The 115,343-nt window shown below is 43.1% G+C and carries 98 protein-coding genes and 1 riboswitch (2 of these 99 running past the window's edge); of the genes, 62 read left to right on the top strand and 36 right to left on the bottom strand.

Going from position 1 to position 115,343, the window contains the following annotated elements; genetic code table 11:
- Window positions 1-1,713, bottom strand: partial view of a BCCT family transporter gene (locus tag BUA59_RS04430; RefSeq protein WP_072838522.1) — the 5' portion only. 276 nt of this gene lie to the left of the window's left edge; the window shows 1,713 of its 1,989 coding nt (coding positions 1-1,713); the start codon lies at window positions 1,711-1,713; the stop codon falls past the left edge of the window.
- Between the two features lie 278 nt (window positions 1,714-1,991).
- Window positions 1,992-2,444, bottom strand: coding sequence for a PA2169 family four-helix-bundle protein (locus tag BUA59_RS04435; RefSeq protein ID WP_072838523.1), 453 nt, complete (start codon window positions 2,442-2,444; stop codon window positions 1,992-1,994).
- Between the two features lie 278 nt (window positions 2,445-2,722).
- Between BUA59_RS04435 and BUA59_RS04440 the strand changes: the two genes are divergently transcribed.
- Together BUA59_RS04440 and adhP are read left to right on the top strand one after the other, a co-directional pair.
- Window positions 2,723-4,726, top strand: a complete 2,004-nt coding sequence (locus BUA59_RS04440; protein ID WP_072838524.1) for an oleate hydratase — start codon at window positions 2,723-2,725, stop codon at window positions 4,724-4,726.
- A 195-nt stretch (window positions 4,727-4,921) separates the two neighbouring features.
- On the top strand, window positions 4,922-5,932 hold the full coding sequence (gene adhP / locus BUA59_RS04445; RefSeq protein WP_072838525.1) for an alcohol dehydrogenase AdhP: 1,011 nt from the start codon (window positions 4,922-4,924) through the stop codon (window positions 5,930-5,932).
- A gap of 63 nt (window positions 5,933-5,995) precedes the next feature.
- On the opposite strand, the gene BUA59_RS04450 is transcribed toward adhP, so the two are convergent.
- On the bottom strand, window positions 5,996-7,285 hold the full coding sequence (locus BUA59_RS04450; RefSeq protein ID WP_072838526.1) for a GGDEF domain-containing protein: 1,290 nt from the start codon (window positions 7,283-7,285) through the stop codon (window positions 5,996-5,998).
- Window positions 7,286-7,426: 141 nt separating this feature from the next.
- Complete coding sequence (locus BUA59_RS04455) at window positions 7,427-7,888, bottom strand: Lrp/AsnC family transcriptional regulator (protein ID WP_072838527.1); 462 nt, start codon at window positions 7,886-7,888, stop codon at window positions 7,427-7,429.
- A 140-nt stretch (window positions 7,889-8,028) separates the two neighbouring features.
- Here BUA59_RS04455 and BUA59_RS04460 point away from each other — a divergent pair, with 140 nt between their 5' ends.
- The 7 genes from BUA59_RS04460 (at window position 8,029) to BUA59_RS04490 (ending at window position 15,848) form a co-directional block, all read left to right on the top strand.
- Window positions 8,029-9,069, top strand: a complete 1,041-nt coding sequence (locus BUA59_RS04460; RefSeq protein WP_072838528.1) for a zinc-dependent alcohol dehydrogenase family protein — start codon at window positions 8,029-8,031, stop codon at window positions 9,067-9,069.
- Window positions 9,070-9,284: 215 nt separating this feature from the next.
- Window positions 9,285-10,334: a LacI family DNA-binding transcriptional regulator gene (locus tag BUA59_RS04465; protein WP_072838529.1), complete on the top strand. Its 1,050-nt coding sequence runs from the start codon at window positions 9,285-9,287 to the stop codon at window positions 10,332-10,334.
- 107 nt (window positions 10,335-10,441) lie between these two features.
- Complete coding sequence (locus BUA59_RS04470) at window positions 10,442-11,719, top strand: ABC transporter substrate-binding protein (RefSeq protein WP_084122153.1); 1,278 nt, start codon at window positions 10,442-10,444, stop codon at window positions 11,717-11,719.
- A 91-nt stretch (window positions 11,720-11,810) separates the two neighbouring features.
- A complete protein-coding gene (locus BUA59_RS04475) occupies window positions 11,811-12,890 on the top strand; it encodes a carbohydrate ABC transporter permease (protein WP_011978068.1) in 1,080 nt (359 codons plus the stop codon).
- On the top strand, window positions 12,890-13,768 hold the full coding sequence (locus BUA59_RS04480) for a carbohydrate ABC transporter permease (RefSeq protein ID WP_072838530.1): 879 nt from the start codon (window positions 12,890-12,892) through the stop codon (window positions 13,766-13,768). Before BUA59_RS04475 ends, BUA59_RS04480 begins: the two co-directional genes overlap by 1 nt.
- 23 nt (window positions 13,769-13,791) lie before the next feature.
- Window positions 13,792-14,784 carry a glycoside hydrolase family protein gene (locus BUA59_RS04485; protein ID WP_072838531.1) on the top strand — a complete coding sequence of 331 codons (993 nt, stop codon included), beginning with the start codon at window positions 13,792-13,794 and terminating at the stop codon, window positions 14,782-14,784.
- 2 nt (window positions 14,785-14,786) lie between these two features.
- Window positions 14,787-15,848: an ABC transporter ATP-binding protein gene (locus tag BUA59_RS04490; RefSeq protein ID WP_072838532.1), complete on the top strand. Its 1,062-nt coding sequence runs from the start codon at window positions 14,787-14,789 to the stop codon at window positions 15,846-15,848.
- 69 nt (window positions 15,849-15,917) lie between these two features.
- Here the strand turns inward: BUA59_RS04490 and BUA59_RS04495 are convergent, their stop codons facing one another.
- From BUA59_RS04495 to BUA59_RS04505, 3 genes are all read right to left on the bottom strand, one after another.
- On the bottom strand, window positions 15,918-17,189 hold the full coding sequence (locus tag BUA59_RS04495) for a sensor domain-containing phosphodiesterase (protein ID WP_217653723.1): 1,272 nt from the start codon (window positions 17,187-17,189) through the stop codon (window positions 15,918-15,920).
- Between the two features lie 200 nt (window positions 17,190-17,389).
- Window positions 17,390-19,612: a PepSY domain-containing protein gene (locus BUA59_RS04500; protein WP_072838533.1), complete on the bottom strand. Its 2,223-nt coding sequence runs from the start codon at window positions 19,610-19,612 to the stop codon at window positions 17,390-17,392.
- Between the two features lie 18 nt (window positions 19,613-19,630).
- Window positions 19,631-20,104, bottom strand: a complete 474-nt coding sequence (locus tag BUA59_RS04505) for a DUF2271 domain-containing protein (RefSeq protein WP_072838534.1) — start codon at window positions 20,102-20,104, stop codon at window positions 19,631-19,633.
- Between the two features lie 196 nt (window positions 20,105-20,300).
- On the opposite strand from BUA59_RS04505, the gene BUA59_RS04510 reads away from it, so the two are divergent.
- Both BUA59_RS04510 and BUA59_RS04515 read left to right on the top strand, forming a co-directional pair.
- Entirely contained in the window at window positions 20,301-20,966 is a 666-nt protein-coding gene (locus BUA59_RS04510) for a response regulator transcription factor (protein ID WP_072838535.1), read from the top strand.
- On the top strand, window positions 20,956-22,293 hold the full coding sequence (locus BUA59_RS04515; protein ID WP_072838536.1) for a sensor histidine kinase: 1,338 nt from the start codon (window positions 20,956-20,958) through the stop codon (window positions 22,291-22,293). Before BUA59_RS04510 ends, BUA59_RS04515 begins: the two co-directional genes overlap by 11 nt.
- 13 nt (window positions 22,294-22,306) lie before the next feature.
- On the opposite strand, the gene BUA59_RS04520 is transcribed toward BUA59_RS04515, so the two are convergent.
- On the bottom strand, window positions 22,307-22,687 hold the full coding sequence (locus BUA59_RS04520) for a winged helix-turn-helix transcriptional regulator (RefSeq protein WP_072838537.1): 381 nt from the start codon (window positions 22,685-22,687) through the stop codon (window positions 22,307-22,309).
- A 137-nt stretch (window positions 22,688-22,824) separates the two neighbouring features.
- Between BUA59_RS04520 and BUA59_RS04525 the strand changes: the two genes are divergently transcribed.
- From BUA59_RS04525 to BUA59_RS04535, 3 genes are all read left to right on the top strand, one after another.
- Complete coding sequence (locus tag BUA59_RS04525) at window positions 22,825-23,376, top strand: flavodoxin family protein (protein ID WP_072838538.1); 552 nt, start codon at window positions 22,825-22,827, stop codon at window positions 23,374-23,376.
- A 220-nt stretch (window positions 23,377-23,596) separates the two neighbouring features.
- On the top strand, window positions 23,597-23,872 hold the full coding sequence (locus tag BUA59_RS04530; protein WP_072838539.1) for an Lrp/AsnC family transcriptional regulator: 276 nt from the start codon (window positions 23,597-23,599) through the stop codon (window positions 23,870-23,872).
- 30 nt (window positions 23,873-23,902) lie between these two features.
- Complete coding sequence (locus BUA59_RS04535) at window positions 23,903-24,310, top strand: GFA family protein (protein ID WP_072838540.1); 408 nt, start codon at window positions 23,903-23,905, stop codon at window positions 24,308-24,310.
- 122 nt (window positions 24,311-24,432) lie between these two features.
- Here BUA59_RS04535 and BUA59_RS04540 read toward each other — a convergent pair whose 3' ends face one another.
- Window positions 24,433-25,590, bottom strand: coding sequence for a methionine aminotransferase (locus BUA59_RS04540; protein WP_072838541.1), 1,158 nt, complete (start codon window positions 25,588-25,590; stop codon window positions 24,433-24,435).
- 270 nt (window positions 25,591-25,860) lie between these two features.
- On the opposite strand from BUA59_RS04540, the gene BUA59_RS04545 reads away from it, so the two are divergent.
- A complete protein-coding gene (locus tag BUA59_RS04545) occupies window positions 25,861-28,188 on the top strand; it encodes a methyl-accepting chemotaxis protein (protein ID WP_072838542.1) in 2,328 nt (775 codons plus the stop codon).
- A gap of 37 nt (window positions 28,189-28,225) precedes the next feature.
- Here the strand turns inward: BUA59_RS04545 and BUA59_RS04550 are convergent, their stop codons facing one another.
- On the bottom strand, window positions 28,226-29,146 hold the full coding sequence (locus BUA59_RS04550; RefSeq protein WP_084122157.1) for a LysR family transcriptional regulator: 921 nt from the start codon (window positions 29,144-29,146) through the stop codon (window positions 28,226-28,228).
- Window positions 29,147-29,292: 146 nt separating this feature from the next.
- Between BUA59_RS04550 and mdcA the strand changes: the two genes are divergently transcribed.
- The 9 genes from mdcA to madM all read left to right on the top strand — a co-directional run bounded on the left by mdcA (window position 29,293) and on the right by madM (window position 36,660).
- On the top strand, window positions 29,293-30,954 hold the full coding sequence (gene mdcA, locus BUA59_RS04555) for a malonate decarboxylase subunit alpha (RefSeq protein ID WP_072838544.1): 1,662 nt from the start codon (window positions 29,293-29,295) through the stop codon (window positions 30,952-30,954).
- A complete protein-coding gene (locus BUA59_RS04560) occupies window positions 30,954-31,829 on the top strand; it encodes a triphosphoribosyl-dephospho-CoA synthase (protein ID WP_072838545.1) in 876 nt (291 codons plus the stop codon). Before mdcA ends, BUA59_RS04560 begins: the two co-directional genes overlap by 1 nt.
- A gap of 13 nt (window positions 31,830-31,842) precedes the next feature.
- Window positions 31,843-32,157, top strand: coding sequence for a hypothetical protein (locus tag BUA59_RS04565; RefSeq protein WP_072838546.1), 315 nt, complete (start codon window positions 31,843-31,845; stop codon window positions 32,155-32,157).
- On the top strand, window positions 32,150-33,004 hold the full coding sequence (locus tag BUA59_RS04570) for a biotin-independent malonate decarboxylase subunit beta (protein WP_072838547.1): 855 nt from the start codon (window positions 32,150-32,152) through the stop codon (window positions 33,002-33,004). The genes BUA59_RS04565 and BUA59_RS04570 overlap by 8 nt, the downstream gene beginning before the upstream one ends.
- Window positions 33,001-33,846 carry a biotin-independent malonate decarboxylase subunit gamma gene (mdcE, locus tag BUA59_RS04575; RefSeq protein WP_072838548.1) on the top strand — a complete coding sequence of 282 codons (846 nt, stop codon included), beginning with the start codon at window positions 33,001-33,003 and terminating at the stop codon, window positions 33,844-33,846. The genes BUA59_RS04570 and mdcE overlap by 4 nt, the downstream gene beginning before the upstream one ends.
- Window positions 33,843-34,478 (top strand): malonate decarboxylase holo-ACP synthase, encoded by a 636-nt coding sequence (locus BUA59_RS04580; RefSeq protein ID WP_084122159.1) that lies wholly within the window; start codon window positions 33,843-33,845, stop codon window positions 34,476-34,478. Before mdcE ends, BUA59_RS04580 begins: the two co-directional genes overlap by 4 nt.
- Complete coding sequence (locus tag BUA59_RS04585) at window positions 34,475-35,377, top strand: ACP S-malonyltransferase (protein WP_072838549.1); 903 nt, start codon at window positions 34,475-34,477, stop codon at window positions 35,375-35,377. The genes BUA59_RS04580 and BUA59_RS04585 overlap by 4 nt, the downstream gene beginning before the upstream one ends.
- Before the next feature lie 104 nt (window positions 35,378-35,481).
- Window positions 35,482-35,883 carry a malonate transporter subunit MadL gene (gene madL / locus BUA59_RS04590; RefSeq protein ID WP_072838550.1) on the top strand — a complete coding sequence of 134 codons (402 nt, stop codon included), beginning with the start codon at window positions 35,482-35,484 and terminating at the stop codon, window positions 35,881-35,883.
- Window positions 35,884-35,892: 9 nt separating this feature from the next.
- The gene (gene madM, locus BUA59_RS04595) at window positions 35,893-36,660 is read left to right on the top strand and encodes a malonate transporter subunit MadM (protein ID WP_072838551.1); all 768 of its coding nucleotides are present in this window, start codon (window positions 35,893-35,895) and stop codon (window positions 36,658-36,660) included.
- A gap of 71 nt (window positions 36,661-36,731) precedes the next feature.
- Here madM and BUA59_RS04600 read toward each other — a convergent pair whose 3' ends face one another.
- Complete coding sequence (locus BUA59_RS04600) at window positions 36,732-37,808, bottom strand: alkene reductase (protein WP_072838552.1); 1,077 nt, start codon at window positions 37,806-37,808, stop codon at window positions 36,732-36,734.
- A 231-nt stretch (window positions 37,809-38,039) separates the two neighbouring features.
- Between BUA59_RS04600 and gss the strand changes: the two genes are divergently transcribed.
- From gss to BUA59_RS04625, 5 genes are all read left to right on the top strand, one after another.
- Complete coding sequence (gss, locus tag BUA59_RS04605; RefSeq protein ID WP_072838553.1) at window positions 38,040-39,941, top strand: bifunctional glutathionylspermidine amidase/synthase; 1,902 nt, start codon at window positions 38,040-38,042, stop codon at window positions 39,939-39,941.
- Between the two features lie 64 nt (window positions 39,942-40,005).
- Window positions 40,006-40,680: an aspartate/glutamate racemase family protein gene (locus tag BUA59_RS04610; RefSeq protein WP_072838554.1), complete on the top strand. Its 675-nt coding sequence runs from the start codon at window positions 40,006-40,008 to the stop codon at window positions 40,678-40,680.
- A gap of 183 nt (window positions 40,681-40,863) precedes the next feature.
- Window positions 40,864-41,517: a TetR/AcrR family transcriptional regulator gene (locus BUA59_RS04615; protein WP_072838555.1), complete on the top strand. Its 654-nt coding sequence runs from the start codon at window positions 40,864-40,866 to the stop codon at window positions 41,515-41,517.
- Window positions 41,518-41,530: 13 nt separating this feature from the next.
- Entirely contained in the window at window positions 41,531-43,936 is a 2,406-nt protein-coding gene (locus BUA59_RS04620; RefSeq protein WP_072838556.1) for a glycoside hydrolase family 3 C-terminal domain-containing protein, read from the top strand.
- Window positions 43,937-44,037: 101 nt separating this feature from the next.
- Window positions 44,038-45,438, top strand: coding sequence for an MFS transporter (locus BUA59_RS04625; RefSeq protein ID WP_072838557.1), 1,401 nt, complete (start codon window positions 44,038-44,040; stop codon window positions 45,436-45,438).
- A 406-nt stretch (window positions 45,439-45,844) separates the two neighbouring features.
- On the opposite strand, the gene BUA59_RS04630 is transcribed toward BUA59_RS04625, so the two are convergent.
- The 3 genes from BUA59_RS04630 to BUA59_RS04640 form a co-directional block, all read right to left on the bottom strand.
- On the bottom strand, window positions 45,845-46,825 hold the full coding sequence (locus BUA59_RS04630) for a carbohydrate porin (protein ID WP_072838558.1): 981 nt from the start codon (window positions 46,823-46,825) through the stop codon (window positions 45,845-45,847).
- Between the two features lie 405 nt (window positions 46,826-47,230).
- Window positions 47,231-48,901, bottom strand: coding sequence for a GGDEF domain-containing protein (locus tag BUA59_RS04635; protein ID WP_072838559.1), 1,671 nt, complete (start codon window positions 48,899-48,901; stop codon window positions 47,231-47,233).
- A 175-nt stretch (window positions 48,902-49,076) separates the two neighbouring features.
- The gene (locus tag BUA59_RS04640) at window positions 49,077-49,865 is read right to left on the bottom strand and encodes an AraC family transcriptional regulator (RefSeq protein WP_072838560.1); all 789 of its coding nucleotides are present in this window, start codon (window positions 49,863-49,865) and stop codon (window positions 49,077-49,079) included.
- Between the two features lie 156 nt (window positions 49,866-50,021).
- Between BUA59_RS04640 and lhpI the strand changes: the two genes are divergently transcribed.
- Together lhpI and BUA59_RS04650 are read left to right on the top strand one after the other, a co-directional pair.
- Entirely contained in the window at window positions 50,022-50,972 is a 951-nt protein-coding gene (lhpI, locus tag BUA59_RS04645) for a bifunctional Delta(1)-pyrroline-2-carboxylate/Delta(1)-piperideine-2-carboxylate reductase (RefSeq protein WP_072838561.1), read from the top strand.
- A gap of 64 nt (window positions 50,973-51,036) precedes the next feature.
- The gene (locus tag BUA59_RS04650) at window positions 51,037-52,329 is read left to right on the top strand and encodes an NAD(P)/FAD-dependent oxidoreductase (RefSeq protein ID WP_072838562.1); all 1,293 of its coding nucleotides are present in this window, start codon (window positions 51,037-51,039) and stop codon (window positions 52,327-52,329) included.
- Here BUA59_RS04650 and BUA59_RS04655 read toward each other — a convergent pair.
- The 3 genes from BUA59_RS04655 to BUA59_RS04665 all read right to left on the bottom strand — a co-directional run bounded on the left by BUA59_RS04655 (window position 52,326) and on the right by BUA59_RS04665 (window position 56,325).
- Window positions 52,326-54,671, bottom strand: coding sequence for an ATP-binding protein (locus tag BUA59_RS04655; RefSeq protein ID WP_072838563.1), 2,346 nt, complete (start codon window positions 54,669-54,671; stop codon window positions 52,326-52,328). The two genes, BUA59_RS04650 and BUA59_RS04655, sit on opposite strands and share 4 nt — an antisense overlap.
- 2 nt (window positions 54,672-54,673) lie before the next feature.
- On the bottom strand, window positions 54,674-55,474 hold the full coding sequence (locus tag BUA59_RS04660; RefSeq protein ID WP_072838564.1) for a substrate-binding periplasmic protein: 801 nt from the start codon (window positions 55,472-55,474) through the stop codon (window positions 54,674-54,676).
- A 125-nt stretch (window positions 55,475-55,599) separates the two neighbouring features.
- Window positions 55,600-56,325, bottom strand: coding sequence for a response regulator (locus tag BUA59_RS04665; protein WP_281251010.1), 726 nt, complete (start codon window positions 56,323-56,325; stop codon window positions 55,600-55,602).
- Between the two features lie 743 nt (window positions 56,326-57,068).
- Here BUA59_RS04665 and nhaC point away from each other — a divergent pair.
- The 6 genes from nhaC (at window position 57,069) to BUA59_RS04695 (ending at window position 65,201) form a co-directional block, all read left to right on the top strand.
- Window positions 57,069-58,553 carry a Na+/H+ antiporter NhaC gene (nhaC, locus tag BUA59_RS04670; protein ID WP_072838566.1) on the top strand — a complete coding sequence of 495 codons (1,485 nt, stop codon included), beginning with the start codon at window positions 57,069-57,071 and terminating at the stop codon, window positions 58,551-58,553.
- Window positions 58,554-58,721: 168 nt separating this feature from the next.
- The gene (locus tag BUA59_RS04675) at window positions 58,722-59,978 is read left to right on the top strand and encodes a DEAD/DEAH box helicase (protein ID WP_072838567.1); all 1,257 of its coding nucleotides are present in this window, start codon (window positions 58,722-58,724) and stop codon (window positions 59,976-59,978) included.
- A 76-nt stretch (window positions 59,979-60,054) separates the two neighbouring features.
- Window positions 60,055-61,683, top strand: coding sequence for a methyl-accepting chemotaxis protein (locus tag BUA59_RS04680; RefSeq protein ID WP_072838568.1), 1,629 nt, complete (start codon window positions 60,055-60,057; stop codon window positions 61,681-61,683).
- A 99-nt stretch (window positions 61,684-61,782) separates the two neighbouring features.
- Window positions 61,783-62,853 carry a GGDEF domain-containing protein gene (locus BUA59_RS04685; RefSeq protein WP_072838569.1) on the top strand — a complete coding sequence of 357 codons (1,071 nt, stop codon included), beginning with the start codon at window positions 61,783-61,785 and terminating at the stop codon, window positions 62,851-62,853.
- A 476-nt stretch (window positions 62,854-63,329) separates the two neighbouring features.
- A complete protein-coding gene (locus tag BUA59_RS04690) occupies window positions 63,330-64,238 on the top strand; it encodes a hypothetical protein (protein ID WP_072838570.1) in 909 nt (302 codons plus the stop codon).
- Between the two features lie 105 nt (window positions 64,239-64,343).
- Entirely contained in the window at window positions 64,344-65,201 is an 858-nt protein-coding gene (locus BUA59_RS04695) for a PA4780 family RIO1-like protein kinase (protein ID WP_072838571.1), read from the top strand.
- Between the two features lie 28 nt (window positions 65,202-65,229).
- Here the strand turns inward: BUA59_RS04695 and BUA59_RS04700 are convergent, their stop codons facing one another.
- Window positions 65,230-65,784 (bottom strand): TetR/AcrR family transcriptional regulator, encoded by a 555-nt coding sequence (locus BUA59_RS04700; RefSeq protein ID WP_084122167.1) that lies wholly within the window; start codon window positions 65,782-65,784, stop codon window positions 65,230-65,232.
- 122 nt (window positions 65,785-65,906) lie between these two features.
- Here BUA59_RS04700 and BUA59_RS04705 point away from each other — a divergent pair, with 122 nt between their 5' ends.
- The 3 genes from BUA59_RS04705 to BUA59_RS04715 all read left to right on the top strand — a co-directional run bounded on the left by BUA59_RS04705 (window position 65,907) and on the right by BUA59_RS04715 (window position 68,498).
- The gene (locus BUA59_RS04705) at window positions 65,907-66,404 is read left to right on the top strand and encodes an HPP family protein (protein ID WP_072838573.1); all 498 of its coding nucleotides are present in this window, start codon (window positions 65,907-65,909) and stop codon (window positions 66,402-66,404) included.
- A 221-nt stretch (window positions 66,405-66,625) separates the two neighbouring features.
- The gene (locus BUA59_RS04710) at window positions 66,626-67,309 is read left to right on the top strand and encodes a 7-cyano-7-deazaguanine/7-aminomethyl-7-deazaguanine transporter (RefSeq protein ID WP_072838574.1); all 684 of its coding nucleotides are present in this window, start codon (window positions 66,626-66,628) and stop codon (window positions 67,307-67,309) included.
- 265 nt (window positions 67,310-67,574) lie between these two features.
- Window positions 67,575-68,498: a SphA family protein gene (locus tag BUA59_RS04715; protein WP_072838575.1), complete on the top strand. Its 924-nt coding sequence runs from the start codon at window positions 67,575-67,577 to the stop codon at window positions 68,496-68,498.
- 159 nt (window positions 68,499-68,657) lie between these two features.
- On the opposite strand, the gene BUA59_RS04720 is transcribed toward BUA59_RS04715, so the two are convergent.
- The 6 genes from BUA59_RS04720 to BUA59_RS04745 form a co-directional block, all read right to left on the bottom strand.
- Complete coding sequence (locus BUA59_RS04720; RefSeq protein ID WP_072838576.1) at window positions 68,658-69,401, bottom strand: oligogalacturonate-specific porin KdgM family protein; 744 nt, start codon at window positions 69,399-69,401, stop codon at window positions 68,658-68,660.
- A gap of 272 nt (window positions 69,402-69,673) precedes the next feature.
- Entirely contained in the window at window positions 69,674-70,174 is a 501-nt protein-coding gene (locus tag BUA59_RS04725; RefSeq protein ID WP_011978025.1) for a YgjP-like metallopeptidase domain-containing protein, read from the bottom strand.
- Window positions 70,175-70,308: 134 nt separating this feature from the next.
- Window positions 70,309-71,718 carry a bifunctional diguanylate cyclase/phosphodiesterase gene (locus BUA59_RS04730; RefSeq protein WP_072838577.1) on the bottom strand — a complete coding sequence of 470 codons (1,410 nt, stop codon included), beginning with the start codon at window positions 71,716-71,718 and terminating at the stop codon, window positions 70,309-70,311.
- 148 nt (window positions 71,719-71,866) lie between these two features.
- Window positions 71,867-72,640, bottom strand: coding sequence for an inositol monophosphatase family protein (locus BUA59_RS04735; RefSeq protein ID WP_072838578.1), 774 nt, complete (start codon window positions 72,638-72,640; stop codon window positions 71,867-71,869).
- Between the two features lies 1 nt (window position 72,641).
- Window positions 72,642-73,691, bottom strand: a complete 1,050-nt coding sequence (locus BUA59_RS04740) for a LacI family DNA-binding transcriptional regulator (RefSeq protein ID WP_072838579.1) — start codon at window positions 73,689-73,691, stop codon at window positions 72,642-72,644.
- Complete coding sequence (locus BUA59_RS04745) at window positions 73,688-74,485, bottom strand: MBL fold metallo-hydrolase (RefSeq protein ID WP_072838580.1); 798 nt, start codon at window positions 74,483-74,485, stop codon at window positions 73,688-73,690. The genes BUA59_RS04740 and BUA59_RS04745 overlap by 4 nt, the downstream gene beginning before the upstream one ends.
- A gap of 197 nt (window positions 74,486-74,682) precedes the next feature.
- Here BUA59_RS04745 and BUA59_RS04750 point away from each other — a divergent pair, with 197 nt between their 5' ends.
- The 4 genes from BUA59_RS04750 (at window position 74,683) to BUA59_RS04765 (ending at window position 78,720) form a co-directional block, all read left to right on the top strand.
- On the top strand, window positions 74,683-75,780 hold the full coding sequence (locus tag BUA59_RS04750) for an ABC transporter ATP-binding protein (RefSeq protein ID WP_072838581.1): 1,098 nt from the start codon (window positions 74,683-74,685) through the stop codon (window positions 75,778-75,780).
- Window positions 75,770-76,918 (top strand): ABC transporter substrate-binding protein, encoded by a 1,149-nt coding sequence (locus BUA59_RS04755; RefSeq protein WP_072838582.1) that lies wholly within the window; start codon window positions 75,770-75,772, stop codon window positions 76,916-76,918. Before BUA59_RS04750 ends, BUA59_RS04755 begins: the two co-directional genes overlap by 11 nt.
- Before the next feature lie 102 nt (window positions 76,919-77,020).
- Window positions 77,021-77,869, top strand: coding sequence for an ABC transporter permease (locus tag BUA59_RS04760; RefSeq protein ID WP_072838583.1), 849 nt, complete (start codon window positions 77,021-77,023; stop codon window positions 77,867-77,869).
- Complete coding sequence (locus BUA59_RS04765) at window positions 77,869-78,720, top strand: ABC transporter permease (RefSeq protein ID WP_072838584.1); 852 nt, start codon at window positions 77,869-77,871, stop codon at window positions 78,718-78,720. The genes BUA59_RS04760 and BUA59_RS04765 overlap by 1 nt, the downstream gene beginning before the upstream one ends.
- A 4-nt stretch (window positions 78,721-78,724) precedes the next feature.
- On the opposite strand, the gene BUA59_RS04770 is transcribed toward BUA59_RS04765, so the two are convergent.
- Window positions 78,725-79,447 (bottom strand): sulfite exporter TauE/SafE family protein, encoded by a 723-nt coding sequence (locus tag BUA59_RS04770; RefSeq protein ID WP_072838585.1) that lies wholly within the window; start codon window positions 79,445-79,447, stop codon window positions 78,725-78,727.
- A gap of 131 nt (window positions 79,448-79,578) precedes the next feature.
- Here BUA59_RS04770 and BUA59_RS04775 point away from each other — a divergent pair, with 131 nt between their 5' ends.
- On the top strand, window positions 79,579-80,487 hold the full coding sequence (locus BUA59_RS04775; protein ID WP_072838586.1) for a LysR family transcriptional regulator: 909 nt from the start codon (window positions 79,579-79,581) through the stop codon (window positions 80,485-80,487).
- Here BUA59_RS04775 and BUA59_RS04780 read toward each other — a convergent pair.
- The 3 genes from BUA59_RS04780 to BUA59_RS04790 form a co-directional block, all read right to left on the bottom strand.
- A complete protein-coding gene (locus BUA59_RS04780) occupies window positions 80,482-81,300 on the bottom strand; it encodes a DUF547 domain-containing protein (RefSeq protein ID WP_084122169.1) in 819 nt (272 codons plus the stop codon). The two genes, BUA59_RS04775 and BUA59_RS04780, sit on opposite strands and share 6 nt — an antisense overlap.
- A gap of 4 nt (window positions 81,301-81,304) precedes the next feature.
- On the bottom strand, window positions 81,305-83,455 hold the full coding sequence (locus BUA59_RS04785; RefSeq protein ID WP_072838587.1) for an FAD-dependent oxidoreductase: 2,151 nt from the start codon (window positions 83,453-83,455) through the stop codon (window positions 81,305-81,307).
- A gap of 236 nt (window positions 83,456-83,691) precedes the next feature.
- On the bottom strand, window positions 83,692-84,900 hold the full coding sequence (locus BUA59_RS04790; RefSeq protein ID WP_072838588.1) for an MFS transporter: 1,209 nt from the start codon (window positions 84,898-84,900) through the stop codon (window positions 83,692-83,694).
- 213 nt (window positions 84,901-85,113) lie between these two features.
- Here BUA59_RS04790 and BUA59_RS04795 point away from each other — a divergent pair, with 213 nt between their 5' ends.
- From BUA59_RS04795 to hsdR, 4 genes are read left to right on the top strand one after another with little or no spacing between them, the layout of a single operon-like run.
- Complete coding sequence (locus tag BUA59_RS04795; RefSeq protein WP_072838589.1) at window positions 85,114-86,580, top strand: class I SAM-dependent DNA methyltransferase; 1,467 nt, start codon at window positions 85,114-85,116, stop codon at window positions 86,578-86,580.
- Entirely contained in the window at window positions 86,581-87,780 is a 1,200-nt protein-coding gene (locus tag BUA59_RS23800) for a restriction endonuclease subunit S (RefSeq protein ID WP_072838590.1), read from the top strand.
- Between the two features lie 18 nt (window positions 87,781-87,798).
- Window positions 87,799-89,181 (top strand): RNA-binding domain-containing protein, encoded by a 1,383-nt coding sequence (locus tag BUA59_RS04805; protein ID WP_072838591.1) that lies wholly within the window; start codon window positions 87,799-87,801, stop codon window positions 89,179-89,181.
- Entirely contained in the window at window positions 89,174-91,819 is a 2,646-nt protein-coding gene (gene hsdR, locus BUA59_RS04810) for an EcoAI/FtnUII family type I restriction enzme subunit R (RefSeq protein WP_072838592.1), read from the top strand. Before BUA59_RS04805 ends, hsdR begins: the two co-directional genes overlap by 8 nt.
- A 40-nt stretch (window positions 91,820-91,859) precedes the next feature.
- Here hsdR and BUA59_RS04815 read toward each other — a convergent pair whose 3' ends face one another.
- Window positions 91,860-92,789, bottom strand: coding sequence for a DMT family transporter (locus BUA59_RS04815; RefSeq protein WP_072838593.1), 930 nt, complete (start codon window positions 92,787-92,789; stop codon window positions 91,860-91,862).
- A 120-nt stretch (window positions 92,790-92,909) separates the two neighbouring features.
- Window positions 92,910-93,091: riboswitch (FMN riboswitch) on the bottom strand.
- A gap of 172 nt (window positions 93,092-93,263) precedes the next feature.
- Between BUA59_RS04815 and rarD the strand changes: the two genes are divergently transcribed.
- From rarD to BUA59_RS04835, 4 genes are all read left to right on the top strand, one after another.
- A complete protein-coding gene (gene rarD / locus BUA59_RS04820) occupies window positions 93,264-94,178 on the top strand; it encodes an EamA family transporter RarD (protein WP_072838594.1) in 915 nt (304 codons plus the stop codon).
- Window positions 94,179-94,361: 183 nt separating this feature from the next.
- Window positions 94,362-94,799, top strand: a complete 438-nt coding sequence (locus tag BUA59_RS04825) for a hypothetical protein (RefSeq protein ID WP_084122171.1) — start codon at window positions 94,362-94,364, stop codon at window positions 94,797-94,799.
- Window positions 94,800-94,933: 134 nt separating this feature from the next.
- Window positions 94,934-95,740, top strand: a complete 807-nt coding sequence (locus tag BUA59_RS04830; RefSeq protein ID WP_072838596.1) for an ATP-grasp domain-containing protein — start codon at window positions 94,934-94,936, stop codon at window positions 95,738-95,740.
- Window positions 95,741-95,930: 190 nt separating this feature from the next.
- Window positions 95,931-97,310: a histidine-type phosphatase gene (locus BUA59_RS04835; RefSeq protein ID WP_245813092.1), complete on the top strand. Its 1,380-nt coding sequence runs from the start codon at window positions 95,931-95,933 to the stop codon at window positions 97,308-97,310.
- A 108-nt stretch (window positions 97,311-97,418) separates the two neighbouring features.
- Here BUA59_RS04835 and BUA59_RS04840 read toward each other — a convergent pair whose 3' ends face one another.
- Window positions 97,419-97,889, bottom strand: coding sequence for a hypothetical protein (locus BUA59_RS04840; protein ID WP_072838598.1), 471 nt, complete (start codon window positions 97,887-97,889; stop codon window positions 97,419-97,421).
- Window positions 97,890-98,057: 168 nt separating this feature from the next.
- Here BUA59_RS04840 and BUA59_RS24335 point away from each other — a divergent pair, with 168 nt between their 5' ends.
- Window positions 98,058-98,351 (top strand): hypothetical protein, encoded by a 294-nt coding sequence (locus tag BUA59_RS24335; protein ID WP_425435099.1) that lies wholly within the window; start codon window positions 98,058-98,060, stop codon window positions 98,349-98,351.
- Between the two features lie 91 nt (window positions 98,352-98,442).
- Here BUA59_RS24335 and BUA59_RS04850 read toward each other — a convergent pair whose 3' ends face one another.
- Window positions 98,443-100,428 carry a methyl-accepting chemotaxis protein gene (locus BUA59_RS04850; RefSeq protein WP_072838599.1) on the bottom strand — a complete coding sequence of 662 codons (1,986 nt, stop codon included), beginning with the start codon at window positions 100,426-100,428 and terminating at the stop codon, window positions 98,443-98,445.
- A gap of 304 nt (window positions 100,429-100,732) precedes the next feature.
- Here BUA59_RS04850 and BUA59_RS04855 point away from each other — a divergent pair, with 304 nt between their 5' ends.
- The 5 genes from BUA59_RS04855 to BUA59_RS04875 all read left to right on the top strand — a co-directional run bounded on the left by BUA59_RS04855 (window position 100,733) and on the right by BUA59_RS04875 (window position 107,191).
- Window positions 100,733-101,758: a LacI family DNA-binding transcriptional regulator gene (locus tag BUA59_RS04855; RefSeq protein ID WP_072838600.1), complete on the top strand. Its 1,026-nt coding sequence runs from the start codon at window positions 100,733-100,735 to the stop codon at window positions 101,756-101,758.
- 185 nt (window positions 101,759-101,943) lie between these two features.
- Window positions 101,944-102,975 (top strand): ABC transporter substrate-binding protein, encoded by a 1,032-nt coding sequence (locus BUA59_RS04860; protein WP_072838601.1) that lies wholly within the window; start codon window positions 101,944-101,946, stop codon window positions 102,973-102,975.
- An 84-nt stretch (window positions 102,976-103,059) separates the two neighbouring features.
- Window positions 103,060-105,294 carry an ABC transporter permease gene (locus BUA59_RS04865; RefSeq protein WP_245813093.1) on the top strand — a complete coding sequence of 745 codons (2,235 nt, stop codon included), beginning with the start codon at window positions 103,060-103,062 and terminating at the stop codon, window positions 105,292-105,294.
- Window positions 105,291-106,364 carry an ABC transporter ATP-binding protein gene (locus tag BUA59_RS04870; protein WP_072838603.1) on the top strand — a complete coding sequence of 358 codons (1,074 nt, stop codon included), beginning with the start codon at window positions 105,291-105,293 and terminating at the stop codon, window positions 106,362-106,364. Before BUA59_RS04865 ends, BUA59_RS04870 begins: the two co-directional genes overlap by 4 nt.
- A gap of 17 nt (window positions 106,365-106,381) precedes the next feature.
- Window positions 106,382-107,191, top strand: a complete 810-nt coding sequence (locus BUA59_RS04875; RefSeq protein WP_072838604.1) for an inositol monophosphatase family protein — start codon at window positions 106,382-106,384, stop codon at window positions 107,189-107,191.
- Between the two features lie 88 nt (window positions 107,192-107,279).
- Here the strand turns inward: BUA59_RS04875 and BUA59_RS04880 are convergent, their stop codons facing one another.
- From BUA59_RS04880 to BUA59_RS04900, 5 genes are all read right to left on the bottom strand, one after another.
- Window positions 107,280-107,549 carry an amphi-Trp domain-containing protein gene (locus BUA59_RS04880; protein ID WP_011977997.1) on the bottom strand — a complete coding sequence of 90 codons (270 nt, stop codon included), beginning with the start codon at window positions 107,547-107,549 and terminating at the stop codon, window positions 107,280-107,282.
- 5 nt (window positions 107,550-107,554) lie between these two features.
- The gene (locus BUA59_RS04885) at window positions 107,555-108,892 is read right to left on the bottom strand and encodes a metallophosphoesterase (protein ID WP_072838605.1); all 1,338 of its coding nucleotides are present in this window, start codon (window positions 108,890-108,892) and stop codon (window positions 107,555-107,557) included.
- Between the two features lie 140 nt (window positions 108,893-109,032).
- Window positions 109,033-110,148 carry an HprK-related kinase B gene (locus tag BUA59_RS04890; protein ID WP_072838606.1) on the bottom strand — a complete coding sequence of 372 codons (1,116 nt, stop codon included), beginning with the start codon at window positions 110,146-110,148 and terminating at the stop codon, window positions 109,033-109,035.
- Window positions 110,145-111,080: a GAK system ATP-grasp enzyme gene (locus BUA59_RS04895; protein ID WP_072838607.1), complete on the bottom strand. Its 936-nt coding sequence runs from the start codon at window positions 111,078-111,080 to the stop codon at window positions 110,145-110,147. The genes BUA59_RS04890 and BUA59_RS04895 overlap by 4 nt, the downstream gene beginning before the upstream one ends.
- On the bottom strand, window positions 111,073-112,743 hold the full coding sequence (locus tag BUA59_RS04900; protein ID WP_072838608.1) for a phosphotransferase: 1,671 nt from the start codon (window positions 112,741-112,743) through the stop codon (window positions 111,073-111,075). Before BUA59_RS04900 ends, BUA59_RS04895 begins: the two co-directional genes overlap by 8 nt.
- Window positions 112,744-112,849: 106 nt before the next feature.
- On the opposite strand from BUA59_RS04900, the gene BUA59_RS04905 reads away from it, so the two are divergent.
- The 3 genes from BUA59_RS04905 to BUA59_RS04915 form a co-directional block, all read left to right on the top strand.
- Complete coding sequence (locus BUA59_RS04905; protein ID WP_072838609.1) at window positions 112,850-113,488, top strand: Vat family streptogramin A O-acetyltransferase; 639 nt, start codon at window positions 112,850-112,852, stop codon at window positions 113,486-113,488.
- Window positions 113,489-113,517: 29 nt separating this feature from the next.
- On the top strand, window positions 113,518-113,970 hold the full coding sequence (locus BUA59_RS04910; RefSeq protein ID WP_072838610.1) for a GNAT family N-acetyltransferase: 453 nt from the start codon (window positions 113,518-113,520) through the stop codon (window positions 113,968-113,970).
- A gap of 92 nt (window positions 113,971-114,062) precedes the next feature.
- A protein-coding gene (locus tag BUA59_RS04915) for an FAD synthase family protein (protein WP_072838611.1) crosses the window boundary here: on the top strand, window positions 114,063-115,343 show its 5' portion. It continues 228 nt past the right edge of the window; only the first 1,281 of its 1,509 coding nucleotides appear in the window; the start codon lies at window positions 114,063-114,065; its stop codon lies off the right edge, out of view.

The raw sequence follows: 115,343 nt of genomic DNA on the forward strand, positions 1-115,343 counted from the left end.
TTCTTCTCTGGTGATATTGGCTTTCCACCCATGAATCGCCAGCTCTTTTTGAACTTCTTCCATCGCCGGTTCAACTACGTCTTTAATAAAGTGCGTCACCTTGGCTTCGCCAGGAAACTTAAACAAGGTGCTTAAACGTTTGCGCCAGCTGCCTTCATTACTGAAAGCTCGACCTGGAGTTGCTGCTGCCTCCACGGCTGCCCCACGATGACCCTCGATTACCAAGGCTCGCCATAAACCAAGTGCTGCAATCAACATGATGATGGCAAAAGGCAAAGCAGCCAGAATACTCATGGTTTGCAGTGCGCCTAAGCCACCAGCCAACAATAAGGTTGCGGCAATGATACCTTCAAGAGACGCCCAAAAGACACGCTGCCAAACTGGCGTTTCTAGTGCGCCACCAGAAGCTAATGAATCGACCACTAATGAACCCGAGTCCGAAGAGGTAACAAAGAAGGTAATTATCAAAAATACCGTGATCACAGATAAAAAAGTAGACCAAGGTAACAAGTCATAGAACTGAAATAATGCAACTGAGTGATCCGCTTGAACTTCGCCGATCAATACATCCTTGCCCTGTTCCATAATCAAATACAGAGCGGTATCACCAAAGATAGCAAACCATAGGAAGGTAAATAATGTCGGAACTGCAAGCACGCCAAAAATAAACTGACGGATAGTACGACCACGGCTGATCTTGGCAATAAACAAACCGACGAACGGCGCCCAAGCGATAGTCCACGCGAAGATGAACAGCGTCCAGTTACCAATCCAATCACTTTGCGTATAAGCCTGTAGATTGAAGGTACGCTCAACAATGTTACTCAGATACGAGCCGGTGTTTTGTACGAAGGCATCAAGAATGTGAATACTTGGGCCAACGAAAAACACAATCACCATAATGAATACAGCCAGTCCCATATTCAAAATCGAAAGGTTTTTCACCCCTTTATCCATACCCGCAACCACAGAACCAATCGCGGCTAACGTGATTAAGCCAATGGCGGTGATTTGCACCGTGGTATTAATCGGAATGTCTTCCCAAAGATAATGCAAACCCGCATTAATTTGTGTAACCGATAACCCAAGTGTGGTCGCCAAACCAAATAAGGTACCGAGAATGGCAAACACATCGACAATATGACCAATAGGACCATAAATACGATCACCAATCAGAGGGTAAAGCGCCGAACGTACCGCTAGCGGCAAACCATGACGAAAAGCAAAATAGGCGAGCACAAGCCCCATCAGGCCGTAAATACCCCAAATATGTAAACCCCAATGGAAGTAGGCAATTTGCATGGCTTCGCGAGCAGCACCGATTGTCTCGGCGGTTGCATTAGGTGGTTGGGAAAAGTGCAAGACAGGTTCAGCAACGCCAAAGAACAATAAAGCAATACCGTAACCCGCGGAAAATAGCATCGCAAACCAAGCCGGAAAACTGTATTCCGGGTCTCCGTGGTCTGGGCCTAAACGAATATTGCCCCAACGACTGAATCCGATACAAACAAGAAATACGAGAAAAATCGCGGTAGCCAGCATATAGAACCAGCCGAAGGTCTTAGTCACCCAAGCCAATGCGCTTTGAAATACTTCCCCTGCAAGCTCTGGATTACTTAGAGTTCCAACGATAAGAAATAGGGTAACGATAACGGTTGGAATAAATACCGGTAGCAAAATTGCACCCGTTGCCGTCTTTTGTGAATTGGTCATAAAGGCTCCTCCTCTATGTATACTTTGACAAAAGCCGACAATAATTGCAATAAATGATTAGATGTCTAAACATTAATCACCATAAGTGAACCCGTTAAATAGACACAAAAAAGCCAGCATTGACCCCTAATCTGTCAATGCTGGCTTTTAAATTAAAGCAGTATTCAGCGACTATTTTGCTTAATTTTCACCTTGGTCTCGTTTTAAAAAACGGATACTAATCGGCGAAATAAGACGCTGCTATTTTGGAAAATACAGTTTGTTTCAAGTACAAACTGTTAATGCTGAGCTGCTACTTGCAGAGCTTTCATTTCGTCATGGCACTCTTTCATTCTGACTTTAACGCGGCGTAGAGTAACTTCACAGTCTTGCGTTTGGTTTCGTTCTAACGCGAGGTCGAGCTCTTCAAGTACCTTATCTTCCACTTCTTCTAGCTGGTCAACATAAGTAAAAGCAGTGGATTCACTGGAGATTTTAGATATTAATTTAGTATAAGCCTGACGCGCTTTTACTAAATTATTAGTATCAGTTTCTACTTCACCTTGCTGATCGATAGCGAATGGTTGTAGCTCTGTAACAGCCTCCGTTTTAGCACCAATCATGCGATCAAAAAAAGCGTTGTAAGTACTGTCATCTAGTTTGGTTTTCGCTTCTTGGTAGAATTCAATACCGCCGTTCATTACTTTAATAATGTCTGTAATGTGGTGGGCATGTGCAGTTTGATTTTGCATATTTTCCTCCTAAGCTAAATTGTTCTAGTTAACGTTTCTTTTATTTCGTGTTCCTACATACATAGTTGGCGATGACACGACTAAAAACAACCGTATTTCAGGAGATGCACTTAGACTGCATATTTACTGCAATAAGTAGAGACTCTTTTACAACACCTCTTTTTCTTATAGAAAATTAAGACGCAATCCTTGATCTAACGCAGTTTCCACCGTCTTCTTCTGTGCCACTATGACCTCATAGCATTTCGTCTAATGCGTCTAAAGAAGGGAAAAATGTGATGAGTCATAAAGACATTTCGACGTTTACTATTTCTACCACTGCCCCAGAAGGATTCGAACATGAACCTGATAGCACCCGCGATTATTGGCATCACCAAGCGTTAAACACCTTACCGCCTTGCGATTTTATTGCGCCTTATGCTCGCCACACAACTTTGCCAACTCCAGGTATTCAAAATCGTAAAGCGTGGATTGTTGGCAGTGGCATCGGCGGCCTTGCGGCGGCTTTTTATCTGCTTCGTGACGCTCATATGCCGGCTGAAAACATCACCATTTTAGAAGAAATGACTGTGGAAGGCGGCTCTATGGATGGTGCGGGTAATCCTGAAGAAGGTTATATCATCCGTGGCGGTCGTGAGATGAATTGGAACTACGACACTCTGTGGGATTTGTTTCAAGATGTACCTGCAGTCGAGTTGCCAGAAAGCTATTCCATTCTGGATGAATACCGTCTTATTAATGACAACGATCCCAACTATTCCGCAGCGCGTTTAATGCACAAATGTGGCGAATTGTTGGACGCGAAGGACTTTGGTCTGAGTAAATCCCAGCAATGGGAACTGATTCGTTTGATGCTAAAACGTAAGGAAGAATTAGACGACATCAGTATCGAAGATTATTTCAGTGAAGGTTTCTTAAAAACAAACTTTTGGTTCCTTTTCCGCTCCATGTTTGCCTTCAAAAATTGCCACAGCCTATTAGAAACCAAACTGTATTTGCATCGTTTCCTAGACTCTATCGATGGTTTTGCTGATATGTCGGCATTGGTTTTTCCTAAGTATAATCAATACGATACCTTTATTAAACCGCTGGCAGATATGCTGCGCGAGAAAGGTGTGACCTTTCAGTTTGGCACTCGGGTGGAAGACCTTGATATCAACTTCTCTGGCGATAAAAAAACCGTCACCGGTATTCGAGCGGTTGTCATCAAAGAAGGCAAAGAAGAAGCCAAACATATTAATGTCGGGCTTGGCGATTTGGTCTTTACGCTAACGGGATCAATGACGGAACACACGGCTTATGGCGATATGGAAAACGTGCCAGAGCTCACTTGCGACAAGCATGATCCGGGTGAAAACAGCGGCTGGACCTTATGGAAAAATTTGGCAAAAAAATCGCCAGTATTCGGCAAGCCAGAAAAATTCTACGGTGATGTGGATAAATCCATCTGGGAATCGGCCACACTCACTTGTAAACCTTCTCCTCTTATCGACAAGCTGAAAACTTTGTCCGTAAATGATCCGTATTCTGGTCGCTCTGTCACTGGCGGCATCATCACGATTACCGATTCAAACTGGCTAATGAGCGTTACCTGTAACCGTCAGCCACATTTCCCAGACCAACCAGACGATACATTGGTTCTTTGGGTATATGGCTTATTGATGGATAAACCAGGTAATCGTATCCACAAAACCATGGCGCAATGCACTGGCAAAGAAATCCTCACCGAGCTTTGTTATCACCTAAATATTGAAGACCAGCTTGATGTGATTGTTGCCAATACCAAAATTCGCCTCGCACTCATGCCTTATATTACGGCTCAATTTATGACCCGAGCGGCTGGCGATCGCCCTCATGCTGTGCCAGAAGGTTGCACTAATTTAGGTTTAATTGGACAGTTTGTAGAAACACGCAACGACATTATTTTCACCATGGAAGCGTCCATTCGTACGGCTCGTATTGGGGTTTATAAACTACTGAACATTCCTAAACAAGTGCCTGATATTAGCCCGACTCAGTACGATATTCGTAACTTGATTAAAGGCGCCAGAGCACTCAATAGTGGCAAGCCATTTATGGGTGAACGCCTGCTGCATCGCTTGCTCGACAAAACCTATTTCGCACACATTTTACCACCACTACCGGAACCTGAGGAAAGCAAGCAATCTCGATTTGAAGAAGAGATGCATGAGCTACTCGGTAAAGGCAGCACAGTGATGCATAAGTTCGGCGGTTGGATTAGCTCGCTTAGAGAAAGTCTATCCAACAAAAATAAAAGCTGATTAAAAACAAAAAGTTATCAGATTAAAAAAGCAAAAAAACCTAGTTTAAAATGTAAATTATACTGTAATGCAAACATATTGGACTGATGGATAAGTTTTTTATTTGGTTACTTTTAAAGTAAAGAAGCAAACGAAAGTGTTCTTAAATATAACGCTGTCCTAAACAGCACAAAAAAATAAAAGATGGAGTTTGTTATGAAAGCAGCTGTAGCCAGTAAGTTTGGTGCCATTCTAAAAATTGAGGATGTTGTTAAACCCAAGATTGAACCACATCAAGTTCTCGTCAAAATTCATGCTTGCGGTGTGTGCCATACGGATTTACATGCTTGTCATGGAGATTGGCCTGTTAAACCGACACTGCCCTTTATTCCGGGTCACGAAGGTGTTGGTGAGATAGTCGAAGTCGGCAGTGCAGTAAAGCATTTAGCCTTGGGGGATCGAGTCGGTATTCCTTGGTTGTACAGTGCCTGCGGACATTGTGAATATTGTTTAACAGGTAACGAAAACTTGTGTCTTTCACAACAAAATGCAGGTTACTCTGTTGATGGCAGCTACGCTGAATTTTGTGCGGCTCATGCAGAATATGTCGTTAAAGTTCCAGAAGGTTTAGGTTATGTTGAAGCGGCACCTTTATTCTGTGCTGGTGTAACTACTTACAAAGCGCTCAAAGTGTCCGGTGCGAAGCCAGGCGATTGGGTGGCTCTGTTTGGTATTGGCGGTCTAGGCCATTTAGCGGTGCAATACGCCGTTGCTATGGGATTTCGAGTAGTCGCTGTCGATACGGGCACTGCGAAACGCGAGCTGTCCATGTCACTCGGTGCAGAATATTTCTTTGATTTCAAAACTGACGATGTTGTTAAAGAGATTTTAGAAACAACCTCAGGTGTTCATGCCACCGTTTGTACAGCCGTTAGTAAAGCGGGCTTCAGACAAAGTTATGACGTGGTTCGACGTGGCGGTAAATGTGTCTTGGTTGGTTTGCCACCAGAAGACATGCCATTGCCTATTTTCAACACCGTCCTCAATGGCGTCAGTGTCGTTGGCTCCATCGTCGGTACTCGTAAAGATCTGGAAGAATGCTTGGAATTTGCCGCACGCGGCAAGGTAAAAGCGATTATCGCAGAAAAATCCTTAGACGATATTAATGAAATCTTCGCCGATATGGAAAAAGGCGAAATTACAGGCCGTATCGTAATGACCTTGTAATTTCTTGTCTTTTAACCACCCCTAAAAGCAATGAAGCCAACCATCAAGGGTTGGCTTCATTATTTAAATTGCCACTTGTACATCACATTTACCCTGTTTTTTAACACGGTACATGGTGCTATCGGCAGTTTGTATAAGCGACTTCATGTCTTCACCATGTTCAGGGTAATGAGCAATACCTAGACTAGTACTAACTTGTACCGTTTTATTCGTATCACTGATCATGACAGGCTCTAATACGACATTTAGAATGATATTGGCCAATTTAAGCACTTCATCACGATCATCAAGACGATCAAGCCAAATAACAAATTCATCACCACCGACTCTGACGATTTGCCCAACATCTTTAGTTTGGGAATGTAACCGCTCAGCAAAGCTAGTAAGAACTTGATTGCCCGCTTCGTGACCGTGATTATCGTTCACTTGTTTAAAGCCATCTAGATCCAAATATAAAATGGATAATAAATGGTTGTCTTGTTTGGCTTTCGCGATCAGTTCCCCTTCTTTTTCCAACAAATAATGCAATGAAGGAATCCCAGTCACGGCATCATAATGTGCTAGCCGTCGCAGTTTATCTTGCGCCACTTTCTCAGCTTCTAGAGCCGTGTGTAGTGCAGAAACATCATACTCAGACATCAGCAGCAAAAATTCTCCCGTTAAAGGGTGACGTGTCATGCGTACATCTAAGCTGTGCTTACGAGGACCCCCGGCGGTTTTAACATCACAAGTCCATTGTCCGCCTTTTTCTTCTATTGCCTGTGCTAGTATTTTTTGACCTTCTGCTAAACTGGCAAAGCGCGAGGTAAAGAAAGATTGCCCCTCTGAGGTGTTTTGTCTTGATAGGTGTTTGTAAGCTTCTGTAGAGGCTGGATTCTCTACAATTGGATCACCAGCAAAACTGAAGCTAGTCACCACTACACTTGTGTAGCGCATGGCTTCAACCAGTAATAGATTTTCTGGAATATCCCCAATATTCACTTCTTCATTGATAAACGCAATGATGGCTCTATGTTTATCCGGCCCGACCAAAACCGCACGATGACGCATATACAGAGTTTTTGGTTTTCCATTTGGATAGGTTGTCCAAGGGTCGATCGTTAAGCCTGACTTCGCTGCCAGCTCAAACGTTTGTGCAGTGCGGTCCTTTGCGCCTTGGGTATCACCAGACAAGTCTTTATTCATCAAGTCTTCAAGTGTGTTTAATCCCCAAAACTTAAGAGAGGCGGAGTTGCCCCACCACCAGCCGTGTTTATCAAGGTCAAAAATCCACACAACATCAGGGATAAGTTCATATAAGGCAACTTCGGAATGATCTCTAATATGGATCAAATGATCGTAATTGTTTGTCAATGTTACTCTCCTTTCTGAAGCTTACTTATTTATTCACCCTTGTTATCAAACCCGACCTCCATGTAGATGTAAATTTTATTTTGTAACTGCATGACTCGTCATTCTTACATAGCAAACTAACCTCTTTCTGTTACACCAAATTTATATTGGCAACCGCGTTGATGCTTTTAATTCTCGCAAAGAAATATTCGAAGCAATCGCAGACACACCGGGCAACTTTCTAAGCACTTGGTCTACAAAACGGCTGTAATCATCTAAGTCTTTGGCGACCACTTGCAACAAAAAATCCGCCGCTCCTGTGGTGTTATGGCAGGATAAAACATTGTCGCAACGTTGGATCATTTCTTCGAAAGTTTGCGTTGTTTCTGCATCGTGTTGATTACAAGTCAGTTGCACAAACGCCATCACCCCAAAGCCTAATTTACGACGATCAAGATTTGCTTGATAGTCGGTTATAATGCCCTCTTCCTCCAGCCGCTTTAATCTTCGCCAACAGGGCGTTTCACTCAATGATAGTTCATTGGCTAATTTCGCGTTGGTCAATTTACCATCTTGCTGCATACGCCGAACAATATCAGTGTCTACCTTATCCAAAGCCGCCATTGAAAGACTCCCCTCTAATTAACCTTATATCTGAAATAATATTTCTTAAGTTCTCTAATATACAAGGAAAAGAGCAAGGTAATTTCTAGTGTATTAAGTAGTCTATTAGTCTGACGTATAGATCACCAAAGGAGCAAACCATGAAAGCAGTTGTCTACGAAAGCTTTTCGGCCACACCAAAAATTATGAATGTAGAAGATCCAACGCCAGAAAAACATGGTGTGGTGATCAAGGTCGAAGCGACAGGTGTATGCCGCAGCGATTGGCATGGCTGGATGGGACACGATCCAGATATTGTGCTGCCACACGTTCCGGGCCATGAGTTTGCCGGTATTATTGAAGCCGTTGGCAAAGATGTTCAGCGCTTTAAAGTCGGCGACCGAGTGACCGTACCTTTTGTTAGCGGATGCGGTTCTTGTCCAGAATGCCACGGAGGGAATCATCAAGTCTGCGGCAATCAAACTCAGCCAGGCTTTACCCATTGGGGATCTTTCGCAGAATACGTTTCAATCCATCATGCGGATGTGAATCTAGTTACCTTGCCTGAAACCATAGACTTCACCACAGCAGCGAGCCTTGGCTGTCGCTTTGTTACCTCGTTTAGAGCGGTTGTCGATCAAGGTAAAGTCAGCGCAGGTCAGTGGGTCGCTGTTCATGGCTGCGGTGGCGTTGGACTGTCTGCCATCATGATTGCTAACAGTATTGGTGCCAATGTTATCGCAGTAGACGTGACAGACGATAAACTTGAGCTCGCAAAAGCCCTAGGCGCCTACGCAACAATTAACGCCACCAGCGTGGCAGATGTGGCTGAAGCGATTAAAGAAATCACCCGCGGCGGTGCCCATGTATCGATCGATGCTTTAGGTCACCCAACGACTTGCATCAACTCTATTAAAAGTTTGAAAAAACTAGGCAAGCACGTTCAGGTCGGCTTGTTATTAGCCGATCAAGCCACACCGCCGATTCCGATGAATCTGGTTATCGCTCATGAGCTAGAAATCATCGGCAGCCATGGTATGCAGGCATTTCGTTACGACGCCATGCTGGCAATGATTAAGTCTGGCAAACTCAGCCCAGAGAAACTGCTTGGTCGAACCATCAGTTTGGAAGAATCTATTGTCGCGCTAACCAATATGGATAAGATCAACCCACCGGGCGTCACTGTCGTCACAAGCTTTTAACCTTTTTTTATCTATAAAAAAGAGTGCTTAACTCAAAAAGTAAGCGCTCTTTTTATTGAATAAAACCAATCAGATATCTCTTTTTAAAAGAGTCTTAAATAACCATCATCGTTCTAATATAACAATAAAATTGATCTTTTTATGTTCGATGAGGTTGACAGAGATTTATTTTTAAATAAAAATGACACCGATGTCATAACAAGAAAAGAATAAAAATGACGACCATTTACGATGTTGCAGAAGCCGCTGGAGTCTCTCCAAAAACAGTTTCTCGCGTATTAAATAATGATGTTCCTGTCGGAGAAAAGACCCGTAAGAAGGTAGAAGCTGCCATTGCTGCTCTTGGCTATGTTCCAAGTACTGCGGCGAGATCTATGCGATCAAATAAATCGGGGCTTATCGGCTTGGTCACAGGTGCTATTTCTCATTTTTCTGACACATCTAATGCACCCACTGGTTTGCCTGATTTATTTATTGTTCAGGGTATTCAAAAGGTAATGCAAGCCTCTGGTAAAACGTTATTAATCGCTGATACAGGAGATTCTGCTGCATCGGTGTCTCATTTAATTCGGACATTTCAAGAACATCGTGTTGAAGGGCTTATTTATGTGGCGAATTATCATAAACAAATAGATTTACCTATCGCCAGTAAAAGCATCTACACTGTACTAGCAAACTGCTTTGATACAAACCACACAACATCCGTGGTTCCAAATGACCAAATGGGTCAAAAATCTTTAGTAGATAAAATCATAAAAGAAGGTCACGCCAGAATTGCATACTTGACCTTAGACCCATCCATGGTCGCAACGCATCAACGACTTGAAGGATACCAACAGGCCTTACATGAAAACGACATTGCGTACGATCCTGAGTTAGTTTTATGTGCAGACACACTAGATCTACTAGACAACGAAAGATTGATCATCGACGCGATTGATCACTTGCTTTCATTGGCCTGTCCGCCTACTGCTATTTGTTGTGGTAACGACAAAATGGCACTCAAGCTTTATGGCATTTTAAGAGTCAAAGGTATCCGTATACCCGAGCAAATATCCATTGCAGGTTATGATAACTATCTTGCGATTACTGAAGGTTTGTACCCAGCATTAACCACGGTACATTTGCCTTACCAAGAAATTGGGCAAGAAGCGGCACGACAACTTTTAAAGTTGATTGATGGTAAAGACCAAAAAGCACCAAACTCAGCAATAACCATCGTTGATAGTCCTGTTATTTGGCGACAATCAATACTTAAGATTTAATCACCAATAAATTTATCGAGTAACGCATCAGAGCTACGATGTGTTTCTTTTAATTAAAATGACATCGGTGTCATTTTAAAAATAGCTCATATAAATGGGAGAAAAACATGAAAATAACAAAAAAATTGGCATTAACCATGTTGTCTGCAAGTGTTTTAGGGAGCGCTTTTGTCTCGACTTCCGCCTTTGCAAAAACAGATCTTTCGCTTTGGTATCACGGCGCAGGTAATAAAGTTGAAGCGAAAGTTATTAATCAAATTGTTAATGACTTTAATAACAGTCAAGACGATTGGAATGTGGTTTTAGAGTCATTTCCCCAAGGTTCATACAACGACTCTGTTGTTGCTGCCGCATTAGCTAACAACTTACCAGATATTTTGGATGTAGATGGTCCAGTGATGCCTAATTGGGCATGGGCAGGATATTTACGACCTTTATTAATCGACGAAGCAAAAATTGCTGATTTTTTACCAGGAGTTAAAGGCTATTGGGACGGGAAGCTGTATTCAATCGGTTTATGGGACTCTGCCGTCGCTATGATGACACGCCGCTCAACCTTAAATGAAGTCGGAGCTCGTATACCAACAATTGACTCACCATGGACTGAAGAAGAATTCAACGACGTTCTTAAAAAGCTGAAAGCGACAGGAAAATATGATTATCCGCTTGATTTAGGTATGGCTGAAAGTGGCGAATGGTTTCCTTATGCTTTTAGCCCATTTTTACAAAGTTTCGGTGGTGACCTGATTGATCGTTCCACCTATAAAACAGCTGAAGGTACATTAAATGGCCCCGAAGCCATAGCCTTTGGTGAGTGGTGGCAAAGCTTATTCGTCAATGGCTATGCGCCAGGCAACTCTCAAGACCCAGCAGACCATGAAACAGGATTATTAGAGGGAAAATATGCGATGCAATGGTACGGAAACTGGGCGGCTTTAAAAAACTTAAATAAGTTTGGTGATGATGCGCTGTTTTTGCCTGCACCTGATTTTGGACATGGGCCTAAAATAGGTGCTGCAAGTTGGCAATTCGGAGTCTCTTCGGCTTCTAAACACCCACAAGGCGCATCGGACTTTATTGAATTTGCTCTTCAAGATAAATACTTAGCTGCATTTTCAGACAGCATTGGCGTAATACCACCAACACAATCCGCGGCAGCATTAACAAAAAATTATCGACAAGGCGGAGCTTTGGCCGTTTTTTATGCCCTATCCAAAGCACAGGCCTTAGTTCGTCCCGTCACTCCTGGTTATATTGTTGAAGCAAAAGTCTTTGAAAAAGCCTTAGCAGATATCGCTGATGGTGCAGATGTTGCGGACACGTTAGATAGCGCAGCTGATGAAATTAATGCCGATATTGAGAAAAACCGCGGCTACAGCCGTTAATACGTTTTGATAGGTCCTTGGCAGGTATAGGACTTCTCTACCTGCCTACTTTTAGCAAAATATTTTAGAGCTAGCGATACTGGTATTTTTTATGAAAAAAAACTCGATATTAACGCGGCATAACACCACAGGATGGCTGTTTGCGTCTCCCGGTTTCGGCTTGATGCTTCTATTTATTGTCATTCCATTTATTTTAGCTATTGCATTCTCTTTAACGAATCAGCGCTTGATGTCCCCTAACGCAGCAGAGTTCGTGGGGTTAGAAAACTACACCAATATGCTAGATGTAGGCATTTTGGTAGTTGATCCTGAAATCGATGCTAGTGGCAACATTTTAGTGGATAAGAACGGGGACAATAAATACCCAAGACTCAGAAAATTCACCCGAAATAACCCTGATTATCCCAATGTACAAGGGATGAAAGAGTGGTTCTCATTCTCTTGGGGAGAGCAAAAAGTCGCAATTATGGCCAGTGATCTTGTGTTTATGAAAGCTCTGGTTAATACCCTTACCTTCGTGGCGTTTGTTGCCCCTATTCAAGGTGCTTTGGCACTCATATTGGCATTACTAATTAACCAACCATTACGCGGCATACAGATTTTCAGGTCGATATATTTTATGCCTGTCGTTGTATCGATCGTGGTCGTCTCTTTGTTATGGCGTTTTATCTATGACGGCCAAAACGGACTATTAAATAGTGTGCTGAATACTCTCACATTTGGTCATTTCAAAGCAGTGGACTGGCTGGGTAATCAAGATACGGCGCTCGGTTCAATCATGGCTATGTCTATTTGGCAGGCGGTAGGTTTTCACATGATTATCTGGCTATCAGGCTTACAAACTATCTCTCCAACACTCTATGAAGCAGCGAAAATTGAGGGTGCAAGTCCTTGGCAGACATTCCGCTACGTCACATGGCCAGGCTTACGTAATACGGCCGTATTAGTCGTAATCGTCATTACCATGCAAGCCTTCTCGCTATTTGCGCAGATCGATGTGATGACAAGTGGCGGTCCTCTGGATAGCACTCAGACTATTGTTTATCAGGCAGTAGAACGCGGTTACGGAAAGCAGGATATTTCTGGAGGCTCAGCGATGTCTGTCGTGTTATTCCTACTCGTTTTGAGTATTTCCCTACTGCAGCGCTACTTAACACGGGAGAAAAACTGATGTTTCAACTAGATACGGACAACCCAACATTGCGCTTAATCGTGCGTTATATGGTATTGACTCTCATCGCTCTCATTTTTGTCACGCCGATTCTTTTTATGATGATGTCGTCACTAAAACCTGATCAACAGTTGTTAGCAGATACATCCTCTATTAAAGCGTTTCTACCCATTGGGGACATTAGTTTTGACAACTATAAGGCAGCCTTTGAACGCGCTCCCATTGGCATGTTTATGCTGAACTCACTCCTTGTAACAGGCGTGACGGTTGTACTTGGTCTGCTAGTTTGTTCGATGGCAGGTTTTTCGTTTGTATTCCTCAACTGGCGAGGAAAAAGCATCGCTTTTTCCATTATTTTAGCCACTCTAATTGTGCCTTTTGAAACCATAGCGATTCCAATGTTGTTGATGGTTTCAAAATTGCCTTGGCTTGGATTAGATGGCTTTAGCTGGGGCTGGTTAAACAGTTATCGAGTGCAAATTATCCCCTTTATCGCCGACGGTCTAACCATTTTCTTGTTCGCTCAATACTTTAAAGATTTGCCTAAGGAGCTTATTGAAGCGTCCCGAATAGAAGGCTGCAGTTGGTGGCAGGTTTACTGGAGAGTGGTTATGCCTTTGTCTGGTCCGATCATTGCCACAGCTGCAATTTTGAAGTTCCTAGCCATGTATAACCAATATTTATGGCCAATCATGGTGACGCAGCAAGAGCAATATCGCCCGGTATTAGTTGGCTTACAGTACTTTTTTCAATTGAACACGGCATGGGGAGAAGTTATGGCATATCTCACCATAATCACTGTGCCTGTCTTAGCTTTTTATCTCGCTTTACAACGCGCATTTATCGCCTCTATCGCATCGACAGGTGTCAAAGGATAGGCTTTTTTTTTGGAGTAATAAAAATGACAATAGCATTAGAAAAAAAATGGATATGGGACAGCTGGTATCACAAAGAAGGTGATGTTTGGCATGGCTATTTCCTGCAAGCAGATAAGTCACTTATCGATCCTGAGTTGCGCCATTTAAATGTCACTCAGGCTCATGCAATATCAAAAGATTTGATCGATTGGGAACATTTAGGCACCTGTTTTGAGCCTTCAACATCAACAGCCTGGGACGACTCCACAACTTGGACCGGCAGCGTGGTAAAAGACGATGATGGCTTATATCACCTCTTTTATACTGGCACCTGTTTAGCCGAGAAAAGTTTATATCAACGTGTCGGTCACGCAATAAGCGATGATCTGCATAATTGGAAACGTGTGGGAGACGGCTTGTGCTTAGACATAATCGGCGAAAATGCCCAATACTATGAAGACCAGCATCAAGTAGGTCATTGGCATGATCGAGCGATGCGAGACCCATGGGTGATGAAAAACCCAAATGGCAAAGGCTGGTTAATGTATTTTACCGCTCGTGCACCAGGCATTGAAGAACCCAATGCTGGCGGCGCAATTGGCTTTGCTACCTCTGACGACTTATATCACTGGGAGCTACAAAAACCTGTTTTTGTTGGCGGCTTTGGCCAATTAGAAGTACCACAAGTGTTTGAACTTAAAGGTCGTTGGTACTGCTTATTCTGCACATCGTCTTCTCATTGGGCCGATGCTTTTATAAAAGCTCGTGCTGGTAAACCAGTCACTGGTAATCACTATTTGGTTGCGGACAACCCTGAAGGGCCATGGAGCCTCCCAGAAAGTGAATTCCTAGACGGCGATGATCCATGCTACCGATATGCTGCACGCATCCTACAAACCGATACTGGCCCCGTTATCATAGGTTTTCATGATCAAGGCCCAAATGGCTTTGTTGGTGAAATTTTAGATCCTGTCGCAGTACATGTGAATGATGAAGGATTGTTAAGTACAGACGATAACAATAAAAAAGGACAGTAGTCATGGCGGATTTACAGCTAAAATCCATTGAAAAAAACTACGGCTCTACTCGTATTATTAAGGGCGTCGATATCGATATCAAAGACGGCGAGTTCGTTGTTTTTGTTGGCCCTTCTGGTTGTGGTAAATCCACTCTTTTACGCATGATAGCAGGGCTTGAAGATATTTCTGGTGGAGAGTTAACCATAGATGGAAAAGTCGTCAATGACTTACAACCAAAGGACCGAGGGATCGCCATGGTTTTCCAATCTTATGCCATTTTTCCTCACATGACGGTACGAGAGAACGTTGGCTTTGGATTAACCGTATCTGGCGTTCCCAAAGATGAAAAAGTGCAGCGGGTAAACGAAGCTGCACAGATTCTGCAAATGGAACATTTGCTGGATCGTCGCCCTAGCCAGCTGTCTGGTGGTCAAAGACAACGTGTTGCGATAGGTCGCGCCATTGTTCGTAATCCTAAAGTGTTTTTATTTGATGAACCGCTCTCGAATTTAGACGCCGCCTTGCGGATGGATATGAGAATGGAGATTTCAAAGCTGCATAAAAAACTCGATGCCACCATGATTTATGTGACTCACGATCAGGTTGAAGCGATGACATTAGCAGACAAAATCGTCGTACTCAAAGATGGAGAAGTTCAACAAATTGGATCACCAATGGAGCTTTTCCATAAGCCTGCAAATCGCTTTGTCGCGGGGTTCCTTGGCTCTCCATCAATGAACTTTGTGAAAGTAAAAGTGGTGGCTCATGATAACGACAGCATCACCGTCAGTTCAGACGTTATAGATGAGGTGGTCTTACCTAGACACGATCGTGATGTTGCCGTTGGTGACACTATTGAGCTAGGGATTCGTCCTCAGTATTTAGAGCCTCATCACGGTGAACTCAAAGGTTCAATGCATGGCCGTGTGTCATTATCAGAACGTCTTGGTACCGAAACCGTGCTAGACATTACATTAGCAGATGGCAATAAGGTAATTGCGTCTATTAGTGAAGATAAAGTCTTTGAGGTCGACGAAGAAATAAGCCTGTGTTTTGATATCGAAAAGGTTCATATCTTCTAAAAAAGACGAGCAAATTTTATTGTAAAAATCATGAAAAGAGCCTCATTAAAGAGGCTCTTTTCATACAAACTAAGCTCGACTAGAGCAAAAAGTTAACACGTCATCAATTGGCAGCGGATGGCAAAAAAAGTATCCTTGAATTGTTTGAGCGCCTAACTCTTGTAGCACTTCCAGCTCTGCCAAGGTCTCTACACCTTCACCGAGAACGTTGCTTTTGGTTTCTTTTGCAAAGCCGATTAAAGCGGCAACCAAGGCTCTTTTTCTATGATCTGAATTGATATTAGAAATTAAACTTCTATCTAATTTAATGATATCTGCTTGCAGCTCCAGTATATGCTGAAAACTTGCAAAACCCGCTCCAGCGTCATCAACGGCAAGTCGCATGCCTCGTTCCCGAAAAGGCTGAATAGCATCGCGAAATGCCTTGTAGTTTGGAATACATTCTCGCTCAGTCACCTCCAAAACAATTCTATTCAAAGGTGCTTTATCTAACATGGCTTGCAGATAAGGCGAGGTAAGATGCTTAGGAGAGATATTGAGGGTTATGTAATACTGCTCTGGAATATCAGGCAACAAATTAAGCGCCTCCTCAATGGCAAATAACTCAAGTGCTTCACCAATACCAGACACATTAGCTTTATTAAACCAATAATCAGGAGAATGATATGGTTCGGTTTGAAAGCGCGATAAACACTCAAAGCCTTGAACGTTCTTACTTTTCAAATCATAAATGGGTTGGAGGACAACATTCAGCCGTTTTTTATGGATGATATCGAAAATATCTTCACGGGCTACTTGCTGTATTTTTGAAACAATAAGTTCTTTTTCTATGTTACGCGCTGCAAATTTTGCGAATAGGGTTAGAAGCGATAGGTCTTTATTCGATAATGATTGATCCGCACGCTCACTGAAACAGCATAAAGTGCCGTAAATGGAGTCGTCTGATAGATAGATTGGTACGCCAATGTAACTACCAATATTCAACACTTTGGTGACTGCTAAGTCTTTTGTTAGTTTGTTTTTTGAGGTATCTGGAATGATATTTGGTAGTTTTTTATCCGCGATCAGCCGGCAATAGGTTTCTTCATTTTTATCTTTATGACCTTGATGAAGAACAGTGGTACAACCAACACTATTATCGACATGTAGCATTTCGCGATAACCATGATGAAAACGAGATAAAAAAGCCGTGTCCATTCCCAAGTGCTGACGGATGGTTTGAATCAAATGATCTAAGTCCTGATGCAGCGATGCTGTCAGAAGATCTTCTTCAATTTCCTCTTCGCTCTGCATATTTAAAATAGCAGACAATAAGTCAACATCATCGTTTATTTTCAGCATCATTATCTCGTACACTCTCTACCTCTGAGAATTTATCTATATGCATTGGATATGATGAAAGTCATCCCAAAAACTAAGCAAAGGATAACAAAGACACTGACGTTCTTACTGTGTTGTTTAGACGTTATTAGGTAACCAATTGAGTCTATCGTTGTTTCTTAATGTCATTATGTAAATAAATGAATCATTAGGTAAATAGGCTAATACACATCCTCTAAATAACGCCCTTGCGCTTTTAATGAATCAACATTGATCTGCAAGGGTTTAAGAATGTCATTAATTGCTTGAGCAACGCCAGCAGCCATGTCTCGGCCACCACAAACAAGAATTTGCGCGCCTTGCTCTAACATTTGTCGAACGGCGGTTTGATCTTGTAACAACTTATCTTGCACATAAGTTTTTTCAGTAATTTGATCAGTGGCTTGGCTCTTTACCTGAGAGAAAGCCGTTTGTAGTCCAGTTAAACGATGATCCTCAAGGTAGCGACCTAGGTCTGGCTGATAAAGAAAATCAGCCTCTTCATTGCGTCCGCCCCAGTAAAGGAACATAGGATTGCGCTGGGTATTTTTGCGAATAAAACCCGCCAACGGTCCAATACCCGCACCCGCACCAATTAGAATCACTGGATTGCTGCCAAGTGCAGGACGAAACTCAGGGTTTTGACGGATAAAGCCTTCAATACCGCCGCCGATTATTAAACCGTGCAAATACCCAGAACAAACACCATGAGGCTGTTTACGTACACAGATTTCCAACACGCCATCGCTTGTTGATGACGCCAAGGAGTAGAAACGCGCCACGTCGTCTCCCGGCGGCACAATACCCAGTAAATCACCGGCTTCAAAAAAAGGTAATGAATCCTTACCAGTAGCGCTAAAACGAAAAATGCTCGTGGCAGCCAAGCCTTCTAGACCATAGTCTTCACGATCTATCAGTGTCAGTTTTGCGGTCGGAGTCGGCAGAGGGTTATGAGTTAAAGCAAGCGGAATACCGGTCACATCAGCAATATCATTACCCCATTCCCGAAATTGTGCAGAAGAACCTCGATTGATCAAACCTACCGAATGAAGACGAGCTATGCCTTTGTTTTGCAGAGCTGCATCCACATCTAGCGCATACTGACAGAATTGCGAAAACTGCTGATCACCGAAGCCCAATACGGCAAATTGCAGGGTCTGATCCGGCCGAAAGCTCCCTAATTTTGTTAAAAAATTATGGGCAGAAGACGGTGCATCGCCATTGCCGTAGGTCGAAGTTAAAATAAACAATCGCTTAGCTTGTGGATAATAATCCTCCAATTGGTTCATCTCAGCGCAATACACCCTACAACCCGCTTTACAGAGGTTTGCTTGCAGATCTCGAGCAAATCCCCAAGTTATATTGCCCTCTGATCCGACTAAAATAATGGTATCCGCTTGCTCAAAACTCACCTTGTTAGTCTGGCTATTGGTTTGGGTAATGGCCGAACGGCGACGAATCCACCAAGACCGAGCACCAGTATAAGACAACACCGGAACAGTCAGTGCTGAGGCACCAAGGATCAGCCCTAACCACCACAGACCTTCACCTGTGTGTAGTTTCGTCACCCACTGTTGCAGCGCGCCGCTTTCAGGCAAAGGCTCAAAAGAAAGCCATTGGCCTGTTGATTGATCGACAAAGCCAGCACCATGGCGAGCTGTTACTGAGTAAACATCTTGTGCGTCATCCGGCACAGAGAAGATGAGTTCTCGCAGCTCGCTTAAATCCATTGTTTTTAATGCCGCTAAAGAACCGACAGAAGTGGGCTGACCACCCGATACAGCATTAGGGAACTCGGCTTCTACATAAGTATGATCGGTAAAAACACCAAAACGCAGTGCGGACATATAGGCACCTGTCAATGAGGAGAGAAGTAAGCCAAGTACCGCGAAACGCGCCAATTCTGAATGAATACGCTTACCACCTTTGCCTTTAAAAGGTTTGACTAAGGCTTTCCAACCACCAATACGACGCACCAATAAAAAGGTTCCAGAAAGACAAATCAGCACCATAAAGCCAGCAGTCACACCTGCCATCATTCGGCCGGTGTCACCCAATAAAAACGAGCGATGCAGATCCTTTACCCAAACCATAACAGCGGAAGGCTGATACGGTGCGATGCTCTCACCTGTTAACGGATTAACCAAATCTGCATGAGACTTTTCATCTAGTTGATAATGCACAATGACTTCGCCAGAAAGATCTCGTTCTATACGTTCGGCTTGTGGAAAATGCGTCACTACATGTTGCGCCAGCGTTGCAACGCTTACCTCACCTACTGCTGGAATCATAGCGGCGGCTCGATGAAATGTCGGCATCAAAGACAGCACCGCACCAGTACAGGCCAGCGTTATAATAAACAACATCACCGCCAAACTTGGTAAACCATGCAATTTGCGCAACATAACCTTTACTCCACCCGCTTATTTAAGATCGTAGGTAAATGACATCACGTATCCAGATCCGATTACTGCTTTGCCGGATCCTGCTGTTGTCAAAGGCGTCGACACATCCGCTTGGTTGCTGTTTGCGTCTTCGACAGCGCTATCAATCACTATTTTATAGCCAGAGTCGATCAAGCTATCGTCTATGTTCTGGGTAATGGTTAACGATCTACCACTGGTAATGCTCGCTCCAGTTTTGCCATCGTATTCAGCACTTTTTTTACCGCTTGCACGAGACCAGCCACGTAAGTGCGAATAATACTTACGTTCTTTTCCTGCAACCCAAATCGTCTGCTGGTACTTGTCATTGGCGTCCAGAAGATAAATCGCAAAATACGCGCCGCTGCCATTGTAGCGAGCCAGTTGGGTAGTAAAGGTTACTTCCCAAGCCTGTGCTGACATGGACAATGCCAAGCCTGAAAAAATGCTTAACGCCAATAGAATGTGTTTCATCGTGGTTTCCTTTTATGTCTGTTAAGCACACTCTATAACCCTTACCTGACTCTGAGCTGAACGCGAATGTTTTTCTGAAAAAGACACAAGTTCTTAAGAAGGCACAAAAAGCTAACAAGACAAAAATCCGCGTCATTCAGGTTAATGTCAGGTCGATGAGCTATGATGAGCAAAACAATAGAATCAGAGATATGGCATGCGAGTATTGTTAATAGAAGATACAACTGGGTTAGGAGAAGCCGTTCGGGATCAAATTCGTGACGACGGCCACGCTGTAGATTGGGTGCAAAGCCTGAGTTTTGCCGAAGCCAGCGTGAAAGCCACCAGCTATAATTTGATTCTACTCGATCTCATGTTACCGGATGGTAATGGCTTTGATTTTTTAAAAAGCCTTAGAAAATCAGGAAACTCAACCCCCGTAATCATTCTTACAGCTCGTGATCAGGTGTCTGACCGAATTGAAGGACTAAACGCCGGAGCCGACGATTATTTAATCAAGCCTTTCGACCTTTCTGAATTATCCGCTCGTGTCGGAGCCGTTGCTCGGCGTTATCGTGGCGACCCAAATCCACTCGTCAAAATCGGTCATTTAGAAATAGATCTGAGTGAACATCGCATTAGGGCGAATGGACAAGCAGTGGAGTTGACTGCGCGCGAATGGGCGCTATTCGAAGGCTTTGTACAACGCCCAGGGACGCTTCTATCTCGCTCGCAGCTTGAAGACCGCTTGTACCAATTCGGTGCCGAGATCGAGAGCAACACCATTGAAGTTTACATCAGTCGGTTACGCAAGAAACTAGGCCGAGATGTCATTATTACCGTCAGAAACATGGGTTATCGTTTGGAGACTTATGAGCACTAATACCAGCTTAAAGAAAAGCCTGAGCATCGGCCTGACTTTGGGAGTCTCATTACTTTGGCTATTCGACGCCATAACTTCGGGTTTGGTGGTGCAAAAGGAGATGAACGAATCTTTCGACAAAGCGCTCAAAAAATCGGCCCAACATATTCTGCCCTTGGTGATTACCGATTCCTTCAAACAACAAAATAACGATAAATTAGGTATCCCTACTTTAGAAAACGATGATGAATACCTGACCTATGTAGTCAAAGACCAGCAAGGCAATGTTCTATTGCGCTCTAAAGATGCCAATCCGCAGATATTTGGCGAAGACCTAAAAATAGGCTTCTCTAATACCTCGACCCATCGGATTTACACCACATCCGCATTAGAGCACCATGTTTATATTGCAGTGGCTGAACCGCTAGAGCACAGGGAAGAAGATCTCATGGAGGCAGCGATTGCACTACTGCTTCCCTTACTGTTTTTAGCACCAATTAGTTTGTTAGGTATCTGGTGGATTATTCGATTGTCTCTTCGTAAAGTCGTTATCTTTCAACATGCTATTGAAGAACGTGGCGCAGGGAACTTATCGCCAGTGGAAATGGAAAAACTACCCAAAGAATTCAAACCTATCGCTGTGGCCGTCAATCGCTTGCTCGAACGACTACGCCGCACACTAGAAGCAGAACGCAGTTTTACCGCCAACAGTGCCCATGAATTACGTACGCCTCTGGCGACAGCGTTGGCCAAGGTACAACGAATCAAATCGATCACACAAGACGAGCAATTAAAACGGCAAATTGCGGATGTTGAAAGCTCGCTAAAAAGTCTATCAAAGCAGTCAGAGAAATTACTCGAATTAGCCAAAGCAGAAGGTGGTGGTGCCATTTCACAACAACCACATAACCTTGTACCTATATTGAAGATGATAGTGGGCGACTTTAGTCGTCAAACCCCAGAACGTATTAAATTAACCTTGCCGACAGGTGATATTAACTCTTTGTTAGACCCAGATGCCTTTGCCATTCTAGCGCGTAATCTGATTGAAAATGCGCTCAAACATGGTCGAGCTAATCGTCCAGTGGAAGTGAGTTTGCTGGAAGATGGAACGCTGCGAGTGGTGAATGAGTGCGATCTTGTTGCACCGCAAGATCTCGCCTTGTTGCGCAATCGGTTTGTGCGAGCAAATACGACCGCTTCCGGCTCAGGTCTAGGGCTAGCGATTGTCGATGCCATTACCTCAGGAGCGGGAATTGCCTTGCAGCTCAAATCCCCAGCGGCGGGTAAGCAAGACGGCTTTGAAGTGGAATTAAATGTTAACCCTAGAACCGGAAGTAGCGACTAAGTATAGCCAGCTTCTATGCATTAACATCGTCGTAGTTTTTTTGCGCCTGTTTTACCTGCTCTATATTTTGCTCTGCCCAATCAGCAAACAGCTCAATCGTTTGGGCAAAATCATGCCCTAAGTCCGTTAATTCATACTCTACTGTCACTGGCACGGTGGCAAAAGCAGTACGAGTTATCAGGCCATCTCGTTCTAGTTGCTTGAGCTTTTGAGACAAGACTTTTTGCGAGATACCTTCTATTTCACGTTTAATTTGATTAAACCGAAATGAGTCTTTTCTTAGTAACCTAATAATTAATAGTGTCCAGTGATCAGCCAGACGATCGAAAAAGGCTCTTGCTGGGCAGCCTTTGGCATAAATACTATAGGATAAAGGCGCGTTATCTTGGTTCAAGGTAGTTTCCCTCAGGTAACCTAGTCACTAAAAGGTTACTTCTTGTATAGTTAGTTTCTAAAACATACTATCAATTTTGTTGAAACAAGACGAGGCCTTACCTCGTATTCATATAATCAAAAGCATTGGAGTGAGTAATGAAAAAGACAGTAGTGGTTTTCTTCTCAGGATATGGACATACCAAACACGTTGCCGAGTACGTTGCAAAGGGTGCTAACGCAGAAAGTATTCAAATCGATGAAAATGGCGATATTACAGACGCGGATTGGGATACATTAAACGCGGCTGATGCCATTATTTTTGGTGCCCCAACTTACATGGGTGGTGCACCTTGGCAATTTAAGAAATTTGCTGATGCAACATCTAAAGCCTGGTTTACTCTAGCTTGGAAGAACAAAGTATTCGGTGGTTTTACCAACAGTGCAAGTTTAAATGGTGACAAACAAGTCACTCTTATTTACCTACAAACGCTTGCATCTCAGCATGGTGGCATTTGGGTAAGTTTAGGACTTCCACCATCTAATACGCTTGCTGCTACACGCAAAGATGTCAATAATCTAGGTGGTTCTGTTGGCGTTTTAGTTCAGTCTCCATCTGACGCTGGTAACGACGCTATTCCTGAAGGCGACCTAGAAACAGCTCGTCTTTACGGTGAACGCGTTGCGCACATTGCAAGCCGCTTCAATTAATTAAGCATTATTTTGGTGTTTCAAACGGCATGGCTTTCCATGCCGTTTTTCGTCCATCCTAAGCAATGCTCTAACCTCTACATATTTTCCAATTCGTCCACATAAGTTGTCTCTTTGTTCCTTTGTAAATCGCCGCTTAAGGTGCTTTAATTCCCAACTATTCGCTGGTATTAATTGTTAAAATTACAGCGGTCACTCACAGTCCGAAGAGGAAACACCCATGGTTACTGCTATCATCATGCTTTCTGTTGAGAAAAAACACATCAACCAAGTCGCTGAAAAATTAGCTTCCATCAAAGGCTTGTCTGAAGTTTATTCAGTTAGTGGTCCATACGATATCGCCGCTATCGCTCGTGTTCAGAACAATGACGAAATATCTGAGTTGGTGACACAACACCTTGCACAGATTGATTACATTTTGAAAACAGAAACCATGTTGGCATTTAAGGCTTATTCAAAAGATGATTTAGAAGGCATGTTTTCCGTTGGCGCTTAACCTTTAATATCTTTTTTGGAGCATTCGATTATGAGTCATCTTCACACTGGATCTTGCTTGTGCGGTACGGTTAAATTTGAATTGGAAGGCGAGTTTAAGAAGTTCTTCCTTTGCCATTGCAGTCGCTGCAGAAAAACCTCTGGCACAGCACACTGCGCCAATTTATTTGCGCCGGGTGCTACGCTTACTTGGTTGAGTGGCGAAGATAAACTCAGTTTTTATCGATTAGAAGACACAAACTTTGCTCGTACTTTTTGCTCTGTGTGCAGCTCAAATTTGCCGACCGATGCGAAAGCTCGCAGCTTAGTTGTCGTTCCTGCTGGCTGCTTAGACACTGACGTCGATATAGCACCACAAGCGCATATTTTTATGGACAGCAAAGGCAACTGGGATGAGCATTTAGGCGATATTCCAGCGTTTGAGGCGCTACCAAACTAAATAGCCAAACCAAACAATGAATTAAGCAGTCATTAAAAAGCCAACGAGATGTCCGAACATCGACGTTGGCTTTTTTGTGACTTTTTTCTAATGACTTTTCTTTGCGCTACTCACTCTATTGATTAAAGCTCACTTAAACGACGAGCGGCTTCAAGCAAGGTGCTTTCTTCTTTGGCAAAACACAGGCGGATAATGCGTTGATCTTTTGGCGGTTGCTGATAAAACACGCTGACTGGAATCGCGGCTACACCGACTTGGTCAATTAGCCACTCACAAAATGCCACATCGTCCAGATCACTAATCTGGCTGTAATCCAGCAGTTGAAAATACGTGCCTTCGCATGGCAGTAACGTAAAGCGACTACCTACTAATGCGTTTCTCAGTACGTCGCGTTTTTGCTGATAGAACGCCGCCAAGCCAGTGCTAGCTTCAGGCAATGCAATAAGATGCTCCGCCAAGGCTTGCTGCAAAGGAGTGGCGGTGCAGAAAGAAACAAACTGATGCACTTTGCGCAGTTCCACGGTTAATTCCGCTGGCGCCACAATGTAGCCAACTTTCCAGCCAGTTAAGTGAAAGCTTTTGCCAAAAGAAGAAACCACTAAGCTTCGTTTTGAAAGCTCTGTGTGTTTGTGAACACTTACTGCGGATTCACTAAAGTGGATAAATTCATACACTTCATCAGACAGTACATAAATGTCACGACTCGCAATCACTTGCCATAAGGATTCTAAATCCTCTGCCAACCAACAGCTTCCCGTTGGGTTGTGTGGCGTATTGATTAAGACCAAACGCGTTTTATCACTAAGTAATTCAGAAAACGCCTGCCAATCAGGGCGAAACTCAGGCGCACTCAAAGTAACTCGACGACAAACACCACCCGCTAAGGTCACTGCTGGCTCATATAAATCGTAAGCGGGATCGAACAAAATAACTTCATCGCCATCATGCACTAACGCAGCAATCGCATCAAAAATGGCTTCCGACGCACCGCTAGTCACCGTAATCTCACTAAACGCGTTAACTTTTCGGTCGTAATGACGTTCGATCAAGCCGGCAATCGCTTCTCTTAAAATCGGCAAGCCAGTCATAGGCGAGTATTGATTATTACCAGTTAAAATCGCCTGTGACGCGCGTTCTAATAATCGAGCATCCGGTGGAAAATCTGGAAATCCTTGCGACAGGTTAATCGCGCCTTTCTCGACGGCTAACGCCGACATTTTTGTAAAAATAGTAGTGCCGACTAACGGCAACTTGGAAATAAGAGCTGAAGCGATGGTCACGGTGTTTTACCTTGTTAAAAGTGAGGCACGTACATTGGTAGATTGAAGCTCATTTTCCATGAAAAAAGAACATTGAGTCAAAGCCTATCGTCGCTATTTTCATAGTTATGTTTCATGCTCAAAATTCGGTTTTGCTTAACACCAAAAGCCCATTGTATTACTCAAAAAAATCTAACATTACAAAAAGGGTACGTTTTTACGACACTATTAACTTGAGATAAAACGCTAAGAAATTAGAATATCTCAGATATCGTACTTTAGGATTAAAATATGTCTATTAAGGCAAAAACCACTTTCATTCTTTTACTATCTACTCTCTTATCGCTCTCCTTATTAACGAGCGTTATTTATTTCCAAACCAAGGAAAAATCAAGTGAGGCACTAGAACAATCTTCAACCGATAAATTAATTGCGGTCCGCGAAGCTCGTAAAAAAGGCATTGAACGTTATCTAAACTCTACTGTTAATCAAATAACAGCACAATCTAACAATCCAACCATTAAAAAAGCGATGGCTGATTTCAGTTCTGCTTTTGAAAACGAGAACACTAATTCGAGTATAACGACAGAAGAAAATACTAACCTAGTATCCTATTATGAAACTATATTTTCAAAAGAATATGAAAGACTAAACCATAAACCTATAGATATTAATAAGCTAATTGATTCTTTAAGTGCCAAAGAAAAATCTTTACAGTATCGTTACATATCGAATAACAAACAGCCTCTCGGTGCTAAACATAAACTGAATTCTGCAAACTCTGCAGCAGACTACGATAAGGTACATGCTCAATATCACCCTTATATCCGTAGTTACTTAGAAACATTCGGACTTTATGATATTTTCTTAATCTCACCTTCTGGCGAGGTGGTATATAGTGTCTATAAAGAAATAGATTTCGCAACTTCACTGATGAATGAAGCCAATATAGATAGCGGCCTAGCAAATGTCTTCCGTCAAGCAAATGAACTCAGCAACAACGAAAAATACGCTATTGTAGACTTTTCACCTTATACAGCTTCTTATGGAGCTGCAGCTTCATTTATAGCAAAACCGCTATTCGTAGACGGAAAAAAAGCAGGCGTATTAGCTTTTCAAATTCCCATAGATCAAATTAATAACATAATGACTGGCGATAATGATTGGTCAAACTCTGGTCTAGGTTTATCTGGAGAAAGTTACCTTGTAAACGATAATCTAAAAGCAGCAAGTATTAATCGTTTTTTAGCTGAAAACCCTGATAGCTATATAGCTAGTCTTAAAAACACTCAAATATCTAAAAAAGAAATAGAAGAAATATCACTTCGAAAAAATAATGTCGGAATTCAAACAATAGATACTCCGTCTGTCAGAGCGGCATTATCTGGAGAGTCTGGAAACAAGACAATCTTAGACTATCGTAACATTACTGTTTTATCCTCTTATACTCCAGTTAAAATCCCTGGTCTTAATTGGGTTTTGGTCAGCGAAATTGATACTAAAGAAGCGTTTCAAGCAGCAACAGATCTTGCTCATTCAACTCTAAATACAGCACTCTTTTCCTTGCTTGGAGCCAGTATTTTAGCTGTCATTATTGGATTGTTCTTTGCCAAAAAACTTACTATGCCAATACTAAAACTCAATCAATTTATTAATGATGTAACTTTTAATAAAGATCTATCTCAGAGAGTAAAAATAGAAGGTAAAGATGAAATATCAGAAATCAGTAGTAATATTAACAATTTATTAGAAACTTTTGAAAATATTGTTAAGCAAATAACAGGGACAACTAATCAACTTGCTACGTCCTCTGAGCATTTAGCTGATGTCAGCCACCAGACACAAAAAAATATGTTACAGCAGCAAAGCGAGAGCGAGCAGCTAGCTACAGCAATGCATGAAATGGTTGCTACAGTAAATGAAATAGCCAATAACGCATCAATGGCAGCCACCTCAGCCAGAGACGCGGATCAGGCTACAAAGATAGGTTTGCAGACTATTGAGGGTACTGAGGCTCATTTACAGAAATTAAATATTGAACTAAAGAATTCTTCTAATGTTGTTCATCGGCTCAGCGAAGACAGCCAGCAAATATCTCAAATACTTGATGTCATTAACGGTATTGCAGAACAGACTAACTTGCTGGCATTAAATGCCGCAATTGAAGCGGCACGAGCAGGAGAGCAAGGACGAGGGTTTGCTGTCGTTGCAGATGAAGTTCGAACGCTAGCAGCACGAACCCAAGAATCCACACTAAAAATCAATGATATTATTAACATGCTTCAGAACCGTAGCAAAGAAGCAGTAAGCGCAATGGCTGTGAACGAAGAACATGCTAATAAAACGATAGAGCAGGCGTACAAAGCTAAAGATGCACTAGGCGAGATATCTAAAGGTGTAACAGAAATAACCGATATGAACATCCAAATAGCAAGTGCCGCCGAAGAACAAAGCCTAGTCGCGGAAGAAATAAATAAAAACGTTACACAAATTGTAATGCTAGGCAATTCTTCCTCTGAAGGGGCAAATGAAGTATCAGATGCTAGCGAAAATCTATCCAAAATCAGCAGCGAGCTTTTATCTTTAAGTGCTCAATTTAAAGTAAACAAATTATCTTAATTAAGGGATGCGGCAAATAATTCTCTTATTTCCCGCATCACATTCTTGCTTTGTATTCTCGTGCGTAATTACGACATTCGGCGATGCAGTTTAAGATTCTAGGATCTCTTTCACGACTCGATAGACACACCATGACCACTTGCTGTTTCATATCGGCCATATTTTCCATCGATAATAATTTTATTTTGGTATCAAAGACATGCTCTACACGACGTGGCAATATGGCGTAACCAACACCGCCACTCACCATGCTCATTAACGAGAATATGTCCCCCAATTCCATCGCAATATTGGGTTGTATCCCTGCTTTCTGAAAGACTTTTTGGGTATCTGCTGAGGTAGCAAACCCATCTGATAGTGTGACAAAGTTTTCGTGCTGAAAATCCTCGAGCCTAATTTGGCTATTATTAGCAAGAGGTGAATCACAGCTCACGGCCAACATCAGCTCATCTTCAAAAAGAGGCAGGTGGGTATACTCTACATCATCAATGGTTTTTTCCGCTGAGATAAGAATCACATCGAGTTCAAAGGATCTTAGCTTGCCTAATAAAGAAGCATTTGAACCTAATGATAGCTCGATATTTAAGTCACTTTTGCGGCGTTTAAGACCTGCAATTAGCTGCGGTAATGTGCTGATAGTGAGCGAATATAACGCTCCTAATTTGAATTGATTGGAATAAATACCGGCGACTTCTCGAGTGCTGGTGATCCCGTCTTGGAGGTCATTTAATACTTGTGTGACCCTTTCTTCCAACACTCTAGCGCTGGGTAAAGGCGTCAGTAATCGCCCTTCTTGTCGAAACAAAGGACACTTCAATCCTTCTTCAAGAGAGTGTATCGCCCGATGAACACTTACTGAACTGAGCTGTAGCTTCTCGGCCGCCTCAGACAAAGTACCCACTTTCATAAAGGTCAGAAACACTTCCAATTTTTTAAGTGTGATCATTTCATCAAACATAATTTTTCCCAGCTTTTTATTAGAGCGTCACTGCTCTCTATTATTTTTCAAAGATTATTAGCATGAGAGTAATGATTCCACAAGCACCTTGATTGATAGAGAATGCCTTCCTTCATACTGTGAAAGAAAAAACAGGATGAAGTGCGATGCAAACGAATACTGATTCTGGACATAATTGGTTCAGCCGACGTCAAAATAAAGAACGCCGTATGTCAGATCTTAGTCATCTAGTTGACGGGTCTATCATTCCAACAGAAAACATCGTTGCTGCCATGGAGCAGTTAATAAAGCCTGGTGATAAAGTCGTACTAGAAGGCAATAACCAGAAGCAAGCCGATTTCCTTTCTCGTTCATTAGCAAAAGTCTCCCCTGATAAAATCAACAACCTCCATATGATTATGCCTAGCATCAGTCGATCCGAACATTTGGATCTATTTGAGATGGGTATTGCTCGTAAACTTGATTTCTCTTTTTCTGGCCCACAAAGCTTACGCATTGGCCAACTAATGGAAGATGGCCTTTTAGAAGTTGGCGCTATACACACCTATATCGAGTTGTATGCTCGACTTTACGTAGATCTTAATCCAAATATTGCACTACTAGCGGGTTTTAAAGCAGACAGATTAGGCAATATTTATACAGGACCAAGTACCGAAGACACGCCCGCACTAGTTGAAGCGGCAGCATTTCGTGATGGTATTGTTATTTTTCAAGTTAATGAAATTGTCGACGATGTGTCGGACTTGCCGCGGGTCGATATTCCGGCGTCTTGGGTCGATTACATTGTCTTAGCGGATCAACCTTTCTTCATCGAACCTTTGTTTACTCGTGATCCTCGCCTTATTACACCACTGCAAGTTTTGATGGGCATGATGGCGATCAAAGGCATCTACGCGAAACACCAAGTACAGTCTCTAAATCATGGTATCGGCTTTAATACCGCAGCGATTGAGTTGCTCTTGCCAACCTATGGCGAGTCGTTAGGGCTAAAAGGCAAAATTTGCCGCCATTGGACATTAAACCCTCATCCAACCTTGATCCCAGCGATTGAAACTGGCTGGGTTGAGAGCGTGCATTGTTTCGGCACCGAACTCGGTATGGAAGATTATATTGCCAATCGTCCGGATGTTTTCTTTACCGGTAAAGACGGCTCAATGCGTTCTAACCGTGCCTTTTGTCAGCTAGCAGGACAATACGCGGTTGATATGTTTATTGGCTCGACGTTACAAGTTGATGGCGATGGCAATTCTTCAACCGTCACTCGAGGCCGTCTAGCCGGCTTTGGCGGCGCGCCAAATATGGGTCATGACCCAGGCGGACGAAGACATTCATCGCCCGCTTGGCTGGATATGAAGCCCGATGACTCTTTGTTAAGCAAAGGCCGCAAGCTTGTCGTCCAAATGGTAGAAACCTATCAAGACAGTAATAAATCGACCTTTGTAGAAGAGCTCGATGCTCTGGCCATGGCGCGTGATTACAAAATGCCATTGGCTCCGGTGATGATTTATGCCAGCGATGTAACTCATGTTCTGACCGAGGAAGGCATCGCTTATGTGTATAAAGCCGAATCACTAGAACAACGCCGAGCAATGATCGCTGCAGTGGCTGGCGTTACGCCACTGGGACTCAGCCAAAACCCTGAAGTTACAGCTCAATTACGACGCGATGGTTTGGTTGCTTACCCAGAAGACTTAGGCATACGAAGAAGCGATGCTAGCCGGGATTTGTTGGCGGCTTCAAGTATTTCAGACCTTGAAACATGGTCAAATGGTCTCTATAAGCCACCAGCAAAATTCAGGAGTTGGTAATGACTATTTTATTACGAAATTCAACAGCTCCAGATGTAAGCAAACTGTTGCGCCTTGATCCAGAGAACCTAGCTCATCTTGCTTCTCAGGCACTGAAGGAAGAAGCGTCCTTGAGTCCAAAGCCAGCCCTCGTAGATTCACGAGGTTCTGGTGCCCACACTGATATGGATGTGGATTTGTTAATGAGATCTGCTCATTGCCTTGAACCTTACTTTTGCAAGATGGCTGAAAATGCAATCGTGCGCCCAATAGGTTCTGAGCTGCGTCGGAATATTGGTGCCATTGGTCGTGATGCAGAACAAGCGATGCGCCAAGAGACAAACGGCGTTAATACTCATAAAGGTGCAATCTGGGCATTAGGGTTATTAGTCGCCGCGGCGACTAAAGCTAACACGCTTGATGAGTTATTTAATGACGCTGCGCGTTTAGCAAACTTACCTGACGAAGGACTTAAAGCCGTGTACCTAAGTAACGGCTTACAAGTTCGCCACCAATATGGCTTATCAGGTGCGAAGGAAGAGGCGCAACAAGGCTTTCCTCATATCCAAGAACTCGGACTTCCCATGTTGTTCATCAGCAGAGCTCGAGGCGACTCAGAGTCTGATGCTCAACTTAACGCATTATTAGCCATTATGACGCGACTTTCAGACACCTGTGTTGCGTCACGAGCAGGACTTGAAGGGATAAACACCATGCAGCAAGGCGCTAATGCCGTGCTTGATGCGGGTGGTACAGGCACATTATTAGGTCGTCAGTTGCTTAACAAATTAGAGCAAGACTTATTGCGATTAAATGCCTCTCCTGGTGGCGCTGCCGATTTATTGGCTGCGACCCTGTTTATAGACAGCCTGACTCACCAGACTACTAGCCACTAATTTAGGAGTTTTTATGGATACTTTTCATATTGTTCGCCCTGCTCGTAAAGCCCCCATTAATCAAACCTTAGTGGGCTATGTTGGGTCAGGTGATTTAGAAGTCATGATTGATAACAGCGATAGTCCTCAAGCTGACATCTATATCCACTCTTCTAGCTCGGCTGGAGAACAACGTTGGCTCGCTCTTATCGAACGTATTGAAGCCAATCAACCTTTACCTATGATGCGCATGGACATTCATGATTTTTCTGCGACACCGGGCGTGATTCGTTTACGTTTAGAACAAGCATTAGAGCAAGCCTTAACCAAGGAGGCGTCTTATGAGTAACGCTCAAGACTCAAGATTAAACACTAACTTTGTTGAACAAGGCGCAAGAAAACGAATTGAATACGTATTGGATTCGGGATCGATGCGTGAACTGGTTACACCATTCGACCGAGTTATTTCGCCTTGGTTAGAAGTACAAGGCATTGTGCCTCAGTTTGATGATGGCGTAGTGGTTGCTCGTGGCGCAATTGATGGCAAGTCTGTGATTGCCATCGCGATTGATGGCAGCTTTCAGGGGGGCAGTTTGGGTGAAGTAGCTGGGGCAAAAATAGCGGGCGCTCTTGAATTAGCCGTTGAAGCGAACCAAGCAGGAGAATCAATTGCCGCTGTATTAATGTTCGAAACCGGTGGTGTTCGTCTACAAGAAGCAAATTTAGGTTTGGCCGCGATTGCCGAGATTCAATCAGCCATTGTGGCGTTACGAAAACTGCAGCCTGTTGTGGCTTTAATTACCGGTCCGGTTGGTTGTTTTGGTGGCATGTCTATTACCGCAGGTCTGTGCAGCTATTTATTAATGACTCGTGAAGGTCGCCTTGGATTAAACGGCCCACAAGTTATTGAGCAAGAAGCTGGCGTTGGTGAATATGACTCTCGTGATCGCCCTTTTATCTGGGGTTTAACCGGAGGCGAGCAACGTTATACGACAGGTTTGGTTGACGATTTTTTTGGCTCAGATGTCATAGAAGTTCGTAACAAAGTACAAGAATATTTACGCAAAGGCGTACCAGATACCTTCCGCAGCGAAGCAATTCAGTCCTCTTTAGACAGACTAAAAAATGTAGATACGCAGCATCAAATTACCTCTGAAGCAGCACGTGAGATTTTCGCTAAGGGAGCATCATTATGAACACTGCAGCAATCAAGACAGATACCGTAAAAACGCACCGTGGTCGTGTTTGGTTTGATCTATTAGCAGACAATATGATGGTGCATGAAGGTGCCGTTCCCTCGGTGATGATTGCCAATGGCAACTTAGCTGAACTTCCATGCTCACTGATATTGGTTCAACCCGATAAAAATAACCTCTACCCAAGAGCCATTAATGGCGAGGTAGGGCTTTTGGAAGGTTGGGCACTGGCGGATGCTATCCATAATATTGTTTCTAAAGACGCTGAAAGCGAACAAAAATCAGCCATTATCGCCATTGTCGATGTACCTAGTCAGGCTTATGGACGAAGAGAAGAAGCGCTTGGTATTCACCAAGCCTTAGCGGCTGCCGTTTCTGCTTATGCTCAAGCCAGACAAGCAGGCCATCCCGTTATTTCGCTACTCGTCGGAAAAGCCATGTCAGGAGCATTTTTAGCTCACGGCTATCAAGCCAATACGATTCTTGCCCTAAATGACGATGGCGTCATGGTGCATGCGATGGGCAAAGCCGCGGCGGCTCGAATTACCATGCGCTCTGAAGAGGAATTAGATCAACTAGCCAAAACCATACCGCCAATGGCTTACGACCTTAAAAGCTTCGCAACGCTTGGGCTGATTGAAAAGTTTATCGATGTAAGCAGTGCTGATGCACCTTCTTCTAAAGATATTGAGCTAGTGCAAATCCTATTAGCCGATGCCTTAGAAAGCCTGAAGGGCGACACGCAAATAACAAAGCGTTTACAAGGTGAAAATAGAGGTGCATCACGTCGAGTTCGTGAACTGCTTCGCGCTCAATGGAAAAAGGCTGAGCCAAACTTATGATGTGGATGGCGCACGATTTACTCTGGCTTGACCGTTCTCTGCTTGTTGCTGGTGCTGAAAAGCCAGACCTACCTGATTGGGTAACAAGTGGAAATGGCCCAGTTGTCGTGCGCCGAGAACTGGTTTCGATAGCAGAGCTTGTCGCAGTAGGTGTTCGTGGTGCTAACAAAAGTGAACGTTGTGCCGCTTATGCTCCTCTATCTGCGGTGCAGTCGAGCTTAACGCCTTATGAAATAACAAGGGCACAAGCTTGGTTAGATCATCAAGATCGCTTTAAAGCCCCCGTTTTACAGGCTCTGGAAATAGTCGCCCAAATGCTCAACGGTCATAATTTAGAGTGGGGGATTACCGGAAGCCTTGGTTACGAGCTTGCAACTGGAGATAAGCAAATCCATGCGAAAAGTGATCTGGACTTAGTCATCAAGGCACCAAAGCCATTAAGTAAATCCTTTGCACGGGAGCTATTGAAAGAGCTAGGCGAATTACCATGCCGCCTAGATATTCAAATCGAAACAATGACCGGAGCAATGGCATTATTAGAGTGGGCTGGTGAAAGTTCGACAGTGCTTATTAAAACGGAAAAAGGCCCATTTTTGGTCGCTAATCCTTGGGAAGGAGGTAGGCAATTATGACTCAAGTATTTACCTTTCCGGGGCAAGGGTCGCAGCGTGCTCACATGTTACAAAACTTACCAGATCATCCTAATGTGACCCTTATAAAACAACAGGCTGAGGATATCTTAGGCGTAAAACTAAACGCACTAGATTCCCAAGAAGCGCTCACTGATACGGTGAATGTGCAGCTTGCACTATTAATTTGTGGAGTGGCTTGGGGACAATATTTACAAAACGTAGGAATAAAACCTGACTACGTTTTAGGTCTTTCTATCGGGGCTTACCCTGCAGCAGTGGTAGCAGGAAGTCTAGATTTTGGCGATGCATTACGATTAGTAAAAGCTCGCGCCGATTCCATGAAGTCAGCTTACCCTAGTGGATATGGCATGCTTGCAATCACCGGAGCAGAATTTAAACATGTGCAAGCCGCCGTAAATTTACTTCAAGAAAAGGGCGAAAAAGTTTATCTTGCTAATCTTAATGGAGAATATCAGTTCGTCCTTGCTGGAGAAAAGCGAGTTTTAAAAAACGCAGCTGAACAAGTTAGAAGCCAAGGGATTGGTGCAAGCGTCTTTTTAGATGTAACCGTACCCTCGCACTGCCCTCTACTCAAAGAGCAGTCGGAAAAACTTCTTGCCATGTTTCAAGCCATCACGTTGAAGACATCTAACAGTCTATATGTCAGTGCCGCCAAAGCTCGAGTCTTACGCAAGCCTGATGATATAAAAGAAGATTTAGCACTAAACATGGCACACCAATTACATTGGTATGACAGCTGTCAGATGCTTGCTGAGCGAGGTGTAAACAAAGCTCTAGAAATGCCTCCTGGCAGTACTCTGACAGGGCTATTTCGGAAGGTTTTAAACGGTGGTGAATGCTACAGTATCGAAAACATAAATCTTAAGACTATTTTATGAACACACCTAAGAACATGAGGCTGAAGCCGGGAGGTAAACACAACTTTATAGACCAGTGCAGTACTTTCATCCAAAAACAAAAATGATAAGAGTGGGAGAAAAAAATGATTATTTACGGCGTCGCGTTATTATCAATATGTACGTTAGCAGGGATTAGTATAGGGCAGATTTTAGGCAACTTAATGGGTCTTCCTGCGAATGTTGGCGGTGTTGGTATTGCCATGATCTTACTAATTGTTGCAGGCAGCTATTTAAATAAAAAAGGCTATATCGATGCAAAAACAGAACAAGGTGTTGAGTTCTGGAGCGCCATATACATACCTGTTGTTGTCGCTATGGCTGCAACACAAAACGTTCATGGTGCATTAAGCGGCGGCCCAATGGCAATCCTTGCCGGCGTCATGGCGGTTGTTGTCGCATTTGCTTTAGTGCCTGTTATTGATCGTATGGGAAACAGCGACAATACAGAATCTGCTAATTCCACTAAATCAACTAATAACCTATAAGGTGACTGTATGTTCGAATCTTTACTTTTAGTTAGCACGAAATACAGCTTAATCACTGGATTTGCCGTTATAGGTTTTACTATGTGGGTCTCGTATTGGCTTTCAGCTAAATTGACTCAAGGTCGTATCCATGGCTCGGCTATTGCGATTTTATTGGGCTTAACTATGGCCTATTTCGGCGGCCTTTGCACTGGTGGCAGTAAAGGCGTTGTAAACGTTCCTTTATTATCTGGTATCGGCTTACTAGGCGGCTCAATGTTGCGAGATTTCGCCATTGTCGCTACAGGCTTTGGTGTCAAAATAGATGAATTAAAACGTGCAGGAATGGCTGGCGTTACCGCCCTTATCTTCGGTATTTTTTCTTCTTTTATCGTTGGTGCTGTCGTAGCCGTAATGTTTGGCTATACCGACGCCGTTAGCATAACCACCATTGGTGCTGGAGCGATCACTTATATTGTTGGACCTGTAACGGGTGCTGCAATAGGCGCAAGTTCAGAAGTTATGGCATTGTCCATTGCAGCTGGTTTGGTGAAATCAATCCTTGTTATGGTGGCAACACCATTTGTCGCGCCACTTATTCGTCTTAATAACCCAAGAACGGCCATTATATTTGGTGGTCTGATGGGAACATCGAGCGGTGTTGCTGCAGGACTTGCAGCGACTGACGCTAAGCTTGTTCCTTATGGCTGTATTACTGCAGCCTTCTACACGGCACTTGGTTGTCTTTTAGGGCCTTCTATTCTATTTATCGCCGTAAGAGCAATCCTTCCTGGCTAATTGAGCCATCAGAAACAAAAACGCCAAGGCAAATGCCTTGGCGTTTTTGTTGGCTACATCAAGTTGACATATTACGCCGTCATAAACGGATAATCGGTATAACCTTCTTTACCAGACGTATAGAAAGTGTCTGGGTTAGGTTCGTTTAATTCCGCTCCAGCTTGAACACGTTCAACAAAGTCTGGGTTAGCAAGAATGCCTTTGCCAAACGCCACACTGTCTGCTTGATTACTCTCAATAACCTGATTGGCTTCTTCAGGGGAATAGCCCATATTGACCATTAAATGGCCTTTATAAGATTCACGCGCCGCGCTTACAACGTCAGCTTGTTGCAAACCAAAGAAATCCGCACGCATCAAATGTAAGTACGCCAAGTTAAATCGGTTTAGGTGTTCACTCAAAAAGCGCGTCCAAGCCACAGGGTCACTCTCTTTCATGCTCTGGAAGCTGTTAAGCGGCGATAAACGCAAGCCCACGCGCTCACTGCCCAATACTCCCGTTACCGCATCAAGTACTTCCATCAAAAAGCGCGAACGGTTCTCCAAAGAACCACCGTATTCATCAGTACGTTGATTTGAACTTTCACGCAAAAATTGATCGATCAAATAACCATTCGCACCATGAATTTCTACGCCATCAAAGCCGGCTTCTTTCGCGTTGATCGCGGCTTGGCGGAAGTCATTAACAATGCTTTTTATCTCATCAACCGTTAATGCACGAGGCACTGCGTATGGTTTTTTACCTTCTGGTGTATGGGTTTCACCATCGATAGCAATGGCGCTGGCAGAAACCGACTCTTTACCACCATTCAACAAAGGATGGGCTGCACGCCCGCCATGCCAAATTTGCATAAAGATACGACCGCCTTTTTCATGTACAGCGTTTGTCGTTAGTTTCCAGCCTTCGATTTGCTCTTGGGAGTAAATACCTGGGTCGTCACCAAACGTGGACGTACCTTCCGTTACCATGGTGCATTCCGTAATCAACAATCCGGTACTTGCTCGTTGAGCATAGTACTCGGCCATCAAAGCATTTGGTTGATGTCCAGGCGCTCGAGTACGTGTCAAAGGCGCCATGATAAAACGATTTGGCAATTCTATGCTTCCCAATTTTACCGGGCTGAACAGGTTTGTTTCTGTGCTTGTCATTATGAACTCCAGAATAAATTTCAATCTTGATATCAAGGATAAACACTACATATGGCAGTTATTTTAAAAAACAATCATATGCACTTTCTTTACTGAATATAGTTCAAAAAATAAGCGTTATCAGTGCTTGCAGCTGAACTTTTCAAGGTCTATATTGCGAGCACCAGACGATAGTTATGTCGCCTTTCTTTTACCCTTTAAAACACTTTCTGTGTGAGGTAAATCAACCTAATGACATCCGATTCCAATAGGCCAATGGCTCCTTTTGGCACCTTGTTAGGCATAGCGCCAGGCAATGTCCCTGTTTACTCTTCCGATTACGATTCCGCCGATGATAATGAATTACCTAACCGCCATGCTTATCGTAGCTATGTGGATGGTATTTTCATGGGTTACAAGTGGCAGTGCGTTGAGTTTGCCCGCCGCTGGCTGTATCTCAACAAAGGTTACATCTTTGATGACGTCGCTATGGCCTATGATATTTTTCGCCTCACCTCAGTACGCCTAATCGCCGACGAAAGCCGCTTGCCATTGAAATCGTTTCGTAATGGTTCGTTGCGTCATCCAGAAGTGGGCGCACTGCTAATTTGGAACGAAGGCGGTGAGTTTGAAGTCACCGGCCATGTGGCGATTGTCACCAAAGTGTTGCCAGATCGCTTGTACTTGGTCGAGCAAAACGTCGGTCATCAGGTATGGAAAGAAGGTCAAGACTATTCCCGCGTGTTAGACGCTAGAATCAGTGAAGATGGCGGCTATTGGCTACGTTGCTCCTATGGTGATGCTTCGGTTATGGGCTGGGTAATACAAACTGACGATGATTTACATGCTGAAAATATTGAACCTGAAAATCCAGCATTGTTTGATTTACAGATACGCCACGTGCCCAACAAAGGCCAAGCTTCTCGCGCTTGGTTAAATGTAGCAAATCCAGCAGAAGAAGCTTTTGTTGACATGATGGGTGGACACAAGCTCGCCAGCCGACAGGAAGACGACTACAAATACATGGTAATGACGGAAACCGCCGAACGTGAGCTAAAACGCGCAACCAATGAATTACACGCCTTATTTATGCACGCCACAGATTACGTGTTGCAAAACGATGATTTGCTCTCCAGTTTTAATATTCCACCTGCCTTGTGGCCTAAGATCCATCAATCTTGGGACAATCGCCGTAATCAGATGATCACTGGACGTTTTGATTTCAGTCTTTCCGCTCAAGGCATCAAGGTCTACGAATACAACTGCGATTCGGCGTCTTGCTACATGGAAGCGGGTATTATTCAAGAGAAATGGGCCAAGCATTATGGCGCGACAGAAGGTGAAGGTTCAGCGACAGAGTTAGTCGATGAATTGATCGAAGCATGGAAAAACAGTGATGTAAAAGGCGTGATTCACATCATGCAAGACACGGATCTAGAAGAGAATTATCACGCGCTTTTCATGAAACGTACTATGGAAAAAGCCGGACTGAATTGCAAAGTTATTAAAGGTGTTAGCAGCCTGTGTTGGGACAAAGACGGTGATGTAGTCGATGAAGATGGCGTAAAAATTCGTTGGGTATGGAAAACCTGGGCATGGGAAACCGCGCTTGATCAAATTCGTGCTGAATGTGACGACGACGAGCAACGCCTACGCGACTATCAAACCGATGTACTTCGCAGTGAAGCACCACGTTTAGTCGATGTTTTATTACGTAAAGACGTGATGGTCTATGAACCTCTTTGGACGCTTATTCCTAGTAATAAGGCGATCTTGCCCGTTTTATGGATGCTGTTCCCCGATCATCCGTATTTATTGGAATCGTCATTTGAGTTAAGTGATGAGCTAAAAACCAACGGTTACGTGAGCAAACCGATTGCTGGTCGCTGTGGTTTTAACATCAGCATGTACGATGGCGAAGATGCCTTAATGGAAGAAACTGCTGGTCGTTTTTCTCATCAAGATCAAATCTTCCAAGCTCTGTGGAAACTACCTGACATTGAAGGCTATCGTTCACAAGTCTGTACTTTTTCTGTAGCAGGACATTACGCAGGCAGTTGTTTGCGAGTGGATCCAACCTTGGTCATTACCAAAGACAGTGATTTAATGACCTTGCGCGTTATCGAAAACGACGATCTCATCGATAACAAATAATCCTAAACACACCAATACCTGTACCCCGTATTGGTGTGTCATGATCAACATTAAGAGACAATTTATGACGACTCAACCTCGTATTGCCTTGATTCATGCTTTAGAAGAATCCGTCATTCCAGCCCGTGAGACCTTCATTAAAGAATGGCCTGAAGCGTTTTGTTTTGACTTGTTGGATACCTCCCTGGCCATCGATTTAGCGAATGCCGGTAAACTCGATGACACTATGATGGAGCGCTTTAGCGAGTTGGCGGACTACGCGGCACGTACTACTGGTAAAGCAAATAAAACCGACGCTATTCTATTTACTTGCTCTGCCTTTGGCCCTGCCATTGATGCGGTTAAAAGTCAGCTAACAATACCGGTCTTGCGGCCAAATGAATCGGCTTTTGAAGAAGCTATTAAAATGGGTAATCGTATCGGTTTGATGGTTACGTTTGGCCCTTCTTTACCAGCGCTCAAAGCTGAATTAGAAACTATGGCTGAGTCACTGGGTAAAACCATTAATGTACTTCCTGTTTTGGTTGAAGGTGCTTTAACTGCATTAAAAAGTGGTGATGTGGATACTCACAATAGGCTTGCTGCCGAGGCCTGTTCCCAACTAAACGATATCGACGTGCTGGTGTTGGGACAGTTTTCTCTTGCTAAAGCTGCTCCTTTAATTCGAGAAAGACTTACTATTCCTGTACTAACCACACCAGAAAGCGCCGTGAAGGCCTTGCGAACATTGCTTGTCTAGTACCTTAAAAGCCAACTATTCCCCTATCTGTTACACACTAAAGTGATGTTCTTCAACGTCACTTTTTTGTTTTGATTTCATCCACTCCATTTTATTCAGTCCTTTTCCGCTATTAAAACCTTGACTCCATACTGCACGCCTTTTAGATTAGACAGCAACAAATATAACACGTGTAACATTTTTATGACTTCTAGAATGATCCATCAAACCGAAGCCACTCGGGACAAAATCATCAACATTGCCGAAGCACTTTTTATCGAAAACGGCTTTGCTGATACCCAAATGAAAGACATTGCGACGGCCACTGGCATGAGCCGTAATACCCTGTATCGCTACTATCAAGACAAGTACGATTTAGGTTTTGCCATTCTTGTGGTGGTTCTCACACGCAAGATCGGCGTTTATGAAGGCATCATAGGAAACATCAAAGCACGTCACTATTCCAGCATTCACGAAGGCCTTGGCGTATTAATGAATGCCTATTCAGACCTTCAATATGCTGACGACGACCGCTTCATTGCCGAATTTGATGGCTACTATGCTGGATCGCGCATACCAACCGAATTTCGTGACAAGTTGACTCAATTATTGCCCGACACAGTAAGCCAATCTCTTACTGACATTGTCGCATTAGGGCAAACCGAAGGCAGCATTCGAAACGATATTCCAGCCGCCTACTTAGCGGTAACACTATTCAATGCGGTCCCGACCTTTTTCCGCCGCATGCTTCTGCGCCGAGATGCCTTAATGGAAATCGAACAAGATGCCATTCCACAACTCACACCAGTGCTAATTCAATTACTACTCGATGGTATGAAACCGTCACCACAACTCTAGAAAGGATGAAACGATGAGTGATACAAAAATAAAACAACTCTTAGCCGAACTAACCCTAGAAGAAAAAGCCATGCTCTGTACAGGCAAGGATTTTTGGAACCTACATGGGATTGAACGTTTAAATTTACCATCCATCATGGTAACTGATGGCCCTCATGGCTTGCGAAAACAAGCAGGCGAAGGCGATCATGTCGGCCTAAACGCAGCGGTAAAAGCCACCTGCTTCCCAACCGCTTCTGGTCTTGCCGCATCTTGGAATACCAAACTTATTGAAGAAATGGGCGTAGCGCTTGGCAAAGAATGTCGCGCCGAAGATGTGTCTGTCTTACTTGGCCCAGGCACCAATATTAAGCGCAATCCACTAGGTGGTCGTAACTTCGAATACTTCTCTGAAGATCCATTACTTGCTGGCGATATGTCAGCGGCTTGGATCAAAGGTGTACAAAGCCAAGGTGTCGGCACTAGCTTAAAACACTACGCAGTGAATAATCACGAACATTGCCGTATGACTGTCGATGCTATCGTCGATCAAAGAACTCTACGCGAAATTTATCTACCGGCTTTTGAAAAAGCGGTTAAACAAACACAACCTTGGACTGTGATGTGTTCTTATAACAAGGTTAATGGCACATACGCGGCAGAGCACAAACAATTGCTCGACGATATTCTTGTTAAAGAATGGGGCTTTGAAGGCATTATCGTTACCGATTGGGGTGCAAATAACGACCGCGTTGAAGGCGTTAAAAACGGCCAGCATCTTGAGATGCCAAGCTCTGGTGACATGAACACCAAGAAGATCATTGCTGCAGTCGAGAACGGCCAGCTAACGATAGAAGCTTTAGACAAATCCGTCGCTCGCGTATTGGAACTGATTCTGAATTCACAAGCTTCCCTAGAAGCCAATACAGTTCAAGTAGACTTACAAGCTCACCATGAACTCGCAGCAAGAATCGCAGAAGAAACCTGCGTACTGTTGAAAAATGATGGTTTATTGCCCGTTTCCGCCGGCAAGAAAATCGCCGTCATTGGTGCTTTAGCCAACAGCACTCGTTACCAAGGCGCGGGCAGCTCTAAGATTAATCCATTCAAATTGGAACAGCCTCTCGACGAAATCAAAAAACAATTTGGTGCCGATAACGTTACTTACACTGCGGGTTATCACCTAAATGATACTGAAGATAGTGCCGAAATCGCCAAGGCGGTTGAACTCGCAAAACAAGCCGATGTGGTCTTTTTGTTTGCAGGCCTGACGCCAAAATATGAATCAGAAGGCTTTGATCGCCAGCACCTAAACCTGCCACAAGTTCAACTTGATCTTATTAATGCACTTGGCGAACAGCTCAGTAAAACCGTGGTTGTTTTACAAAATGGTGCACCCGTACTATTACCTTTCGTAGATAAAACTGCCGCCATACTGGAAGCCTATTTAGGCGGCCAAGCAGGCGCATCTGCTGTTGCTAAAGTACTTTCTGGTGAGGTAAACCCAAGCGGGAAATTAGCAGAAACCTTCCCTGCGAGTTTAGACGATGTGCCAAGCCAACCGTATTTCCCAGGTACCACTAAGCAAGTTCAATACCGTGAGGCTATTTGGGTAGGCTATCGCTATTTCGATACCACCAACACTGAGACACTCTTCCCATTCGGCCATGGTTTGTCTTACACAAACTTCACTTATTATCATTTGAAATTGCTAAGCGGTGATAAAACGCAATTTAATGAAAGCGATTCCATCAAGCTGAAAATTACCATTACTAATACTGGCGATAGAGCCGGAGCAGAAGTTGTACAGTGCTATGTGGGACAAAAATCTCCGTCACAACCTCGTCCAGCAAAAGAGCTTAAAGCCTTTGAGAAAATCTTTTTAGAGCCAGGTGAGAGCAAAGAGGTTATGTTCAAACTGGATTATCGAGCCTTCGCTTATTGGCATAAAGAAAAAGCGGCTTGGATTGCCGAAAGGGGTGACTATCAAATTCATATTGGCTCTTCTGTTAATGACATTCGAGATACCGCGACAATCGCCTTAGAGACAGGCATCGTGGCCGAGCAACCAAATTTCGCTTTGGCTACGTATTTTGATCCCGCTAAACGCGACTTCAACGACGCAGCTTTTAGTGCTTTATTGGGTTACGACATTCCAACACCAACACCAATTACTCCTTACACGGTGAATTCGACCTTGGGCGACATTACCAACGAGCCACTAGGAAAACCTCTTTTCGATGACATGCTATCTGTGTTTACACAAATGATGGGTGGAGATCAAAACGACTCAGCAGCAGAAGCAGATCGTCTGATGGCGGAATCTATGGTGGCCGATATGCCATTACGTAATTTACCTGTATTCAACAGCCAGCAATATTCTGAAGGTCAGATTTTGCAACTTATTGCCTCGCTAAATAACAAGGAAACAGCAAACTAAAAGACAGCTTTTAGGCACTGTTATAAATACCGTCATTACGTTCTTCATCGATGTGTAATGACGGTCTTAAGTTGATAAACAATAAAAATAACGAGGCAATCATGTCCAACACAAACTATGAAACTAGTCGTCATGAACGATTAAGCTATTACACGTTTTTCACCGGTCAAAACATTATTTTTATGTTTGTAACTATCTTCATTAGTATTTACTACACCTCTGTACTCGGCTTATCAGCTGGCACAGTGGGTGTAATCTTTCTTTTGGCCAGAGTATGGGATGCAGTGAATGATCCAATACTTTCAATTATGGTAGAACGAAGCCGCTTCAAAGGCGGTAAATTCAAGCCTTGGGTGAACGCCATCGCTTGGGGCGTTCCTATTGCTACTGTCTTGATATTTGCCTTTGGCGATTACCTTTCCGAGCAAACAATGTGGCTTCGCGTCACTTACGCCTTCATAACTTATGTTGGCTGGGGGATGTTATATACCGTATCTGATGCGCCAGCTTACGCCATAGGTTCAGTGATGACACAAAATAAAGATGAGCGGAATGTCATCTATTCTTTTGTGCGTTTCGGTGGTTTTGTAGGCATGGTAATCGCTATGGTTAGTGCTCCTTGGCTGGTCGAAAAACTAGGTGGAAAATGGACGTTAGCGGCAGTCATTATGTGCATCACTGCTATGATTTTGATGTTAACCATACGTACAGTAAAAGAACGCCATGTAGTAGAACAAGAAGTCCCCACCCTTAAACAAATATTGGGCACAGTCACCGGCAACAAGTACTTATTAATGTTTATCCTCGCCTTTGTCTTTATTGGTGGATCAAACGTTGCTTTCACCTTAATGCCTTACATAGCGCGCGATGTCTTTAATGACTCTTCTCTTTCCAGCTTATTCCTGTTCGCTATGATTGGCCCAGCCATGCTGGCCTCACCGTTAGTACCGATTGGCATTCGTAAGGTTGGTAAAATCGCCACTTTTGCCTGGGTTTCTGCCGCCTTGGCTATCTTGTCAGTGATTACATGGATACTTGGCTACGAACATATCGAGCTATTTATTGCCTTAACCATGATTAAAGCCATTGCCCTTGGCGTCACGCTGATTATGCCAAGCATTTTCATTGCCGATTGTATTGAGTATGGCTATATACTCTCAGGCAAGCGCTTAGAAGCAGTCACCTTTGCTACCCAAACTTTCGCCAATAAAGCCACCACTGCGTTGGGTGGTGCCATTGCTATGGGATATCTCGCTATGGTGGGATTTGTTCAATCAACTGGTGGAGCTGTCGTTCAGCAACCACCACAGGTCATTCAAGGAATGTGGGACGCTCTCAACTTAGGTAACGCTATTGGGGCAACGACAGGCCTAGCCATCTTTTTATACAGCTATAAGCTAACAGATCAAGTTCTGGCAAACCTTAAACCAGATAACTTATCCGTAGCTGGTCTCTCTGCTAATAAAACGAGCCAAAACGAATCCATCATTATCGCTAAATAACAGCAACCTCTCAAAAGGCACCATGAGTTTGTTTATTTGAGCCGTGGTGTCATTCATTATATTAAAGAAAATTAAATTCCAGACAGCTGATTATATAGCCCGCGTTCAGCAAAAAAGCTCTCTAAATGTCAATCCTCAACAGAGCATGCCTAATAGAATAATGAGGTCATTTTCTTGTACATCTTCAGAAAAATAGATTTGGCTAAAGTGAGTTATACTTCTATACGGGGAAAAGATAAGGAAATAAAAAAGGAAGTAACACAAGTTAAGAACAATACCGCCAGAAAAGGGAGTAACCAACGATATCGCTCTTGTTTTCAACTATGTCTTATCTGTCAACAGTTTAAAGATCAATATCACCAGAAAAGGGAATAACTAGCGATATTGCTCTTTTTATAACTATTTATTAGAAACCATAGTTAAAGCGAACTCGTGCCGCGGTTGTTTTATCATTTGCGCCTGCTGCTACGTCATCAGCAGTCGAATATGAACCAGCAAATGTCACCGTTGCATTTTCAATATCTAATAACGGAACAGTATAGGCAATATAGGTTGTTAACATAGATGGATCATTACCCGTCTTATTATCAACATTTGATCCAATTACGCCCAAACCAAAGTTTCCATAAACCATGTTTGCGACGAATGAGGATATCTTTTTGTCTGTAACGTCATCTTTACTGAAAGCAGCAGAAACGTTTACGTTTGCAGCAGCAACATCAAAATTTGCAGTAACGGCATAACCAGTAAGGTCAACATTAGTGCCACCTACTTCATCATACTTAACACTCTCAAAACCGGCTGTAATTGTCGCTGCACTCGTAACAAAAGTTACTGAAGGGCGAACACCTGATATAGCTTTGGTCTTATCTCCATCACCAGTGCTAGTGCCATCACCATCGCCATCACTGTACAAAGTATCAACTTCAAATTTTAGTGCATCATTAGCGTTATAATGGAAGGCTATTTGACCGCCGCCATCGCCAATACGACCACGTACTTTATTGGCCTGATAAACATAATCATCGCTAACATGAACAATCAAAGTATCTTTCGCCAATGGAAATAAGTTGATTGCTTCAAAACGGCCAAGCTGGAAGTCCCATGTGCTATTACCTAGTTGGATAAAAGCATCATCAACTGTTGCCTCTCCATCAGTATTCAATAGCACAGTACCTTTACCAGCAAAGAAGTTATCACCCGCAGTATGCTTACTATATGCATTCAATTCAACACGACCATTCTGGTCATAAGTTGTATCGCCAGTCTCTTTATCAACAGCGTCTGTGTTTAACTCGAAATTGGCGTCAAATATAGGAGCGGCATGAGCGGCGCTAACAGATAGGATGCTGCTAACAATAGCAGTAGCTAGGATAGTTTTTTTCATGATTTTCAGACCTAATTTTATGTTGTTTTTATAATAAATAGAGCATTAACAAAAAACGTGTGTTTTCGTAATCAATAATACATTTCGGTAACTTTATTACAACAAAACAACATCAAGAATTATTCTTATTTTTTACTTAATTTTTTAAGATTGAAAAATCATAATTTAAACGATTGATTTATAATGATTTATATAGTCAAGTAAGATATGCAAAATTATTAAAATTAGCCATATTAAGTAAAAAATACTGAAAAAAATGGCATTATGTTTTTTAATTACATGATTATGAAATATAAAAAAACACGCCGTAGCTACCAAGCCGATCTGACACCTAACGTAAATCGTCCACCAAAAACATTGCTAACACATCATTTCTCGCGCAAAAAAAATCATTGAGTAACGCCATTAGCGATTATTAAACTTAACCGCATACATTGCGTTATCCGCTCTGTGTAATAGGCTTTCTAATGTGTCATTGTCTTCTACCAATGCATTACCCACACTAAATTGAATCGTAATATTTTGCTCCTTAATCTTGATAACAAGTGATTCACGGTCGCCCTGTAGTTGCTCAGATATAGTTACTAGGTCTTGATCACTATTTTGCTTTACGAGTATCAAGAACTCATCACCACCCCAGCGAGCCACTTCACCCTTATCTCCTACAACATTGGTTAAGTAGGTAGCAATTTCCTGTAATACTAGATCCCCTGCAGCGTGCCCATATAAATCATTAACTAACTTAAAACGATTCACATCTACATTAATTAGACCGAACGAATGGTGACTTTTCTGCCAACGCTGCATATATTCGGTCATATGCACTTCAAAGCCTCTGCGATTATATAGCTCAGTCAAAGGATCAAGCTTAGCAAGGCGACTCAATGCCTCTGTTCGCTCAGCAACTTTATTCTCAAGCTCAAGCTGATACTCCAAGAGAGATGTCGACATCTTCTGATAATGGGAAACCAGTTTTTTTATTTCTAGGCCAGCAAAATGGCCTAATTTTGGCGCTCGATATTGTTTTTTATCCAATGACCCAATAGAAAGGTCCAACTCAGACAATGGCCTTGTCACAATCAATGTGAGCAATAGATAGAACACGATTAAAGCGCATACAAGGCTAATGAAAAACACGACAAGCAACCCTGAAAACTCTGTCAGAGGAAGGAAACCATTGATATCAATAAAATTCACCTGAAACCAATCGATTTCAGGAATGTAAACAACACTCGCGAGTTGGCGAACACCATCTTTATACACAGGAGAGGTTTTGACATGATTAGGCGCTTCTTTTGCCATTTCCAAGGTTTGCTTTAACTGCATGCGAGATTGCTCATCATCCAGCAGCTGAAAAACTAAACTCTTATCTTCGGATTGTTTCGTTAAAGAAGAATAATCAATTAATTCTTCTCTCTGATAAAGTTGAATAGAGCCTTCATTATTAGTAAAAACAATGGCTGAATAAATATCTTGTTTTTCAACCATTTGGCGTAAGAATCCTGAAAGATCTAAGCCTGTCCCCACCACTCCCAAAACGTCATCACCATCACGAATTAAGACATCACTCCAAAGCTTAATAACCCCTAATTCTACATCTGGATTTACATTCAAATGTAGATTGAGCTTTTTCGCCATGATTTGGTAAAACCATGAATCATCAGGATTAGATTCGTGAAGTGTATACCGATAAGGATCAAGATTAGATGCTTCCTTACCATCACTATAATAATAGTGCTCATTCCCTTTTAAGGCGATGAAGTAAGATTTATCCGAAAAGCGATGTCGAAATGCTTCTGTGTCATAAAGTGCGTGCTGTTTTAAAGCGTCATTAAATGGATGTTTAGCCCACTCTTTTAACGATTCAAGCTCAGCAAACTCTTTAGATAATTTCACTTCTTGAATCAGTGGTAATAAAGTTCGTACTTTATCATATTGAACCTGTTTCTCGGCATAACGCTCAACCCAGCTAACAATAATATCTTCGGCCAAAACTCGCATTGAAAGCCAAGAAAAAAAACCTGTGAGCAACAAAATTAGAGTAGTCGATATTAAAAAGCGCGACTTAATAGCCATGTCAACAAGATTCCATATAATTAAAACAAAAACTGACAAGAACACTTACTACACTAGCAAGAAATGCGCCTATGAATTATAGCTGGCACATAAGACACTATTATCCATCAAAAAATAAGAGCACTTTTGTAACAAAAAAATATAAGCTGACCTATTTTATAAAGTGAAACAATAACTATTTACTACGCTTGTGTGTTGGCGAAAAACCTATAATTTTGCGATAAGCTCGCGAGAACGAAGAAGCATTAGAAAACCCATATTTTTCCGCAAGCATGGCAATGGGAATCGACGATGTCATAATTAGTTGATGTGCTTGTTGCAGTTTACGCGTCAAAATATATTTTTGTGGGCTCATACCAAACTGCTTTTGACACACTACATAAAAATGGCTTTCACTCATATTGAAATAATGCGCAAGCCATTCATTACTAAAAGTCTGATCAGGCTTACTATCAATCAAACCGTTGAGAATCACTAAGTCTAATCGTTGATGGGCAACACTTCTCCATGCGCTGTCTTGCTCACTGACGATATCGGTCACTTGCAGCAGCACCATAGGCAACATCTGCGTGCTAACTCGACGCCTTACTTGTTCAGATGCATGCTGTAATTGCTTAGCGGTAAATTCAAGACAGCCAATCAATTCAACAGGTAACTGGGAAAAGAATGACGCTGAAGATAATAAAATATCCAGAGAAGAACCTGAACTTTCTGCAATGTAAGTCATTAAAGGATCTTGGCAATGCATATCTACTACCAGCAGCTCGCAATCCTTAGTCTGCCCCGAAAATAAGTGCGGAATGTTATTCGGTGCTAACGCAAAATGCCCACGCCCCAACGCTCCCGAAGATTGAGGCAATTCACATGTCATTTTTCCTTTCCATCCGATCAGGATTTGAGAAAAATCATGCAGATGCTCACCTTGCTGTGTCGAGATCAAATTGTGACGAATTTCACTGTTCATAGCACTACAGCTTACCTTAAATATCATAACGACTATATTTATAGCAGCTCCCTATGGCACTGCATAGCTTTGGTATTAATCGTCATAGTTTTGGACAACTAAAGGAATAACCAACTTGCTAGGATGATACTTCACTCAATAGATAGGAGTCGTAACATGCAAATTTCAGCCGAAACCTTACGCGAACGCTTAACATGGCCAAAAATGATCAACGCTCTGCGCGCTATTTTTGTTGATGACGTTCAGTCTCCTGTTCGTCACCACCATTTTATAGACGTACCAGGCGAAGCCCAAGCCACCCTGCTACTGATGCCCGCATGGATTGAAGGTAAATATTTAGGCGTAAAACAAGTCAGCGTGTTTCCGAGTAATAACGCAAAAGGCCTACCAGGATTAACCAGTCTTTACACTTTAAGTTGCGGCAACACAGGACAAACCTTGGCACAAATGGATGGCAATGTGATAACAGCCATACGTACTGCAGCGGCATCAGCCTTGGCTTCTAGCTTTCTATCTCGTCCAAATTCTAGTTCTATGTTGATGGTTGGCGCAGGGAGAATGGGCCATCATCTTGTTCCTGCACACTGTAGTGTTCGTCCTATTGAGACAGTCTGGGTTTGGGACCGAACTATATCGACAGCGGTAGAGTTTGTCGCCGAACTACAAAACCAAGGCATTGATGCTCGCGTTTGTAACACAGAGCAACTTCCAGAAATCGCAGGTACCGTAGATATCATCAGCTGTGCCACACTTGCTAACGAGCCAATCATTCTAGGCGAATGGCTCAAGCCAGGCGTGCATGTAGACTTAGTCGGTAGCTTCACTCCAACCATGCGCGAAGTAGATAACCTAGCTATGCAAAAAGCAGAAATATTTGTCGATACTCGAGCTGGCGCCCTATCCGAAACAGGTGATTTGATCATACCAATTAGAGAAGGTGCTATCTCAGCTGACGACATTCACGCGGAGTTAACTGAGCTTTGTGGCAACACTCATCAAGGCAGATCATCTCTTCGCCAACCAGATCAAGCCATCACTTTATTCAAATCTGTAGGTGATTCCCGTGAAGATTTAGCCGCGGCAATTCTGGCGTATCAGAACTCATAACATTTTTTAGTCAAAAATCAATCGACTTAACAACATCAAATACGCACTTTTTTGGAGAAAATCAATGGAAAACAACACCCAATCACCTACGCTGGACAATAAAAAACCAGAGACCACAAGCAGCTTTGCTGTCGTAGGTGCGGGTGTCGTCGGTTTATGTGTGGCACTAGAAGCTCAAAGACGAGGCCACAAAGTCACATTGATTGACGATAAGGCTCCGGGTAAATCTACGTCCTCAGGCAATGCTGGGTATTTAGCCACAGAGATCATCGACCCACTGGGAACCCCAGAGGTACTTAGATCTGCTCCCAAGCTTTGGTTAAATCCAAAAGGACCAATCTGTACACCAATACGCTATATAACAAAAGCTGCGCCTTGGTATTGGCGCTTCATTAAAGCTGCTCAACCAGATCAGGCGCAACGCGGAACAGAGATGATACACCAGCTAAATAAAGAATCTGTTGGCGCTTGGAAACGCACCTTAACCGACATCGGCGCGGAAGCTCTTCTCATCAAAGGTGGGCATTTGGTTGTTTGGGAAAATCCCGATAAACGTGATGAAGCCTCAAAATTGATTGAAAAAATGCACAGCTACGACATTTCCTGCGAATTAGTCGATGGGAACAACTTAGCCTTATTAGAGCCTGAACTATCCCAAACACTCAGTCATGCGGTTTTCTTCCCAGAAATTCATCGGTTGTCGGACCCTTATGATGTTTGCAAAGCATTATTCGATGCATTTATAAAACGTGGAGGAAGCTTTATCAGCGCCAGAGTGAACGCCATTCAACCTTATGAAGACAGCATTAGGTTAGTCACGACACAACAAACAGAAACGTTTGATCGCGTTTCCATTTGCGCTGGTGCTTGGAGTAAAACGTTGCTAGAACAGGTCGGAATTCATGTGCCATTGGAAGCTGAACGTGGTTATCACGTAACTTTCCCCAACGATAAAACACGCATACATCACACTATTTTATCGGCAGACCGAAAGTTAGTTTTGTCGCCACTAGACGCAGGACTGCGTGCGGTAGGAATGAGTGAGATAGGGGGATTAGATTTACCACCAATCAAAAAGCGTTATCAGGTTTTACGCGAACACACCAAAGGCTTGCTACCTAAGCTATTCGATAACCCTAACCTTCAGTCGAGCGAATGGATGGGGCATCGGCCTTCTTTGCCAGACTCCTTACCGGTAATTGACCAGCACCCTCTTTATTCTCGTTTATCTTTTGCTTTTGGTCATCAGCATTTGGGGATTACACAGGCAGCGATAAGTGCAGAGCTCTTACTGGAAAAAATAGAAATGCGTCCAACGCGAATCCCAATGGAGGCATTGCGAGTCGACCGATTTTAATGGTCATGAACGGCATTTAACAATAAATCTAACGTCTCTTCATAAAGCGGTCTCAATGCGTTTATTTCAACACTAAAATCCATCTTGGTGCTGTCATTACAGTGGTTTTCTAATTCGCGGAAAGCCGCTGCTAAGGTTTGTGCACCGACAGCATCAGAATCACCTGCTAAACGGTGAGTAATGTCTGCCAACTCGTACAAATCTTTTTGTGCATTCATTTCAGTCAACTCATCCAAACCTCGCTCTATCGCCGACGAAAACAGCGACACCAATTTTTGTAAACGCTGCTTACCCAACGCCGTTAGATGAGAGTAAATAAGGCTGATGTTTAACAAGCCACTACTCGCTTGCTGATCTAGTGCTATCTGGCTATTGAGGTTTAGCTGCTCTCCCATTACCTGATAGAGCAATTCACGCTTAAAGGGCTTAGGAATAACGGCTCGAATACCAATGTCATGACATTGTTTCACATTACTTGGCAGAACATTGGCGGTGAGCGCTACGATAGGCGTTTGAGCATTTATCTGGCCACCATTGCGTATTTGATCTGCAACATCTAAGCCGCTTAACGAGGGTAAATGAATATCCATCAGAATCAAATCGAAGTGGCTGTTGTTCGCTTTATAAAGCGCTTCCTGACCATCCACAGCGAGTGTCACTTGATGGCCATCCTGCTCCAATAGTTCCGTAGTAACGGCTTGATTAATTGGCGTATCTTCAACCAGTAAAATCGACATAGGCGCTAATTTCCGAGGCGGTTCAATAGTCTCGACCGATGCGATATCGGCTTTATCTATAGCAATTAATGGCACATAGAACCAAAAAACACTGCCGCGACCTTCTTCACTTTCTACACCCATTTCACCTTCGAGTAATCTCACCAATTGGGCCGTAATGGCCAACCCCAACCCTGTACCGCCAAATTGTCGTGTGACACTTTCATCAGCTTGGCTAAAACGCTCAAATATATGCGAAAGATAACGATCAGGAATACCCATTCCCGTATCTTCTACTTCAATAAGTATGCCACTAGATTGCTCAGGATTCTCCTCTGCAGGCATCACAGAAATGGTTACAGAGCCATCACGAGTAAACTTAATGGCATTGGACACAAGGTTCGATAAGATTTGCCGTAGCGCACCAACGGCTCCCTGGTAGCGATCCTGTAATTGATCGCTAATTTGTACATTCAGCTGCGTATTCTGTTGCTGGGCTTGAGCCAAAAACAGCAAGCTCGTGGAATTTACTAGCTCGCTAATTGAAAACGGCAGAATCTCCGGACTATACATACCTTCTTCTAGACGAGCGTAGTCCAATAGACCGTTGAGAATTTCTAATAGAGCTTCACCAGACTGGTAAATCGCGGAAAGCTTCTCGTGGCTCTGAGAGGATTGAGGCTGGCTCTGCAGTAGCTCCACCATACCCAAAATACCATTCAACGGCGTTTTGATTTCGTGACTCATGGTGGCCAAAAACTGACTCTTGGCTAAGTTCGCTTTTTCAGCCGTTTCTTTAGCGTCTTGTAATCGTCGAGTCCGGCGGCTCACTTGTTCTTGCAGCTGATCTCGGTGATAACGCAATTCAGCTTCGATCACATCTTTTTGTTTGATATCCGCTAAAATTGCTTCTCGCATGTCATTCATCGCATTTACTACAGAATCGATTTCATCACTTTCTGAGCGCGGTGTTTTATGCGGCAATATTAGCTTTTTTTTGAGATTTCCAGCACCGATAGAACGGGTGTAACTAGCCATGTATTCCAGATGACGCGTTACCATAAAATGCACAATAAGCAGTAACAAAACCCCATTAATTAACACCAGAAGACTTTGAAAAAGCGCAATTTCGATAGCAGATCGCAGCAATTTTGACTGAATAGCCGCCATATCATGATATACCGTTAACTCGCCAAGCATGCGCTGCGTCTGCTTGCCATCTCGGTCAATGTAGTAAATAGGCAAAGTGGTGCCATTATTATTGTTCACAATCGAGTCTTTATCTCCGACTATGATGTCATCTTGCCAATCCGCAGAGTGCAAGGTAACCGCATTCACATTGGAGAAGTTCATAATGCCTTTTAGCTGCAATTCTAATTGCTCGCTATCAAGATCCCACAAACCTTTACGCACACCTTCAATATGCGATGAAGTAATATAATCAGTTTGCTGCTGCATCGAAGCACGCTCGCGTCGATATTCGTTGAATACTTGAACGCTCGTCGAGATAAGTGCCAGCAACAAACTTAATGACAAAAGTTTGATAAAAATACGGTATGCCAGCGGGTGCATTTTCTTATAGCGTAATAGATTAGGGATTAATGCAAACTTTATTAATTGGCGCATAACTAGTAGTCAAACTCCCCACTTAAACCAAGATCAGTATTGTAAATTCGGCGATAACGTTCCACCAATTCAGACACTGTATCCGGCTCTTTTAGTAACTTATCTAAGCGCTGATTTAAAAACGGTAGCCAGTTTACTAAAGGAGACTTTTTGGAAATGGCGAGGTACCAAAAATCGCTAACATCCGTTTTTGTATGACCTATTTTTCCTTCTAGACCGAGTCGATGAACATCCAATTGACCTGACAATTTTCCCATTGGCACAACGTCTAAGCGATTATCAGCCAGCTTTAATAGATTTTGATCCTGAGTGGAGACAAGCTCTAAGTTCGGATATTCATGTAGAGCAGCATCCACTTCATTACCAAAACTGTCGCCCATTAACAATCCAACGCGCAAGCCAGACAAGGCTTTCCAATCTTTAAATACCAGTGGATGCTCAATAGGATAATAAAGGTAAATCGACTCTCGAATGACTGGAGCGTCTAGGTAGGTAAGAAACCGTTGGCGTTTTGTGGTTTTGAACCCAGACAGCATATCAACGTTGCCTAACTCGACTTCTTTGAGGCAACGCCGCCAATTGCTATTTTGACGTGCATCAACCGTCACACCAAGTGGCTCTAATAACATTCTAATAACAGCAACGTTAACGCCATCAATTTTTTCATCAGCATTCAGCCATGAAACCGGTGGATAAGCACTGTTCCCACACACTTTTATTGTTAATCCAGATAAGCCATTCTGCGGTGGATGAGAGACTGACAACGCGTCGTTTTCAGCTAAAGCACTCCAAGAAAACAACATACTCAACCAGATAAAGCATAACCAAAGAGCTCTGCTGTACGTTTCAAACCTATAATAGAGTGTTGCGCGGTGAACGTTTTTTTTCCTAACATTCACCACAAATAATCGCCTTATCACCGCTCGCATTACAAATCGTCTTGAGGGTTATTACTAAGGAGGTAGCCAACACCATGAACGGTAATAATCATTTGTGGGCAATGCGGGTCTTCGCTTAACTTACGGCGAATTCGGCCTATTAAAACATCAATAGTGCGATCCGTAGCGTTCCATGTGCGATTTTTGATTCGGTCCATAAGTTGATCACGCGTTAAGGCAACCCCCTCATTTGCCTTAAGCGCTAACAAAAGCTGAAATTCACCTTCGGTTAATTGGCTCACACTGCGGTCAGACTTAAGCAATACACGGCGTGATGTATCTAATTGCCATGTCCCAATCGAACGAAAAACGGGTTCTTCTATTGGTTTTTTAGCAAGTTCTCTCTGATTCCTAACGCGGCGAATGAGGTTTTTACCACGAGCCAAGACTTCTCGAGCATTAAAAGGTTTGCAAACGTACTCATCGGCTCCACACTCTAGCCCTATGATGCGGTCGATATCGTCCTGTTTACCTGTTACTAAAATAATTCCGACTTCTGAACGGCTCCGTAATTCGCGGGTCAGAGTCAATCCATCTTTACCAGGTAAACGAATGTCTAGAAGAATAAGGTCGAATTCTTGCTCACCCAATAACTGTTCAGCGGCTTCAGCAGTATCAGCCCCTGAGACTGTATAGCCTTCTTCTGCAAAGTAGCTTTCGAGTGTTTCTCTGATTACGCTAGAATCGTCAACCACGAGAATTTTAATGTCTGACATTAACATAGCTAAGTACTACAAAAGGTAAAAGTTAAATCAAGTGTTTCATGATCATTTTATTATCGTTATTTTTAATGTTAAACAAGCCATCTCATGACCTGTTCAATGAACTATAACAATTAAGCCAAGAAAAGATAAGAGCATAATATTTCTAAAAAATATCAACGAAATGTAAATAGATCCGCACTATGTAAACAGCTGTTAATATTAATTTCAATCCTATCATTAAATAAAACCATTTCGTAACGAAAGCTATCACAGAGCAAATATATGCTGATATTCGCTTTTTCTAAGAAGTGATAACAAAGCCACAAAACACAGCATTTTTTGTGCTCAGCTCAGTCTTGGTGCAGTTTCGTTTATCCCTTGATCAATACGTCATCATTGATGATTCTTTCTACCTTATTTAGGATTAACTGACCGATTTATCATGCACAGTAATAGAGCAATAGATATGAGTATCTCATTCGATATGGTTTTTAAATAAGGTTTCTCGCCATATTTTTTGTCATCAAGTCATTAAAAAAATACTCGTGATATTTAATGCTCCCTAATCAAATACGGATTTAACAAGGCATTTTTCGCTATTTCTATTTCACATTGTTCATACAAAGTATTACGACTTGTTTGTGAATTAATTATCCCTTCCTGCTACAACATTAATTAAGAAAAATGGAATATGACATTTCACCATGTCAATTTCCTTTATCCGAACTCAATAAAAAAGAAAAAAGGAACAACATATGGCTGTCAGCACACAACAATCAGAGACACAGAAGCCAAGCCTTGCGCTTGCTCTTGTCCCTGTAATACTCACTCTTGCTTTACTCGGCGTGCAAATCTTCTATTTTGGTGATTTCACACCGCATATACCTCTTGCTATTGGCTTAGCCATTACAGCGTTAGTTGGTATTAAACAGGGCTTAAAGTGGAAGCAAATTGAAGAAGGAATTTTTCATGTAATCCACGTATCTATGCCTTCTGTATCCGTATTGATTTTAGTCGGCATGTTGGTCGGGGTTTGGATTGCCAGCGGTACCGTCCCTACTTTGATTTATTACGGACTAACATTACTATCACCACAAATATTCTTAGCCGCGGCAATGATTCTTTGTTCCGTTGTATCTCTATCTTTGGGTACATCTTGGGGAACAGTCGGCACAGTCGGCCTAGCCCTAATGGGGATTGGTGCAGGTTTTGAAATTCCAATGTACTGGACTGCCGGCGCAGTTGTATCTGGTGCCTTCTTCGGTGATAAGGTTTCACCTCTTTCCGATACCACTAACTTAGCACCAGCGGTGACAGGCACTGATGTGTTTTCCCACATCAAAAACATGATGCCAACCACTATCCCAGCGATGTTAATTGCTTTGGTTATCTATTTAATCGCAGGCTTTACTTTAATCGACAACGACAATGGTTCTTTTGAACGCATCACTGCGATCACATCGTCCCTACAAAGAAACTTCGAAATCTCTGCTTGGTTACTGGCTCCGGCTTTAGTCGTTATTGTACTTGCTGTTAGACGCATGCCGCCGATTCCATCTTTATTCGCGGGTGTTATTGCAGGTGCAATTGTTGCAGTGTTTACACAAGGCGCAGGCATCCATGACATTTTAACTTATGCGAACAGCGGTTACTCCATCACCACAAGCTCTGATGCGATTAACAGCCTCCTAAATCGCGGCGGCATCCAATCTATGATGTGGACTATATCCTTGATTTTGATCGCACTCGGTTTTGGTGGCGCACTTGAAAGAACAGGCTGTCTAGAAGCCATTATCAGCGCCATCATGACTAAAGTAACAACATTCAAAGGTGTTCAGACGTCAGCCACACTAACATCGGTTGCAACCAACCTTGTCGCAGGCGACCCTTACCTATCCATCGCTCTACCTGGTCGTATGTATGCACCAGTATATCGCGGAATGAAGTATTCAACGCTTAACCTTTCTCGCGCAATCGAAGAAGGCGGCACCTTAGTTTCTCCTCTTGTGCCTTGGAATGCTGGCGGTGCTTTCGTTATCGGTGCATTGGGTTTGAGTATTGGCGATGGCAATTTCGAGAATCTACTTTATATCCCTCTAGCCTTCGCATGTTGGATTTCTCCCGTTCTAGGCCTCATCTATGCTCAGCTAGGTTTTTTCTCTCCAAAAGCAACGGAAGAAGAACAAGCAAGATGGAAGAAAAACAACGAGCTGGTTATGGATTACGGTACCGCTAAGTAATCGCCAGATATTCAAATCAACAAAAAAGCAGAGCACTCATGAGGTTCTGCTTTTTTGTCTTCTAAAAACAATAACCTTCTAAAATCAAATCAAAAAACAACTCTGAAATGTCAGCAAAGTGCTACACTAGCGCCCTCAATTTGCACCTTAAAAATAAGCGAGACATCCATGAGCTTTGCGTCTTTAGGACTTCATCAAGACATTATTCAGCAAGTAACAGAGCTGGGATATACAACACCAACGCCCATTCAACTTGCCGCCATTCCAGCCGTCTTGGCGAAAAAAGATCTTATGGCCGGAGCGCAAACTGGTACAGGGAAAACGGCCGCTTTTGCTTTACCGCTGTTACACCAAATTCTACGAGCTAAAGACTCAAATAATGCTGAAGGCATTCAAGTGCTAGTACTCACGCCTACTCGCGAATTGGCGCAACAAGTTCATGCTAGCTTCATTAAATACAGCGCAAAACTACCGATCCAGTCGGTTGTCGCTTATGGTGGCGCAAGTATAAATGTGCAACTCGATGCATTGAGACAAGGCTGTGATGTGTTGGTTGCAACCCCAGGCCGCTTACTTGAACTCATCATGAAAAACCTGATTGATTTAAGTAAGTTACAAGCCCTAGTATTAGATGAAGCAGACCGCATGTTAGACATGGGGTTTATCATTGATATTCAAAGAATATTGAAAAAACTGCCTGAATCTCGACAAACTTTATTTTTCTCCGCCACCTTCAATGACGAAATTTTCGCCCTAAGCAAAACCCTATTAAAAGACCCACAATTAATCGAAGTGAACAGCCGAAATACCACGGCGACTCAGGTCGAGCAAACGATTTACGCGGTAGATCAAGATCGAAAAAGTGCCCTACTGTCGTTCCTCATAGGATCTAAAAACTGGCAACAAGTACTTATTTTCACTCGCACCAAACAAGGCGCTGACGAGCTAGCCAAAGAAATGGAAAAAGATGGTATTGCCACTCAATCCATCCATGGTGACAAATCCCAAGGCGCACGTGATCGCGTATTGGCAGATTTTAAAGCAGGCAAAGTACGTGCTCTCGTAGCAACTGATGTTGCAGCAAGAGGTATAGACATAGAGCAATTACAATATGTCGTAAATCACGAATTACCTTACAACGCAGAAGACTATATTCACCGCATCGGCCGAACTGGTCGTGCTGGTTCAACAGGCCTTGCCATCTCCTTAGTTTCCGAAAAAGAGCGCTATCTACTAACAGACATTGAAAAACTAGTTGGTGAGCAATTTGTTCCTCAGTGGCTACCAGGTTTTGAACCAGACCTAAACAAAGTAAACAACGCCCAGAAAAAGCGCGAGCCATCTAAAAAAGAATTAAGAGCAAAAGCGCTAGGCATACACCCTTCAAAAGACAAAAAACCAAATAAAAAACGTCGTTCAAAATAAAGTAATTCGTTGTTATTATTCTAATAATTATTAGGTAAAAATCAGCTGTCAGCTTCGTATTCGATAGGGAAATCACATGTTTACAACAATTAAGTCTCGCCTGTTAATAACAGTTCTTCTACTCAATGCTTTAGCCAGTATCTGTTATACAGCTTATCTTTACGATGTTCGCAAAACAGACTTATATGATCAGGTCGATCGTAATCTCATGTTTGCCGCAAATACCGCGGCAGAACTAGCGGATGCAGATATTTACGACCAAATTTCTCATGGTAGTTTCACTGTAGCTCAATCAGACCTTCTGCAACTAAAAGCCTACAATGTTCTAAAATTCTCAGATGTAGAATATATCTACACCATGGTTAAAACGTCTGACGATATTGTATTTGTATTAGACACACCCGATCCAGAAGAAGTCGAAAGCAATAAACTACCCGCACCTTTGCCATCCTATGAAGATCCAAGTGACAAGCTACTAAAGGCATTCTCTCAAAATGGAACACAGCCAATATTCGACGAATATACAGATGAGTGGGGAACATTCAGATCTATATTTATTCCTTATACAACAAAGAACGGTCAAAAATTTGTTGCTGGCGCAGATATACTGCTATCTAGGATACAAGCGGAATTACAAAAAACCTTAATAATATCTAGCATAATCGGCTTTATAATATTCATTATCTCCTCGACCATTATTTATTGGCTTGTTTCTCATATATTGAAGCCTCTCGCCGAAGCTCAAGTACTAATGCGCACTATTGCGACAACACGTAATCTTACCTTACGCTCCAAAACCAATTCAGATGAAATTGGTCTATTACTAGAAGACTTCAATCATTTAATTTCAGAGCTTCAATCAACGCTATCAGCATCAACTAATTCGGCTATTGAAAACTCCACAGTATCTTCCCAACTTCAAGGTAGCAGTAAAGAAATCCGTTTAGCAGCACAAAAAATTGCATCAGCGGTCGATGAAGCCCGCCAGCATGCGGTATCGACTAGTCAGTTATTAGAAGTATCAGACTCTGATTTAACCACGGCGGTAAAAGACACTCAGAGTGCAACTACTTCCTTAGAAAGAGGGCAGCATGCTTTCGGTAAAGTAACCAAAATCATCAATGAAACAGCATTGTCTCAATCACAACTTTCTGACGAATTAAACTTACTTTCGCATAAAGCAGAAGAAGTTAATAAAATCCTCTCCTCTATCAGTGGTATAGCAGACCAAACCAACCTATTAGCGCTAAATGCCGCAATTGAAGCGGCACGTGCAGGAGAGGAAGGACGAGGGTTTGCGGTTGTTGCTGACGAAGTTCGCCAACTTGCTATCCGCACTCAAAGCAGTTTGAATGATACTGGTATCGCCATTGGCAGTATCATCTCAGCGATAAGCAAGGTTGCTGACAAAATGAAAAACAGCGAAAGCCAGTTTAATCAGCTACTAGAGGAATCTTCTCAGGCGCTAAACAGCATTACAGAGAGTTCGACAACTATGTCTGACACCCGTAAGAAGATGCAATTCACTTCTGGGAATGTAACTAATGTCTTAAGAGATATTCACCAGGTGCTATCACTAATGTCTAACGTGGAAAGCCAAGCTATCTTTAACAGGAACAGCACAGAGGAAATTGCCGAAGCTGCAGATCGTCTTCAAAATTCAAGCTTGTCGTTAAAAAATGAATTAAATAGGTTTGTCGTTTAGTATAGGCGGCGTTAACAAGAAAAGAGCTATCACCTACTTGTTAGCGCGTCGGTTTTAATATGAAATATAAGGCCTATATATGCAGAGTTTACTTGTGCAATGAAACTCCAAAGCACGTCAAATAGGCAACTTAACACTTCATCAATGTCTCCAACATTGTTTCGAAGAATGCTTGTTGTCGCTATTTTAGGCTTTAGTGCAATATGGACAATTGATGCTTCAAGCGGAATTATTGTGTCCTTTGACGCCGCAGCTTACCCTATTTGCATAGGTGCTTTTAGCCTTGTTTTTATCCTTAGTGTCGCCACTAAAATCAATCATCAAAGCCTACATTTTTTTGTCTACTTTATCGTTGCCGGTTATCTAATTAGCTCAAGTATTTGGCATCACATGGCTGCTAATGGCTTGTTTTCAAACGCTGCGCAGTGGTTGGGGCTAAATTATGTCATTGCTTATCTATTTCTCGAAGTCAAAAAAGCCGCCCCCACAACCATCATCGTCTTTGTTGTAACCATCATTGGCCATTACATAGCGATCATCCAATACCACACAATGGCAGACACAATGGGGGTGGTCTTAAATATTGCTATTGCACACCTTATTTACATATTCTTGCTATGGACAGTGATTAAACTCAGAGTCAAAACCGACCAAGTCATAGAACGAGCAGACACACTCGAAAACTATGCTTATGTCGATCTACTCACTCGAGTACTAAATCGACGAGGAATTGAAAAAGTTTTTAACGAGCTTAATCTAGATTCAACAGAGCAAAAGAAGAATTACGCAATTCTAATAATCGACATTGATCATTTTAAACAGGTCAATGATATAAATGGTCACTTGGCGGGAGATAAAGTACTTAGCAGCATAGCAGGTAAACTCAGCCGAACAGTTCATCCTAACGATGTTCTGGGTCGCTGGGGGGGCGAAGAATTTATTGTCCTTACTTTGAATAGAACGCCAAAGCAAGTAATGACCCTAGCTGAAAACTTAAGAACAGCAGTCAGTAACCTCGTCATCGACAACATATCCAACATTACGGTAAGCATTGGCATTGGATACTCATATGAAGCTTCTTCAAAAGAGGCTGTATTCAAAATCGCTGATAGCCACCTTTATATAGCTAAACAATCTGGGCGCAATACCATTCGCACGAGTAACACTTAGCTCCTATTTTTCTCACTAAATATCTTCCACCTACCCACCTCCATCCAGTAAAAAAACATTATCTTTCTAGCAAACATAAGAATCGCTCTACGCACAAAAACATCTTGATATATAAAGCTATTATTCCATTACTATTTCCAATTCAGCCCATTTTTAGCTCCGTCCTCCTTTTCTAATAACTCCATCCAACTCAGCTAAAAGAGATCCACTCAACATTAGTTATCGAAAAACACAGTTAAAACCTCAAGCCCTCTATCCATTTCCTTAAACATACTTCCTATAGAGAACAGCTCTCGTTTTTGGAAAAAACCATTGAATTTTAATATCAAAAAAGACCAAGAGATCATTATAATATCAATAAATACACTGTAAAATTATTGTAAGGTTACACGAATACACGTAAGATTTACGAAACATACTACACAGTAATAGATAGCATTTTAGAATAAGAAAAAATCAAAAAGGAATAAAAAGCTATGATTAGAGATAATATTGATTTTCTTGATGCTTCGTCTGAAAGAGAGTGCACTTTTTATAATGACTATTTACTCAAAAATATTCGAAGCGCATCTTTGAAAAATTTACGCGGTAATTCGCAAGCTGAGCGTATAAAAAAGCTGAATGAAGAATTAGAAAATCTAATCAACAAAAAAAGAGCGCCGCAGAACTTTGCAACTCAAATGCGTACTGCGTTTAAAGCAAGCCAACTCCCTTCCAATTATTTCCGCTGGATAGATAAAAAAGACGAAAGATTATGCAATTGGGCATGGTGTTACTTAAAAAGCACTACTAAAAAGTCAGAAACCGAATCAGAACAAGATCCAACGAAAGAAAACCCATTCTTATTGCTTTCAGGAAAAGCGTTCAATACCGAAAGAAGCAATGCTGCTGATAGACACATGGATATCTTGGATGCTTTTTATCATGGCGAAGCAGATACACAACAACAGCAAGACCTACTCGAAGAACTGAAAGCGAAATGGCAGGAAATTCGTTTTAATGAAACGATCGTCAATTGGCTTGAAGGAAATAATCCATCACAATGGGTCTGGGCTTGGTCTTATCTGCAAAATATTACTCAAAGACCTCTAAAACAGGCTTGGATACCGACCACAGAAGCAGAAAAAAAAGCTGCGGTTATTGCTACTATCGATTTATCTGATAACGTAGACCGTAAAGCATTAATCATTGATAAAATGAAAAAAGCTTGGAGTCAGAAAAAATTTCGTGAAAAATCGAGTGGTAGAAAACCTTACAGCATCAGCATGACGCTCAACACCAAGCAAAAGCTAAATGCGCTGGCTGAAGAAAAAAACATGAAAATCAACGAGATGGTTGAGTATTTAGTAAGGAATGAATATAAAAAGCGAGATTCCAACGAATAGCCTTGTTAATTGCAAGGTAGAAATGATTCCGCTATACCGGCGATAAAGTCTATTTTCTATTTCTGGTAGTTTCATTTGTCATCTAATCACTGTATAACGAGCCGCATGAAAATCCCTAAAAGAATACAACCACTCATCGAAGATGGCTTAGTAGACGAAGTACTTCGACAATTAATGAGCGGAAAAGAAGCGACTGTCTACGTAGTACGCTGTGGATCAGAGATCCGTTGCGCAAAAGTATATAAAGAAGCCGGTAAACGCAGCTTTAAACAGGCTGTGCAATATCGCGAAGGCAGAAAAGTCCGCAATAGCCGTCGTTCTAGAGCTATGGAAAAGGGCTCTAAATTTGGCCGAGATGAGCAAGAGAACCTTTGGCAAAACGCTGAAGTCGATGCCTTGTATCGATTAGCGGCTGCTGGTGTTCGCGCTCCAACTCCTTATGGATGCTTTGATGGCGTTTTATTGATGGAGCTCGTTACCGATGATAGCGGTGAAGTAGCACCACGCCTCAATGATGTAGTACTGACGGAAGAGCAAGCTAAACGAGATCACGATACTATCATCAAAGATATTGTCCGCATGTTGTGTGCTGGTTTGATCCACGGTGATTTATCTGAATTTAACGTATTGGTTGATTCTCAAGGCCCTGTGATTATAGATCTTCCTCAGGCCGTTGATGCAGCAGCAAATAATAATGCCGAATGGATGCTAGAACGTGACGTAAATAATATGCGCAATTATTACGGCATGTTCGCGCCAGAACTTCTTGAGACCAAATACGCCAAAGAAATATGGGCGCTATTTGAAGCAGGTAAATTAACGCCGCACACCGAACTGACAGGTCTATTCGAAGAGCCAACAGAAGAAGCCGATGTCGATTCCGTACTACAAGAAATCAAAGAAGCCTTCGAAGAAGAACAAGACCGTTTAGCTCGTATTAACAGTTCAGACGACGAAGATTAATTAGCAATTTAGGTACAGTTTTTTCAGATTAGCCTAAGAGAGCAACAGCCATTGCTTTTGCTCTCTTAGCAGCATCTAGGTCACCCGCTACATACGCCTGCGCAATCGCTCCTTCCTTAAGCACACTTATGCTCTGTGCCAAATCAGCTGAAGCCAATTTAGCTGAACAGCTTACAAGATTCGCTTGAATAAAAGACGTAATATTTTGCTTATGGCGCTGACATATTTCATTAACCACATGATCAGAAAACTCCCCATTGGCTTTTACGAAAAAGCAGCCTTTAAATGGCGATAACACCTCAATTTTGTCATGAAACCAATCATCAAGCGCATCAAACAAGGCTAAAACAGCGGTTTTTCCTTCCCCAGCCGCCATCATTCTTGATGTTAGCCAATCCATAAAGATCTGATCTCGGTAAATCAGCACAGCTTCAACCAAAGCATCTTTACTACTAAAGTGATGATAGAGCGTTTTTTTTGCCACACCGGTTTCCGACAAAATCAGATTTATTCCCACAGCATGAATGCCATGTTGATAAAAAAGCTTAAACGCGGCGTGTATTAATAAGTCAGGCTTAGTCACTTCACTTCTCCCTAATCGAAAAAGAATATTGACACGAGTGAACAGACTTGTCTACCATTGCAAAGACAAATCGGTCTACCTGTATTTACCGACGATAAGCAACGTTCAAGAGGAATCCATTCATGCTATCCAACTTTTTCACTTCATTTTATCAATCGAGATTCTTTACTATTTGCCTGGCGGGGATTGGAGCAACACTGTGTATCTTTATGATTGCCCAAGGCGCTCAGCTTGCACCAGAGTATCTTGGTATGATGGCGCCTTTTGGCGCAACTATGGTTATCCTGTTCGCCCTACCTAAAAGCCCTTTAGCTCAACCCAAAAATATTCTGGGCGGTTATTTATTAACAACCACAATAGGATTAATCGCATTACAATTCTGGGATGTAACCCCATTAACCATGGCAATAAGTGTTGGAGTCGGCGTTTCCTTGATGATGTTAACCAATACACTACATCCTCCGGCAGGCGCGAACCCTCTTTTAGTACTATCACTGAAAGTGTCATGGGGGTTTTTACTATCGCCAGTTCTATCTGGATGCTTGCTTATTATTCTGTTCGGCTGGTGTTACCACAACTGGATCTCACGTATTGGCTATCCACTAAACTCAAAGAATTGAAACCATACAAAGTGTTAATACACTAAAAGGCTCGCTGGTTGTGTTTTTATACAAACTTTCAGCTGATCAAATGCGATTTATTACATTTGGTGCTTTTTTAACCAAATGAATCATGTATAATTCTGCTCCGCATTTGACCTTACGGTCAGATGTCAAAATAAAGCGTCATTAAATTTTAAACTTGGGTTCCCTCACCCCAATCAAACGAAAAAGGTCACAATATGAGTACTTTTACATCTGTGCAAAAAGGCAAGGCACTGTGCTACCTTGCGATGTTCCACCTACTAATCATTGCTTCTAGCAATTATCTAGTTCAGATTCCCTTCACGGTATCAGGGTTCCACACCACTTGGGGTGCGTTCACTTTCCCTTTTATCTTTTTAGCAACAGACCTCACAGTAAGAATCTTCGGCGCGGCATTAGCTCGAAAAATCATCTTCTTAGTCATGATTCCATCGCTAATCGTTTCTTATGTATTGTCAGTTGTGTTTGCTCAAGGCGAGTTTCAAGGCTTCGGGGCTTTGTCATCACTAAATACATTTGTCGGACGAATTGCTATTGCTAGCTTGATGGCTTATCTACTTGGTCAAGTACTTGATATTCAAGTATTTAATCGCTTACGCCAACTTAAGCAGTGGTGGATTGCACCTGCGGCATCGACTTTATTTGGTAATGGTTTGGACACATTGGCGTTCTTCGGTATCGCTTTTTACCAAAGTCCAGATCCATTTATGGCACAACATTGGCAAGAAATAGCACTGGCGGATTTTGGCTTTAAACTCATCATCAGCCTTGGTTTGTTTATTCCCCTATATGGCGTGTTACTAAACTATCTAACCAAGAAAATAACAGAGGTAAAACCCGACTTCAGAATGCCAAACGCGCAAGGAAATGGTGCCCAATAAAACCCCAATATTTTTATGATAAACGATGGAGCCTCTGATCTAATCGGAAGCCCCATCGTTTTGCATGTATCAAGATTTTCCTTACTCTCCCTAGTTTTCATCGCTCCTTATAAGACAGAAATAAACATTTCATATAAACAAACCATTCTAATTAGTTACAAAGATAAACAATTAAAACCACCAACTATCCTATATGGGATATGAATTAATACTCAACTCTAGGCATGCTTCTCCACTACAACTAATAAAAATAAAAGAGGAATGTATGAATAGATTTAAATTAAACTCAATCGTCGGTATCAGTGCAGGCCTTGTCATATCAGGTTCAGTACTCGCCACTGAAAATGGTGCACCAAGTACAGCTCCAGGCATTTATGGTTTTAGCGCTGGCTATATGCCTCCAGTAACAGATATCGGTGCTTTCTCTATAAGAGGATCGATTTATAAAGCAAATAAAAATTTAAATGGTAAGGGCGACGAAAATCTAAGTGACTTTTCACAAACAGTGAAGGCACTCTCTCTCACTTACATAAAGATGACAGATACCCAGTTTCAAGGTGCCAACTATGGATACGGAATCGTTATCCCATTTTTGGATTTAGATATTGACGGCAAGGTGCCTAATTCAAATATTTCGGTAGTCGGGTCAGATTCTAGTATCGCTGATATTCAAATTGTGCCTTACATTTTGCAGTGGCATCCATCAGAAAATCTAGCAACCAATACACAATTGCAAATACAAATTCCAACGGGTCATTACAGCAAAGACGATACCATCACAACAGGCCTAAATCACTGGACCTTTTCTCCTGCATTTAACTTCACTTACATGACAGACAGTGAAATTGAAATTTCCTCTAGCTTCCAGTTAGACATCAATACTGAAAACAAAGACACCAACTACACAAGCGGGATTGAATACCGGCATGAGTTTGCTATTGGTCAGCATTTAACTGATTGGACAGTTGGGCTAGGTGGTTTTTACTACAAACAACTAACCGATGACAAAGCACCAGCAAGCAGCAATATTGTGAATGGCAACAAAGGAGAAGTGGTAGCAATCGGACCAGAGCTTAGTTTCTTCCGGCCAGACCTGCCTTTTGTCTCGTTCCATGCTTACAAAGAGTTCAAAGCAAAAAACCGTACACAAGGCTATACAGCAGCATTATTAGTTTCCCAAAGCTTTTAATACTCTCGCTAAATATTGAGTCATAACACGGTGGCAGTTATACCCTTTCTGTTTCCGTCGTTATGCATTTAATAAAAACAATGATATTAGCAAATAAAGGCCTATCTAAAAGGGAGTAAAAATAGGCCTTTACAGTGCATGAATTAAAGACTAACAGGATTAGTAGCTGTATTTAGCGCCAATTTTATACACAGGGCGCCAGCTATCATTAGATTTAACCTGCGCGCCTTTATAACTGTAGGTATCGCCAGATTTATAGGGTTTCATACCAACTTCTGCAAATGGGCTCCAACCACTTTTAAAGCCTTTGTATTCGCCGGTGAAATTAACTTCAGAAAAGCCTGACTTGTCACCTTTCCATCTTGGGCCTGAGCTTTCTTGGTTGAAAGTGTAATCAACTGATGCTCCAAAACCCCAATCTTCAATACCTTTGTACCCAGTAGAGAAAGTCCAACGGTTGTAATGAGAGTTTTGTTTCGTCTTATCAGCTAACTTATCGTAATGATAGCGATGACGGAAACCAACAGACCAATCATCATTTACTTTATAACCAAGACTTAAATTAAACTGATGACCTACTTTGTCAGAGCCTGATTCCCACTTGTACTGCGGAGTTAAAGTAAGCGTGTCAGAGATTTTATAGCGATAGCTGATATTCGTTTGCTGACCATTGCCGCTTAGTTCATCAAAAGGACCTGCACCTTTAGCGCTGCCCCATTTTGCTTCTACGCCAAAACCGATGCCATTGGCAAATCGATGACTGACTTCAATACGATCTTTATTTTCTTGATCCTGTCCATCGTATTCAGGAACGTACTCATGACGAATATTAATCGTTGTTGCATGAGCTGCAACGCTGGTTAGCCCAATCAGGACTGCTGCAGATACAATTTTAATCTTCATATCAAAACACCGTTTTATTTTTATAGGGTTGAAGTTTTAATTTAAACCCTTATTTAAATTTTTGAAAGTATTTTTGCTATGGAAATTTTAAAATAATAAAACATCGTTTTAAAAAAAATGTGGTTTTCGATCTAGAAGCTAGATATGTAGAGGTTTACAAAGAAAGTGCAAGAAATAAGAAATTTAAACAATCGAGAACTATTCTCTCTTATGAGAACGCTTCTTCAGGGAGGGATCTATTCGAAGTTGAAGATATAGTTACAGCAAGGCCATCAAGACCAAAGATCACCGAAGCGGTCTCGATGACTGAGATATAGACGTAAATCAAACTCTAATTGGTGATAATCTGGCTCCATATAACAACAAAGCTTATAAAAGGCTTTGTTGTGATCCTTTTCTTTGAGATGTGCGAGTTCATGCACCAAAATCATCTTTAATAAAGGTTCAGGAATACGTCGAAATAAAGACGATATACGAATTTCATTTTTCGCCTTTAACTTGTTGCCCTGCATTCTAGACACAAAAGTATGCAACCCAAGGGCATTATTGATGATGTGTATCTTATCGTCATAAATGACTTTACTGATTGGTGGGGAGCTGCGCATAAACTCATTCTTGAGATCCATTGCGTATTCATACAGAGCACGAGTTCCGTTAAGTCCATGAACGTCAGGGTATTTTTTTAGCAACCATTCACCTGATTTTTCCGCCTCCAACAAACTTTGCGCCTGCTGTTGAACTTGAGGGCTATAGGCTCCAAGGTAGTTTTTCATATCATTAACCTGACTATTTTGACTCATATATTCTGTCGCTAAACGGTTCAAAAGGGCGGAGATTTTGGCAGAGTTAGAGCTAAAAAACCATTAATGAAGAGCATCGATAGTGCTATAGAAAAGAGAAAAACCAGTTAAAACAAAGTATTGCTTTGAGGCATCGCCAAGAACACACAATTTCTTCCAGCCGCTTTGGCTTGATACAAGGCCTTATCCGCTTTATTCAATATATCATCTACCGTACAGTCGCCATCCTGTCGACAAGCCACACCTAATGATACCGTAAAAAATACTTCCTGATGATCAAGGCTCAATACCATACTTGATTCTATTGACTCCCTTAACTGCTCAGCAATTCGTAAAGCCTCGTCCTTTTCAGTGAACGGCAGTAAAATAGCAAACTCTTCACCACCGATTCGAGCAATAAGATCGTCTCGCCTGAGAATCGACAGACTCATCTGTGCAAGCATTTGTAGCACTAAATCCCCAATTTTATGGCCGAACTCATCATTTACTTTTTTAAAATGATCCACATCCATCATTAAAATAGCCAGTGGATAATTCTCTTCTATCGACTCATTAAGAAGCGTTTCACATTGCTGAAAAAAGTAGCCCCTATTTGCCAATTCAGTTAAATGGTCAAAATACGCTCTTTTTTGAAGTGCCTCTTGTGCCCGAAAACTTTCGATCGCAATACTCGCCAAATTACTGGCAAAATTAATCAATTCAAAATCTTTTTCAGCAGGTGTTGAAGGAAAACGTTTATAGATGGCAAAAGTACCTAATAAATCCCCTTTGGACGACATGATAGGATCAGACCAGCAAGCTGCGACTTCGGCTTGACGGGCGAGCTGAACATAATCCGCCCAATAGGGATGATCATAAATATCCTCGACAATGACTCGCTGACCTAAATACGCGGCCGTACCGCACGACCCAACATTTAAACCGATTTTCACACCATCAATAGCTTGGTTATAAACATCAGGGAAACTAGGAGCCGCACCCAACCTTAGACATTGCTCGTCTTTATCAAACAACAACACACTGCATAACGAGAGCGGGCTTTCTTGTTGAATCTGCTTAACAATCACATTAAGAATGTCTTTTAGTGCAGAACTTTTAGCCACCATTTCCAACATGTCACTGCGGGCACGTAATCGCTCTTCAGCCACCCAATGATCTGTTATGTCATTAAAATACCAAAATTGTTTATCTCCTATCGTGGAAAAGCACATATTGATATGTCTAACGGAGTTATCTTTGCAAAATAGTGTAGCGCTTAAGTCATGTGCAGATGCATAACCACGGTATTTATCAATCCAAGGCGCAATGACGTTTTGGTAATATTCAGGTTGAGGAGAAACACGTAAGAACCAGCTTTCGGTATCTAGAATATCACCCAAAACAAAACCAAAAAGCTCACTAAATGCTTTATTGATATATTCAATACGACCAGAAGACAAACTTGACCAACTAACAGCAATTGGCGTGGTATTTAGAATATCCTCTAACCGAACCTCATTGTTCTGGCTGTCTTTCATACAATATCCGTGGAATAGCGTGCTTAATGCAGAAGTTACTGCCTACCACATAGTAATACGGAACAACCTAACGAATAACAAGCTTGTAAAAAAGCTTTTTTGTGTGCTTTTTGTACGAAAACAACCAGCCCTTGCCTGCTCTAGATTTTTATACCAAAAATAGAAGCTTGTTCAAATTCTCCCATAACTGCGGACTCGCAGCCCAAACAGGATTACCACTTAGCAGCCCATCATTATTAAGAAAATCTGTTACCTGCCCGCCTGATTCTTTGATTAACAACAGTCCCGCCAAAGCATCCCAACTATTAAGATGAGATTCGAAATAGCCATGAACAAGCCCAGATGACACATGAGCAAGCATAAGAGCACCAGCGCCAAAACGTCGATATTCAACATTCTGTGTATCTAACATCAAGATAAGATCGCAATATTCTTGTACGGGTCGACGATTAGAACGACCCAAACCAATAATAGCCTGACCTTTTTCAGGATCATGAATAGCTAACTGAGCACCATTTAAATACGCCCCTTGGCCTTTTTTTGCCATGAAAAATTCATCACGATCAGGCGCATAAACAAAGCCCACCTGGATCTCGTTATTTTTTACATAAGCGACCGAAACACACCAATAATCCATACCTTGAACATAATTTGTGGTGCCATCAATCGGGTCGATTACCCATACACCGCTGGTGTTTGCATCTACGCTTTGAATCAAACCACTCTCTTCACCTAAAAAACCATCTTCCGGAAACAAGGAGCGAATCACTTGTTTTAACTCGTCTTCAACGGCTATATCTGCTTGTGAAACAAAATCTTGCCGGCCTTTCGTAGTCACTGACAGCCCCGACTGACGAATGGTTTGAGCACGTTGTCCGGCTTGTTTGATCGCGGATTCTAAAACCTGATATTCATCTTGCATGTTATTTTGCCCTTATCATGGTCGGCTCAAAGTTTGGCGACGTATTTCTAATCACCAATTTGACCGGGATCTCTTCTATACTCTGAACAATATGCGGATCTTGCCCTCTGGCTTCTAAGCGAGATAAAACACGCTTTGCGGTTTCCAAGACATCCTGATGAATAGTTGTCAGGCGGTAACTATATTGCGCAGTTTGCGGTGTATTATCAAAGCCAATAATGTGAAAATCAGCAGGCGCATCGAAGCCATTTTCGCGCATACCATCTAAAAAACCGCAGGCCAATTGAGCATTAGCACAAAAAACACCATCGACTATTTTGCCTTGCTCACAAAACCGATGAGCCGCTTGCCTTCCACCTTCGTAACCATCCATCTCGGCTGTAATCTGAAGTAAATCACTCTCATCGCAAGCGCCTTTTTCAACCATTACTTGGTAGAACACCTTGCCACGATTGATACCAGACCAAGTAGATTCCTTATAATTCAACCAACCAATAGATTTACAACCACAACGAATGAACTGCTCGGCAACAAGAGAAGCCGCCATTTTATTGTCGGAACAAACGAAGTCCACATAAGGAATGTCCATGTGACGATTAATGCCAACCACAGGGATATTGTGCTGCACGCATTCTTTAACCAAATCAGCAGGAGGCTGGCCGGACGTGACGACCACGCCCGAGACTCGAAACTGTGTAAAGCGTCGGATGGTCATTTCCAGCTCATTGGCATCACGAACTTCCGTCACCAACGCTTGATAGCCCTTTCTTTGGATTTCACTCAACAACCCTTCTAACAAACTGCTACGAAAAGGATCGCTCAAACGCGCTACAACCACGCCAATTAACTGACTGCGTTTGCGATTTAAGCCTTGAGCTAAAAAATTGACTTGGTAACCAAGCTCATTTGCCGCTTGTAATATTTTTTCACGGGTTTCTCGCGCGACATTGCCTTGATCACTAAACACCCGAGACACCGACGCACGCGACACGCCAGCAAGCTTCGCAACATCCTCGGCTGACGCAGAACGACCACGTCTAGAATTTGTCACAACTTGTCTCCTTGCCCTATGGAAAGCAAATTGAAGGTCTTCTCGCTGAGATCGAGATTATCTAAATCCAGTTGCAAACCATCTCGGCTCAAAAACATATCAGGAATATCAGCCAGCGCATTAAGCAAGCTCGGTATCGCTTCATCAAAACAATGATAAATACCTAACGCTTTGACTTCTGTATCGACCAGCAATCGTTCGCAATCAGGTAAATCACCGTGAGAGGAGTCATCTGGTAATGCAGCAAAAGACGCACATTCCTGAAAAGCGATATCAGCCCCTTTCATAAGCACTTGACTGGCTAAGGTAGGACGCCCATCACCACTGTAAAACAGCGTTTTTCCATCAACAGTGATACGAATCGCTTTGTTCGACATTTCGTGTTGGGTATTCGCGGTACGAATTTGCCAATGCTTCCATTCGAATCCGTCAGTAATATCCTGCCAATGAATATCGAAACACACATGAGTTTCCGGCCACACAGCCAAATCCACCAGCGCTTGTAGCGGTTGTTGCTGTTCCGCTTGGCAAAAAATGGTCAAAGGTTCGGTACGTTTGAAACTTTTCCACTGATTAATTAACGCAGCCAATCCTGAACTGTGGTCAGGATGAATATGTGTAAAATAAATTACCTGTATATCATTCACATCGATATTGCGTTGCCAAATGACTCGTGGAACCGTCGGCCCACAGTCGATAAGCCATTGGTTTTTCTGACAATCTATAATTCTAATCGAGGAAGTATTATTGCGTTTTGAAAACGCACTGCCACTGCCAATCACGTCAATTTTCATACTGTCTCACCAAGATGTCTTTTTAGCTTAATTAAATTGTCATAAAGATCCGACAAAGTAGGCCACCATAATGTCGGTTAGAGATTGCATTTTTTTTACAAAACACTGAACACGTGTTCATTTTTTGAAAAAAACTTAAAAAAACCTACCGGCGCTCATTTTATCGACCTTTTATCGGTTTGGAGTAAAGAGAAGGAATGGCGCACTTACACATAAAAAACTTACAGGCAGGCTACGGCAAAAAGTTGATATTAGACAATATCAATTTAACCGTTGAGCAAGGCGAGATGATTGCACTACTTGGCCCATCCGGATGTGGAAAAACCACCCTTCTTAATGCGCTATGTGGTTTTGTTCCTGTTCGCCATGGCGAAATTTTTGCTGGTAATCGTGCTGTTTCTCAGTTGCCAGCCGAAAAGCGCAATATCACCATGGTCTTTCAAAGCTATGCCTTGTGGCCTCACATGACAGTCGCGCAAAATATTGGCTACGGATTAAAAGTTCAAAAAGCCAAGCGAGCAGATATCGATGCTCGAGTCGCCGAACTATTACGCATCGTAAAGCTGGATGGTTTAGAGCATGAGAAAGTCACCGCCTTGTCAGGAGGACAGCGTCAACGAGTGGCATTGGCTCGCGCTCTAGCGATCAGACCTGATGTGTTGGTGTTAGATGAACCACTGTCCAATCTCGATGCAAAGGTTCGATTAAGCGTCCGTCATGAAATCAAAGCCCTACAAAAGCAACTTGGCTTCACCTCGCTCATTGTTACCCATGATCAAGAAGAAGCTTTAGTAATGGCCGATCGAATTGCCGTATTAAACCAAGGCAAAATAGAACAAATCGGTACACCAGAAGAGATTTACCATCACCCAAGCACGCCGTTTGTTGCCGACTTTATGGGCGCAGAAAACCATATCGAATGGCCAATTCATGATGATGCTTTTAGCCTAAACCTCAGTAACCATGATGATCAACTAGATATTTATTTTCGTAGCGAAAGTGCTGTTTTATCAGCGCAACCAAAGTCCGAAAGCACTGATTTCAATGCAGGTTTAATTATCAGTGGCCACGTCGAACAAAGTGTTTTCTTTGGCAATAACTACCAAATTAGTGTGCGCTGCGGGAAGCACACCATACAGGCAGATCACAATCAGAATCTGCCTGAGCACACTCCCGTTACCTTACGTATTCCCATCGATGCTCTGCATGTTTTCGCTAAAAAAGAGAAACATTCTGACCATCAAAAAACCAATATCGTTTCTGCCAAATCAATGAGGATGAATCATGTTTGCTAAAACTCACATCGCCGTACTTGCCGCTATCGGCCTCACTCAATTTTCAAGTTTTGCACATGCAGAAACCACGCTCAATGTGGCCTCTGCTGGTAGTCAAAACATGGTGGATTACGTGAAAACTTACCTTGCGCCAAAATTTGAGGCAACTCATCCAGGCGTTAAGGTAAACGTTGTTGGCACAGGACCTGGTGATGCAGGTTCCCACAAAATCATGGAAAAACTATCGGCTCAAAACGACAGTGGCCTTGCTAAATGGGACATTGATGTAGCTGTTGTGCATCAACAAATTGGCGGTGAACTGGTCAAAAATGGCCTGCTTTCAAAATATCGCAGCGATATCAATACAGGAAAAATGGTTTCCCGCGATAGCGCAACAAACGCTTTAGGTATTGATGTCAACGGTTACGTTATGCCTATGTTCCATAGCCAAACAGCTATTGCTTACAACAGTGACTTTGTTGAAAACCCACCAAAGTCCTACGACGAATTGGTTAAATGGACGCAACAACATCCTAAGTCTTTTGGTTACAACGGCATTAAAAACGGCATGTCTGGGGTGAGCTTCGTGACCGGCTGGATTTACGCTTATGGCACCGAGGCCAACAAATTGTCTTCTATGCCATACGACAAAAGCGTTGAGTCTTCTTGGGACAATGCTTTTGCTCAGCTTAAAGAGTTCAACAAAAATATCACCTTCACACCTGGTAACGCTGGCACATTAGACATGCTAAACCGTGGCGAAATCTTCATGGGACCAGTTTGGGTGGACATGTTCTACAGCTGGAAAGAGCAAGGCAAGATTCCACCTTCATTAAAGCTGTCTCTGATTGCTCCGGGTATGCCTGGGCAGCCAATGTACTACGTAACTCCAACCAAAGCTGAACATCCACAATTGGCACGAGAATTCATTGAATTAGCAACCAGCCCAGAAGTACAAGCCGACGGTATTGTGAAGCAATTTAACTGGTATCCAGGAATTGACGCTAACTATGTAAAAGCCAAGCTTGATAACGCGACATGGGAAAAACTGTTCGCGGAAATCACACCGAGCGATTTATCAAAATATGGTAAGAGCTTCCCGATTGGACCGTACTTTGATGACATCAAAGAAGGTTACGAGCGTAACGTTTCTAACTAAATAATAGTGACAGAAATACGTTAAACATAAGCCCTGAGCGCTGATACTCTAAATTAAGCTGCTCGGGGCCATTTTATATCGTGTTGGTTATTGGAAATAAACATGCGTCAAACGACATCACCCAATCAACTTAAAAACCATCTTTGGTTAATCGCCCCAGCAGCGCTCATGGTCGGTATTTTCTTTTTATACCCTTTGTGCTTCTCACTCTATTCTGCCATTACATTAGACAGCGGCGAATTCACTCTCGCCCATTTGAACAAAGCCTTTGAGCTTTACTCAAAAGACATCCTCTTCACCATCATCATTGTGCTGATCTCAGTCGCCATCTTAGCGGTCTTATCCATTACCATCGCCGCTCTCATTACCTTATCGCCTTTTCGCTCTTTGTCTAAAACACTGGGCTTTCTTTATCGTTTGCCCTTGTTCATTCCCTTTATTGTCACCGCGCAAATGATGCGCACCTTTTTGGCAAAGAATGGCTTAATGAACAATGCCTTTGTCGCTTCTGGCTTATTAACCCCCATGGATACCGTGTCTTTCCTTGGTTGGAGCGGCATTATTATTACCTTTGTTTGGAAGCAATTGGCTTTTTCAACCTTATTAATTTCAGGCGCGATGGCCGCCTTAGATGATTCTCAAATACGAGCTGCGCGTAATTTAGGCGCGTCACGTTTTCGTATTTTATTTCAAATCATCTTGCCACAAATCGTCCCGACGCTTGGTGTCGCTATGGTCTTATCCATTGTCACCATGATGTCGGTATTGTCAGTTCCTCTCATGATAGGAACGGGCTCGCCCACTATGATGACCGCGGACATGGCGTTCCGTATTAATTCTTATGGCGATTATCATGTCGCGAACGCACTAGGTTTAGTGTCGTACTGTATTTGCGCTGGATTAGCTTGGTTTTATCTGCGTCAAAATCTAAAAGAAAAAGGGGCGAACTGATGATTTATTCACTAAACAGCAACTTGCTAAAGACATTAAACATACGTTCTTTGCGCATAAGTTTCTGGCTGCAATGTGTTTTTATATTGTTGCTCGCATTGGCGATATTTGGGCCAATCATGAACCTACTGATTTGGACCGTAACAGAAAGCTGGTACTTTCCTCATGCACTACCAAGCCAATGGGGTTTTAAGTATTGGCAGCAAGTGTTTAATCCTTACAGCGATGTCTCAGGGTCTTTATTTACTAGTTTGTTGATTGCAGTGTTAACCGTAGTGGTTTGTTTGATCGTCTCAGTACCTGCGGGTTATGCGTTGTCAAAACGCAGTATGCCGTTACGTGTTTTTTGGATGTTACTGTTTTTAATTCCTCAGGCGTTTCCAAATCTAACCGTGTACATGAACATAGCTCGACTATTTTATGACTTCGGTTTGAATGGCACCTTGTTGGGTGTGATCTTGGTCCATAGCGTGCATGGTTTAATGTTTTCCATTTGGATCAGTGTGGCGGCATTTTCCTCGACAGATCCCATGCTAGAACGCGCTTCTAGAAATCTAGGCGCTGGGCCTTTCTATACCTTCTTCCATATTGTGTTGCCACAAGCAGCGCCGGGGTTAATCGCCAGCTGTATTTTTGTCTTTTTAGAGTCATTAGACGAATTTACTGGCACTTTCTTCGTAGGTTCACCGAATATCAGTACATTACCGCTTTTGCTTTATACCGCCAGCATGGAAGGCAACTATCAGATCGCTTCGATCACCGCTTTAATTCTGCTCGTGCCTTCCATCTTATTTATGATCATTATTAATAAATTTATGCGACCAGACATGCTATCCAAACTGGGAAAATAAATGACTAAAAAAGAAACAACTTCACAGCGGCGATGGTCGACATAATACGAATCATCCATTTGAACTGGACTGGATTCACTTTTTTCAAAAAGTGATAGCCAATGAATGAACCAACGACCAGTCCAGGAATGGCGTATAAACTGGCTTGCGTGCTTTCGACAGACAGCAAACCAAGGCTGATGTAGAAAGGCAATTTAAGCACGTTAATGATAAAAAATGCCCAAGCACGAGTACTTACGTAGGTTTCCTTATCGAGTTTTTGCTCTAGCAAGAAGAGACTAAAGATAGGACCTGCAGCGTTGGCCATCATGGTGACTATACCGCCAAAAAAGCCCATTGAATAAGCCGCCCAAGGCTTTTGCATGAACGAAGCTGGACGAAAGTCCAAATACAATCCCAAGGCGATCATCAAAATAATCATGAAGCCTAAAAAGTTGACGAATTGATCCGCGTCGATGTTAGCCAAAAACCGACTAGCAACAAACACACCCAAAAATGCCAAGGGTAAAAATCGCGCCAATACCGCCCATGCAATTTTAGATCGGTAGCTCCACACTGCCAGAATGTCGGTAATAATATAAAGCGGCAATATCATCCCTAAAGCTTCAGGCCCAGGAAAGGCGATCATCACAATAGGCAGCACCAACAAGCCCATGCCACCAACTGAAAATTTAGAAAAACCGGTAATTAATCCCGCCAAAAATAGCACGACGAATGCTGAATCCACTTATGTATCTCCTTCATGAAACTAACAGTAAGGCTCTTTTAATGATTGCCATGATAAGACATATAATGAACAATAAATAATCTCGTTTTATTATTAAAACGATCATAATTACTAATCATATTGTGAGCTTTATGAAACTAGATCAGCTAAGAGCCTTTATTGCTGTGGTCGAAACGGGAAGTTTTCGCTCTGCGGCCGATTCGATCCATAAGACTCAACCGGGAATTAGCGCGGCCGTAAAAGCCTTAGAAGAACAATACGGAATTTTGTTATTTGATCGTAACAGTTATCGCCCAACGCTGACCGCCGAAGGTCATGCTTTTTTCCAGCAAAGCAAAAAGCTCATGTCTCAAGTTTTACAATTGGAAAACTTAGGGCATGATCTTGCTCAAGGCACAGAAGCGCCACTACAGCTCTGTTTAAGCCAAATGGCGCTAGACGATGACTGCATGTCACGAATCAAAGCCTTTCAGCTTCAGCATGCTGACATTGCCTTAGACATCACTACAGATCATCTCTATGGCGTACAAGAAAAACTCGCCAAGAACAAATGCGAAATCGCCATTGGCCCAAGATACGGACTCGATGACCGGCACGCTTTTATCGAGCTAAATAAAATCACTATGATGGCCGTGATCAATCCCGATTTACTCGCCACACTCAGCGCAAACGACGCCAAAATAAAACAGCAGCCACTATATTCAATCCCACAAATTTTAGTGACAAATACTGCAGAAAACGCACCAGAGAACGGACATCAATACGTACTACCAACGGGGAAACGTTGGTATGTAAATGATTTTCAAGCAAAAAAAGCCATACTATTACACGGTCTTGGCTGGGCGAGAATGCCAAAACACTGCATTCAGTCGGAGTTAGATAATGGTCAGCTGGTGCCAATGGAAGTAGAAAATTTCACCTCACAAAATCAGCTGCCTATTTTTATGATTCGTTTACGCCATCAAACACAAAGTTATCAGGCGAATATTTTTTGGGAAATGATGAAGAACTTTTCGAATGTCACTAGAACAGATCTATAAAGTTTTATTTAACGCCCAGTCATAATCCAAAAAGCTAATAGTCATATCTTTGTCTTTTAGCTTCTGAATCTCTTCAGGGTTTAAAGTCAAATCGGCGGCGTGATCGACCAGAAACTGTTCCAACGACGAATAACCTTGCCAGCCTTTTTCAAAGTCTTTTCGATACCATTTAAAAATCGACGAAAGTTCTAAATTACCTTTATATATTCGATTTCGACTGCGATCTTCTAGAAAGAGTCGCGTTTGTTCATCCAACTGAGTATCTAAACGCTTTCCAGTATAGGCTTCGTTTCGCAGTGCAGGGCAACCGATGCTGGCGCAATTGACCGCGAAATGAATGCGTAGGTCTTGGTAACGATCCGAACCGCGAATCATGGTGTGTTCGATATCATCCAAAGAACGCGGTTCACCCAATAACGGAATAAAAGACTTGCTCCACGGTGAGCTAAAAAAGCCGCCTAGATCTTTAATCGAATCCAAATCAGGCCACTTAGTAAGAATCAACGCCACCGTCCAAGCGTTATAGGCATTGATCAAAAACGCCAATTGCTCGTCTTTCGGCCAAGCATCAAACTCAGCGCTACTCACTTCGGACAAACTCGCTAAATAGCTTTTCAGCTGAGACTTATCATCGGCAAAGCCTTGATAATCCACTTGGCTTGCCTGACCGCCATTGAGCGGCAGCACATGCTGTTTTAGCAACGAGTCCCATCGGCTATGGTCAAATCCGTTTGCCGCGCTCACCTGAGCGCTGAGCAAGCCAACAAAAACGAAGCTCAATAGAGTCAAAACCAATAGGCGAAGTTTTTTCATCGAATTAACCTCGACGCAAGGTATGGTATTTTTCCAGCCAATTCAAAATGCGCTGTGGCGCGTGCGCACGTTTCCACTCGCCTGCCGCGTATTTATTGGCTTCTGCCCAAGTTGGATAAGTGTGAATCGTGCCGAGGACTTTATTCAGGCCAATACCATGTTTCATCGCCAACACAAATTCTGCTAGTAGATCCCCTGCGTGTTCGCCAACGATAGTCACGCCTAAAATCTTATCCTTGCCCGGCACCGTCAGTACTTTCACAAAACCTTTTGCAGCGCTGTCAGCAATGGCACGATCCAGATCATCCAGCTCATAACGCACCATTTCATAGGCAATACCTTTGTCTTTCGCGTCTTGCTCACTCAAGCCGACTCGCGCGACTTCAGGATCAACAAAGGTGGTCCAAGGAATGACTCGATAATCGACACGGAATTTTTTAAAGGTACCAAATAAAGCATTCACCGCCGCGTACCAAGCTTGATGAGCCGCTACGTGAGTAAATTGATAAGGCCCAGCCACATCGCCTGCGGCAAAAATATTCGGATAAAGTGTTTCAAGATAATCATTGGTAACGATGGTGCCTTTGGTTTCAATGCCAAGGTTTTCCAAGCCATAACCTTCAAGACGCGCTTCGCGGCCCACCGCACAAATCAACGCATCAAACTCCACCACGGACTCTTGTCCATCATGCTCAACAATTAAACGCTTCACATCTCCTTCTTTTTCACAGCGCACGGCACTATGCGAAGTCAGCATAATCACGCCATCTTGGATTAAGCTTTCTTGCGCCATAGCAGAGACTTCTTCGTCTTCTCTGCCCATAATGCGAGCCGAGCGCTCAACTTGCGTCACTGTCGACCCCAAGCGAGCAAAACTTTGTGCCAGCTCACAGCCAATAGGACCGCCGCCTAACACAACAAGGCGCTTCGGCGGCTCATCAAATTTAGCAAAGGCTTCCCACATGGTATCGCTGGTGTAATAACCCACGTCTTCTAGGCCGGGCAAATCCGGCACAAAAGGACGAGCGCCAGTTGCTAATACAATACTGCGCGCCGTTAAGCGTTTCGTGCCGCCCTCATTTAATTGAATTTCCACCGTCCAAGGGTCGATCAATTTGGCATAGCCTTGCACCACATCGACGCCCATTTTGCTGTAACGCTCAACACTGTCGTGAGGTTCGATTTTTGCGATCACATCGTGAATACGTTGCATGACTTTTTTGAAAGAAAAACTCGGCTCGCTGCTGTTCAAACCATAGTTTTCAGCATGGCGCATTTGATGGGCAACTTTCGCGCTTTTGATTAATGCTTTACTCGGAATACAGCCGTAATTTAAGCAATCACCGCCCATTTTGTTAGCTTCAATCAAGGTCACTTTGGCTTTCACTGTGGCTGCAATGTAAGCACTCACTAAGCCACCAGCCCCAGCACCAATAACAATCAAATTTCGATCAAAGGATTTTGGCTTGGTAAATCCAGCATAAACGCGACGCGCTTTCACTACATCGACTATTTTTTTCGCGATAAGAGGAAACACGCCCAGCAACACAAAAGACAATAATAACGAAGGCGACAAAATGCCCGACAAACTCTCTAACTGACCCAATTGCTTGCCAGCATTCACGTACACCAAAGTACCGACGAACATGCCAACTTGGCTCACCCAGTAAAAGGTGAAAGCACGAATCGCGGTCAAACCCATCAGCAAGTTAATCAAGAAAAAAGGAAAGATCGGCACAAGACGAAGGGTGAATAAATAAAAGGCGCCGTCTCTCGCAATGCCTTCATTAAAGGCTTTTAAACGACCACCAAAACGCGACTGCACCATGTCTTGCAGTAAATAACGTGACACCAAGAACGCCAACGTCGCACCAATGCTGCTAGCAAAAGACACGATCACGGTTCCCCACAACAAGCCAAATGACGCGCCTGCCGCCAAGGTCATAATCACCGCACCGGGCAAAGACAAAGCGGTAACGATAACGTACAACAGCAAAAACGCACCGCCAACCAATAACGGGCTTTCGTCGCGCCAAGCATCAAACTGCGTAAGGCCAGATTTCAAACCGTCTAGTGTTAATAACTGATTCAAATCGAAATAGAAAAAGCCCGCCGCCAATGCTGCAATTAATACCAGCAATGCAATTTTTTTCATTAGTAGAACTCCAAAAGAGCCTTTCAACTCACGGTGAAAGCCAAGACAAGAATCGATATATAAAGGTTAGACTCGACTCCAGTGTAAATTATTACAGCATCTTGGCGTATTTTCTAAAATAAACCCAAAAGTGTATAAATAAGAGAGTAAAGCAAAAGCAGAAAAGCTGCACGGCATAGCAGCTAAAGACGGCAACGCTTACGAAAAAGCGTTGCCGAGAAAGGTAAGGAATCGAACTAAACAACGGCTTTAATACGACCAGCCCAAAGGCTAAACAACACACCAAAACAGCACACGCACAAGACCAACACGACCAAGCCAACAAGGCCATACATCGCGATTGCCGTTGCAAATGTCGGTGGGCCAACGGTCGCACCAATATTACCAAACTGAGCAAGTAAGCCATAACCTTGCGCTTGTTCACTTGGATTACGAGCGAGAGTTGGAATCATCGCCAATGCAGAACCTGGCACCATGCCAAGAAACAGCACCATCACACCAACCACAACACAAAATAGTTCGGCCGAACCACTGATCAATGACAACACAATCACGCTAGCTGCCACGCCAAAATACGCCATCAATGCAACACGCTGTGGCCGCATCAAATATTGCGCAATGGCGCCTGCCAAAAAAGTACCGCTGGTACTGATTAACGGCAACACAACCAACATCAACTTCTGCAATGACGAATCGCCAATCAACCCGGGAATATAGGTCAATACAGACACAAGTGTGCAGGTATAAAACAAGAACACACAGCTAGGCAATAAAGCGCGAGGATTGCGATAAATTTTTATCATCTGCTTAAAGAAGCCATCCTGAATTTCCGTCACTGGTACCAAGTCCAGCACTGGATTTTTTCTTAGCTTGAAGAACAACACCACACCGATTGTCATGATAAAAACGCCATGGCTTAAAAATAAAGTCTGCAAACCGTATTGATCTAAAATATTCTTTCCAGCCCAGCCACAAACAGCAAAGGCGACCCCAAAGAAGGTACCCCAAATGCCCATGGTCAAAGACTTATGTTGTGGCGCACTAAGCTTGGCTATCAAAGTTGGTGCCGCGACAACAACACCTAATTGAGAAAAACCTTCCAGCATTCGAGTTATGAATAACAGATTAAAAGGCGGCAAAGTTGACTGAACCAGCGATAAGCCACCGCCCAACAACAAAGCGCCAACCAACACCTTCAAATAACCGACACGACTCGCGATCATGCCCGCCGACACACCGAACACCAACCCAGCAATGCCAACCGCAGACAATGCCGCACCAGTTGACGTTGCACCAGCTTGATAATGCGCAAGTAAATCATCGAAAGACACCGAGAACTTCGCAAACTGCATCGCAGCGGCAATACCCGCCACCCAAAGCAAAATAACGTTCAACCACTGGGTTTTAGGCTCAGTGATTGATGAATGAAAAGAGGTGTTTGGCATCTCGCTTCCTTAATTAGAATAAAAATTAAGCCATCCATTAATGAAGAGATGCACTTAAAGCTGACCTGACGGACAAATTATGGCCGCTATTCTAAAACAAAAAGCACCAAAGATGGGCAGGTATTTGCGGAATTAAAAAAGGAAAACTTATATCTACTAAAGTACAATCTCGCCATTATTGAGAAAAAGAGCACTCGCTCACTAGGGACATTAATGTTTGAACAAGTATTTAAAAACATCGACGACATCTTCCACAAAGACGCGGGCTGCTCATCCGAGCTAGATTACACCGAACAATCATCATGGATGCTGTTTTTAAAATACCTCGACGATCTTGAATTTACTAAATCCCAAGAAGCCGAAATGATGATGGAAACCTACCAATTCATCATCGACGAACCTTATCGTTGGAGCGCATGGGCGGCGCCAAAAGACGCCGAAGGCAAGTTTGACCACAACAACGCCTTAACTGGTGACGACCTCATGGACTTCGTCGACGGCGAACTCTTCCCTTACCTAAAAAGCTTCAAACAACGCGCCGACAACGCCAACACCATTGAATACAAAATTGGCGAGATTTTTAGCGAAATCAAAAACAAAATTCAAAGTGGTTATTCACTCCGTGACGCGCTGGAAAAAGTTGATCAATTACGCTTTCGCTCACAAGATGAAAAGCACGAACTGAGCCATTTGTACGAAGCCAAAATCAAAAACATGGGCAACGCAGGCCGTAACGGTGGTGAATACTACACACCGCGCCCGTTAATTCGCGCCATGATCGATGTGATGCAACCAAAAATTGGCGAAACCATATACGACGGCGCGGCCGGTTCGGCTGGATTTTTATGTGAAGCCTTTGATTACCTTCGCCAAGGTGGCCGAGAGAAGAAACCGTTAAGCACCAATGATTTAGACATCCTGCAAACCCGTACTTTTTATGCCAAAGAGAAAAAGTCACTGGCCTACGTGATTGCCATCATGAACATGATATTGCACGGCATCGAAGCGCCTAACGTGTTACACACCAACACCTTGTCTGAAAATCTCATGGACATTCAGCCAAGCAACCAGCACGACATTATATTGGCCAATCCTCCCTTTGGTGGTAAAGAACGCAAAGAAGTACAAGAGAACTTCCCGATCCAAACCGGCGAAACCGCCTTCTTGTTTTTGCAGCACTTTATCAAAATGCTCAAACCGGGTGGCCGTGCAGCGGTCGTCATCAAAAACACCTTTTTAAGCAACACCGACAACGCCGCTATCAAACTGCGTAAAGAGCTACTGGAAAACTGTAACTTACACACCATACTCGACTGCCCCGGCGGTACCTTTATCGGTGCTGGTGTGAAAACCGTGGTACTGTTTTTCACCAAAGGCGAACCCACCTTAAATACGTGGTTTTATGAACTCAATGTCGGCCGCAACATGGGCAAAACCAACCCATTAAACGACAACGACCTAGCGGACTTTGTATTACTTCAAAAGGACTTTGAGAGCTCTAACAAATCATGGTCGCTCGCCATCAGCGACATAGATCAAACCACCTACGATTTATCGTTGAAAAACCCCAATATTGAAGAAGCAGCGCCACTGCGTGAACCGAAAGCCATCATTGAAGACATAATTGCGCTCGATAAAGAGTCCGAGGCGATTTTAGCCAAGATTCAGGAGTTGTTGTAAATGGCTGTTGAATTAAAAAAACTAGGAGATGTTTGTCGTCTCATTAATGGTCGTGCTTACAAAAAGCATGAAATGCTTTCCGAGGGAAAATATCCTTTACTTAGAGTTGGTAATTTCTTCACAAATAGAAGCTGGTTTTATTCTGACTTAGAGTTAAGTGAAGATAAGTATTGTGATAAAGGCGACCTTTTATATGCATGGTCAGCGTCATTTGGGCCTCGAATTTGGGACGGCGATAAAGTTATTTATCATTATCATATTTGGAAAATCGAATTAAATAATGATTTGGTAGATAAAGGATATTTGTTTCATTTATTGGAATGGGATACCGAGCAAATTAAAGAGGAGCAAGGTACCGGTACTACAATGATACATGTGACAAAGGGGGCTATGGAAAATAGACTTTTGCCTTTCCCTTCAATCCCAGAGCAAAAACTCATCGTGTCAATCCTCGACACCGTGTTTGCCAACTTAGAGCAAACCCGCGCCAAAACCGAACAAAACCTAAAAAACGCCCGCGAGTTATTCGACAGCTATCTACAGCAAGTCTTTAGTCAGAAAGGTGAAGGGTGGGTTGATTTACCCCTCGGGAGAGTTTGTACTTTCAAACATGGTTTTGCATTTAAATCTGAATTTTTTGTCGATGAGTCTGACTTGATATTGCTAACTCCAGGGAACTTCTATGAAGATGGCGGGTATAGAGATCGTGGAGGAAAACAAAAATACTACAAAGGTGAATTTCCTAAAGAGTTTTTATTATCTGAAGGATCGCTTCTTGTAGCCATGACAGAACAAGCAGCAGGGTTGTTAGGCTCTTCTGCTTTAGTACCTAACGGTCATAATTTCCTTCATAACCAGCGTTTAGGCCTTGTAGAAATTACTTCAGAATTTAAAAATAAAGTTAGTTTGAAATTTCTTTTTCATTTATTTAATACAAAACACTTCAGACAGAAGGTTCAAGAAACAGCTACAGGTTTAAAAGTTAGGCATACATCACCTAAAAAAATGGAGGTAATATCAGTTCCGTTTTTAATGAACTTGAACGAGCAAGAAGCTATTGCCCAAAAGCTGTTTAAGGCAAAAGAAAGAGCGATTGAACTTGAAACGATTTATCAGAAAAAACTAAACGCCATAGACGAGCTCAAGAAATCCATCTTACAAAAAGCCTTTAGCGGCGAGTTAACAAAAACGGTCGAGTAACTAGATAAGGACGATCTAATGCTGAACACCATCAATGTAAATCAACCGCCTTTAGTCGAAGGTCAACGCGTAGAGTTTAAGCGCCAGTTGACGGACGGACTAGAAAAAGAAGTGGTGGCGTTTTTAAACGCCCACGACGGCGGTTTGATTTACATTGGTATTGACGATGTTGGTCAAGCGCTGAGTGTAGACAAACTAGACCAACTGCAATTACAAATTAAAGACCGCATTAAACAAAACATCAGCCCTTCGACCATGGGCTTGTTCGATGTGTTAATCGAACGCTATCAAGATAAAAACATCATCAAAATCGTCGTCGCCCGAGGTTCAGAACAGCCTTACTACTTACGCAAAGCGGGCATGTCTCCCAAAGGGTGTTTTATTCGGATTGGTTCGGCGGCGGAGCCTATGCCGCAACGCATGATCGAAACCTTATTTGCCACCCGCACGCGTAACTCCATTGGCAATATGCGCTCACGCAATCAAGACCTACACTTTGAACAGCTTAAAATCTATTACCAAGAGCGAGATTTGCCTCTTAACGAGCAATTTGCCCGCAACTTAGAGCTATTAACCGCGGAAGGCGATTTTAACTACGCGGCTTATTTATTAGCCGATAACAACGGCATGTCGATCAAGGTGGCGAAATACGCAGGGCTGGATCGGATTAACCTAATCGAAAACGAAGAATACGGTTATTGCTGTTTGATCAAAGCGACCAAAGCCGTGCTAGAAAAACTCAAAGTAGAAAACAAAACCCTCGCCACCATTACCGATAGCACCCGTAACGAAACCAAACTGTTAAACCCGATAGCGCTTCGTGAAGCCGTGATTAATGCAATTATACATAATGCCTACAGCCGCGAAGTACCACCTAAGTTTGAGCTGTTTGCAGATCGTTTAGAAATCACTTCAGCAGGAGGTTTGCCACAAGGCTTTAGCCAAGACGAATTTTTTATGGGCTATTCGGTACCACAAAACAAAGAATTAATGCGCGTGTTCAGAGACGTGGATTTAGTGGAACAACTAGGCTCAGGCATACCGCGTATATTACAAAGCTACAGCAAAGACGCTTTTTACTTCACCGACAACTTTACTCGTTTAGTCTTACCCTTTAGCCAAGTGCTAGTGATGAATGACCAAACTACCGGACAAGCTACCGGACAAGCTACCGGACAAGCTACCGGACAAGCTGAAACGCTATTACTCTACTGCGTGGAACCGAGAACGACAAAAGAAATGATGGCGCATTTAGACGTTAGTCACCGAGAGCATTTTAGGGATAGTCTGTTAATACCATTGCTCGATTCGGGACAACTAGAAATGACCCTTCCAGACAAACCCAGAAGCCCTAAACAGCGTTATGTCACGGTCAAACCAACGGACGATAATCATGACTAGAAACGAATCTGAAACCCGTGCTGAGTTAATCTCGCCTAAATTGGCGCTAGACGGCTGGGGCGTTATTAACCCTAATGCTAGTGATCCTAATGTTATTGATCCGACAGCTAGTGACCTGAGTGTTATTCGTCGTGAAGTAGAGATCACCGCTGGGCGTATTTTAGGGGGCGGCAAACGTGCTGCAAACCTAAAGTGCGACTATGTATTGGAGTTTAAAGGTCGTAAATTAGCCGCGGTTGAGGCGAAACGAGAAAACCTAAGTTACACCGAAGGCGTACGCCAAGCAAAAGACTACGCCCAGCGTTTACAGTGTCGCTTTGCTTATGCCACCAACGGCCATGAAATTTACCAAATCGACATGGTAACGGGCGAAGAGAAGCAAGTAGACCGTTATTTAAGCCCTGAGGAAATGTGGGCGGCGGCTTTCAGTGGTGGCAATAATAACGGCGTAGCAGAACCTGAGTTTACCAGCACATGGCGCGAGCGTTTCTCCCAAATCCCTTTTGAAAAGAAAGGCGATTGGCAACCACGTTATTATCAAGAAAATGCCATCAACCAAGCTTTAGAGGCCATTACCCAAGGCAAAGATCGTATTTTACTGACTCTCGCCACAGGCACAGGGAAAACCTGTATTGCGTTTCAAATCACCTGGAAATTATTTCATAGCCGCTGGAGTTTGCAGGCAGCAAAGAATCCAAGTAAGGCTAAAAAGCGTCCACGTATTTTATTTCTTGCCGATCGAAATGTCTTAACCAAACAAGCCTTCAATGACTTTGGTGCTTTTGGTGAAGACGCGGTGGTAAGGATTACGCCGAGTGAAATAAAAAAAGCCAAAGGCGTCCCTAAAAATGCCAGTATCTTTATGGCGATTTTCCAAACCCTGATGACGGATTCAGCAACGAATGCAGCCAGTAACGGGAATGTAGACTCAGAAGAAGAGCAGGAAAGCGAAGACTTCGAGCAACCGCTATTCACCGACACCAGTGCTTGTAATTTCCGACACTACCCAGAAGATTTTTTTGACTTCATTATCATCGACGAATGTCACCGCGGCGGCGCCAATGATGAAAGCTCGTGGCGCGATATTCTTAACTACTTTTCACCTGCTGTGCAATTGGGTTTAACCGCGACACCAAAACGTACCGACAATGCCGACAGTTATAAATACTTTGGCGAGCCAGTTTACAGCTATACCTTAAAACAAGGCATTAATGACGGCTTTTTAACACCGTTTAAGGTGTATCCCATTGTCGGCACCATGGATGAATACGTTTACACGCCGGGCGATGCTGTTAGTTTTAAAGGCGAGCCAGAACCCGGCAGAGTTTATAAAGAAGGTGACTTTAACCGCATCATCACCATCCCAAAACGGGAAGAAAAGCGCGTGCAGTATTGGATGGATCATATTAATCCGAAGGAAAAAACCATCGTATTTTGTGCCACCCAAGAACACGCAGGCCAAGTACGAAATTATATTAACCAATACGCTCATGCAAAAAAATGGACAACCAATCCTAATTATTGCGTACGCATTACCGCCAATGATGGCGCAGCGGGTGAAAATGATTTACGAACCTTTTGTGATAACGAAAAAACCATACCGACCATATTAACGACGTCACGCAAGTTATCGACCGGTGTAGACGCCCGTAACGTGCGCAATATCGTGTTGATGCGTGAATGCAAAAACATGATTGAGTTTAAGCAGATTATTGGTCGTGGTACGCGAATGTACGATGGCAAATCCTTTTTCACCATCTACGACTTTGTCAAAGCGCATCATAACTTTTCCGATCCTGAATGGGATGGTGAACCGCTGCCTCCTGAAGGCAAAATAGACGCAGAACCTTGCGATATTTGCCATACTAATCCTTGTACTTGTCTGTGTTTGGATTGTGGCTTTAACCCATGTAATTGCCAAATTGATACGCTAGACGAGCCGTGTGATATGTGCCAACAATCTCCTTGCCAATGCTCCGAAGGATCAGATGGGCCTTGTCAAAACTGTGGAAATACGCCTTGCAGCTGTGCGACGGATGATGACGATGAGCCCAGCAAACCAGAAAAAATAGTCATCACGCTAACAGATGGTAAAACACGTCAAATACAGCACATGAAAAGTGTTTTGTTTATGGGCGCGAATGGCGATATGCTGACAGCTTATCAATTTATCGGTGAAATGTTTGGTGATCTACCGCGCTTTTTCCGTAATGAAGATGAATTGCGTAACATTTGGAGTGACCCGACAACGCGTGAAAAGCTTTTAACGGATTTGCATGAAGCAGGTTACGACGATGAAAAACTCGATAACATGAAAGATATTATCGATGCCAAAGACAGTGACGTGTATGACCTATTAGCTTATGTGGCTTATGCCAGAGACACTCACACTCGCAAAGAGCGTGTATTCAATGCGAAACCCAGTATTTCCAAGGCGTTCACCTACAAACAAGTCGAGTTTATCGAGTTCATTTTAGATAAATACATAGAAGATGGCGTACAAGAATTAGCCGCTAAGAAAATGCGCAGCTTAGTTGAACTTAAATACAACACCATCAGTGACGCCGCCGCAGAATTTGGCTCTCCTGCGGCGATACGCGACACCTTTATTGGTTTTCAGCGTTATTTATACGAATAGATACGAGCATGTCACGTCAGTAAGAGAGTCAAAACACCTCTTACTGAGCCACTGGCGTTAATTCCGCCTTTCTTAACTCTTTCATCCGCAAGCCAATATTACCTAAAATTAACATCATACCGCCGATGATTTGATAAGCCGTTAGGCCCATATCAAGGAATAGCCAGTTGATGGCGGCGGCGAAGACAGGGAAAGACAGCTCGGCCAAGGTGGCGAGTTGCGCTGGGACGGTTTTTAGTCCTTGGTAATAGAACCACATACCGATAAAACCACTCAGCAAAGCCATCGCTACGGCGAGACTTAGATCTATAGATGTCATCGCTGTCAAGGTATCAGACTGCGCCAGCGCCATCGGCAATAACACCAATAAACCCGCCACAAAACGGCCTGACATGATCGCGTTCGCTGGCATATGTTGATAAGACAAGTATTTACCACAGACCGTTGCCGCACCCCATGCGATGACCGCAATCAAGGTATAACCATAACCTTTTAGAATGCTCGTGGTGTCGCTTGAATAATGCCATTGCGCATCACCTAACTGACGTAAATCCGGCCACATCATCACGAAGCTGCCCAATAATATAACCGCTGCCCACTGAACGAAATGCCCTTCAATGCGTTCTTTTAGCAACCAATACGCCAGCAAAATCGCCACGATTGGCTGCAGTTTTTGCAGCAAGATCACCACAGTTGGATTCAGGTAATGGAAAGCTTCGGTAAACGCCAAAGTTCCCATTGCAGAGCCAATGCCGCCAATAAAAAACAAACACGAAAAGCCGCCTATCGACATATGACGATAAACATGGCGATAGCGCCACAACATAGGTGCGACAAACAGCACCAAGGTTAGGTGTTCGATTAGGACAATTTGCAGAGTGGAATAACCCGCACCCAGCAAGGGGTAACGAATTAAGGTATCAAGCGCCCACGTGAAGCACGCGATCATGATAAAGAATGTTCCTGCCATCTTTTGGTTTCTCCAAATAATAAGATGTACAGGGGTGATGAGAACGAATAGTACCAAGCGCTGCACATAAAAAAGCACAGCACAGAAACGCCTAAAGAAATTAGGCGTAACTAAGACTTGGTCGATCTTCTATCATCCGGACTATGACCGTCGGCTCTGGAGTCTCACCAGATCTGCTGACCCTTGCTACTTAAAAGACATGTCTTAAGTTAAGAAACAAGGCGCTCGCGGGCTGTTGATAGACTTTTCAATCTTATCAAATCACCGCCGGTGGGGAATTTCGCCCCGCCCCGAAGTTCGATTAATGTAAAAATTTACTGTCTAACTTTAAACCTATCACCCTACTTAGGCAATAAGCTCAAGATGTATGCTAATGAAATAATCTATTTCTAATGCAATAAAAAATGTGACCACTTGTCTCGCATTCATATACACTCTCTATCCAAAAATAATTCATTGAACGGGATCACTTCAATGCAAACTTCCTCTAAAAGCGGCATTTTATACGCGTTAACAGCATTTACCTTATGGGCCATTGCACCAATCTATTTTAAGGAAATGTCATTTATCCCGGCTCAGGAAATCCTCGCTCACCGTATTATTTGGTCATGCCTGATCGTTTTGGTATTAATCATTCTGCTACGTTATACCAGCGCGCTAAAAACTGTGCTGCGCTCGCCTAGAACCTTATCAGCCATGCTGATTTCAACAGTACTTATTGGCTTTAACTGGGGTATCTTTATTTGGGCTATACAAAACAACAAGATACTAAGTGCCAGCTTGGGTTATTACATTAACCCGCTTATTAGTATTTTATTAGGCGTGATTTTCTTTAAAGATAAACTAGATAGGGTACGAAAAGCGGCCGTTGTTTTATGTTTTTGCGCAGTTGCTTTTGAGGTCATTCAATTTGGTTCATTGCCTTGGATCGCTTTGGCTCTGGCCATTACTTTTGGCTTTTATGGTTTGGTACGTAAAAAAGTCGCCGTCGATAGCTTTACGGGTATGGCGATTGAAACCGCGATTTTATTACCTTTTGCTCTCGCCTATTTAATACTCAGCGACTCACCAAGCACCAATATGTTTGACAACAGCAGCACTGTAAATTGGTTACTATTAGCTTCTGGACCAATAACTATGGTTCCACTCATGTGCTTCGCGGCAGCAGCTAACAGAGTGAGCCTAGTAACACTTGGGTTCTTCCAATACATAGGTCCCACGGGAATGTTTATCTTAGCGGTATTTTTGTACGACGAGCCGCTCAGCCCAGAAAAACTCACCACTTTTGTACTGATTTGGTCTGCTCTTGCTATGCTAATTGTGGACTCAATTCGCCGTCTTCGTAAAACCAAAGTGGCGAAGCTTATTGATAGTGATGACGCGATATAACTCTACTCCCAAGGCATGACTCATAGTGAGTCATGCCAACTCAGATACGTCAGAACAATCCGTAAAGATTGACGATTCCCCGTCATCAACAAGGAAGCTTCGCGGTAACGCATTGATCGACCTATTTATTCACTCACAAAACCCTATTGTTAAGATCATCTTTAAATAAGTTGGATTCTTACTATGCATGTTAATGTCCAAAAGACCTTTGCCAAAACCTTTGCTGCTATTTTTTTCACACTTGCCGGTTTTGTAGTCATTGCCAGCTTTGGCGGCGCTATAAACGAGTATCGTCACGGTGAGAGCCTTACTCAAGTCATCATCAAAATTATCAATTCCAACATCATCGCCATTGCGGTATTTGAGCTGGCGATGGTCATCAACAAAGAATACGGCAGTGATAATGAACATGACGTTATTGTGTTACTGAGACGCACATTACCGCGTTTTATCGGCACGGTTTGTGTTGCGATGGCATTAGAAGGTCTGATTATGGTGATCAAATACAGCCAACTCGATATGGCGGGTAATTTGTATTATCCAGTGGCAATTGTCGCTAGTTCGGGCTTCTTACTGATTTCCCTTGGTGTTTTCTTAAAATACGCGCCTCGTGAACATTAATTTTTTTAGAACAAAAATGATCAAAAAAATGAATTATCTAGCACCATAAGTTATTTAAAATCATGGCATTTTTTGTTTCTTTTTTAGCCTCCAAGCCTCACAATCGCGGCATGTTTGGCTACTGATTATACATAATGAAGATCATCTCGTTTGACGCGCTAAGAACCCTCCACTTACCTCAGGTTAAATACATTAAACCCGAGTCGATGTACGAACATTTGGAGGAAATCAAAGAAGCTGATTGGCTGCTATTTCCACAATATTGGCAACTTACGGCTTTGGTTTACGGACTGAAAAAACGTATTTTCCCAAGCCTTGCGTCATACATGATTGGTCACGACAAAGTCGAAATGACACGAACATTTCGTACTGTTGCACCACAACAACATCCTTATACGGTTATTTCTGCTAATACACCTTATGAAGCGGAGAAAATCTGGGACGAAATGCCATCACCTTTTGTGGCTAAAATTCCACGCAGCAGCATGGGCAATGGTGTATTTTTAATAGAAACCATTGGTCAGTGGCGAGATTATGTTGCTAAAACTGATGTTTTGTATGTGCAAGAGTACTTGCCAATAGACAGAGACATGCGTGTTATTTGGGTCGGCAACAAAATCGTCAGTGGTTATTGGCGTCTACAGTCAGACAATGGTTTTCACAATAACATCAGCCAAGGCGGACAGGTGGAAGTTGCATTGATTCCAAAAGAAGCTCAAGACCTAGTGACTTATTTGGCTCAATCTCTAGACATAAACCACGCAGGGTTCGATATCGCTATGGTTGGATCTGTGCCTTATGTGATCGAGATAAACCGCATTTTTGGCAACCAAGGACTGCCAACTATCCAACAGGATGTGAATACCGAACTGCTCAGTTATCTAAATGAACAACATTTTTTATCAACCGCTATGCTAATTGATCAACCAAGCGGTTTTTAACAACGCCTTTGATCATGCCAAGGTGTACTTACACCGTCATACCTTGAGATCTTTGCACTACTACTGAGTAAAGATCTTACCTTCATAAAATAATACGCTAAAGTACTCGGAATAGAATTGCGTCATCGTCGCGTCACAAAATACAGATAAACTGACAGCACAGTTCAATTATCCTATTAAGGGCACTCCTTTGAATACTAGAGCATTTATTCCTGTAATCGGCATGTTGGCATTAGCTGGCTGCAGTTCTGTTAATACGACATCAAACGCCTCTACTGATACTTATGTATACGGCACAAAATCTGTTTATGCTCCGCAAGACAGTGTAGAAAACTACAGTACAGTTCCAGCAAGCTACACACTGGTTTACACTGAGTTAGTCGCTCGTCACGGTTCTCGTGCACTTTCTAGCCCGAAATATGACGACATCAGTTTAAAAATCTGGCAAGCCGCCAAAGAACAAAACGCACTGACTCCTCTTGGCGAACGCTTGGGTGCTGAAATCGAGCGTTTAATGGCAGCCAACGTCAAAATGGGCTACGGCAACTTATCTAAATTGGGCAATCAAGAGCAAATTCAAATCGGTGAGCGTATGGCACAACGCAACGCCAGTTTGTTAAACCAAGCAGTGCAAAACCAGCAACAAATCTCTTTTGAATATTCAGGACAAGATCGCGCAAGAGACAGTGGTCTAGCATTCGTTCAAGGCTTAGAAAACGTCAATCCAGATTTGACGCCTCTCATCAGCAAGCCTGTGAAAAACAAAGCTCAGTTATACTTCCACAAGCAAGACAACAACAAAGACTACCAAGACTACGTCGAGGAAAATCCTCAACTACGCGCGGCAGTCGATCATTTATTTGACCAGCCAAAATCACATCAAGTCGCGCGAGAAATGCTAGAACGCGTTTATTCACCAGCCTTTGTCGATCAACTTGCAGAAGGCAAACTGTCTTTCGTCAAAGTTGGTAAGAAAAAACCAACCGTTTACAACGATGTAGAAGCAGCCATCCAACTTTTTAATCTTTACCTAATTGCTCCAGGGTTAGCTGATGAAGCAGGCGAACAGCCATGGAACTTCACCCAGTTCGTCACCCCAAAAGAATCTCAGTGGCTGTCTTATGTTTTGGATGGTGAAGATTATTACGAAAAAGGTCCTAGCTTCGCTGATACCAATATCACCTATAAAATGGCGTCCGTGCTAGAAGATGATTTTTTCAATGAGATCAAGGGCGTACAAGACGGCACAAATACCAAAGCAGCAAAAATACGCTTTGCCCATGCTGAAACCATCATTCCATTTGCCGCACAAATGCAGCTAAAAGGCAGTGAAGCTGGCGTGTCTCGTGACGCTGGCTATACGTTACAAACTAGCCCTTGGCGTGGCGGTTGGGTATCACCATACAGTGCAAATATTCAATGGGATGTTTACCGTACTCAAGCTGGCAGCTTGTTGGTGAAAATGCTTTATAACGAGAAAGAAACCGCTTTTAAAGACAGCTGTAAACCAATTTCTACTGGAAGCTATTTTTATCAATTCTCTGAGTTAACTCGATGCTACGATAAATAATAACTAGGCAGAAAACGCCAAACTTAATAATCAAAAACAGTCATAACACAAAAAATGTCATGGCTGTTTTTTTATTGCTTGAACTTTTTTTTACAACAGAACCATTGACTACTGAATCTGCCTTGCCATTATGATCATCTTATCAAGAGCAGTATTTAATGGCTTTGCGACTTCAGGTCTAATACGAGTATTTGCCGAACAATCATTGATGGCTGCCGCGTATTCTGTAAACAATTTTTTCTCTGAATAACGCTCACTAAGATGTTTAAAAAAAGTTGCTCTTTGGCGATCAAACAGCTTTTGCATCAACTTGGCTTGCATCTCGTTACCACCATACATGCTTAATAGTTTTGGCGTAATAACATCATTTTTAAGGTAATTTTTATAAGCAGATAAGCCACTATGAACGATTGCCATATCATCCAAGGTATAGTGATCGGAAAAATTGTCTAATGTAGTGTTGACAAAATCTACCAGAGCTAAACAAGAGTTAAGTTCATTAATTGAAGGATTCGCCGCAAACATCGCAGGCGAAAAAAATAAACTGAGGACAAGCATTAAGTGGTTTTTCGTTTTCACAGCCCTTCTCCTTTTTATTATTTTTGTATTGCGGATTAAATGCTCAACGGATCGCACTAAGCCCGTTTACATAAAGTAACACCAAGACTGATTTAAGCAAAAACTTATCGTAAATAGTTATCAACAATACTTCGCTGATCTAAACGACTAGAACACACAAATAATATAATGTCTTCAATATTAAACCGAGATTATCTGGCTTTGCAGCCCGATACCACTCGTTTTGTTGAGGGGGGATTATTTGCCAATTTATTAGCTGGGCGAATTGGTCTTGGAGCAAAATTACCGCCACAGTTTGGGCAACGGCCATTAGGAAGCATAGTATCGACACAATCGAGGCAAAAGGTACATTCAAAACTACAAATCATGGCATCTTCGGCTGATGGCGGTAAATCTTTATCGCAACACTCACAATTAGGCCTTAGTTCTAACATATATTTCCCTCCAACTCATTCAGCATAAACAGATTAGAATCTAGCTTATATAACATGAAGAACACCACTAAAACCTACGATCTTAGTGGTGTTCGAGTAACAAAAAATCTAAATAGTAATCAGCTTGCTAGCGTAAAACGCGCCATAGTTTGCTTCATCGCTGCACCTTGGCTACTCAGCTCTTCTGCTGCCGCAGCGCCTTCAACAGAACCCGCTGCATTTAATTCAACAACGTCACCGACAGAAACCATTGCTTGCGTAACTTCACTCACTGCCAAAGCTTGTTCATGGCTAGCAGATGCAATTTTCGCAACAATAGCCGATGTTTCATTTATTCCATCAAATACGGCTTGTAGAGACTTATTGGTATTTTCAGCAATAGAAACACCATTTGCAGTCTTGGACGATGATAGCTGTATTAACTTCGCCGTTTCAGCCGCTGCACCTGTACTTCTAGATGCTAAGCCACGTACTTCATCGGCAACCACAGCAAAGCCTCGTCCCTGCTCCCCAGCCCTAGCGGCTTCAATCGCCGCATTCAGTGCCAGTAAATTGGTTTGCTCGGCGATTTCATCAATGGTCTTAATGAAGCCAGCAATACTTTCTCCAGCGTCTTTAATTTCATTCATTGCTATAACCATTTCTTGCATATGAGCCTGTCCTTCAACCACCGCTTTCTGAGCTATTTCAGCTAACTGATTAGCCTCTCTAGCACTTTCAGCATTCTCACTGGTTTGTACCGACAGCTGCTCTAATGCAGCGGAAATAGTCTGCAAATTATCCTTCTGCTGAGTCGCGCCTTCTGCAAGAGAATGACTGAAAATCGATACTTGCGAACTGCCAGCGGCAATTTGATCTCCCGCATTTTGAATATCCATTAGAATAGCATTTAGGTTTTTCACCATGTCTTGTAAGGCTTGTCCAAGGCTGTCTTTTTCAGAGGCCAACACCACAGTTGCGGTCAAATCTCCATCGGCTATTTTTTGCGCTAAAACGGCCTTAGCTTTTAAGCTCTTCACCATAGTTCGGATAGCAGCGTATAAACTCGCTTCTTGCTCATTATTATTTGGTAACTGAACTTCTAAATCGCCATCTGCCACACTGCGAACTACATTTGTAACCAACGCAGGATCACCACCTAATTGAGTGGTCGTCGCACGGGTAATCAACCACGCCACGCCACCGCCCAACAGAATAGCAATCACCACCAACGCTTCGATTACATAAACCGCCGTCGTATTGCTTGTCACCAACTCAGGCCCAAGCAAGTCCTGCTCATTCTTGATAGATAACTTGAGATCTTCAGTCAGCTTAGTAACCTTAGAGCCAACAGGGTTTAAAGTATCATTAATAACGGCATTTCGATCTGATATCACCGCAACCACATTGTTAAACGCCGCTTTATATGTCGCGACATCTTTAACAACACTGTCCAATAACGCTTTACGATCAGGGTTTTGTAACTCATTGCTTAAGACTTTTAATTGGGAGTCTAGGTCTGCAAATTCTTTCTCAACTCTATCAACTGAGGATTGCGTATTAGATTCCAAAAACTTCAGCACATATAAACGCGCTAGTAGCAAACTTCTCGTCGACAGCGACGCATTATAGGCAGCAGAAACATCACCATCGTCTTTTGCAGACATCAGTATTTTAGTAAGGTCTTTTTCAATCGCAGGTCCATTAATATTTAAAACGTTATCAACTAATTCATTTCTTTGCTTTTTAAAATCAACAACTTTTTCAACCCCAGTAATATAAGAGCTTAAAGTCACATCCAATCCTTTCAGAACATCGACATCTTCAGCGTTATCAACATCAAGTTTCGCTTCAGCCATAAATTGCAGTGTATGTTCCCAATAAATATCGAACTCTTCTTTATCTTTTATATTTCCAGTTAAAATAAAATCTTTTTCTTTCATCCTTGCCATTAGCATATTGGCTTGAACTCTGCCTACAGCGTTAGTGGCTCTTGCCAAAGAACGGTATTCTTCAAAGCCATTTGATGCGTTATTTAACGCAAAATAGGCCGTAGATCCGACCAAGGCCAGTAGAATAATAACGACTGAAAAACCTAAATATAATTTTTTAGCGAATGTGAGCATATCCTTTACCTCATATCAATGACGAGACGTCCTAATTAAAAAGTAGAAGGTCATATCTAATATGAAGTGAATAAAATTGTATCTATTTGTAATAATTATTACAGGAGCACTAGAAAGCAGCTTTCAAGCCGCAAGCGCTTTAAACAAATTTTTATAATGGATTTAAAAATAGCCTTTTTTATCCTAAATGTTTTAACCTGATAGCTGATAAATAAGTGTGCGATTTAGCGTTTGTATCAAAGGCATAACAAATCGCCGCAAAACAGCTCAAGCTTTCTTTTACGAAATGGATTCAAGAAAACACATGACTAAACGCAATGCCACTTCTGCTGATGTCGCCATTTTGGCGGGTGTATCCCAATCTACTGTATCGCGTAGTTTCGATCCTGATAGTAGAATTTCGGAGGCGACTCGTCAGCGTGTTTTTGCCGCCGCTGAGAAGCTTGGTTATCAAATCAACAAAGCTGCGCAAACCATGATAAAGAAGCGTAGCGATCTCGTTGGTCTTGTCACAGCTGGCTTGGAAGACCCTTTTCGCTCTGAGTTTCTTCATAAACTGATCGTTGAAGTGCAAAACTGCGGACTTCGCCCCATGGTTATGGATGTGTCCAATCAACAAACCATAGACGAGGAATTACATGGACTGATTCAATATCAGCTAAGTGGTGTGATTATTACCTCAGGAACACCCAGTGAAAACATCGGAAAAGCCTTTATAAGACACGGTATTCCCGTGGTATTGGTAAACCGGACAGAGCACTCCGATGAAGCAGACATAGTTAATTTAGATAATGAAGGTGCCGGCGCCATAGCCGCAGAAGCGTTTATGAAATCAGGCAAAACCAACCTTGTCGTAGTCCGAGCAAAAAAGCCAAGCTTCAGCAGCGTAATGCGTGCCAAAGGCTTTTTAAATTATTTAGCATCCCATATAAATAACGACGAAATTCAAGCCACAGAAGTGCTGTGTGAAACCGGCAGCTACGATAGCGGCTATCAAATTGCAGATAAAATCTTAACTTCACAACATAAACCAGATGGCGTATTTTTCTGCATGGATCATATTGCGTGTGGCTTTCTAGATGCAGCCAAACAACTCATAACCGCCAAAGAAATGCAGTCTATCGGTGTCATTGGCTGTGATGACATTGCCTTAGCCCGATTTAAAGCCTATGACTTAACCACTGTGAAACAACCTTCAACCGAGATAGCAAAAGCGGCGGTGCAAACTTTATTAAACCGATTGAAATACCCTACTTCAGCACCCAGTAAGCAAGCTATTCCTGCGGAACTAATCTATCGCTCTACTTTAGCCAAGCCCATAACGGACTAACGTAGAAACCAAAACATACTATTTATACCGACCGAAATACGTTACCTATTGACCTCAATAGAATTTTTATTTCACATTAAATTATTTTTGAAATTTACCTTTCGTTATCAAGATTTGCCTAGTATGCTTATTTTGTTGTTCATACGTATGCACAACTATTTAAAACATCAGGAGGCAATATAAAAATGAAAAACTCTCCATATATCCTTAGCCTTGCTTTCGCGACAGCGGCGACATTTTGCGCCGCACCCGCTATGGCCAAAGGTAAGCTAAATGTTCTTTGCTCCACAGATACCGATTGGTGTAGCTTGATGGAAACAAGCTTTGAAGCAGAAACAGGTATTGATGTCTCTCTTATTCGTAAGAGTTCTGGTGAAGCTTACGCACAGCTGCGTGCTGAAGCTCAAAATCCAAAAATTGATATTTGGTGGGGCGGTACTGGCGACCCTCATCTACAAGCCGCAGCGGAAAAACTCACTCAGGTTTACAAACCAAAAGCCCTTCCCAATCTACGAGATTGGGCACAAAATCAAGCGAAAGTATCGGGCTACCGCACTGTCGGGGTTTACGCTGGTGCACTAGGTTTTGGCTACAATGAAGACATTCTAAAATCCAAAGGACTGCCCGCACCACAATGCTGGAAAGATCTAGCCAAGCCGATTTATAAAGGGGAAGTACAAATTGCCAACCCGAACTCATCTGGAACTTCGTACACAGCTTTAGCGACATTTGTACAAATGATGGGGGAAGACCAAGCTTTCGATTTCCTTGCTCAACTACATAAAAACATCAATCAATATACAAAATCTGGTTCGGCACCGATTAAAGCCGCTTCCAATGGTGAAACAGCTATCGGCATTACTTTTATTCACGACATAGTAAAACAAGTGAAAAAAGGCTACCCAGTTAAAGCCGTCGCGCCTTGTGAAGGCACAGGCTATGAAGTGGGCTCAATGAGTATCGTCAAAGGTGCTCGTCATCTGAAAGAAGCGAAAATCTGGGCAGAGTTTGCCTTACGCCCAGATATTCAAACCATGGCTGAAAAAGCCAATGCTTACCAAGTACCATCCAATAAGTCAGCGACAACGCCACCGGGCGCGCCAGACTTCGATACGCTAAAACTGATCGATTACGACTTTGCCAAATACGGGGCTGCGGACACGCGCCAACATTTGCTGCAACGTTGGGATAATGAGATCAAATCTCTACCACGTTAATCATTCAGACAAACCTTGGTTTTCCTGAGATCTGCTGGGCCTTAGTCCCAGTAGAGACTCAAGTTACTGTTTGGAGTATCGATCGTGAAACACTCTTTTATTCCGTGGCTGTTACTCGGCTGGATCGGTTTTTTACTGATGCCGTGGTATCTGCTCGAAGATGGCTTTTGGTCATTTGTCTGGTTAACCGACGGTTACCCTACTGACCTCTACTACGCCCCAGCAATTCTGCAAGGCATACTTGATGATAAGCTTTGGTTGCTGCCATTAGCCTTGCCTTTAATTGCGCCTTTGCGCCTAATTTCATTAACGAAAAGCGACCCTAGATACAGCCGCTATCTAATCTATTCTGGTGCTTTTGGCCTTATCTATATGATGGGCCAAGGTTTCACCATTGGCGTCAGTGGTTGGCAATTTGCAGGACTGGAGTCCTTATTTGGCGAGCTAGAATACCAACAATATGGTTTTGGCTACGGCGCCATGCTGTGTGGTTTGTCCTTCCTGATACTTTTAACCACTGGACTTGCTGCTACAGGCTTTTTGAAAGGTGATGTCTTTGTCACCGGAAGCATTGGTTTGATCGTCGCGTTGGTTGGCTTATTTGTCTTTTTCCCTGTCAGCCAAGTATTAATTAGCGCCTTCATGAACAACGACGGCATGTTTGCTCCAACGGCGTTTTTCGGTAAGTTCTTTAGCGATAATATTTGGTCGTTGTCGTGCCTCAGCGGCGGCTACGCTTGCGGCACTGCATGGAATTCCCTAACGCTGGCAATTCTGACAGCAACATTAACAACCTTGCTAGGCTTGTCTTTTGCGCTGGTCGTCACCCGCACAGGATTTCGCTGGAAAAGATCCTTACGCCTGCTCACTGTTCTACCTATTATCACGCCACCCTTTGTAATTGGCTTAGCGCTGATTCTATTATTCGGACGTTCTGGCGTAGTGACACAATTCTTCGCCGATGCTTTTAATATTGAACCAGGTCGATGGCTGTATGGCATGCCAGGCGTATTACTTGCTCAAGTATTATCCTTTACACCGATTTCCTTTTTGGTATTGATTGGCGTGGTGGAAGGCGTTAGCCCTTCTATGGAAGAAGCATCGCAAACCTTACGCGCTGATCGCTGGCGCACCTTTATCAATGTTTCACTGCCATTAATGCGTCCCGGTTTAGCCAATGCATTTTTACTGGCCTTCATTGAAAGTTTGGCCGACTTTGGTAACCCAATGGTACTGGGTGGTGACTTTGACGTGCTTTCCACCGAGATATTTTTCGCCATTGTCGGTGCTCAAAACGATCAAGGTTATGCGGCTGTCCTCGCCATTCTATTGTTGATTTTCACCTTAAGCGCGTTCTTCCTTCAACGTCATTGGATCGGCAAAAAGTCCTATACCACAGTAACGGGTAAAGCAGATTCCGGTGCTTACATGGGCTTAAACCACGGAATGAAGTTAGCTTGCTACATGACGGCCCTGCCTTGGGCAGCATTAACCATCGTCATTTACGGCATGATCATGTTCGGTGGTTTTGTACAAAACTGGGGCTACGATAACAGCTTTACCTTGCAGCATTATCAAGACGCTTTTTCTGTCGGATGGGGCGAGTTTGGTGTGATCTGGCAAGGCGCAGCATGGGATTCCTTATGGACGACGCTAAGCATTTCAGCCATTGCAGCACCTTTCACGGCCATCGTTGGTTTGTTGACTGCTTACTTGTTAGTACGCCAGCAGTTCAAATGGAAAAATGCTTTCGAGTTCGGCACCATGTTGAGCTTTGCAATTCCGGGTACTGTTATTGGTATCAGCTATATTCTTGCCTTTAACGTGCCGCCGCTAGAGCTTACTGGCACAGGCGTAATCCTGATTATCTGTTTTGTTTTCCGTAATATGCCCGTTGGCGTACGTGGCGGTATTGCCGCCATGAGTCAATTAGACAAGAGCTTAGACGAAGCCTCGCTCACCTTAGGTGCAAACAGCTTAATGACCTTCCGACGCGTGATACTTCCTCTGCTACGCCCTGCCATCATCGCAGCTTTGGTATACAGCTTTGTGCGCGCCATTACCTCGGTCAGCGCGGTTATCTTTCTTGTCAGCGCCGATCATAATATGGCGACGTCTTACATCATTGGCTTGGTTGAAAACGGCGAATTTGGTATTGCCATCGCGTACTGTAGCGTGCTCATTCTTGTCATGTTGACAGCCATTATCGCTATTAATTTATTTGTTGGAGAACGCCGTCTAAGACGCACGACATCTATCTCTCATTCTACCAAGTCGTCTTCTCTTTCCCGTCCCTCTCTAAAGGAGAAACAAGCATGAGTCTTCATTATCAACCAGGCTCAGTGAGCTTCGAAAACGTCATTAAAACCTTTGGCAATGTCACTGCCATTGATAACGTGTCTTTCACCATAGAGCCAGGCAACCTTGTCACATTATTAGGGCCAAGCGGCTGTGGGAAAACCACCACTTTGCGCATGTTGGCTGGGTTAGAGCACCCAACCTCAGGCCGCATCATGATTGGCAATAAAGACGTTACGCATCTACCTGCCACTGACCGAGACGTCAGCATGGTGTTTCAATCTTATGCTTTGTTTCCGCACATGACAGTGGCCGAAAACGTTGCTTACGGCTTAAACGCCAGCGGCGTTAATAAAATCGAAGCCAAGGAAAAGAGCGAAGAAGGATTGGAGCTGGTTGGCTTAGCAGACTACGGGCAACGTTATCCCAGCGAGCTATCAGGCGGACAGCAACAACGTGTTGCCGTGGCTCGGGCACTTGTTCTAGAGCCTGAAGTACTGCTACTTGACGAGCCTCTATCAAACCTAGACGCAAAATTACGTCGCCATGTTCGGGAAGAAATTCGCGAACTTCAGCAAAAAATCGGTTTAACCGCTGTTTATGTTACTCACGATCAAGAAGAAGCACTTGCTGTATCAGATCGTATTATCGTGATGAATCGCTCGGTAATTGCTCAAGAAGGCAGTCCGCGTGAACTCTACGAAGCGCCCGCCTCAAGCTTTATTGCAGACTTTATTGGTGACGCCAATCTCATCGAAGCAGACATCATCGCGACAGACGGAAAGACCGCAGACGTTGCCGTTGGCACGTTGCGCTGTTCTTTACCGCAACGAGGCTTTGACAAAGGCCGCGTGCAGCTAGCGGTGCACCCAAGTTCAGTGCGTTTATCCTTACGAGACCAGCAGTCCACTGGGCTTACAGGCACCGTTAGACGAGCTACCTACTTAGGCAACCAAATGCAATACGATGTTGATTCCGAAGTGGGTAGCTTATTCGTCGTCGACTATCGTGTTGAGCAAGCAATTCCCGTCGGTTCCGATGTGTCTATTGCGTTTTCAAATCGCGGTCTTGCATTAGTTAAGACGGCTTAGAGTGGAGAGTACACCTCATGTTTTTAGCTCATAACCTAATAGATCAAGCGGTTCTCGACCGATTTAATCAAGCAGAAAAAGTAATCAAAATCGCTGGAGCTCAAGCGTTGGAATATTTTCGAAATCGAGAAAAGTTAATCGTCGAAACCAAAATGGAACCACAAGACGTGGTCAGCATTGCTGACCGCAATGTGGAAGTCACCATTATTGAAGGCTTACAAGAGCACTTCCCGCAAGATGGCTTTCTTGGTGAAGAGCAAGGTATTACCAAAGGCGACAACCAGTATTTATGGGTCATTGACCCGATAGACGGCACCGCGTGTTTTCTCAATGGCATGCATTCTTGGTGTATTTCCGTTGCGCTCATGGTGAACGATAAAATTGCCTGTGGCCTGATCTTTGACCCAAACAGTAACGAACTATTTAGCGCCGTGGCTGGAAAGGGCTGTTTTGTAAACGACAAAAGCGTCGCAACATTAACAGTGAATTCAGTACAAGAAGGCGTGATGGGCTTAGGTACGTCTCACCGAGTTCCAGCATCGCTATGTGTGAACTTCATCGATAAGCTGTTAAACCAAGGTGGCATGTTTATTCGCAACGGTTCTGGTGCGCTCATGTTGGCTTACGTGGCGGCTGGTCGTTTGATTGGCTACTACGAACCTCACATCAACTCATGGGATTGTTTAGCAGGCCTGATCATGGTGGATGAAGCTGGTGGCTCAACCAATAACTTTTTATCAGGTGAAGGTCTGCTTAAAGGCAATCCTATCTTAGTATCGGCAAAAGGGATTAAAGGCTCTCTTCACAATATGACAGGTGTTAACTGATCTAAACGACTATCTCCCAACTTCGCCGCCTGACTGTTTAAATTAAGGAAGGCGGCTTTTTTTATCATTTTCATCAGCAGCAAAAACATCAAGACAAAATATTAGGAACAGTTTTATTAAGACGCTTGGGGCGTTTTTCCCAACGCACTTTGACTTCAAACTGCTGACTGTCTTCGTCTTCTGAGGCACTGACTTTTAGACGCATTAGCCCCTTTGGATCGAGAGTTAAGGAACCTTCTTTTTCTTCACTAAATTCCAGTTTGCCTTTAGACAAGCCTTTCGACAGCGCTTTTAGTACGTCTTGAATATCGTCGGCATCCAATAAGGCTTCATATTTGAATTCTGTTTTCGATTTCATAATGTTTATCCGTAGATTCCTTGTAATTCAGTAGCAGTCATTACTTTTACGGTTGGATAATCGCAACTTAGTCCGACAATGCCAGTGTCCTTGCCGATCAAGGTTGCACCGATACCGTGGCCCTTTAAACCTTCCGCGGTACGAGAATGGCAGTCCAAGGTGATATCCGCTTCCACATGCACCAAGCCTTTTTTGATGGTAATACGCTGGCCTTGCTGACGGTTGATGTGACCTTGTACAACAACGTGAATACCGGCTTTGTGAATCGCATTTACGCCGCGCTCAGTTAACGGAAGATCGGCATCGCGGTATTTTGTCCGAAACGTATTGGCAATCGAACTGTAGTAAAAGCTGAATAAATCGCGACGTTTTAAATTGCGGTGGAAGGCTTTGTTCGCGTACTTAGTGCCGCTTTTCAGCAACATTTGCCCCATACTGTCGTCCAAACCAGCATGCAAAAACAAGAAGGAACCACGCTTGGCGACCAACTCCATTCTGCGGAAAAACCAATTAAATTCGCCTTTTTTATGCAAAAACAACTGCTGGCATTTCAACGACGTCGCATACACTTGTCGCAAGCTCAATCCTGCTGACAAGCAATGCTTCTCGAAACTGTGATTCTTAGATTCCATTTTGCGCACTTCGCGATCGATACCTTCCACAGTCAAAAAGCCTGCAGCATGAAACGGAAACTCTTTAAACCAATCGTCGCCGGGGAAAAGTAGATCTCGACACGTTTCTTCATCGGGAATTTTCTTATCCCAATGGGTATCCGCTAAATATTCATCGAAGACTTCATTAAACAGCGGCACGACTTTTTTACCCATGCGTACGAAAAAGTGTTGGTTGCCCACGTCCTTCTTGCGCGCCAATGCTAACAATCCCATCAACAAGCGCAAGTCGTGGTTGCCAGCCAACAAGGTTATGCGTGCTTTAAGTTTATAAAGCTGTTTAACACTGCGCAGTAATTTGAGATTGCTCGGCCCTTTATCCAAACAATCACCACCGACAATAATTTCCGACTGTTTGCCTTTTTTCGTCAGGGAAAGATGTCCCAAGCCCGATTTTTTCTTGCGTTCAGCTACGCCAGCAGCAATCAAGGAATCCTCAAAAGCCACCGCATCGGCATGAGGGTCAGAAATAAACACCACAGAACGCTTTGGCCAGCGCAGCTTACTCTTTTTGAACAAAGACGGAGTTTCATTCGGCTCTAAAACGTGACTGTTTACCGAGCTTTCATCTCGAGGCCAAGCCGTCCATTCACTCGGTAAACGCGCAATGATATCGGAGTGATGGGGGCGATCCGTTATGGCTGGAATAGGGCTCAAAATAGGATTCGGCATAAGAAATGATTACCTTTTGGTTGATGGTTTTCGTCAGAAAATTCAAACAAAACAGGCTGCCCGAAAATAGACTAAGCCTTTTACTGTGACAAAGCTTTATGACAGTAAGATGAAAGCTGTCATAAAGCTCCTCGATTTCTTTATTTTAAAGTGTCTATAAGCTCATAAGCTCGATCAAAATCAATCCTGCCAGTGAGTCGATAAACCTTCACATTCGCTAACTCACTGCAATAATGCTCTACGGAATCAATGGCGTTGAGATCTGCAAAAGCACCAGATTTATCTTGATAAAAAGGCCCAGGACGTTTACGTAGTCCTTCGATCGCTTCAGGCTGAGAAGACAAATCAACCGGCTCTAATTGCGTCGGTTCAGCGCTGTCTAATGACCAGTCCAACATAATAAGACGCGACAGATTTCCGGCTAAACGAACACGGTTTGGGCCGTATTCATCTTCGATCTGTACATCGTATTTCTCCTCTAATGACCATAGTTCACTTTGCGGCATTTGACGTAACGCTTGTTGACGATCTTCTGGCAAGATGTGACGTAATCGCTCGGCATGCAGCAAGGTACCAGGGTTTACTCGCGGCAGTTTTGCCAAGCCGATAGTTTGCGTACCTTGCTCGGTTTTTTTCAATTCTGTTTTTTTTGGCCCTGTATTTTTTAGTAACAGTCGGTCGTTAGTGAGAAAGTCACGTTCGGGATTTTCAAGACAACGTAGCATCAGGGTAGATTTGCCACCGCCAGACCCAGCGGCAATAGCCGTTACTTCGCCGTTTACACAAAACGCTGAGGCATGACCCAAGGTAAAGCCTTGGCGTAAATAATGATTCAAAAACTGGTTGTTAATAAAGTTGACGATTTGTGCCAAGTTAGACGCACAAGGACCAACAGCAACAGTATGATCAGGCCGTTGTAAAAACGTCATGCCAGTTTTGAATTTCTTAATCCAACGTCCACCAGCAACATCAAGGAAACCTTCTTTTCGTCCTTGCTTGCCTGCTTCGCGTGGGACTTCTAACCACTCCAATTCATCACCTACAGCACTTTGCTCCATCACATACACATTCAAGGATGTTGTCGTGTGCGCCTCTGCCTTCAAATAACTGCGGTAATAATCTGCAATGCCAGCCAACAACATAGCTTCATTCGAATGCACGATAACCGACAAATCGGCAAAGTGAAGGCGAATTGTTTCGCTACAATGACTTAATGCTTCATCCACATGAGGCAAATTTAATAAGGTTTTAATCATGATGTAGTCTCCTTTAGAGTGCATTCTTGTGAAACACCTTCTTGTGAAACACATTCCTTTAAAATATAGTCCGCGTAAACACTGGCTGCATCTATATCACAGCCTTCTAACGCGCCTTTAAAACCGCCAAAGGCCGATACTTCAAATACAACAGGACCTTGATCCATCAAGGCAATATCCACCGTGGTAAAACTCAGGTCGTAGCAAGATTGTGCTCGACGACCTAATTCAATCAGCGTGGCATCAGGCTCAAACATTTCATACTTTCCACCACTATTAATCGTGGTGTTCCAAGAGTCTTTATTGCCAACACGCGCGTAAGTACACAGGTATTCACCGCCAACAAATACCATACCCAAATCTCGACCATCCAATTTCACGGTTTGCTGAATATAATAAATGGACTGACTCTGACGATACTCTTCCAAAGCGTTATGGACAAATTCGTCACTGTCGTCTTTGGTTAACATGACCATGCCGCGAGCTTTGGTGGAATACAGCGGTTTTAGAATTGCTGAACCAAACTCACGCACCGTGGCAAACGCTTGCTCTGGGCTTTCGGTGATGCGTGTTTTCGGCATGGGAATATTGCCCCTCTGCAGAGCCAAGGTGCCGCTCAAACGATTCACCAAGTTACCGACGCTTGCCGTTGGGCTAAACAGTTTGACGCCTGCGCGCTCGGCATAAGACAGCAGATGAATGCGATCTTCCGTCGCTGGCGAATACACTTCGCTGATCTTCTTGATGATCAAACCATCCAGCGTCATCAAATCTAAGTCTTGGAACATCAGCTGATTGGTGTCTAAACGCAATTCCACTTGGCTCATATCAATCACGGCACGAAAGCCAGTACGTTCTTCAAGACGATCCGCCAATACTTCTGTGGACCATTTTCCAGGGATACCAACCACCCCGATTTTCAACTTATTCAACGTAAAGCTCCTTAAGTGGTAAAGTAAATGTTTGGGCTTGTTCTTGTGATAATTTGGCTAAACGCTCCAGCAAATATCGAGCGCGTAAATGCATTCGAGAAGCCAGTTTTTTATCCAAAATAAAGCGTGTGGAAGTGGCAAACGAGCGAGCAAGACCTGCAGCTAAGCGCACTTCAAAGGTGACATCTTGTTGACGAGAAGCAAAGCGTCGACCAAAGCGATACACCTCTTTGGCACTTTCCATCATTTGTGTTCGCGTCTCGCCACTTAGCACCTGCAAGCGGTAAATCGAGACCATTAACACCGACAAGTCCTGCACATAATCAAAGTAAGACGCGCGATGCAGATCGATAAAATAGACACGCTTTTCTGCGTCATCGTAAATCAGATTATCGACGTTAAAATCCCCATGAGTCAGCACGGAAAACGGTGCTCGCCATTGAGCTTCTTGTGTCTCGACGCGACGAACTAACTCATCAAAGCTTAGACTGGTGTAGCCACAAATGCGTTCTTCATCTTTAAAAAACTCAGGGTGAACCTTGCGACTGTCCCCAATACGCTTTTGCAGTTGTCCCATGAAATTCGCCGTACAAGACTCAGGCGTCAGGCTAACTTTCCACGTTTGGTTCAGGGTTTTAAATAAGGCTTTCAACGCGGCTTTTGTGCCGACTTGATCGCCAGCAAGCAACAGAGCTTCCAAGGTTTTTCCCGGAATATGTTCGATCAATAAAGACGATTGTTCATTGCTATCATCGCTCTTCCCATTGATTTGAGATGTGCCTGTCTGACAAAGAACGCTTGGGGCGAGCCGAGGGTCAATATCGCGCCATTGATTCACGCCAGCCACTTCTTCTTCAATTTTGGAACGATCACCTTCTTTATAAACTGCAAGCACATCATTGCCAGACTCATCTTTGTGAGTAATCGCAGCAATAGCACTGCCAGATCGAGTTAACGCCAAACGTCGTACTCTTAAGTCTCGTAGGTCGTAATTCAGGTTCGTCGCACTGTCTAATAAATGAGGATAATTTTGCAACGTGGCGACTTGGCCAAGATCCGCTTTAATCAAGGCTTCCGCCACAACGCCTAATTGCTCTATCAAGCGTTTCAGACTGACATTGCTCAAAATCGCCGCACGCAGCTGGTCATCGCTCAAATCGAACTTTGCTTGCAAAGTGAGCGCTTGCAGCTCGTTATAACTGGCGAGCAACTTGTGAGTGCGTCGACCTAATTTAATACCAGTACGACGACGATTGTCGCTCACGCCAACTTTCACAAGACGTAAGGCACGCCTGATACGTTTCACCAGCTTGCGGCATTCTTGCCCTGTTGGATGTTTATAAGGCTCATACAACGTACCTTCTCGGATACAATCGAAGCAATGCTTGGTCAGCATCTCAAGCGCGATAACCAGAGCATGCATGCCACTTACTTGAGCATGAAAGGTAGTATTGGCTTTGCGACGCTCTAATAAACGTGCCGTTTCAATGTCGGCTTTTTCACGCAGCGCTTGAACATAACCGCGACGCCCGCGAATGCTCGACAATAACTCAACAGAACCTGATGTAAAAAAAAGCTCAACGAGATGACAGTGTGTTTCGACCTCATGCAAGAGAAAAGACACATGCTCTTGTAACGAAGACACTACTGGGGTTGAAGCCATAACGTTTTTCCCTTATTACTTTCCCTTTGACTATACACACAGTAAAAAGCATATAAATGACAGTTATGTGACAATCTGCCATCGAAATACTTAACAAGGAGACAATATGAAAGGACCCAATCCAGATAACAAAGAGCCGATGAAGGGCTTCCCACAAGTAGGTTATCTTAAAAACTTTATTACCCGCGACAATATCATCGTTGGCGACTACACCTATTACGACGACCCTGAAGGGCCAGAACGTTTTGAAGACAATGTGCTTTATCACTTTGATTTTATTGGCGATAAGCTCATTATCGGCAAATTTTGCGCCATCGCAAAAGACGTCACATTCATTATGAATGGGGCGAACCATGCTAATGCGGGGTTCTCAACCTATCCGTTTTACATCTTTGGTAATGGTTGGGAAAAAGCGGCGCCAAAGGCAGGAGATTTACCCTACAAAGGCGATACGAATATAGGTAGCGATGTATGGATTGGCTACGACGCCACCATCATGCCAGGCGTGAAAATAGGTAACGGCGCCATCATCGCCAGCAAATCCGTCGTAACATCAGACGTGCCAGCTTACAGCGTGGTCGGTGGCAATCCAGCCAAGATCATCAAATACCGTTTTGACGAGCAAACCATTCAAGCATTACAAGACATTGCTTGGTGGGATTGGAGCGCCGAGAAAATCACCCAACACTTAGACGCCATCGCCAGTGCTGATTTGAATCGGTTACAAGCCGCCAAAGACGACTAATCAAGGCTGCCACTAAAAAGGTTAATCACATGACAATCGAGATCCGCACCATACAAGCAACAGACGCCGCAGCTTGGTCAGCCCTAAGAATCGAGTTTCTGCCAGAAATCAAAGACATCAGCCAAGCGGAAGTTAATGCCTTCTTTCTTGGAAGCTATCCAAATGTACAAGAGGTGTTGGTTGCACTCGATGACAACCAACACATGATAGGTTTTATCGAGCTGAATCTTCGCGACAATGTCCCCGGCAGTAGCCAGCAAACCACGCCCTACATCGAAGCGTGGTTTGTTTCACCAGATTGCCAAGGACAAGGCATTGGCAAAGCCTTGATTCACGCCGCTGAGGAATGGGCCAAACAACAAGGCTTTCAGGAACTTGGCAGCGACGCCCCGATCTCCAACAAAAAAAGCGTCAACCTTCACAAACAACTTGGTTTTAACGAAATAGAACGTGTAGTTTGCTTATTAAAAATATTGCCTTAAGATCTTTACATGATCCCTTCCAAGCAATGCCTTTTTGAAAGCAAGACACTGGCTCTAAAAACAGATAAGACATCACCTCTCATAGGAAAAACATGAAGATTGACGACACGATAAAACTTGCCCTGCAGCATTTTCGAGCTGAGCAATATCAAGACGCCAAAACACTTTTTCAACGTGTTTATGAGCACGCTCCCGAGTTTGTGATTCCACAGATTTACCTAGCCCAGCTGGCTGTGTTGGACGGTACCGGAAGTGCATGGATCCAGAGACTCGAAACGTTATTGCGTAAAAAGCCCTTCATGCACGAGGCCTATCACACATTAGGCCTGTGTTATCAACAAAACCGCTTACTACCCCAAGCATCACAGGCGTTTTATCAGGCTCTTGGGGCGCGTTGTTTTCAATCATCTGCTGCTACTTCCGTGCTTCCTAAGCAAGTCAAAACATTCGTAGGGTTTGATCGTATCAAAGCCGAGGAATTACTATGGTCAACACTCGCAGAACTAAAGCAGCAGGGGATTCACGCCTTTGCCACCGCGGGTACCTTACTCGGCCTTGAACGCACAGGACAATTGTTAGAAAACGATAAAGATATTGATATTGGTATCGACTGGTTACAAATGTCCAACGCCATCGAGGTATTAACGACATTGGGCTGGCAGGAAGTGTCTCATTCTTATGGTTTAATCAATCCCCGCTGTTTCAAACATCGTTCCTCTGGCATCATCATGGATATTTGTGGCTATGGAACAGAAACGCTCTCAGGTGAAACCATTTCAGGGCTTTGGATGGATCAAGTTCCTTTTGATTGGAATCGCATTACTTACTTTCCTCCCATAAAACTCAGCAGCAAACACTCTCCCGCAGGCGAAATATGGCACCTAAGCGCACCCGATGCATTTCTAGCAATATTGTATGGTGAAAACTGGCGAGTCCCAGACCCCTACTTTGACACTATCGTATCAGCGGCTAACTTACGGCACTTTTCTTGGCTCGCGTTATGCTATGGCTACTCAAGACTTTACGGTGAATGGAGTAAAGGCAACACACAGAAAGCCCTTGGCATACTGGCTACCTTGCGACGACATCAAACAGACGATCCGATGCTGACAGACATCGCAGAGCGCCTGACTCAGGCAACCAAGCTAACCCAGCCATCACGAGTACTTGCATTAGGTTACTTCGATTTGTTCCATCAGGGACATCTCAATTATCTTAATCATGCCAAACAACAGGGCGATACACTGGTAGTTGGTGTCGCTCCTGATGCGTTTGGCAAGCAAAGTAAGGGCTATGTTCCGGTCATGTCTGAACAAGACCGCATGGCAATACTCAGCGCGCTATCAGTTGTTGATGAAGTCCATCTGGTTAGC

The organism is Marinomonas polaris DSM 16579 (genome assembly GCF_900129155.1).
Classification (GTDB): Bacteria; Pseudomonadota; Gammaproteobacteria; order Pseudomonadales; family Marinomonadaceae; genus Marinomonas; species Marinomonas polaris.

Bases quoted from the DNA above. Each gene is read 5' to 3' on its own strand.
- BUA59_RS04435 (WP_072838523.1), bottom strand. From the start codon at position 2,444: ATGCAAAATCAAACTGCACATGCCCACCACATTACAGACATTATTAAA.
- BUA59_RS04440 (WP_072838524.1), top strand. From the start codon at position 2,723: ATGAGTCATAAAGACATTTCGACGTTTACTATTTCTACCACTGCCCCA.
- adhP (WP_072838525.1), top strand. From the start codon at position 4,922: ATGAAAGCAGCTGTAGCCAGTAAGTTTGGTGCCATTCTAAAAATTGAG.
- BUA59_RS04455 (WP_072838527.1), bottom strand. From the start codon at position 7,888: ATGGCGGCTTTGGATAAGGTAGACACTGATATTGTTCGGCGTATGCAG.
- BUA59_RS04460 (WP_072838528.1), top strand. From the start codon at position 8,029: ATGAAAGCAGTTGTCTACGAAAGCTTTTCGGCCACACCAAAAATTATG.
- BUA59_RS04465 (WP_072838529.1), top strand. From the start codon at position 9,285: ATGACGACCATTTACGATGTTGCAGAAGCCGCTGGAGTCTCTCCAAAA.
- BUA59_RS04470 (WP_084122153.1), top strand. From the start codon at position 10,442: ATGAAAATAACAAAAAAATTGGCATTAACCATGTTGTCTGCAAGTGTT.
- BUA59_RS04475 (WP_011978068.1), top strand. From the start codon at position 11,811: ATGAAAAAAAACTCGATATTAACGCGGCATAACACCACAGGATGGCTG.
- BUA59_RS04480 (WP_072838530.1), top strand. From the start codon at position 12,890: ATGTTTCAACTAGATACGGACAACCCAACATTGCGCTTAATCGTGCGT.
- BUA59_RS04485 (WP_072838531.1), top strand. From the start codon at position 13,792: ATGACAATAGCATTAGAAAAAAAATGGATATGGGACAGCTGGTATCAC.
- BUA59_RS04490 (WP_072838532.1), top strand. From the start codon at position 14,787: ATGGCGGATTTACAGCTAAAATCCATTGAAAAAAACTACGGCTCTACT.
- BUA59_RS04495 (WP_217653723.1), bottom strand. From the start codon at position 17,189: ATGCTGAAAATAAACGATGATGTTGACTTATTGTCTGCTATTTTAAAT.
- BUA59_RS04500 (WP_072838533.1), bottom strand. From the start codon at position 19,612: ATGTTGCGCAAATTGCATGGTTTACCAAGTTTGGCGGTGATGTTGTTT.
- BUA59_RS04505 (WP_072838534.1), bottom strand. From the start codon at position 20,104: ATGAAACACATTCTATTGGCGTTAAGCATTTTTTCAGGCTTGGCATTG.
- BUA59_RS04510 (WP_072838535.1), top strand. From the start codon at position 20,301: ATGCGAGTATTGTTAATAGAAGATACAACTGGGTTAGGAGAAGCCGTT.
- BUA59_RS04515 (WP_072838536.1), top strand. From the start codon at position 20,956: ATGAGCACTAATACCAGCTTAAAGAAAAGCCTGAGCATCGGCCTGACT.
- BUA59_RS04525 (WP_072838538.1), top strand. From the start codon at position 22,825: ATGAAAAAGACAGTAGTGGTTTTCTTCTCAGGATATGGACATACCAAA.
- BUA59_RS04530 (WP_072838539.1), top strand. From the start codon at position 23,597: ATGGTTACTGCTATCATCATGCTTTCTGTTGAGAAAAAACACATCAAC.
- BUA59_RS04535 (WP_072838540.1), top strand. From the start codon at position 23,903: ATGAGTCATCTTCACACTGGATCTTGCTTGTGCGGTACGGTTAAATTT.
- BUA59_RS04545 (WP_072838542.1), top strand. From the start codon at position 25,861: ATGTCTATTAAGGCAAAAACCACTTTCATTCTTTTACTATCTACTCTC.
- BUA59_RS04550 (WP_084122157.1), bottom strand. From the start codon at position 29,146: ATGTTTGATGAAATGATCACACTTAAAAAATTGGAAGTGTTTCTGACC.
- mdcA (WP_072838544.1), top strand. From the start codon at position 29,293: ATGCAAACGAATACTGATTCTGGACATAATTGGTTCAGCCGACGTCAA.
- BUA59_RS04560 (WP_072838545.1), top strand. From the start codon at position 30,954: ATGACTATTTTATTACGAAATTCAACAGCTCCAGATGTAAGCAAACTG.
- BUA59_RS04565 (WP_072838546.1), top strand. From the start codon at position 31,843: ATGGATACTTTTCATATTGTTCGCCCTGCTCGTAAAGCCCCCATTAAT.
- BUA59_RS04570 (WP_072838547.1), top strand. From the start codon at position 32,150: ATGAGTAACGCTCAAGACTCAAGATTAAACACTAACTTTGTTGAACAA.
- mdcE (WP_072838548.1), top strand. From the start codon at position 33,001: ATGAACACTGCAGCAATCAAGACAGATACCGTAAAAACGCACCGTGGT.
- BUA59_RS04580 (WP_084122159.1), top strand. From the start codon at position 33,843: ATGATGTGGATGGCGCACGATTTACTCTGGCTTGACCGTTCTCTGCTT.
- BUA59_RS04585 (WP_072838549.1), top strand. From the start codon at position 34,475: ATGACTCAAGTATTTACCTTTCCGGGGCAAGGGTCGCAGCGTGCTCAC.
- madL (WP_072838550.1), top strand. From the start codon at position 35,482: ATGATTATTTACGGCGTCGCGTTATTATCAATATGTACGTTAGCAGGG.
- madM (WP_072838551.1), top strand. From the start codon at position 35,893: ATGTTCGAATCTTTACTTTTAGTTAGCACGAAATACAGCTTAATCACT.
- BUA59_RS04600 (WP_072838552.1), bottom strand. From the start codon at position 37,808: ATGACAAGCACAGAAACAAACCTGTTCAGCCCGGTAAAATTGGGAAGC.
- gss (WP_072838553.1), top strand. From the start codon at position 38,040: ATGACATCCGATTCCAATAGGCCAATGGCTCCTTTTGGCACCTTGTTA.
- BUA59_RS04610 (WP_072838554.1), top strand. From the start codon at position 40,006: ATGACGACTCAACCTCGTATTGCCTTGATTCATGCTTTAGAAGAATCC.
- BUA59_RS04615 (WP_072838555.1), top strand. From the start codon at position 40,864: ATGACTTCTAGAATGATCCATCAAACCGAAGCCACTCGGGACAAAATC.
- BUA59_RS04620 (WP_072838556.1), top strand. From the start codon at position 41,531: ATGAGTGATACAAAAATAAAACAACTCTTAGCCGAACTAACCCTAGAA.
- BUA59_RS04625 (WP_072838557.1), top strand. From the start codon at position 44,038: ATGTCCAACACAAACTATGAAACTAGTCGTCATGAACGATTAAGCTAT.
- BUA59_RS04630 (WP_072838558.1), bottom strand. From the start codon at position 46,825: ATGAAAAAAACTATCCTAGCTACTGCTATTGTTAGCAGCATCCTATCT.
- BUA59_RS04635 (WP_072838559.1), bottom strand. From the start codon at position 48,901: ATGGCTATTAAGTCGCGCTTTTTAATATCGACTACTCTAATTTTGTTG.
- BUA59_RS04640 (WP_072838560.1), bottom strand. From the start codon at position 49,865: ATGAACAGTGAAATTCGTCACAATTTGATCTCGACACAGCAAGGTGAG.
- lhpI (WP_072838561.1), top strand. From the start codon at position 50,022: ATGCAAATTTCAGCCGAAACCTTACGCGAACGCTTAACATGGCCAAAA.
- BUA59_RS04650 (WP_072838562.1), top strand. From the start codon at position 51,037: ATGGAAAACAACACCCAATCACCTACGCTGGACAATAAAAAACCAGAG.
- BUA59_RS04655 (WP_072838563.1), bottom strand. From the start codon at position 54,671: ATGCGCCAATTAATAAAGTTTGCATTAATCCCTAATCTATTACGCTAT.
- BUA59_RS04660 (WP_072838564.1), bottom strand. From the start codon at position 55,474: ATGTTGTTTTCTTGGAGTGCTTTAGCTGAAAACGACGCGTTGTCAGTC.
- BUA59_RS04665 (WP_281251010.1), bottom strand. From the start codon at position 56,325: ATGTCAGACATTAAAATTCTCGTGGTTGACGATTCTAGCGTAATCAGA.
- nhaC (WP_072838566.1), top strand. From the start codon at position 57,069: ATGGCTGTCAGCACACAACAATCAGAGACACAGAAGCCAAGCCTTGCG.
- BUA59_RS04675 (WP_072838567.1), top strand. From the start codon at position 58,722: ATGAGCTTTGCGTCTTTAGGACTTCATCAAGACATTATTCAGCAAGTA.
- BUA59_RS04680 (WP_072838568.1), top strand. From the start codon at position 60,055: ATGTTTACAACAATTAAGTCTCGCCTGTTAATAACAGTTCTTCTACTC.
- BUA59_RS04685 (WP_072838569.1), top strand. From the start codon at position 61,783: ATGAAACTCCAAAGCACGTCAAATAGGCAACTTAACACTTCATCAATG.
- BUA59_RS04690 (WP_072838570.1), top strand. From the start codon at position 63,330: ATGATTAGAGATAATATTGATTTTCTTGATGCTTCGTCTGAAAGAGAG.
- BUA59_RS04695 (WP_072838571.1), top strand. From the start codon at position 64,344: ATGAAAATCCCTAAAAGAATACAACCACTCATCGAAGATGGCTTAGTA.
- BUA59_RS04705 (WP_072838573.1), top strand. From the start codon at position 65,907: ATGCTATCCAACTTTTTCACTTCATTTTATCAATCGAGATTCTTTACT.
- BUA59_RS04710 (WP_072838574.1), top strand. From the start codon at position 66,626: ATGAGTACTTTTACATCTGTGCAAAAAGGCAAGGCACTGTGCTACCTT.
- BUA59_RS04715 (WP_072838575.1), top strand. From the start codon at position 67,575: ATGAATAGATTTAAATTAAACTCAATCGTCGGTATCAGTGCAGGCCTT.
- BUA59_RS04720 (WP_072838576.1), bottom strand. From the start codon at position 69,401: ATGAAGATTAAAATTGTATCTGCAGCAGTCCTGATTGGGCTAACCAGC.
- BUA59_RS04725 (WP_011978025.1), bottom strand. From the start codon at position 70,174: ATGAAAAACTACCTTGGAGCCTATAGCCCTCAAGTTCAACAGCAGGCG.
- BUA59_RS04730 (WP_072838577.1), bottom strand. From the start codon at position 71,718: ATGAAAGACAGCCAGAACAATGAGGTTCGGTTAGAGGATATTCTAAAT.
- BUA59_RS04735 (WP_072838578.1), bottom strand. From the start codon at position 72,640: ATGCAAGATGAATATCAGGTTTTAGAATCCGCGATCAAACAAGCCGGA.
- BUA59_RS04745 (WP_072838580.1), bottom strand. From the start codon at position 74,485: ATGAAAATTGACGTGATTGGCAGTGGCAGTGCGTTTTCAAAACGCAAT.
- BUA59_RS04750 (WP_072838581.1), top strand. From the start codon at position 74,683: ATGGCGCACTTACACATAAAAAACTTACAGGCAGGCTACGGCAAAAAG.
- BUA59_RS04755 (WP_072838582.1), top strand. From the start codon at position 75,770: ATGTTTGCTAAAACTCACATCGCCGTACTTGCCGCTATCGGCCTCACT.
- BUA59_RS04760 (WP_072838583.1), top strand. From the start codon at position 77,021: ATGCGTCAAACGACATCACCCAATCAACTTAAAAACCATCTTTGGTTA.
- BUA59_RS04765 (WP_072838584.1), top strand. From the start codon at position 77,869: ATGATTTATTCACTAAACAGCAACTTGCTAAAGACATTAAACATACGT.
- BUA59_RS04775 (WP_072838586.1), top strand. From the start codon at position 79,579: ATGAAACTAGATCAGCTAAGAGCCTTTATTGCTGTGGTCGAAACGGGA.
- BUA59_RS04780 (WP_084122169.1), bottom strand. From the start codon at position 81,300: ATGAAAAAACTTCGCCTATTGGTTTTGACTCTATTGAGCTTCGTTTTT.
- BUA59_RS04785 (WP_072838587.1), bottom strand. From the start codon at position 83,455: ATGAAAAAAATTGCATTGCTGGTATTAATTGCAGCATTGGCGGCGGGC.
- BUA59_RS04790 (WP_072838588.1), bottom strand. From the start codon at position 84,900: ATGCCAAACACCTCTTTTCATTCATCAATCACTGAGCCTAAAACCCAG.
- BUA59_RS04795 (WP_072838589.1), top strand. From the start codon at position 85,114: ATGTTTGAACAAGTATTTAAAAACATCGACGACATCTTCCACAAAGAC.
- BUA59_RS23800 (WP_072838590.1), top strand. From the start codon at position 86,581: ATGGCTGTTGAATTAAAAAAACTAGGAGATGTTTGTCGTCTCATTAAT.
- BUA59_RS04805 (WP_072838591.1), top strand. From the start codon at position 87,799: ATGCTGAACACCATCAATGTAAATCAACCGCCTTTAGTCGAAGGTCAA.
- hsdR (WP_072838592.1), top strand. From the start codon at position 89,174: ATGACTAGAAACGAATCTGAAACCCGTGCTGAGTTAATCTCGCCTAAA.
- BUA59_RS04815 (WP_072838593.1), bottom strand. From the start codon at position 92,789: ATGGCAGGAACATTCTTTATCATGATCGCGTGCTTCACGTGGGCGCTT.
- rarD (WP_072838594.1), top strand. From the start codon at position 93,264: ATGCAAACTTCCTCTAAAAGCGGCATTTTATACGCGTTAACAGCATTT.
- BUA59_RS04825 (WP_084122171.1), top strand. From the start codon at position 94,362: ATGCATGTTAATGTCCAAAAGACCTTTGCCAAAACCTTTGCTGCTATT.
- BUA59_RS04830 (WP_072838596.1), top strand. From the start codon at position 94,934: ATGAAGATCATCTCGTTTGACGCGCTAAGAACCCTCCACTTACCTCAG.
- BUA59_RS24335 (WP_425435099.1), top strand. From the start codon at position 98,058: ATGTCTTCAATATTAAACCGAGATTATCTGGCTTTGCAGCCCGATACC.
- BUA59_RS04850 (WP_072838599.1), bottom strand. From the start codon at position 100,428: ATGCTCACATTCGCTAAAAAATTATATTTAGGTTTTTCAGTCGTTATT.
- BUA59_RS04855 (WP_072838600.1), top strand. From the start codon at position 100,733: ATGACTAAACGCAATGCCACTTCTGCTGATGTCGCCATTTTGGCGGGT.
- BUA59_RS04860 (WP_072838601.1), top strand. From the start codon at position 101,944: ATGAAAAACTCTCCATATATCCTTAGCCTTGCTTTCGCGACAGCGGCG.
- BUA59_RS04870 (WP_072838603.1), top strand. From the start codon at position 105,291: ATGAGTCTTCATTATCAACCAGGCTCAGTGAGCTTCGAAAACGTCATT.
- BUA59_RS04875 (WP_072838604.1), top strand. From the start codon at position 106,382: ATGTTTTTAGCTCATAACCTAATAGATCAAGCGGTTCTCGACCGATTT.
- BUA59_RS04880 (WP_011977997.1), bottom strand. From the start codon at position 107,549: ATGAAATCGAAAACAGAATTCAAATATGAAGCCTTATTGGATGCCGAC.
- BUA59_RS04885 (WP_072838605.1), bottom strand. From the start codon at position 108,892: ATGCCGAATCCTATTTTGAGCCCTATTCCAGCCATAACGGATCGCCCC.
- BUA59_RS04890 (WP_072838606.1), bottom strand. From the start codon at position 110,148: ATGATTAAAACCTTATTAAATTTGCCTCATGTGGATGAAGCATTAAGT.
- BUA59_RS04900 (WP_072838608.1), bottom strand. From the start codon at position 112,743: ATGGCTTCAACCCCAGTAGTGTCTTCGTTACAAGAGCATGTGTCTTTT.
- BUA59_RS04905 (WP_072838609.1), top strand. From the start codon at position 112,850: ATGAAAGGACCCAATCCAGATAACAAAGAGCCGATGAAGGGCTTCCCA.
- BUA59_RS04910 (WP_072838610.1), top strand. From the start codon at position 113,518: ATGACAATCGAGATCCGCACCATACAAGCAACAGACGCCGCAGCTTGG.